This is a genomic window from Planococcus glaciei, from assembly GCF_900099655.1.
Lineage (GTDB): Bacteria > Bacillota > Bacilli > Bacillales_A > Planococcaceae > Planococcus > Planococcus glaciei.
This window is the reverse complement of record NZ_FNDC01000002.1, coordinates 111568-223627: the sequence shown is the minus strand read 5'-3', so window position 1 is coordinate 223627 and position 112060 is coordinate 111568. Positions and strand designations below refer to the sequence as shown.

The window sequence follows — 112060 nt, the reverse complement described above, 5'->3', positions numbered from 1 at the left end:
AGCTGAAAATCTGCTTTCCCGCTCTTCGGGCAGTTCTTCTTTTAAGACGTTGAGCACGACGCCGCCTGCAAGCAACGCTGTCAGAAAAGAAATGATAAGTTCATTGACTTCCGTCAATGCCCCAATTCCCCAGCCGACTAAAATCGAAACCGCCAACAGCCACCTGCCGTACCGGTCGTAGTCGTCTTTATGGGTTGCCCGAAGCCCTTTATCGTTCGTGATAAAATGTACGCCCATCGCAATAAAGAAAAACAGCATGCCCCAGGCACTTTCATACTCTTCGCGAATCAGCAAATAGCCGATTAAGGCATTATAAAAAGCAAAAGAACCGATATGGACCCAAAAAACGCCGTCTCTTGAATTTTGTCCGCCCGCTTTGTCCCGCCTCCTCTTGGACGACTTGACCATTTGTTCCAAGCCATAAAAGATGACCAGGCCAAGCATGGCAACCACATAAATATGGTGTTCCAGAAAACGCCATGCGGTCCCTTCGACTTCGCCCTGCAGTTCATCTTGGAATACCCCGAGCTCCGGCAGCAGGTGCAGGAAGACGTAAGCGACCGAGATGCCGCCGGCAATGGAAAGAAAGCGGGAGCGCGGCAGAGCTTTCAAAAAGAGCATGTTTTTAGAAAAAAGATGAATGACCATAAATCCGATAATAAAAAATAAGCTGAGCCACAGCACTCGTGCATTCTCCTCCTTGCCGATTAGAAATACAAAGCAGACAAGATTTTTTAGATCTCACCTGCTTTGCCCACTAGCGATTTATTGAGTTTGGCCGTTTTTGATCCATTGCGCGACTTCAATTGTGTGGTTTGCCTGGTATTTAACCGCATCTTCCACATCTTCCACCATGCCGTTTTCTCCTGCGGTAACCGTCGTCCCGTAAGGATTGCCGCCTGCTTTGAACAAGGCTGGATTGTTGTAGCCCGGTGCTGCCACAATCGCACCCCAGTGGAACATGGATGTATAGACCGCAAGTACGGTTGCTTCCTGGCCTCCGTGCGGGTTTTGGGCTGATGACATGGCACTGACCACTTTGTTTGCCAGTTTGCCTTGTGCCCAGGCGCCGCCTGTAATGTCCAGGAACTGCTGGAACTGGGTCGGCACGTGGCCATAGCGGGTTGGCACACTGAAAATAATGGCATCCGCCCATTCAAGCAACGCTACTTCTGCTTCCGGCACGTCTTGAGTCGCCTCATGATGGGCTTTCCAAGCCGGATTCGAGTCGATGGCTGCCTGTGGTGCAGTTTCCTTCACTTTTGCTACGCGCACTTCTGCTCCTGCCTGCTGGGCTGCTTCTTCTGCCCATTTTGCCATTTGGTGGTTGGTGCCCGTTGAACTGTAATAAATGATCGCCAATTTTACATTTGCCATAGTTTGACTTCCTCTCTTTTTCGCATTGAGTCCGTGACCGCTGCTGCTAATTTGAGAAATATCCTGAATTAAAGATTTTTTTCTTACTTTACCCGTTTCCCCGTTTTAATTGATTACTAAACAAAAACAAGTTATCAGCTGGGCGGGAACCCACATCCGATAACTTGTCTTCCAGTTAGAAAGGCAATTAGACTTCTGTCTTTTCGGTTCGCTCCGCTGACATTTCACGCAGCTTGAATTTTTGGATCTTCCCCGATGCGGTCATTGGGTATTCCTTCGTAAATTCAATATACCGCGGAATTTTATGCCGGGAGATTTTGCCTTGGCAATATTCGCGCAGCTCTTCTGCAGACAGTTGTTGCCCTTCTTTTAAAATGACCCACGCCATCAGCTCTTCTCCGTATTTTGGATCCGGCACTCCGACTACCTGAACGTCTTGAATGGAAGGATGCTGATACAGAAATTCTTCGATTTCGCGCGGATAGATGTTTTCGCCGCCGCGGATGACCATGTCTTTTATGCGGCCGGTAATGGCAATATAGCCGTCTTCATCTTCAACGGCGATATCTCCTGTATGGAGCCAGTCGTCTTCGTCAATCGCATTCCGCGTCGCTTCTTCATTTTTGTAATAGCCTTTCATGACGTGATAGCCGCGCGTACACAATTCACCCGGAACTCCCGTTGGCACTTGCTCACCTGTTACGGGGTCCACGATTTTTACTTCGACTTCCGCATGTGGTTTTCCGACAGTGGACACACGCTTTTCGATGTCATCGTCCGCACGCGTCTGCGTAATAACCGGAGACGATTCGGTTTGGCCGTAGGCAATCGTAATTTCCGAGGCACCCATGTCATTGATGACTTTTTTCATCACTTCAATCGGGCACGGCGATCCCGCCATGATGCCCGTGCGCAAAGTAGATGTATCAAACGACGCGAAATCCGGATGGTTCAACTCTGCGATAAACATTGTCGGCACGCCGTGAAGCCCTGTACATTTTTCGTCCTGGACCATTTGCAGCACCCGTTTTGGATCGAATTGTTCAGCGATGACCATCGTCGTTGAATGCGTCACGGCAGCCATCGTGCCGAGCACACAGCCGAAGCAATGGAAAAACGGCACCGGGATGCACAGGCGGTCCAGTTCGGATAAGTTCATCGTGTCGCCAATCAGCTTGCCATTGTTAACCACATTCCGGTGCGTCAGCATGACCCCTTTTGGAAATCCAGTTGTTCCAGATGTGTACTGGATATTGATGACGTCATCCGGTTCCATTGAAACAAAGCGTTCTTCAAGCTGATCATCATCTACGCGATCGGCAAATACTTCAAACTCGCTCCACGTGTAAATGCCGGGAAACTGATTTTCACCCATGACGATGACGCGTTTAAAATGCGGCAATTTCCCGCTTGAAACCGCCCCTTTTTCGGCCGTTTTCAGTTCTGGGCAAACTTCATTGATAATATCAATATAGCTGGTCCCCTTAAATTCTTCCCCTAAAATCAATGTCGTTGCATCAGACTGCTTTAAAAGATATTCCAGTTCCGCCGACTGGTAGCTGGTGTTCACGGTGACAAGCACGCCGCCCATTTTTCCGGTTGCAAATTGGCTCAATAGCCATTCGCGCTTGTTATCCGACCAGATGGCAATATGTTCCCCTTTTGCAATGCCAATCCCCATAAAAGCTTTGGCCAAGCGGTCTGTTTCTTCATCGAATTCCTTATAGGTCTTGCGGATGTCCCGTTCTGGATAAACGTATGCTTCTGTTGTCGGGTGCATGGCAGCCCGTTCCCGCACAATCTGCCCCACTGTTTTTTCTACAATTGCCATATCCATCCCCCTTAGCGTGTAAACGTTTTCAATTCCCTTTCCATATTATCACAAAATTCAAAACATGTTGAGGGATGAGCAAAAGCAAACATCCAGCCGTATTTTTTTCATGGACCATGATAAAATACAACTATTATGGAAGACGAAAGGATTTGCAATGGAACTACAAACAATGCACGAACAATTAGCTGAACGCATCGAACGCCGCTCTCTTGTTTCGGCAACCATCAGCCAGCCGCGCCTTAAATCCAATGACATCAAACGGGTGAAACTCAAGCCCGTCGAAATCAAAAACGATTATTTCATTCAATTCGAATACCAATTTGAACATGTCTTAAAGCACGAAAACCTTTCAATCGCAGATGCTCTGGAAAAGCTGGAAAGTTTATTTGAAGACTTCCGCCAGGCTTTATTCCAGTTCACTGACGAACGGATTCAGGTTCAACTGTCCAAGAAATTCAAAGTTTCCTGGAAAACCGAACAAACCGAAACGAAAGCCGCCGAACTGTCGCATAACCGCAAAAAACAATATTTGCTGGAAGACGGCGTCGCTTACCCCTTCCTTGTGCGCCTTGGTGTCCAGAGCCCGGACGGCAAAGTGAAAAAACAGAAATACGATAAATTCCGCCAAATCAACCGCTTTATCGAATTTATCGACGACGCGCTCGTACATTTGCCAAAAGACCGCACTGTCCGGATCCTGGATTTCGGTTCCGGCAAATCATATTTGACGTTTGCGCTGTATCATTACCTGCGGATCGAAAAAGGGCTGGACCTCCGTGTGACTGGCCTCGATTTGAAAAAAGAAGTGATTGAGGAATGCCAGCGCATCGCGGATGATCTCGGCTACGATCAGTTGGAGTTTTTAGTCGGCGATATCAACGATTACAACGAAGAATCCGCAGTCGATATGGTGGTGACCCTCCATGCCTGCGACGTGGCAACCGATATGGCTTTGTCGCGGGCTGTTAAATGGAACGCCAAAGTGATTTTGAGTGTACCTTGCTGCCAGCACGAACTGAACAGCCAAATTGCAGCGCCAGAACTTGGCCTTATGCTGCAAAACGGGCTTATCAAGGAACGCTTCAGCGCGCTGGCCACTGATTCCATCCGGGCGGAAATTTTGTCGCTCGTCGGCTATGAAACACAGCTGATGGAATTCATCGATATGGAGCATACGCCAAAGAATATTTTGATCCGTGCTTACCAGACAGGCAAAAAGCCGGCACCCGGGCAATATGACCGCTATAAAGCCTTCACTCAACTGTTGTCTGCCAAACCGTTCCTTGAAAACGAACTGAAGGAACTCCTATGAAACGAAAAAACTTAGCCAACGGAATCGTTCTCGCCTTCTCGTTGATTTTCATCCGTTTCCTCGATGTCCATGTCTACGATATGAATCTGCTTTTCACTCTTTTGCTGATTGTGGTATTGATTGCCGGGTTGATGAAGCTTGTGGACCGTTTCCCTTCGCTTGATAAACCCGTCGGAAAACGAGCCGCGATGATTACGAACATCACAGTCGTGTTCGTGATCTTCCTGTCGTTTTTCGCTTTGGATTTGTAATACGCAAAAAGCCCGCTGGCCTCATTTGAGGATAGCGGGCTTTTGCATATGTTCATCAAGAAACTTGATCGTCTTCAAGTTTTGCTGCTTCCAGCTCAATTTGATAACTTTTTTTGTATTCGCGTGTTTCAGCAAACATGATTAAGCTGAATACCCCTGCCAGAAGAAACGCCGGAAGCGAATCTTGTAAAAATCCCCAAACGAGTGAAACGGCAATCGCAGCGAATAAAAAACCAATGGCTTTAGCAGATTTGCTGTTTTGTTCTTTGATTTCTTCAATTGTATAACGATTCATTCTATCACTCCCCCGATATATGCATTATACGCAATCGGGACAAAATAGAAAGAAAAAATTACTCTTTTCACACGTTCTTAACATCTAGATGTGCTTCAGCGTTTCAAAATGTACACATTTTTCCCGAAGCGGACCATTAGAAATAGCACCCCAACAAGAAGGCGCTATTGCTGATTAAAATTCAATTAGCAGGGGTTTATGGCCGGTTGGAATTCGGCTCGTCTTCTGCTTCTTTACGGATCGACTCCTCCACATAAGCTTTGACCGGTTCCAAAGTGAACTCCAGGTTGCTTGTCTTTAAATTGTTTTCCAAATAATCCAGTTGATGTTCTTCCACCGTGTACGATTGCAGGTTCAGCGTATCGTTGATGTACAGCATGCCTTCATTTGTTGCCATCGGTACAGGTGCGCCTTCTTTTTCTGCTTGTTCCACTTGCTCCATCCCGTTGACTAGGCCTTCTTCCTGCAGTGCGGCCATCGCTTTTTCATAGCGCTCACTTCCAATTCCTTCCTTAAGACGCTGATGCAAAGTCTTTACTTCTCCTGTTTCAGCTCCTCGGTAATATTGCACATAATATGCTAACAGCACTTGCTCTTTATCTTCAAATTGTTTCATGGCCATTCCTCCTGATTCTTTATTGTGCCCTTCATATTCCCTTATTTTCACAACAATATGCTTTTTTATTCGTTAAACAGTATTCAGAATTTTTAAATTTCATTATAATTAAGCCATTACTACTAATAAAGATACATTCGAATGCCAATCCAGCGGAAGAAGGTGGGAACGATGAACGAGAAACCGATTGTGCAAATCCGTAATTTGTCAAAGACGATTGGCAGAAAGAAAATCATCAAAGGATTGAACCTTGATTTATACAGAGGCCAAATCACGGGGTTTCTGGGTCCGAACGGCGCCGGAAAAACGACAACCATCCGGATGATGGTCGGCTTGATGCGTCCAACCGAAGGCGATGTCCTGATTGAAGGCCAATCGGTTCTGAAAGATTTTGAAGAAAGCATCCAAAAAGTTGGCGTGATTGTGGAAAATCCGGAGATGTACAAATTCATGTCCGGCTATAAGAACTTGCTGCATTTTTCCCGTATGCACAAAGGCGTTTCAAAACAGCGCATCCATGAAGTGGTGCAGCTGGTCGGCTTGCAGAACCGGATCCACGAAAAAGTCAGTGCCTATTCGCTCGGCATGCGGCAGCGCCTTGGCCTTGCCCAAGCTTTGCTGCACAAACCTCATTTTTTGATTTTGGATGAACCGACAAATGGCTTGGATCCGGCCGGCATCCGCGAATTCCGGATGTATCTCCAGCGGGCAGCACAGGAAGACGGCGTCGCAGTCTTTGTCTCCAGCCATTTGCTGTCGGAAGTCGAATTGCTGTGTGACCGTTTTGCCGTTATCCAGAACGGTGAATTGGTCGATATTATCGGCGTCCACGATGAAGAGCAATCCCGCTATTATATTCAAGCCAAACCGTTGGAGACAGCTTATGAAGTGTTGTACGGAGCCGGGTTTCCCATCACTTATCAGGAAGACGGCTGCCTGATCGATACGGAAGCCGAACATATTCCGGGAGCCATAAAGCTCTTGGTGGCGGCCGGAGTCAAAATTTATGCCGTCCACCCGTTCCATGCCACACTGGAAGATCAGTTCCTGGAAATGACGGGAGGCGGCCAAATTGCACAAACTCCTTCAAAATGAATGGATGAAACTCTGGAGCAGAAAGCCCACTTGGATCATGGTCATTTTGCTGGCCCTTCTCATATTCGGATCGGCCGGCATCACGAAATGGAATAATTCCGTTTCCAATGCCAATATCCAGGAAACCTGGCAGGACGTTGTTTCGGCAGAACGCGAATTCAATCAGTCCATGCTGGGCACTTCCGGACTCAGTCCTGCTCAAAAAGAGTTCTACGAAGGGCGGGTGGCGATTGCTGAATACCGCCTCGAAAATAAAGTCGCGCCTTTTGAATACACCAGCATGCAGCAGCAAGTGCTCGACTCTTATATGCTGATGTCGATTGTTACGTTGTTTACTGTCGTTGTGGCGGCAGGCATCGTCGCTTCTGAATATTCCCAAGGGACCATCAAGATGCTGCTGACGCGTCCGGTAAAACGCTGGAAAATCCTGACCTCCAAATACATCACGGTGCTGGTTTTTGCCATTCTCTTTGCTGTACTGACCGTACTGTTTTCGGCGCTAGCCGGTCTGCTGTTTTTTGGCATCGGAGAAGGGAGCTTTCTGACCTGGAATGGCAGTGAAGTGGCCGCCGGTTCCTACTGGCTGGAAGCATTCAAGCTAGCTGCTCTCAGTTTCGCCAGCGTCTGGATTATCGGCACCTTCGCGTTTATGCTCGGAACGGTGCTGCGGTCCAGTTCGTTTGCCATCGGGCTGTCGATTTTCCTGATGTTTACCGGCATTCAAGGCGTATTCTTATTGAGCCGCTATGAAATCGTCAAATACTATTTATTCACCCACACCGATCTTACCCAATACTATACCGGCTTCATGCCAGTTACCGGCATTACCATGACCTTGTCGCTGGTTGTTCTCGCCGCTTACTTTGCGGTCTTTATGGCGATTAGCTATTCGGTGTTTGTATCGCGCGATGTTATGGCGTGAAGCATAGAAAAAGACGGCGCAAGCTTTGCTGCTTGTGCCGTCTTTTTGCTGTTTTTAGGGGAGTTGCTCGTAAACGAGTCGAAGTTGCTCGTAAGCGATTCGAAGTTGCTCGTATTTAGCCCCGAGTTGCTCGTATCACCCTTCAAGCTGCTCGTAACATCAAACTTCGACATCATCCATTAAACGCAAACAGAAAAAAGAGGACCCGGAAGCCAGTAATACGACTGCCCGATCCCCTCCTTAGTTATCCTTCATCCATTTAAGCAATGCTTCCACAATGAGATCTTGTTGTTCTAGCGGGGAAATATCCGCCGGGTTGTCGCCTTTTTGCTCTCCGTATATTCCAAACTGCGCGTGGTTGCCGCCTTGAATTTCGACAAATTCGCTATTGGCTGAAAACAGCACGCGGTTATTCTCGATGTCTTCCAGCAAGGTCAGGCCATCGTTTTCTCCGTAAATCGACAGCATCGGCAGTTCGCTTGCCGCAAAATCACCTGCAGGGTAAGAGCCCAGGAAGAATAAGCCAGCCAGCTCATCCTGATGCTCTTCGGCATACATGGCTGCAGCGACTCCTCCAAGCGAATGCCCGCCGATGAACCAAGCAGTGATTTCAGGATAATCTTCAATCACGGCTTCCGCTTTGTTAACACCGAAGATGCCAAACTTCAATGGCAGTTGCGGGATTGAAACCGTATAGCCTTGTTCGCTTAATTTCTCGCCAAGATACGCATAAGCTTCCGCTTCCACTTTTGCTCCTTGATAGAGAATGAGTCCTTGGCCATTCGGATTTTCCGGAAGGAAGACAAGGCCGTGGTCATCGCGTTTTACTGCACCAAGGTCGACTTGTTCCGCCAACGTTTCACTTGGCCCATAATCGAACTGCGCATAGACGATAAAAGCGATAATGGCCAAAGCAGCCAGTGCACCAATCCCCAGTACAATTCGGATGCTCCATTTTTTAGCTGCGCTTTTTTTCACACTCAATAGGAAATCCCTACACGCGATTTTAGAAATTCAGAGTTCTCCAGTTGACCATAGGCAAATTCAGCCGTGTCGCCGACCGTGATTTCCTTGCCGCCTTCCGGCAAGAAGTCTTTTTCTGACCGGCAGCCGCCGCGCGCTTCGCCATCCGGCAAATAAGTCGGGCAGACAATGGTCCAATCCAGGTCAATCGCTTCCAGCAGACGGAACACCGTTTCATGTTCTTCGGCAGCAAATGTCAGTTTGCGGTTGGAGTCCCCGCCTTGGTAACGAAGCGCACCCGGGGTCAGCCGGCTGTTCAAAATGCCTGCTGTGCCGATGGTAATGATGCGCCGGATGCCTTCGTTTTTCATTGCTCCGATAATGAGCGGCATCGCTTCAGAAAGCGTCGTCGTCCGATCCGTACCAATGGCACTGAATACCGCATCAACGCCTTGGAGCGTCTGCTCAACGTCTTCCGCTTTCCGGATGTTTCCTATGATGATCTCCAGATTCGGATGTTCCTCCAGTTTCGGCGTACGCACCAGCGCTTTCACTTGGTGGCCATCTGCCAGTGCCCGTTTCAGGATTTGTTCGCCGACGCGTCCCGTAGCACCAAAAATCGCGATTTTCATCATCATTCCCCTTCTCCCGTTTTTATTTAAACAAATACCCTTTTTTCGCCAGCACGCCTTTGAGATCCGGGCGGCGTGGTTTTCTGAGGAATGTCGCCATTTGCTGCGTCCACGTCGCAACTTTCTGGTTTGTGCTGCGTTCTTGATAATAGCGCTGGATTGTTTCATCGTATTCCGGAAGCAAGGTTTTGTATTTGGCTTCATCGTAGGCATTTTCGTGCAAAATGGCTTCGACCGGCAAACGCGGTTTCACTTCGTTGGATTCGTTCGGCACGCCGACCGTCAAGCCGTACACCGGGAAAACGCCTTCCGGCAAGCCGACCAAGTCACTGATCGCTTCCATATTGTTGCGCACCCCGCCGATATAGCAAATGCCGTAGCCTTTTGACTCGGCAGCAAGCGCCAGGTTTTGGGCCAGCAGGCCGACGTCCGTTACAGCGACAATCAAATTTTCCGCATGGTCGAACGAAATGGCTTCGCCTTGCATGTCACCGGCATGCTTTAAGCGGTTGTAATCGGCGCACATCAAAAATACCGCCCCTGCGCCTTCCATTTGCTGCGCATTGCGGGACAATTCCCCAAGTTGTTTGCGTTTCTCGGGATCTGTCACCCAGACAATCGAGTAGGCCTGCACAAAGTGTGACGATGCGGCATGCTGTGCTGCCGCCACCAATTCGCTGACTTCTTCCCGCGTCAGCTGCTTTTCTTTGTAATCACGCACAGATGCGTGAGACTTCATCAATTCAATAACCATTATTCAATCCCCTTTCTATTCTTTCTTCTATCCTATCAAAAACTTCTGCACGATACTCTTTCGACGATTTTTGATAAACTAAAGGCAATGAGGTGAAACAATTTGAAAAAGTTTAAAACCGCTTTTTCGATTCTTTTTTTATTGGTACTCGGCGGTTTTTTCTTCATATGGATTCAAAACGAATTGGCATTCCGCGAAGAGCTGCAGCAGCGTGCTGCTCCTTCCGGCCTGCATCCGGTCGTGGAGGAAAAAAGCGAAGAGCTGATTGCACAAGCAGCGGCCATTGGCATACAGGTCCTCATTACAGACGGTTTCCGGTCAGCGGATGAGCAAAACGGCTTGCATGCAAAAGGAAGAAGCACCGCCGGCAACGTGGTGACTTATGCACGCGGCGGAGATTCCTATCACAACTACGGATTGGCCATCGATTTTGCGTTGAAGCTCAGCAACGGCGAAGTGGTGTGGGACACGGCGCGCGATGACAACAAGAACGGCAAAGCTGACTGGTTTGAAGTGGCCGCCATCGGAAAAGAACTTGGGTTTCAATGGGGCGGCGACTGGCAGCGCTTTAAGGATTATCCGCATTTGGAAATGACGTTCGGTTTGTCGATCGACGAGTTGAAGCGGGGCTACCGGCCGGAAGATGTCATGCAATAAATAGAAAAAACGGCCTGGTTCACAACGAACCGGACCGTTTTTTAGTTTTTACAATTCCTGCCGCAGTGCCTGAATTACGTCAATCTGCGTCGCTTTTCGCGCCGGCCGCCAGCCGGACACCATCGCTACACCGATGCTGATGATAGAAGCAATGACCACCAGCTGCCAGGGAATCAAGGAAATGACCATATCGAAGCCTTCGCTGTCCTGTTCCCCGAGGGAACTTTTGATAATGATGGGCACAAGCCAGTTTGCCAGCATACTGATTGCGTAAGAAAGGACAACAGCAATTCCGGTTCCAATGATTCCGATTGCGGCACTTTCCATCAGGAACAGCTTCTGGACCAATTTCGGCTGGGCGCCAATGGCTTTCATGACGCCGATTTCCCGCGTCCGCTCCGTCACGGCCATCGTCATCGTATTAAAAATGCCGATTGAAGCAATCAAGACAGCAATCGTTCCCACAAAAATTAACCCGGCTTTCAGTGCCGTGAAAAACATATTCATCGAACCGAGTTCTTCTGTTACGGAATAGACGTAATAGCCATCGTCTTTCAGCGCTTCCGAGATGGCTCCAACAGACGGAAGGCCGTCAGCATAAACCGAAATGGATTTGCTTTCCTCACCGGTTCCAAGCTTTTCATTAAAGGCAGCTGCCCATGAATCGTCCAGATAAACTGAACCGTCGCTCATCCAATCTTTTGCCGGTTCTTCCAAAACACCGGCTACAGTAAAGCTCCAGCTCGCGGGTTCGGCTTCTCCTTCATAAGGCGTCAGTTCCAGCTCGAAAGTCTGCCCGATCAGGCTGCCGGCAAAGCCATTCTCGCTTTGCTGCTCTTCCGAAGCTTCCCGTTCCTCATCCGTCAGCAGCGCTTTGGCAAAATGGTACCCGACAACCACTTCTTCTGCCTTTTTTGGCATGGCGCCTTCAGAAAGAGCAAGCCCTGCTTTTTGTTCTTCTTTTAAATCCGACAGAATCGGATTGACATACCCACTGCGCGCCCCGATTTTCGCCATTGCCTCCGCGGCCACTCCCGAGCGTTCTACGACAGCCTCGACATGCGGTATATTGCGCATCGTCTGAACTTCTGCCGGCGTGATTTTTTCTTCGCTCTCCACTTTCGACGGTACTTCGATTTCTGTCACTTTCCGGTTATCGAGTACATCATCCGTAATGGTTTTGTGAAGCCCGAAACCGACGGATGCTAAAACGATTAAGAATGCACAGCCCATCATGGCAGCGAGAATTGTAGTAGTCACCCGGAGTTTGTTGCGTTTCATATGTTGGCGGATAAAATCCACTTGGTCTTTAAACTGCATGGCGCTTTTCTCCTTTCATCAATTCCCCGTCATGAAGACGGTATTGCCGATGGGCGACATTCGCCACTTCTTCGTCATGCGTGATGATGACAAACGTCAATCCGAGTGTGCTATTCAGCGCTTGGATCAGCTGTAGAATCTCTTGTTCCGTTTCCGAATCGAGGCTGCCGGTAGGTTCATCCGCCAATAAAACCGGCGGGTTCGTCACCAGTGCACGCGCGATGCTGACCCGTTGCTGCTGGCCGCCGGAAAGTTCGCTCGGATAGTGTTCCGCCACTTCGGTCAGGCCGACTTTTCTCATCATTTCTTCAACGAGCACTTTTCTCTCGCCGGAACTGAGCCCTTTGATTTTCAGCGGCAGCTCCACATTTTCAAATGCCGTCAGGCCGGGCATCAACTGGAAGTTCTGAAAGATGAAACCGAAATTCGCTAAACGGAAGGCCGCTGAATCGGCTTCTGTAAGCGCGGATGTTTCCTGGCCATTCACTTTTACCGAACCGGATTCCGGCGCCATAAAACCGGCAAGAATATTCAACAAGGTGGATTTCCCGGATCCGCTTTTCCCAAGAATCGCCACGATTTCCCCTTGTTTGACCTCAAGCGTGATTCCTTTTAAGACAGGAATCCGCCGTTCTTCCCCCTTTTTGCCAATCGCAAAGGTATGCTCTAAATTTTTAATGTTAATCATCGCTCTGCCTCCTTCTTCATCTTGTCTTCAGTATAAAAGGCAAATCTTAACGATTAGTAAGAGGTTTTCTGAAGAATTTCTTAAGATGGGTTCTAGAGTCAGCGAAAGAGGGTAGGTTTAAAGTAAGCATTTGGACATAGAAAATTTCTTTAGTCATCCTTTTTACCATTTGCAATTTCACAACAGCAGTTTTACTTACTGTTTCTGCTTTCCCAGAAATTGAAAGGAGGTCTTCTGTGAAACAGTTTGCGGTCATTATTCCGGCGTATAAGCCGGACCATAAATGCGAATCTTTGATTCAGCAAATACTGGCGGCAGGGTTTCAGCAAATCATTGTGGTCGATGATGGCAGCGGCCCTCAATATGCCGATTTTTTCGAATCGCTTTCTCCGGTTCCGGAAGTGGCGGTGCTTCGCCATGCCGTCAACCAAGGCAAAGGGCGCGCCTTAAAAACGGCTTTCCATTACATACTTAATCAAAAACTCCCTTTCGACGGCGTCATTACGGTCGATGCCGATGGCCAGCATCTGGTTTCGGACATGTTGAAAATCGCCCGGAAAATGGCGGAAGCTCCGGACCACGTGGTGCTGGGCGCCAGAGATTTCAAGCAAAAGGACGTTCCGTTCCGCAGCCGTTTCGGCAACCGGTTCACGCGCCTATTGTTCCGCCTCTCCACCGGTGCCATGTTGACGGATACCCAAACAGGCCTTCGCGGCATCCCGGTCCGGCATCTTCCTCATTTATTGAGCGTTGTCGGGGAGCGCTTTGAATACGAAATGAACATGCTCGCTGCCCTGCGCAGCAAAAAAATCCCGCTCGCTGAAGTGCCGATTGAAACGGTGTATCTGGAAAAAAACAAGTCTTCCCATTTCCACCCGCTCCGCGACTCTTATCATGTCTATAAAATCTTTTTATTATACGGTTTGTCCGGAGGCGCTTCTTTTGCACTCGACATTGGCCTTTACTGGCTGTTTATCCAATTATGGCGCAGCGAAGAACCCCAGCTGTTCATCATTTTCGCAACAGTTGCCGCCCGGATTTTGTCTTCTTTATTCAATTATTATGTGAACCGCAACAAGGTTTTCGGCCAAGGATCAAGAAAATCCTTTATCCGCTACTATATTCTGGCTGCGTTCATCATGATGATGTCCGCCGGATCTGTCCATTTCTTGTACGCCGAGTGGCTCGGGCGTGGAGAAATCATCCTGAAAGTGTTCGTCGATACCGTGCTGTTTCTTTTCGGCTTTGTCGTCCAGCGCACCTGGGTTTTCCGGAAAGAGTAAAAAACCCGCATCCTCGTTTCAGGATGCGGGTTTTCAAGCTGTCGAGAAACATTCCATTCTCTAAGCCATTTCGCTCCAAGTGGACGCTTTCCGCTTCATTCGGCTCACTCTTTTAATAAAGTTCTTTTTTATCAGAAAGACTGGAAGAGCAAACATGCTATTTATTCATTGCTCTCCCTCGATATGGAGCAAACCAGCGGAGACGCCTGCGGGAAAGCGAGACAGCCGAGACCCCGCAAGACGCGCAGCGGCTGAGGAGGCTTGGCGGATCGCCCGCGGCAAGCGCAGCTGGTTTGCGGAATATCGGAGATATTCAAAAAATTTTTTCTATATCTTTCTCAACAAGCTGAAAACCCGCATCCTCGTTTCAGGATGCGGGTTTTTCATGTGCGTCATTTCCCATGCGCCCAGGCAATTCGCGGGTCGATTTGGCGGGACATGCGGACCATGATCGGCTGAAAGCCCAGCTTTGGCCAGAAGTATGAAGCCAAATGGTTCGGCGAGTGCCAGTCGGCGAAAATGTAATCAAATCCTTCATTTTTCAGTTCCTTGAAGCAATAATGGGCCATCGCTTTCCCGATCCCCGTTCCGCGCAAATTGGGATTGGTGGAAGCGGCGGGCAGCGCCACACAATTCTCAGGCGTTACCAGGCTGAGCGGATCGGCTTTTCTAAAATACACGTGGAAACCGCCAATCTGTTCCCCTTGTTCCGCGAGCCACAAATAGGCACCGCCGTCAGCCGATAATTCTTCGTAGCTGCTCTTGATGTCTTCCATCGTCTCTTTCGTGATCGGCTGCCAAGACGGAGCCGCAGCTTGGTGGATGCTGTTCCATAGCGCCATCTTTTTCAGCAATGGGCCGTCTTCCCGGCTTCCTGTCCGGAAAACCAAGCCCGCTACAGGTTCTGCGGCCTCCGCCTCAAAGTCCTGGAGCGGCAAGACGGCGTATTTCTGTTCATACCGAAAAGACTGGTCAAGCCATTCTGCAACGATTTTCCGGTCCCCGAGCGGCACCATCATCACATGGTGGAAATAGCCGTTTTTGACCCATTCCGCGCCGGCATCCGCATACAACAGCCGAAGCAGGCGCGGATGTTCTGCGTCTTTGATCGCCACGGATTCATAATCCATCCAGACGTAGCGGCCTCTTTCCGCGCTTTCCTTGAATTCATACAGCAGGTAGCCAATGACATCAATGCCCCGGACCGCTACGATTCCGCTGATATATGGCCGCTCCAGCATCTTGCGGAGGACCATTTCAGCTTCATCAAATTCCTCGAATTCTGACGGGAAAAAGGGAAAGAATTTCCGCTCCCGTTCATGCCGTTTGGCCAGTAAGACTGCCATCTGCCGAATATGCTGCTCTTCCACGCCCACAAATTGAATCATCCCCATCACTCCTCTGAATGAAGTTTCACTTCAAGCATCCGGTAGTTCCCATTCGCTGCCTTTTCGCCAAAAACTACGGGAACCGGTTCAACAAAAATCGGCCCATCAATGATCACCGTATGGAACTCGCCTTCCTCGCCGCACGCGTCAATCCCCAGGCTCTCCAGTTCTTCAATCAGGCCATGGGTGAATTCACGGCCCAGAAATTTCTCGTCGAGGCGTGCCGTATCCACTACAGTGACCACGGCCTTAAAGCCTTTGTCTATTAATTCTTTCAACAACGCTTTTCTCGGTTCCTGCCAAAGCGGATGATTTACTTCTATACCGGCTTCTGCACTCACTTTCTGGATCCACAGCAAATGGTCTTCGAGATCGATGTCTCCGTAAACGCCCATTTGCACTCCTTGGGACTTGAAAATTTTCAACTGCTCAATAAATTCCTTTTCATACCCTGCCCAGCTCGCTTTCCCAATAATGAGCGGCAAGCCCATGCGCTCTGCCTGGGCCTGCATCACTTCAAGCGGCAGACCGTGGGAGCGGGATCTTGTTCCGTCTTCTTCAAACATGGTAAACAACGCAACCGGCACATGGCCGTCCATCACTGCACGGAAATATGCTAGCGCCGAATCTTTCCCGCCGCTCCATGACATCACAAACGTCTTCTGCATAATGCACCTCTTCTGTCTAATTTGCCTCTTCTTTTATTTACTTCGACATGCGGGGAATAAAACCTTTTGCGAAGTGGATTTGCTTGTGGATTTCAACTGCGTTTATTTTACAGCTTATGCCCAAGTGCGGCTATTTTATGTCCAAGTTATATCTGTATACGCCCAACTCCGAAGCGGTTATGCCCTTTTGGAGGCAGTTGCTCGTATCTTATGGAAAGTCGCTCGTAACCGGCTGGAAGCCGCTCGTAAACCACTCACACTTGCTCGTATCTCACCCGAACTTGCTCATAAACGCCCGCCACTCTCCCAAAATACAAAAAAGCAGCCGCAAATTTGCGGCCGCTCTCTCAAAACTATCTTATTTTTTGCCGACCATGTTTTCCGGGCGTACCCATTCGTCAAACTGTTCAGCCGTTAAATGTCCGCTCTTCACTGCAGACTCTTTCAACGTCGTGCCTTCTTTATGTGCCTGCTTCGCAATCGCTGCCGCTTTTTCGTAGCCGATATGCGGGTTCAGAGATGTAACCAGCATCAACGAATTGCCTACGTGGTTTTGGATAACTTCAAGATTTGCTTCAATGCCTACTGCACAGTTGTCGTTAAAGCTGATCAAGCTGTCTGTCAACAAACGCACCGATTGCAGGAAGTTGTATGCAATGACCGGTTTGAAGACGTTCAATTCAAAGTTCCCTTGGCTTGCTGCAAAGCCGATTGTTGCGTCGTTGCCCATCACTTGAGCGGCAACCATCGTCAATGCTTCGCTTTGCGTCGGGTTGACTTTCCCTGGCATGATGGAACTGCCCGGCTCGTTTTCAGGAATCGTGATTTCGCCGATGCCGCTGCGCGGGCCGCTTGCCAGCCAGCGAACATCGTTGGCGATTTTCATTGCGTCAGCCGCAAGCGCTTTGATGGCGCCGTGCGTGTAAACCATTTCGTCATGGCTTGTCAGCGCATGGAATTTGTTTTCAGCAGAAGTGAATGCTCCGCCGACTGCTTCTGAGATGAATTCGGCAACAGACGGTCCGAATGTCGGATCTGCGTTGATGCCTGTTCCGACTGCTGTTCCGCCGATTGCCAGTTCACGCATTTCTTCGACGCTCGCACGGATCATGCGCTCGCTTTTCTCAAGCATATGCCGCCAGCCGCTGATTTCCTGGCCAAGCGTCAATGGCGTCGCATCTTGCAAATGTGTGCGGCCAATTTTGATGATGCCGTCGAATTTCTTCGCTTTTTCATCAAGCGTCGCTTTTAGTTTCTGGATAGCTGGAATCAGGTTCTCCGTCACTGCCATAACGCCTGCAACGTGCATCGCTGTCGGATATGTATCGTTTGAGCTTTGCGACATGTTGACGTCGTCGTTCGGGTGAAGCTTTTCATCTGACGATTGCTCTGCCAGGATTTCGTTTCCGCGGCGTGCCAGAACTTCGTTCATGTTCATGTTGGACTGTGTGCCGCTTCCTGTTTGCCAAACGACCAATGGGAAATGGTCGTTCCATTTGCCTTCGATCACTTCGTTCGCTGCGGTTTCAATCGCTTTCATTTTTGCTTCGGAAAGCTTGCCAAGTTTGTGGTTTGCTTTCGCTGCGGCTTTTTTCAATTGGGCAAACGCCATCACCACTTCATGCGGCATGCGCTCGGTACCGATTGCAAAGTTCTGGAGGCTGCGCTGTGTTTGCGCTGCCCACATTTTGTCCGCTTCTACTTGAATTTCGCCCATCGTGTCTTTCTCTGTACGATATTGCATTCCATTCACTCCAATTCGTATGTCGTTATGTAGCCTTCTCTTCTATTAAACACAAGCAGCCTGAAAAAAGCGACCTTTCCAGCCGAAAAAGCCGCTAATTTTGCTGAAGGAAGAAATCCGCAATGATTTCTTCATCCGAATGCGGAATAAACTCTCCCCGAATATTTTGAGCACCGTTGATGCAGCCGCTTGATAATAAGATTATATCATTCGGACCGCTTTCCTGCAGAGCGGTTACCACTGCGGCGCGCCGGGTGGTCGCCGTCAAAACTTGCTGTTTATAAGGCACCGTAAAGCCTTTCAACACTTCATTGACTACATCATTCGGATCGTTAAATCCTGGATGATCGACTGTCACCACTACAACATCCGCTTTTCCTTCAGCAGCTTTCGCCATTTTCGGCATCTTCGAAAAATCCCGGATGCCAATCCCGGCCACCAAAGTGATCAAGCGGTTATGCGGCAACTTTTTCACTTCCCGCATCACAAGGTCCAACGCAACCGGCGTATGTGCATAATCCAATATGATTTTCCGGTTTTCCGGCCCTTCAATCAGCTGGAACCTGCCTTCGACTTGCGGCATATCCGGCAGCACCGAAACAATCTGCTCCATTTCAACACCGGACAATAAAGCCGCTCCAATGGCAGCCGTCAGATTGCCGGCATTGTATTCTCCGAACAACGGAACCTTCACTTCATGAACCTGCTGTTGAAAATGCAGCTCAAACCGCATGCCGCTTTCTTCAATACGGATATTGGTCCAGACCAAATCCGCTTCTGAATCGAGCCTTTGGCTATAGGTCAATACCGGATAATCAACCACTTCCAGAATCTCCTTTGCCATGCCTTGGTCGTCTATGTTGACGACCGCCGCTTTCGCCTGCATGAACAATTGCAGTTTGCATGCCAAATAATTTTCGAAAGTATGGTGATACTCCAGGTGCTCCTCGGAAATATTGGTATGGATAGCCACATCAAAAAGAATGCCTTCCACCCGTTTCTGGTCAAGGGCAATCGAAGATACTTCCATTGCCGCTGCGCGGTCGCCAAATGCCGAAAGATGCGAAAAGATTTGATGGATATCTGAAGAAATGGGTGTAGTGGGCGTACTTTTTTTATAGGGCGTCTTTCCTGAAGAATTGTAAATACCGGTTGTTCCCAAAAATCCGCACGGCATCCCCAAAAGATTAAAGAGATTGTAAACATAAGTAGCTGTTGTGGTCTTGCCATTCGTCCCCGTAACCCCAACTTTCACCAGCCGGTCCTGGGCTCTTTCAAAAAAATGAATTGAAAAAGCCGCCAGAGCCGACCGAGAATCTTTTACAGCGCTGAACGTTACGTTCGGAAACGCCTCTGCATATGGCTTTACTTGCTGCCAATCGGACCCGATGATGGCAACTGCGCCCTTTTCAAGCGCTTCTGAAATATAAAGGTGCCCATCCGTATTTTCCCCGACGATGCAAAAGAACGCTGAACCGCTTATTACTTCAGCGGAATTATAAGCAATTGAACTGATTTCCTGAGACACCGGCCCTAAACGATGTTCTTCCGCCAACTGCACGTGATCAAATTGAATTTCCATTGTACACCCCTTAGCATCCAGTTTCGTTTCCTTATGAACTTTTCCCCACTTTCTTGTCTCAATATTCTATCATTATAACCATTATTCGCAAACCGGTTTCAATCCATCCATTAACATTTTTTTGCATTTCATACTATTAACCTATTTTCACCCTGCTCATAAAAACATAAAAAGGCATAAAAGCCGTTTCGCTTTTATGCCTCGTCTATTAAATTTCCTGCTTTTCAAGTGCCTGTTCTTTTTCTTCCAGTGCATAGCGCAATTGCTCAATCGTCTGCGGATAATCCGTTTTGCCTGTTAAATTTTCCAGCATTTCGCGGACGTCGATCCCCGACGACTCTTTCAAGGTTTCCTGAAGGGAAGCCATTAAATTCGTCGCATAAGAGGTGACTTTATTTGCCCCGCCGCCTTCTCCGCCTCCGGTATCCACAACCGTGATCTTATCGATGTTGCCAAGCGGTGCAGCGATTTGCTTCGCATATTCAGGCAGCATGTTGACAATCATATCAAGCGTCGCTGCTTGCCCGTACATTTCAAAGGCTTCCGCAATCTTGCGCTTCGCTTCCGCTTCTGCGAGACCTTTCAGGCGGATGATGTCCGCTTCCGATTCACCTTGTGCACGCTGCGATTCTGCTTTTGCAAGGCCGTCCAGACGGATTTTCTCGGCATCGGCTTTCGCCATCGCTTCTACGCGGTATTTCTGTGCATCGGCTTCTGCTAACTGCTTCGACTTCTCTGCCGCCGCAGCCTGCTCCACCGAGTAGCGGTCCGCATCGGCTTTTTTCTTCACTTCGGAATCGTACTGGCGCTCACGGCGTTGAATTTCTTTTTCTTCCAGCTCAATTTGCTTCTGGCGCTCGATGATCCGGATCTGCATTTCCTGCTCGACAACTTCCTGTTTCGAACGGGCTGTTTCCAGCTCATACGCCTGATCCGCACGGGCTTTCGCGCTGTCCTGCTCCCGTTTGTATTCCGCCACTTTCAATAAATTCTCTTTTTCCGCTTCCGCAATTTCCGTGGCACGCTCGATTTCAGCGCGCTGTGCGTCTTTTCCGGCTTCCGCCCGTTTGATGCGCGTCTGCATTTCCGACTCTGCCGTAGCAATATCCGCATCGCGCTTCACTTGCGCAATTCGGGCTTTACCGAGTGAATCCAAATAGCCATTTTTGTCGCGGACATCTTTGATGGTGAACGATACGATGATCAATCCCATTTTCGCCAAGTCATGCGAAGCGACGCGCTGGACTTCCTGCGAGAACTTGTCGCGGTTTTTATAGATTTCTTCTACTGTCATCGATCCGAGAATTGACCGCAGATGGCCTTCAAGCACTTCTTTTGCTTCATTTTCCCGGTCTTCTTTGGATTTCCCTAAGAATTGTTCTGCCGCTGTGGCAATTTCAGAAATCGAGCCGCCAATTTTGATGATGGCTGTGCCATCGGCCATGACCGGTACCCCTTGTTCTGTATAAACTTCCGGTGTCGTCACTTCCAATTTGCTCGACAGCAGGCTGAGTGGTGCTGCCTGCTGAAAAATAGGAAGCAGGAACGTCCCGCCGCCGCGGATGATTTTAATGCGGTTTCCAGAGTCATCCGTGTGGACATTTTTCGATCCCAAATAACTGCCCGTCACAATCAAAGCCTCATCCGGCCCGACCGTCTTATACTTTGTTACGTAAACCCCTATAATCGCCAATACGACAAAAGCGGCTATCCCAATTGCAATCCATGCCATTTCCATCCTAGTTCCTCCTTATATTCTTTTTTCAGTGCTGAAAATCGGTTCATAATCCCTTACATATAACGTGCCGTCGTTCACTTGGATGATCAAGACCTGCCTATCCTGCCCGATGGCTTCGTTGTCAAATCCGGCAGCCCGTTTGGAGATCATGCCGCCATAAGTTTCAATGACGACTTCTCCGTAGCCATCCACTGGAATGGGAACAATCACTTTCGCAACTTGGCCGAGCAGCGATTCCTCTGTATAAGCAATTGAAGATTCTGCAGAAGACAATGGCAACAAAACAAAGAAATAAAGTAAAATATCCAAAACCACTGCCGCCACCGCTGCAATCCCCAGGATGGCCAGATCACTCAAGCTTGTAGCCAGTTCCAGCACATAGCCGGCTGCTGCCAGCAGCGTAACAAATGCTAAAATCACGGCGGGGTTAAAAAAGGGAAGCCCATCTCCTGCATCTGCGATATCCGCGAACAGCACGTAAAGGACGGTCAAGGCCCCTGCTGCAACGAGCGTATACAGATATACTTGTTCCATAGGAAAACCGAACAGCTCCATTCCAATACCTCCCATCTCACCCATTCTTTTTCATCCTACTTAATATACGGAAGAACACTCCGAAAGTTTCAGAATTCTTCAACAAAAAACAAAAAACCCGTTCTAATTAAAGAACGGGTTTTGCAAATTCAAGTTCATGGAAACCTCTGACCAATTGAAAGCCGATTCCGACGTAGCCGTCAGCCAAAAGCTGGCGCTGCCGTTCCAGGTCATCCAATTTCACATTGGTGTGATGCTCGTAGCGAACCGTCGGCTGCTCTAAATCTTTTACGAGGATGTAGCGCTCCATGCCGGCGTACTTTTCTTTCAACGCTCCGATATGCATTTGCTGGAGGAACTTATCTTTTAAACTCGGGATGTTCATCGGGGCGACCGTACAGCAAATATAACGGAACTTTACTTCCAGATTCGGCAGTTCTTTCATGATCACTTCCGCTAATTTCTGCTGGAGGCGATTGCCTCGATATTCTGGAAGAACGACTGAAATTTCCTGGTAAATGACGCGCGGCAACTCTTCTTCGGGAAGATTAAGGTCCAGTCCGAGATGTTCCCCGTCAATTTCCGGTATGAGAAGCGCCCTGAATCCGATTAAGCGGTCCTCCGCAAACGCCCCAATCAGCAAGCCCCGTTCGTTGAGGATAAAGAGAAACTCTTCCGTCGATAATGGCTGCAGAATCGCTTTTTCCGGGAGCGAATCGATGACCTCTTTTTGCACTTGTTCAATGACCGGCAAATCTTCTAAATACAGCCGTTTCATGTGCATGGCCTGCGTTTTTCGAAGCGCTTGATTTGTGATGGTTCCTTCATACAAGAACTTCATAGCGCATTCTCCTAGTCCGTAGTATTTTATATGTTTAGGATACCACTTCACCTTCCGAAGATGTTGTAGTTTTTAAATTTGTTTATCGGATTTCCGGGCGCAGCCGCCTTTTGCAAATCCATCGATCTGTTTTTGATTGCTTAGGAAAATCACTTGATTAGCCGGGTCAGCTTCCAAAAATTCCTGCATGTAGTTACGCATTTTCCACTTCCGAGCTTTATACGTTGTAATGATAAACCTCAGAAATTCCACGTCCATCTTTTCCGGACAGCCTTCCGCCATATCGGGGCGTGTTTTGCCCAGATTCGTCAACCAGCGTTTTAAGACGCGGTACAGGCACACCCTTAAAGGCACTTCCAAATAAATAAAGGTGTCTGCTTCTTTCAAGCGGATGTCAAAGCTTGCGGTGTAATTTCCTTCGATGATCCAGCTATCCCGGGCAGCAATTTCTTCTTGTGCTGCCCTGAATTCTTCCGGATCTGCTTCGATCCAGCCCGATTTCCAATAAAACGAATCGAGATGATACACCGGAATATCCAGTTTCTTTCCTAGTTCCGCAGCAAAAGTCGATTTCCCTGCACCGGCTGAAACCCCCGTCACCATTATCTTTTTCATCTCTTCACGCCCCTTTTCACTGCAGTTCTTTTATTATATAGAAAAGCGTGCGCATAAAATAGAACAACCAATTTCGGCATAAGGCTTGCAATTTCTGTAACCCCATGTTATTCTAAGGAAGAATTATTTTTGTTCGGATAACTTTGTATAAAGTGTCAGATGTTCATCTGCAAGATTTGAGCAAGGATAGTAATACAATGTATGCTTACGCATACGAGGAGGAAACACACATGGAACAAGGTAAAGTAAAATGGTTTAACTCAGAAAAAGGATTCGGCTTCATCGAGCGCGAAGGCGGAGACGACGTATTCGTACACTTCTCAGCTATTCAAAGCGAAGGATTCAAATCTTTAGAAGAAGGTCAAGAAGTTACTTTCGATATCGAGCAAGGCCAACGCGGTCTTCAAGCTACTAACGTAGTTAAAGCTTAATTTTAACTTAACTTTTTATGGGCTCCCTTTATGGGGAGTCCATTTTTCATGTTCTTTTTTAGACAAGTAAAAGGCTGCCGAGAAAATTCGGCAGCCTTTTTTTGTTTACTGGGTTGGATTCATCGTGAAATACAGCTGGAATCCAAAGTAGATTAATGCACACGCTACAAGGGTGCCGACCACTATTCCAATAGCTAGGTTTTTGCCGCTCATGCCCCTCACCCCTTCTAAAATTTCTCTTATTTACCGTTCATCGCTGCATCTTCTATCAATTTCATGACGTCAGCAGCGCCTTCTCCTTTGTTCGACAGGACCGTCAAAACGGTTTGCGCATCCGGATAATAGCCGGAGTGGAAGCTGACTCCTGGATCGTATCCGGTAACATGGTATTTTACTACAGCCTCTTCACTGCGGGCAATCCAGACACCGTAGCCGTAAGCATGGACATCGAATGCTACATGCGGCGAAAGCAAGGTCTTCGTCATTTCTTCAGAAAGCAGCGTGAAATCCATCAAGCGCTCCCAAAAAGCGGCCATGTCGCCGGCCGTTACAAATGCTCCACCGTCTGGTCCGCCTTTGACTGGAATCGCGTATTGATTGGTCCGCCACGAATTTTCTTCTTCAATATAACCAAAAGCCGCCTCTTTCGGCAAGCGGTCCAGACGGAAGTACCCCGACTTTCCCATACCGGCCCGCGAAAAAATATTTTCTTCCACAAAATCAGTGAACGATTGCCCAGTGGCTTTCTCTACAATAAGGCCCAGCACAATAAAGCCGGCATTGTTGTACTGGAATCTTTCCCCCGGCGTAAACTTCATTGGTTCGTCTTTAAACAGCGGCACAAAATCGGCAGCCGATTGCATCAAGTACATCGGATGCTTGGCCCAGATTTCTTCAAAATCATCCATCGTCTCTTCATCAAAATAATCCGGAATGCCGGATGTGTGCGTCAACAACTGGTGAATGGTCACATCAAAATTCGGGAAGAATTCCGGCAAGAGCTGCGGCAAACGATCTTCAAATGACAGCTTCCCTTCCTCCACCAGTTGGCAGATAGCGGTTGCCGTGAAAATTTTGCAGCCGGAAGCAATGCCAAAGCGGGTATCCAGCGCGTTCGGCCGCTCGTTTGAACGGTCTGCAAAGCCTTTCGCCACCGACCAAACCTCCTGATTTTTCAGCATCGCAACTCCTGAAAAGTCGATATTTTCCATCCCGTCGGCAATCGGATTGCTCGGACGGACCTCTTGAAACAAGCCGTCTTCCGAGATATCAATCTGCCGGCCATCCGCCAATTCGATTGACAGTGGGTGGACTTCACTTTTCTGCTTGGAAAAGTACCAGGTCCGTTTCGGTGCAACCAACAGGATAAAGGCATCGTCCTGGCCAAGAAAATTCAGCGCGTTTGGTTCGATTCCTTTATTGCCGCGGACCGGAATCTCCATCGCTTCGATTTTCCTTCCCACCTCTTCTACATGAGCCGTTGTAATGCTGACTTCGCTGATATTGAGAAGAGAGTCGACAGTGAAATTCCCCATCCGGTCAATATGGCGCCGGGCGATGAACTCCACCACATTGCCGGCAGGATCCTGGAAATAAAACGCATCTGCATTGAAGTTGGCGTAATAGATTTCTTCCATGCCTTCCTGGCGGTTCAAGGTGACGCGTGCACTCGCCCATCCTTTGGCCAAGGTGTACTGGTTGCCTGGAATGTTAAAAGCAAAATGGTAGATCGCCGCCCGTTCGGATGCTTTAAAAACCAATAAGGAATCCCCGATTGCCAACGTGAAACTGCTGTCGTCTTCTTCAACAATCCGGAAGCCCAGTTGGTATTCGTAAAAGCCTTTCATTTCATGAAGCCGGTTCGTATATAACGTCACTTTCTTGAACATGAAATCACCTCTTGCTTTTAGCATACCGAAATCCACTTCATTTTTCCTCTTTTAATGAAAAAAAAGGAGCACAAGGCTCCTTACAAAGTTCCGATAAATTGCAATTCCTCCAGTTCCCGGGCATCTGCCTGGCCATTCAAAATGGCGTCCACGTCATGCATGGTCAGCTCCAGCGCGACAGAAGCCCCGGGCTGGCCGGTAAATTCTTCTGCCACGTAAAATGGCTGTGTGAAATATGCTTCGAGCCGCTCGCCCCTCCGGTAAGTTTCCAGCTCGCCCTGCGCGATTCTTTCGATGCCATGTGCAGCTGCAACGGAGCGAAGTTCCCGGTAACGGCGCAAGGTTTTTTGGGCACGCTGGCGAAGCTGGAAATGGCGCTCGTCCAATTCGGCATCTTCCAATATAGAAGAGGCTGAATGGAGCGGGCTTAAAGCCGGATACTGGTGGCGGGCTGCAAGATCTGCATCGAGCTGCCAAAGCGTCTCAAGCGGGCCGAACGGAAAATCGTCATCGACCACTTCACCGGACAAATCCACCAGCAGCGTTGCAGCCGGTTGAGTGCCCAATTGTTCCTGTAGTTTGAACAACTCTCCTGAATCCACCCGTTGCTTGTCTGTGAAAAGCACCGCTTTATCACCGCAGCGATTTAACAGTTCCAGCGTTTTTTCCACTGAATCGGTGACATGGTCTGCCAGTTCCACGATGCCTTCTAATTCGGGATGATCTTTTTCAGGAATCAAGTAAACCGTTTGGTAACCCTGTTCCTTAAAACGGTGCAGCAATTCTGCTACAATCACCAATTGTCCCATTCCCGGACGGGCCACTATTCCTGTCGTACCGCCTTTTACCAATGGTGCGAAAAAATCCAATGCTTTAATCTTTGTTTCGATCATCGCCATCTTCTCCCCTCGGATAATGAGTTCGTCTACTGTACAATTGGCCAGTTTAGCCAATCCCACTAAAGTTTTGACTTCCGCTTTGCCCAAATCAATTTTTCCTGTGCATAAATTGGAAACCGTCGCAGGCCGAATTCCCGCTTCTTTGGCAGCCGTCGTTAGATTCGGCACCCGTTTTCTGAGCAACGCCACGTTCAATCGAATATCTTCCATCCAATCCCCCCTCTTGTTACTCCTAATAGTAAATTAAATTACGTTAAAGCGCAATATTTATTTCTTTGAAAAGTAATTTAATTTACGCCAAAAAGAAAAACCCTTCCATTTGGAAAGGTTTTATTTCAATTCATATGCAAGCCGCACCATGTCCTGGCATAAGATGCCATTTTCAATAATCGGCTCCGGGTAATGGCGAGTGAAAAAGCCGCGGTCGATCGACTTCAATCGAAAACCGCATTTTTGGTAAAGCGCGAGTTGATCGAAACTCGAATTTCCGGTCCCGATTTCGACATGCTTAAAGCCGCCGCGCTTCGCTTCTTCCAAAGCATGATTCACCAATTCTTTGCCATAGCCTTTGCCTCTTTCCGGCTCTGCAACGGCGATATTTTTGATTTCCACGACGGTTTCCGACAATGGCAGCAATGCATATACACCGACCAGGCGCCGATCAATTTCAGCTGCATACACCATGCCTTTTGCCGAGTATCCGCGCACCAGCTCTTCTGATGGATCCGCTTCAAGCATTAAGTCCAATGGCAGTGCTTCGCCTTGTCCGAGCCGCCGGATGTCCATTACTTCGGCTCTTTAAAGCCTTGGTCGAGCAGGTAGTTTTCTGCATCGTCGAATGTGCCGAAGCTTTCTTCCAGATTTTTGCCGGTGTAAATGTTCCAGAACGGTTCTTCATACACCAGATCCAGCTTTTCGTTGTCGCGGTTTGTCCATGTCTTGTCGTATGGCGGTTCCGGCTCTAAAGACAAATAGTCCAATGCGTCTGCCACAATGCTGCGAAGTTCTTTCTCGGAACATTCGCGGATATTGACAAAGCCTTTGGCGTCCGCTTCATACTGCGGCAAGTTGCCGACATATACAAAACCGTTGCCGTTTGGATGCAAGTGGTAAACAACGATTTTTTTGTCATACAGGCTTTCTTCATAATGAAAATTCACCCGTTTCATTGATACGTCTTTACGCGTCAATTCCGGAAACGATTCAATGATCGCCAATTTTTCTTCAAATGTAAGCACAATAGTTACCCCGTTTCATAATTGTTGATTCTTAGCCTAGTATAACACGGCTTCCCATAATCCTACATTAAACAGAAAAAAGCCACCCGAGGGCGGCTTTTTTATACAGACTGTAGACAAAGTATAATTTAAATGAATAGAAATCCATAAAACCAACCGGATCGGCCACTTCGCTTTCCGTGGGCTCAGCTTCAGTCTCCTCGCCGCTTCGCACCTGTGGGGTCTTCAGCTTTCGCTGTCCCACAGGAGTCTCCGTGGCCGAACCGGTTGGGGCGTCTCCCTTTGATTCACAAGAGAATGGTCATCCGATTGAAGCTTAAATAGGCAGCTCAAGAGGAATAGCGACACCCCTAGTAGCCTTCATGTTAAGGATCCGGAGTGGAAGCCGGCGACTCCAGCGGGATAGTGAAGTGCCGAAATCCACTCGGGACGCAAGTTCCGAGTTAGTTCGGCGCGAGCCCGCGGAACGCGTCCGGCTGTAATGGAGGATCCAGTATTCTCTCTCCAATCGGATATTTATTCAACTATCATGCGTAAAATTTCTTTTGTCTACAAGCTCAGAAAAAAGCCGCCCGAGGGCGGCTTTTTTGTAAACGGATGAAGCATAGGTTTTCTAAAAATAGTTAGTTACGAACGTTTTTTATTGCCGAACGGCCACCAGACGCCGCGGTCAAATGATACCGAAATTGCCGGAATCAGAAGCGGGAGAACGATCAAACCGTACAACAGCAAGCCCGTGATGACAATCGTTGCAATCTGCACAAGGCTGAGTACGCCGGACGGCATCATTGCGCCGAATGTACCAGCCAGGATGATGGCCGCCGTGATGATGACGGTGCCCATTTTAGCCATGGATGTTCTCATGGCATCGCGGACACTGACGCCGTTTGCGGATTCTTCACGGAAGCGGTCAAGAAGGAAGATCGAGTAATCGACCCCAAGAGCCACCAGCATGACAAATCCGAAGAACGGCACTGCCCAGCTGATGCCGTCGTAGCCAAGGCCATTCACGAAAATCAATTCCGCGATTGCTATCGACGTGTAATACGTCAAAAGCAGCGAACCGATCATGTACAGCGGCATGATCAACGAACGGAACATGATCGCCAAGATCACGAACAAACTGATCAGCATGATGGTAACGGTATTCGTAAAGTCGCTTGAAGATACATCCTGCAAATCGTTGTTGATGCTCGAGATGCCGCCGTAAGCGATATCTGCTTCTTCAAGAGGTGTTGCCGTCACGGTGCGTTCGACAGCATCTTTGATTTTTGCAGTAGTGTCAATGGCTGCCGGAGAATACGGATCGTCCGATAGGATGACCTCCATCTTCATGCCCTTACCTTCTGCAAACGTATAACGGTCCAGCACTTGAGCGAATTCATCACCTTCGAGCGTCCCTTCCGGAATAAACAATCCGGTATCGCGGACCGTTTTGCTGTCGCTCATGTTCTGCATCATTTCTGCAGCTTCGGCTAAGCCGTTCTGGATTTCCACAAGGCCAGCGTTCGAAGCCCCGACGCCTTCTGACAGCTGCGTTAAGCCTGCCCCAAGTTCGCCGGTTTGCCCAGCTGCTCCAGCCAATCCTTGCTGAATTTCAGTCAGTCCCCCGCTGATCTGCGGCAAAGCACCAACTGTCTGCTGAACGTTCCCTGTTTGCTGCAGCCCTTGTGTAACCAGCCCCAGCTGGCTATTCAACTGCTCAAGCCCTGCAGCGGCTTCGCCAATGCCATTTGCGCCGCGGGTCTGTTCACTGATTCCCGCCAAGTTAGTTTGGATTTCAGTCAGCCCGGCCTGCACTTCTCCGAGGCCGCTGCCTGCTTCCGTCAATCCTTCTGATAACAATCCTAATTGTTTGTCTGCATAAAGGTCCTCAATCACTTCGCCTGTAGGGCGGGTTATCGACCGTACGCCTTCAACGCCGTCAATTTTTTCAATTTCACGGCTGACTTCTTCGAAATACGGAACAATGGCTTCCGTAGTCAGCGTTTCATCTGATTTCACGATAACTTCGATCGGCAAGGAATCGCCTTTGCCGAACCCGTCTTCAATTGCGCGCAGCCCTTTCACCGATTCGTACTCCGAACCGATTTCATCCACCGTGTTGAACGACAACGAATTGTTGTACGTAAACAGCAAAGGCACCGTGATGACTGCCACGACAAGCATCGACAACAGCGGACGGTTAATGGACAGCTTGCTCATTTGAATCCACAAATTGCTGTCTTTATGGCCGGCAGATTTTTTTGCCGGCCAGAATAATTTTTCTTTCAGCAGCGCCATGAAGAACGGCACAACTGTAAACAGCACAAGCAATAGCACGAATATCCCGACGGCTACCGCTACTGCGGATTTAAAAATCGGGAATTCCGCGAAACCAATCGCAAAGAATCCGATGAACACCGCGATGCCGCTGATCAATAATGTGCGGCCAGCTGTCTTGTACGTGTTGACAATCGCTTCTTCCACTCCATGCCCCGCTGACAATTCCTCTTTATAGCGGCTCAATAGCAGAATGCAGTAATCTGTTCCGATACCAAACAAGATCGCCACCAAAAAGATTTGGGTATAGTTCGATACCGGGAAGCCGACCCAGTCGATTAAGAATGCGACAATCGATTGGCTCAGCAAATAGGAAATCCCTACAGCTACAAGCGGGATGAATGGTGTCACAATCGAACGGAATACCGCAAGCAATAAACCGAAAATCAAGACAACCGTAATGATTTCTGTCCGTTTCAGCCCTTCCTGTGCACTGATATTCACGTCGTTGTTGATGATCGCTTCACCTGTTACATAGGCGGTCATGTCTTTCGGAATGACGGTTGCACGGATTTCATCCGCTACCGCATTCACTTCTTCATCGGTGCCGTCAACTGTCACCGGCATCAAGATTGTTTTCTGGTCTTCAGAAACCAATTGTTCCTCAAGATCTGCGCTTTCCACCGGATTCAATACACTTGTCACCGGTTCGCCAAGAGCTTCTATATCTTTAGCCATGCCGGCCAAAGTTTCACGGATTGGCTCATCGAGCTCTTTTTCAAGCGGGATGACCAAGGAAATGGTCTGGTCCGCTGCATCCGCATCTGCAAGAATCGTCGCCGCCATTTGTGAAGAAGCATCTTGCGATAACTGGAAGGACCCAGCTTCTTCAGCTTGCTCTGTTAAGTTTGGCGCCAATAAGAATAAGGCAACCGTCAAAATGATCATGCCGATTGTAATCGGCCATTTCAGTTTTAAAACAGTCTTCATTTATGACACTCCATCCGTTTTAATAATATCTTTCAACTTGCGGAAAATCGTTAGAAACTGATCAATTTCTTCATCGTTCACGTGCTCCGACATTAACTTCTCGATGTAATCCGTTAACACTTTATCTGACTGTGCCAGGACTTTTTCTCCCTGCTCGGTCAGTTCAATCAATTTTTCACGCCGGTCCTGCTGTTCAGTTTGAACAAAGCGGATCACTTCTTTTTGCAGCAACTTTTTGATTCTGCTGGAAATCGCACTTTTATGTACCGCCTGCAAAACAGCCAACCTGCTGGAAGTGATGCGTTTTTCCTTGCTGATCAACTTAAGCATTTGCATTTGTTCCGGGGAAAATTCTTTCCACAACGGATCGTCAATTGCTTTGATGACGCGTTCCGTCCCGTAGAGCATTACTTCTTGAAACAAATCAACGGCTTCTTTTATTCGCCCATCCAAAATAGTATACCCCCTCAACCAATAATCACTAGTTTAGGGGGTATACTATTTGAAGTCAAGAAATACACATCGGATTTATAGACAAAAAAAATAATCTCCGCAAATTGAATTTGCGGAGATTAAAATCACACTTCTTTTGTCGCTGTTTCGCGAATTTCCTGCCGGCGTGCATAAATGTTTTTAGCAATCGTCTTAACCACTGCATAAACAGGGATGGCGAGAATGATTCCCCATAACCCGGCTATATTCCCAGCTGCCAAAATAAGCGTAATGACAGTCAATGGATGGACATCAAGCGCATTGCCCATAACGTTCGGCGTAATCAGATTGCTTTCAATCTGCTGGGCAATAAGCATGATAATCGCTACATAGACCGCCATGATTGGGTCTTGGACTACGGCAATAATCAGTGCCGGAATGACTGCGATATACGGCCCGAGGAACGGGATGACATTGGTCACCATGCCGATCAACGCAAGCAGCAAAGCATAATCGAGGCCGATGATCCAATAGCCGATCAAGAGCATCAATCCGACCAGAAAGCTGACAAACAGCTGGCCCTGGATGTAGGACTGCAGCGTGTGGTCCACATCACTCAGGGTTTTGCGGATCCACGTTTTGCGCTCCCCTTTAAAGAAACCGGCCACAAACGGCGCGAATTTCTCGTGGTCCAGCAAAAGATAGATTAAGAAAAACGGTACAAGTACGAGCGAAACGACTCCTGAAATGAAACTACCCAGGAACGTCAGTAGCCATGAGCCGATATTGCTGGCCCAATCGCCCAATTGCCCTGACATCTGATTGATCTGTTCTTCAATTGAAGCCGGCAGCCGTTCTCGCTGGTCAAATACGTACTGGCTGTATTGTTCAACATCTTCAATGATGCCAGGTGCATTGTTGACCAATGAATTGACCTGTTTCGTTACAATCGGTCCGATCATTGCATAAAATAGGTAAAAGACCAAAATAATCAGTACCAGAATAATAACAATGATTGACCATTTCGGGAATTGCTTCTTTTGCAAAAACCGGAGAAGCGGCCGGCTGAGATAGAAAAGTACGCCGCCAAGCAGCAAGGGCACAAAAATAGTTTGCGCAATGATGAACAACGGATCAAAGATGGCTTGGACTTCTATGAATAGACGGATGATGACCAAAGCCAGTATAATGCCGACACCCGTTTGGAACCAAAGTTTGTTTGTCAAATAGCCCACTTCCTTTCTTTCCTCTGTATACCCAGTTTACCACGAAAATGAGCCTTGAATTTTCAGCAGCCAGGAAGTTTTTCCCCATGGACCTGTCCATACAAAAAACACCAGCAAAAATGCTGCTGATGCCTTCATCTTTATCGGTTGAAAAAATTGGCGGTGAAATAAGGCTGATTGTCCGAATTGAAGGCTGCCCCAATTCCCAGATAGCCAAAATCCGGTTTTACAATATTTTCGCGGTGTCCCATCGAATTCATCAAACCTTCATGGGCAAAAATGCTGCTGTACTGGCCATAAGCCAGGTTTTCACCGGCTACAAAAAAAGTAATGCCATCGTCTTTCATGCGGTCAAAAGGCGATTTCCCTGCCAGGTTGGTATGGCTGAAATACCGGTTTTCCGCCATGTCCTCACTGTGTTTGCGGGCTGTAGCGCGGGCCGCTTCGTCCCACTTCAACAGCGGAAGCTCCCGTTGGATGCGCGCAGAGTTTGTCAGTTCAAACAACAGAAATTCAAAGCCTTCTTTCAGTTCAGCATCGGGGGCTGCATAAATTTTCTTCCGCTGTTTTTCCAAGTCTTCCGTCACAACTTGAAGGGCTGTCACTGTGTCTTGTTCATGAATGTCATAAAATACCGTCACGTATATCGAATCGATTTTAAATACATCGTATTCTTCCCGGGTGTCCAAAATATACTGCACATTGCCTTTTTGCAGGCTCTTCAGCGGAATGCCGAGCGCTGCCCGGACTTCCGCTTTGTTGGAATCCATCGAAAGCCCTTTTGTCGAGGAAATCAAGTCCTGGTTGGTGAACATGCCATTGACCTTGCCGTTCTGGTCATACGACAACAACACATAGTTCTGATAGTTTTGATGGTAGCTATGCCAATCGGCCCCATATTCGTTCCGCATTAACCGGAGAGGCAAGCCGACTTTCGCCTGGGCTTCTTCTTTCGCCATGCCGAGCGTGACATTATGGACAGCAAACAGCGATTCGGTCTCGGCCAAATCCGGCTTCTCGACAGCATCCGGCATTTCTGCAGAACTTTCGCTGACGAAAGACTGCAGCTGCCCGCTTATTTCGCCGGTAAGCTGCTTGGCTTGCTCCAATGCTTCCGATACTGTCGGACCGTTTGCGACTTGTTCAACCGTCGCATCAAACTTGTCCAAAAAGCCCAGATCCACGTATTCACTTGCCTTCTCTTCCCACAGTGGCCGTGCGAAATAAATCAGCACAAGCAGCAGGATGATCCAAAACACTTTTCGCACGTGCCTCACCTCTTCCCTCCAGTTTAATTGGAAACCAGAATTCTATAAAGTATAAGCTTCTCTATCGGAAAGAAAAAATCCTTCTGCTCATTTGGCAGAAGGATTCCTGTAGTTTATTCGATTCCTTCAATGGCCATTGTTTTTACCGGCAGGAACAAATCGCCTGTTTGCAGGTAGGTGACTTGCACCCGGTCGGTTTCTTTCAAATAGATCGCCAGTGGAACATTCTCAGAAGAGACGATAAAGTTCGTTCCATCTTCCAGCAGGAAAGACACGACCGTAAAGTCTCCTGTTTTTTCCTTGAAGACCCGTTCTACCACGCCGGAAGCCGAAGCTTCTTCTGCGCCCGAACTGCCATCCACTGTGCTGCCTCCGCGCTGAAGCGCCGTTTTATACAACTGAAGGGCTTCGTTCGGCGTGCCGGCAAAAACGGAAATTTCCGGATTGGCAGCCGACACGATAAAGTAATTCTGCAAAAAGCCATTCGAATCGAGTACCGGCGTCAGCCAGCTGGCTTCTTCGTAGAAATTGTAAAGCACCGGCATTTCGCCCGACCATTGTTTTTCGATGAATTGCTTCTCAATGATCTGCAAATTCCCTTGGGAGTCCATATAGGAATCTTCCATATTTCCGGTGAAGTATGTGGATTCCCCCGTGCGGGCATTCGTCAAGGAATAGCCGAGCATCGAATCGACGCCTTCTTTCGGGCTGGTAAAGTCGGTGAAATAATACATGTGCCCTTCTGCATCGAAAACGGGGCTGACATTCGCTTCCGTTCCTTCATCCGATGGCAGTTTTACATCTCTCTTGCCGAATTTGCTGTTCCAGAACCCGTGGATATAATTCCCGTAGTAGCTGTTTTCCAGGCTGACCGACTCCGGAGAAACCGCGCCGTCGATAAACGCCGGAACTTCCTTAAGCGAATAGGTTTCCGTTTTGCCGGTAGCCGGATCGACAGCTACGATGCCTTGAACGGCAAAACCGTTGCGGGCAGAAATAAAATTGCCGTATGAACGGATATAAAACGGCTTTCCGTCGTCGTCAATTTCCAGCTGCGAATCGCCGTAAAAAATCGCTTCCGGATTTTCAAGGCGCATATGGCGCTCGATGTTTTTATTGAAATAAGAGGACGGCGTATACACCATCTCCGCTTTCACAAACTTCGGATTCGCCGAGGCGTCGGTCACACTCATCGTGAAGTAGCCAGGCGTCGAATCCCCGTTCCACCATTTGAAAAATCCGGAAAATTCCACAGGAGCGATGTAGACATATTCCCCACCGACTTTTTGGACCTGCAAGCTTCCGAGTTCGTAATAGCTCGTGTCCGGCACTTGGCCGAACGCTTTTTTCATTTTATTGCGCGCAAACTTCGGCGGCACACTGGCCGGCGTCTGCGTTTCATCAAAAGCTTCGATTTCTTCTTTCTCTTCCATCTGTACAGCTTCGTATTTTTCCGTTGCGTTAAACAGCGGCGCCGACAAAATATAGACGGCAAGCGCCAAAGCCCCGATTGCCAGCACCGACTTCACCTTCTGCTCCGTTCCACTTGAGAACAAGGCTCCGAGCACCGCCGCAATAAGCACGATTGGCCAAAGCGACATTAGGCTTCGGTCTGCATTCGTGAAATAATAATAGCCAGTGATCAATAGTAGTCCCACAATAAAAACAAAAACCAGTCCGGGAACCACAACCGACCCGGACGAATTCCCGGATCTTCTCCCATTCCCTGCCAGCGGCACAATGATTAAAGCAGCAACAAGAGATGCAATAGCTGCAAACAACAAGATACTTCCCACAATAAATTCCCCTTTAAATTCCGATTGGATTTCCACTAGTTAACTATACGGATGGGCCTCTTATAAGTTTCACTAAAGAAACTTTTCCAGCCGCAGCAGCCAGGACAAAAAGCGGCTTCCTGAAAGGAAACCGCTTAAATGAAGTTCGTTTTATTGAAATGGAAGGTTGCTGGTTCAACTAAGGATTTTTTGCGCCTGTTCCATAATGGCTCCAATAATATCTGCTGCTCCCTGCTCTTCCGTCAGCATGCGGGTTGACTGGCCTGCCCATAGCGACATAAACGCGGGATCATTATTTTTGGCAGCCGCGGCCCGTAAGTCTTTCGTGATTGTGTTTTGAGAAGGAAAAGGAAGCGGTTCAATTTCCCCTTTTTCAAATTCTTCGATAAAGCGGTTTTTAATGCCCCGTGCTGGCCGGCCGGAAAATACTTTTGTGATGACTGTGCTTTCTTCATCGCTGTCAAAGATTGCTTGTTTATGGGCACGGTGCGTACCCGCTTCGCGCGCTGTCAGGAAACGGGTGCCCAGTTGTACGGCCTGCGCACCCAATGCCAGTGAAGAAACCAGCCCGCGGCCATCTGCAATGCCGCCGGCTGCAATAACCGGAATAGCCACGGCATCTGCAATTTGAGGAACTAGCGACATGGTTCCAATCAATGCGCCTTGCGGATGGCGCTCGAGGGAAAACGTGCTGCGGTGCCCGCCGGCTTCGCTTCCCTGTGCAACGACCGCATCCGCTCCAGCCTGTTCTGCCTGCTGCGCCTCTTTTACCGTAGTAATCATCACAACCGTTTTTACGCCCTGCGCTTTAGCGATGTCCATCTGCTGTTTCGACAGGCAGCCGAATGCCGTGCTGATGATGGGAACTCCTTTTTCGATGCAAATTTCAAATTGCGCTGCGCTCCAATCCGATGACGCATAAGAAGACTGCAGCTTTTCAATCTTTAATTCGGAATGGAAAGGGGTTAAAGCTTTTTGCACTTCTTCCAAACGGCTGAAATCGTCTTTTTCGTGAGAAGCAAAAATGTTTACTGCAAATGGCTTCTCTGTACGCAATTGAATTTCCGTAATTGCATCCTTCATGGCTTCCGGTGCCAGATAAGCGGCCCCTAATGTGCCAAGCCCCCCTGCTTCACTAACTGCGCTCACCAGTTCTGGCGTGGTCGAGTCTCCCGCCATGCCCGCTTGAATAATTGGATACGCCATGCCGAAAAGCCGGCAAAGCTCCGTTTCCAGTGAAATCATCTGCATTCCTCCCCAATCCTATATTCTTTCTTCTAGTATTGCACAACAGCCATTTTCAGCAAGAGGGAACTTTCTTATTTCCGATGCGTTCTAACTGTTAAGCAAAACAAAAAGGCGGGGTTTATTTTATGAAGGGATTCCTTTCGCTTTTAGGCATCACTTTAATCGTAGGAGCATTCGGTTTAATTCTTTTGTCTTATTCTGGCGATCCATTAGAAGATTTGAAAAGCCAGGAAAGATTGTATGCATATATGGAAACACGGCAAAACCACCCAGTAGAAGAAACAGCAGCGTTCAATACGACAGCTGTTCCAGCCAGTAAGGCAACAGCCAGCCAGGAAAATCAATTTTATAATCTGGATGCCAGTTGCGAACAGACTTCTCCATCCACAGAAAAAGCCGGCTCAAACTAGAGCCGGCTTTTCGTATTTAAAACTGCTTTAAGGATCTATGGCTGGAAAGCGCCATGGCTTTCAAGTCCGCGAGCAGCTTGTCGGGGCTGGACAGGCGCTTCCGCTTTTCTTGTCTAGCTGCAATGGCCAGATTCTCGGGTCATAAGTCAACCCGGCTGTGCGGTTCGAACCTTAACGGCCATTTCCGCTTTTCTTATTGTCCAGTTGCAGCGCCTAGCCCCTCGAGGTCGCTTCGGCTTTGAATCCATGGCTGGGAGGCGCCATGGCTTTCAAATCCTCCAGCGCTTGTTGGGGCTGGACAGGCGCTTCCACTTTTCTTTATTGTCTAGCTGCAACGGCCAGATTCTCGGGTCATAAGTCAACCCGGCTGTGCGGTTGAAAACATACCGCTTCGCCGGTTCGCCTTATGTCTTTCGAATCTAAACGGCCATTTCCGCTTTTCTTATTTAAACCGTCAAGCGGATGTGGTTTCCGGATGGGTCGGTGGTTTCCAGGTAGTTTTCGTGTTCTGTAATTTCTGCGCCCATGGTTTGGAGGTGCTCCGCCAAACGGCTGCGCTTTTCTTCATCTTCCAATACAAGCGTGTAGTAATTCAATCCCGCTTCTTTTTTCGGCAATGCCGGTATGCCGATTCCGTTCCAGACATTCAGGCCGATGTGGTGATGGTATTTCTGATCGGCAAGAAACAGTGCCTGGCCGCCCATGGAAGTGACGATTTCAAAACCTAGCCCATCGACGTAAAACTTTTGTGCTTCCGGTAAGTTCGAAACATGAAGATGAATATGCCCCATAACTGTCCCTGCAGGCATGCCTTGCCAAACTTCCCCGGCTTGCTGGGCTGTTTGCACAAGGCCTTCCGCATCAATCGGATCAACTGCCATATCGACTTGGCCGCCGTTCCAGTTCCACTCCTCCGGCTCCCGGTCCCGGTAGATTTCAATGCCGTTGCCTTCCGGGTCGCTCAAGTACAACGCTTCACTGACTAAATGGTCAGAAGAACCTAAACGGATTCCGGAATTGTGAAGATGGATAAGTATTTTCGCCAGCTCTTTCCGGTCCGGCAAGAGGATGGCGAAATGGTAAAGCCCTGCGTAACGATCTTTCTTCGGCGTTAAGCCTTCAACAGCTTCCAGCTTCAGCAAAGCTTGGCCGCCTGCCCCTAAAACCGCTGTACTTTCGGTTTCTTCCAGTAATTCAAACCCAATTACTTCTTTATAGAAACGCGTCATTTCTTTTAAATCCAATACCTTTAACCCTACTTCGCCTACATATGTGACCGGTTTTGTATGAAAATTCATTTTGATAGCCTCTTTTCTTTAGTTACTTTATGTAACCAATTATATTAAAGGAAGTTATATATGTCAAGTAACCTTATTCTTTTATTCCACACTGGTTTTGTGCTATTATATAAAAAAGGAGTGATAAGAATGGACACATCCGTCATTTGTCCCCGTTTTGAAAGTGCAATTTCGCTTCTCAGCCAGCGTTGGACCGGGTTGATCATTTATCAGCTTTTATCTGGGCCTCAACGTTTTAGCCATTTAACTGAAGTCATCGGCATCAGCGGCCGTCTCTTGTCAGAACGATTAAAAAATCTGGAAGCACAGGGTCTCGTTACGCGTACCGTCTATCCCGAAACGCCTGTCCGGATTGAATACGAGTTGACCGAAAAAGGGTTTTCATTAAAGCCTGTCATGGATGAAATCCAAAATTGGTCCCAAGTTTGGGTGGAGCCGAGTGAAACGGTCGAAACAAAATAAAACAGCTTATCCCTTTTTCAGGATAAGCTGTTTTATTTTTGTCTTGTGATAAGTTGCCGCTTTCATATCCTCAGTCAAACAGCGCCAATGGCCTGCTTTTTTTCTTTGGCGAATGAATAATTCCCTTCAAAGCGCTCAATCGTCTGATCATGCAGCCAGTAGGTAACTGAAAACAGCTTATCGAGAAAATAGCGGTCATGCGATACCGAAATAATGGTGCCCGGAAAGTTGGCGAGCGCTTCTTCCATCACTTCTTTAGCTTCTAAATCCAAATGGTTGGTCGGTTCGTCCAAAATCAATAAATTATGGTTCATGTGCATCAATTGGGCGAGCCGGAGCCGCATTCGCTCTCCTCCGCTCAGCTGGCGCACCGGCTGAAACACCATATTGCCGAAAAACAGGAATTTTGCCAGCAGCGGACGGGCGTCGTATTCCGAAACAGGCACGACATCCCGGAATTCCTCCAAAACAGTCCGGCTGTTGTCCATCTCCAACGTGTGCTGGGACAAATAACCGATAGACAATCCATTGCCCAGCCTGATTTCTCCAGCATCCGGAACGTCCGTCTTCATGATCAAATTCAAAAGTGTGGTCTTTCCCGTACCATTGGAGCCGACAATGGCCACACGCTCCCGGAAACGGACATGCAAATCCAATTCGTGGAACAAGATCCGTTCTCCGTAGCCTTTCCAAACACCTTCCATCCGGACAACGTCTTTTCCGCTGCGGTCCTCCATCTGGAAATCGAGCGCCATTTGTTTTTTGGAAAGGACAGGACGGTCAAGGAGCTCAATACGCGCCAAAGCTTTCTCAATGCTTTTCGCCTGGCGGTGCATGCCGGCATTCGGCGGATTTGCCCGGTTTGCCCACTCTTTCAGCCGCTTGATGGTTTCTTTCATTTTTTTAATTTTCTTTTGCTGGTCCTGGTACTGTTGGAACTCGATCAGCAGGCGGGCTTCGCGTTCTTTTACATAGGCCGAGTAATTGCCGATATACTGGATCAAGTCGCCTTGGTCCAGTTCCCAAATCTGCGTAACGGTTTCATCCAAAAAATAGCGGTCATGCGAAACTAGCACAATCGTCCCTTTATAATGGCTGATAAACGAACCAAGCCATTCAATAGCTTCTAAGTCCAAGTGGTTGGTCGGCTCATCGAGCAGCAACAAATCCGGCTCCTGCAACAGCAATTTTGCCAAGCCAACTTTTGTGCGTTCCCCTCCACTTAGATGTCCCCATTGTTCATCTTTCAAAGATTGGATCTTCAAGCCGTTCAGAACCTGATTGATCTTCACTTCAATATCGTAGCCGCCCCGCTGAATAAAATCATCCTGCAGCACGCCGTAGCGCTGCAGCAGGCGTTCCATGGCTTCCGGAGCTGCACTTCCCATTTGCTGTTCCATTTCTTCGAGCTGCCGTTGAAGAGCATACAGCTCTGAAAAAACTGTACATAGCAAGTGATGCACTGTTTGTTCACCGTTTTCGTCCGGCGATTGCTGCAACAGGCCGATGGCGCAGCCTTTTTTCCATGTAACGGCGCCTTCAGTCGGCTGCAGATGGCCTGCCAGGACATTCAATAAAGTCGTTTTTCCTTCTCCGTTTCTTCCGACAAGCCCGATGCGCTGGCCTTCAGCAACTTCCCCTTTAATATGATTGAATAATTTCTGGTTGGCAAAATGGCACATAATGTGCTGGAATTGGCTGATAATCATTGTTCTCTTCCTTTCGTTTGAAGAGACGCGTGCAATACAAAAAAGGCATGCGCAGACGCATGCCTTTACGTAAATCCGTTTGTAGGCAGATGTCTCTCACTGGTTTTTCACTTCATGCGATTGTCTAAAAAAGGACAGACTTGTCCCGTGCATGGATTTTGTGAAAGTAACGCCATGAAGAATGTAAAGATATTCCTGACATTCTGTCATGCGCTTACCAGTTTGATTCATTCTACCCACCTCCTTTGTCATTTCTTTTATCTTAATGGAAACAACAAAAAACGTCAATTGAAATTCAGAATATTCTCATCTATAATAAAAATAATACACAAGCTTACATTTAAAGAAATTAGGGAAATGGTTAAACAACGTGAAGTATTCAGGAAAGGTGGGTGGGCATTTTGTCTATATACTCGAACATGGCTTTTGACAACGACACGAAAAAGATTGAAAAGTCCCTGAAGAAGTACGAGGAAAAGAAAAATGCGGCGCTTGTTTTGCTGGCCGAAATTGATATGCTGGAAAAAATGGAAGATGTAAAAGATGCTGAGCTGTGGAGACGCCAGTCAATGAAAGAAAAACTGGTCAGCGTCGAGCGCCAGCGCAAAGAATTAAAAGATATGATTACTTCCTACATTCAAAAACATGGAGACCAGGATCTTCAGCGCTATACTGACCTTCTGGATGAGCTCGAAAAAGATAAATTCCATCACTAAAACAAAAGGAGCAGCCCTAAAACAGGGGCTAGCTCCTTTGTTGTTTTTTCACCTTCGTGCCTTTTTTTAAGGCTGTTTTTAATATATCTCCTGTCCATCCTCGGTGCTTCAAATAGAAGTAAAGGAACACCGTAGAAGCAATAATCAGGATTAAAGAAGCCAGATAACCATAAGTCCATTCCAATTCCGGCATATTTTTAAAGTTCATCCCCCATAAGGCGCCAAAAGCCATGACAGGAGTAAAAAGCGTCGTCAAGACAGTCAAGGTCTTCATGATTTCGTTTCCGCGGTAATTGGCCACTACATTTTCCATGTCCACCATATTGTTGATTTCGTCTTTATACGAACGCACCAGCATAATGCACCGGTCGATGCGCGTTGAAGTGCGGATATATTCTTTTCCGTTTTCTGCATCTTCCCCGAAGGTTTCAAAAATCGCCATCTTAATCTCCAGAAACCCCATCACCAGATTTTGCCACAGCAAAATTTCGTGGCGCACCACTTCAATTCTGTCTAAAGTATTTTTGTCGTTTCTTTCTCTTATTTCCCACAGTAAATCGCGAAGCTGTTCTTCAAATACATCAATCTGGTGAAGAATGGAACTGATCATATCGCCCAACAGGACCATCATCAGCTCAATGGTGGATTCTTTCTCTTTCATTTGCTTGAGGATTGACTGTTTATCCAGGTCTTCATCGATATCGAAGTTCAATTCATTCGTCACCAAGATGTCTCTCGACAAATAAAAGTGAAAGACATTCAAATCATTTTTCTTTTTAGGGTTTTGCCGGTAAATAAGCGAACCCCAAATCGCTTCGTTTCCTTGTTCGGAAGTATCCGCATGCAAAATGTTTACACTGACGTCGCGCGACTCCCTAATCCAGGAATGCATTTTTTGGTTGTCAGGCAAAAACTTGAGAAACTCCTGATCGCGAACATCTCCTTCTTCTTGCCAAATAGCATCTTTAAATGAATAGCGCGGCATTTAGATCCCCCTTTTTCAAAACAACTTTATCTTTTCATTCAAAAAACAAGCCGCAAGCGGCTTGCCTCATTTGTCTGTAGATGGATGGTCCCTGTATTTTTCGTTTGAATTTTCTTCGTACTCCAAATCCCGGTCGGGCATTGGATCAAATTCCTTTGTATCTGGCATATCTCGGCGCGGTTCAACTTCCGGAATCAGCTCTTCACCTTCGTGGTCTTGCTTATCCTTCTTCATAACCGTTCCTCCTTGAAAAAAGTCTTATCAATATATACCCTTTTCCTTAAATAACTAAGCTCTTAATTTCGGATCAGTGACTCAATCAATCCGATATCATCCGGATAAGCCATGTCCAGCTCCGAAAGTTCCTCAATCGGTTTCCAAGCCACTTCCGCTATCCATTCGTCGCCTTCATGAAGCGCAATCTCACCGCCGGTCACTTCCACTTCAAAATAATGGACGTCAAAGGACACTGCTGCATTTTCATACTCGCCACTCCGAACTTTCAATTCATTCAGCGTTTTTATCGTGAGGCCCGTTTCTTCAAAAAATTCCCGTTCGATGCACTCCTGCAAGCTTTCGCCTTGTTCGACGCCGCCTGCCGGGACAGCCCACTTTTTCTCTTCTTCCGGAGGCCCCTGCAGTACCAGCAGCACTTCGTTTTTTTCATTAATGCAAACTCCGGCTGCACCTTTCCAATCGGACATGTCCATTTATATCTCCTCCATTGCCTGCTTTTCAATATTCGCTGCCATCTGCTCTTTTCCTTGAATATACTTTTCAATATCCCAAGGATGCGCTTCTGCCAGTTTCTTTTTTAACGTACCATATCTTTCTGCTTCTTTGGGGTGTTTCTTCAAATAATCACGGAAAGCCAAATGGCGCTTGATTTCTGGATTTCCGCTTCCGTAAATATGTACGTGGTGGCTGCGTTCATCTCCGCCTTTTTGGAAGTATCGCCTTCCCGGCAAGCCGTTTTCCCCTTTCGGTTCATATCCGAGAGCCAGCATCTCGCCATTAAACCGGTCCACGGTTTCAATTTTTCGCACCACCGGCAGCAAATCGATAATCGGTTTGGCTGCCATTCCTTCCACCGAAGTACTGCCGAAATGGTGAATGGCTAAGCACTCTTCACCGAACACTTTCTTCAGTTCCGTTGCCGCCTCTTCAAAAAGCCTGGGCCATTCCGGATTGTATTCAGTCACGACCACTTTCCTCATATTCAACGCCTCCTTGCTTTTCCCGTTAAAAAGCGGCTTGCAAAAGCAAGCCGCCATCCGTTCTTCAAGATTCCCTTTACTTATTGTGCCGTCTCTTTTACGCCGTTGTCCAGTGTTAATCCGTGCGTCGCTTCCGGCAGCCCCAGATCGGCAGAGAAACCGTTCGCTCTGTAGAAAGCGTCAGCCATAGACGAATCGGTCCGGACTACAATTTCCTTGAAATGGCCGCGTCCAAAGTCAATGATTTCTTTCAAAAGCTTTGTTCCGATGCCTTGCCTTCTGGCATTCGGAGAAATGTAAAAGCGGCGAAGCCTTCCAACGCCTTCTTTGTTTGAATAAGGATCCCGGTTCAACCCGCCGATGGCAACCAGATGCCCTTGTTGGTCCCAAACGCCATATAGCACTTCTCCCGGTTGGTTGAATGTGTTCGTGCCGTCTTCGTATTGAGTCACCAGCCGTCTGAGAAAGCGGTAACCTTCCGCTTCACTTTCTTCTACTAATTTTGAAACATCTACCGTTTTTAGATCTTCAATCACTTTTACGTTTATCGCCATACCGCTCCTCCTCCTTAGGGGTTTCCTGTTTTCTTCATCTATTTGTTGAACTGCATAATCCCTTGCTTCTTCAGTGTATCGAAGTTTCAAAAGGAATGCCAATAAATATCGGAATTTTCAAATATTTTAGTATAACAAAAACCGTACCGAAGTACAGTTCTTGTTTTCTTCCTAAACGGCAGAAGATTCAATATGCGCTTTTTTGGCTTCCATTTTTCTTACAATATAAATGCTTGCTTCATACAATATGGCCATAGGGATCAGGACGATTAACTGGCTAATGAAATCCGGCGGTGTTATCAGCGCCGAAATAATCGCAATTGCCAAATAGGACCACTTCCGGACATTTTGCATGGAAGAAGAAGTCAATAAGCCGATTGAAGACAAAAACATGGCTACAATCGGCAGTTCAAACAGCAAGCCGAGCGGTATCGTGGTCATAATTAGAAAATGGACATATTCACTCGCTGAAATCATGACCGCAAAGTTCGCTTCCCCAAGGCCAATGAGAAATTGAAAACTCAGCGGGTTGACGATAAAGTAGCCAAATGAGATGCCGAGAATGAACAACAGCAGCATGGCCGGTGAATACAAGCCGATGAACTTGGCTTCTTTCTCAAGCAATCCCGGCTTTACAAATTGCCATAAAAAATAGCAAAGAAACGGCAAAGATAAACCCAGTGCCAGTGTGACTGAGATCGACGTATAGAACTTGATTACTTCCAGCGGCCCCAGTATGACCAGATCATGCCCTTTGACAACATACGGAAACCAAAAGTTCAAAGTCGAAAAAACCACCAGCAAGAAAAAAATAAAGACAAAAGCGCTTTTGATCAATTGCTTTCTCAGTTCGCCTAAGTGGTCCACTAAACTTTCAGATGTTTCCGGCGGCTCTTCCATTTTAGGCGGTTCCGGCACGGATGGCTCCGGCGGCTCCTCCGGCATGATTTCCGCAGGCTGTTCTGGCTGGACCGCTTTTTTGTGAAGCGGACTAATTAGTTTGCGTTCTCCATACGGATCCATTTAACCACCTTCATATTTTGTCGGATTTTTTCTCTTGCTTTTCAAGCTTTTCATCTTCGTCGTCATCCATTAAGCCTTTTGTTGAACGTTTGAATTCTGAAAAAGTCTTGCCGACGGCCCCGCCAATTTCCGGCAATTTTTTCGGTCCGAATAAGATAAGGACAATAACCAGAATAATGATTAATCCCGGTACCCCGATTGATGCTAAACCTCCCATAGCTGTTCTCCTCCTTCCTTAGACAAGCGATCCGCCGTTTTTGCTGTAGTTGATAATGCCTTCAGCACAACGATAAGCAAGTGCCCCTACGGTTCCGGTCGGGTTGTAGCCGCCGTTGTGTGCAAAGTTCCCTGCTCCAACAACAAACAGATTTTCAGCATCCCAGTGCTGCAAGTAATTATTGACCACACTAATAGCAGGGTCTGAGCCCATGACCGTCCCGCCTGTGTTATGCGTGGTTTGGTAAGGGACAATGTCGTAATCGGAAATCGGGCTTCCACCAACCACCGTTTTTGCCCCCATCTCTTGCATGATTCCCGCTGCTTTTTCAGTCAAATAGGCATGCAATGCCCGGTCCTGATCGGTGAAATTATATGTTAGCTGCAGCAACGGCACTCCGTATATATCCTTATACGTGCCATCGAGCGCCATGTAATTTTCACGGTGCGGCATCGAAGCCCCCTGCCCGCCAACATTCAATGTTCTTGGGTAGTTTTCAATAGAAGCCTTTTTAAAATCCGCTCCCCATGAAGGTGTATCCGGCGGCACGGGGTTGGTCTGGATCGGCCGGTTCCCGGTTTGTGTGATGGACAGGCTGGCACCATGAATAAAGTCCAGGTCAGCATGATCAAAATTATCCCCGTTGAAATCGTCTACCGTCATTCCCAGTGCACCAGCGCCCATAAAGACATTCATTTTTTCATCAAAGAAGCCGGATGCACCAGGCAAAATTTGATAAGCATAATTGCGCCCCAATGTCCCTCTTCCTGTCTCTGGGTCATACTGCTCGCCGATTTTTGATACCATCAGCAGTTTGGCATTATTCATCATGTAACTGGTCAGCACAACGACTTCTGCCGGCTGGATGAATTCTTCAAACGAGACCGTGTCAAAATAGCGAACCCCCGTAACTTTGTCTCCTTGCTTCATGACTTCCACTACATTGGCATTAAATTTAATTTCGTAATTGCCGGTATTTTTAGCTGTCGGGACTACCGTGATTTCCGGAGAACTTTTTGCTCCGTATTCACAGCCGAAGCGTTCACAGAACCCGCAGTATTGGCAGGCATTAATCTTGGCGCCGTCCGGATTTTCATACGCTTCCGATAAATTGGCGGAAGGCATCATAAACGGCGAGTAGCCCAGATTTTTGGAAGCTGTCTCGAATTTTTGCAGGATTGGTGTTTTTTTCATCGGCGGTGTTGCATATTCAGCCGACCGTTTCCCCCAGAATGGATTAGTATCTTCACCGGAAATGCCCGCTGTTTTTTCAAAACGGTCAAAATACGGCTCCAATTCATCGTAAGTGATTCCCCAATCTTGAATCGTGTACTCAGCAGGCAGTTTGTTGGCTCCGTATTTTTGGTCGGTCATGGTCTTTATTTCAAAGTCGTAAGGCAGGAATCGCCAGTTCTGGCCGTTCCAGTGAGTGCCGGAGCCGCCCAGCCCTTCCCCCAGAAGAAATGAACCCATTTGGCGCATCGGCAGAGCCCGCTGTTTGCGGTTGTTTCGGAACGATACCGTCTCCCGCGATAAATCCTGCATCAATTCGTAGCGTATGGCATAGCGGTATTCATCATGCACGATGGCGAAATCTGAAGTGCCCCGCTCACGGCCGCGTTCCAGCCCGACCACTTTCAGCCCTTCTTTTGCACATTCCGCTGCAATGATGCCGCCTGTCCAGCCTACGCCTACCGTGACTACATCCACTTTATCCAAAGTTGTGACCATTAAGACTCCCCCTCTTTCTATTAATGACCCGCGCCAAGAGATTTCGGATCAATTTCCTGGAATTCTTCGTTGTCGATTTGGCTGATATAAGCCGCCTGATGCCCAGGGAACCCTTTCATCTTCCAGCCATCCATGTTTTGGTTCCCTCCGTAAATCGGATCTGCGTAAGCCCCTTCTAGAGTAGCCGAGCGCAGCAAGCGGAAAAAGAATAAAGAAGAAACCCCTTGCATCTGGATTTGGTCTTCCTGGAAGGCCGTCAGGATTTCGTCCATCTGTCCGCCTTCAAGATCAGCAAAGTTGGCTTTAAAGCGTTTTTGCGCTTCCTGCTGCATGATTTGAAGCCCTTGCCGGAACATCTCATTTCTTTTCAAGCGGCTTTGATATCCTTGTGTGGTTTCCCCTTCAAAGAAAGGCCCTTGCATGTATTCTTTGGAGTTTTCTCCGTATGCGCCGGCCAGCTGCTGGTCAATAAAATAAGGCACTCCTAAACCGATGGCACCAGGCCCCAAATCATCTTCCGGGAAAATTCGTTCTGTAGCCTGCGATAAAATTTGGAATTCCGCATCGTTTTTGAAAAACATCAGGCCTCTGACGCCGCCAGCTGATCCAGTTTCCCCATGTGTTGCCGGCGCTGTGCCAGGAGAAGCAGTCTCGTTGCCGGTATTGGAGGCAATTAATCCTCCGATAATCCCACCGCCGACCAATGCGCCGGCAGCTACCCCCGAAGTCTTCAAAAAGTCTCGCCTAGAAAAATTCTTTTCTTTTTTTGACATTCCGCCTGCCTCCTTATATGATTAAAAAAGAATAGTGAGAATATTTGAATATTATACCCTACCATTTTGATTTTTACACGCGATAACCTAAATAATATTATTCTATGAGAGGATGAGAGCGATGGACTTAAAAGTATCTTTAAAAGATGTACCGAAATATTTAAACTGGAAAGACCCTGCTTTGGACCTTCGCTACAACGTGGATACCGATACACGCGATGTCGCATTAACCCGCGTTTTTGACCCGCAGCTTGAGGAAGATTTGGAACGCTATCAAATTTTGGACCTGCAGGGCGTCAAACAGAAGTATTCACTGGAAATCGAAAAGGCAGAACAGCAGGTATATTTTTACAGAATAGCAAATCTCATGTTTTTATTTCTGCTTATCCTGGCTCCTGCAGTCGCGCTTTATTTTTTCCAAAGCGATTGGATTGCCTTGGTCTTTGCACTCCTTTTTATCTTTTTGATGATTTTTCTGGTGGAATGCTTTAATCAGGCCTACCTCAATAAATTCCAGAAAAAGCTGAAAGATGAAATCGGCTTGGAACAGGCCGTCCATAACAAAACCATTCCTTTCGAAAATGACGAAGTGAAAGTCCACGGATCTTCCGCTACGGTATTGACGAATCTGTATCCTGAAATTACGGATCCGAATTACAAAAAAGGAAAAGAAAACATTATCCGTTTCGGGCTAAAAGACAATTCCATCCATCCTTTAATTACAGTAAAAACCCTTAAATAACAAAAAAGAGGCAATCCTAAATGGATTGCCTCTTAGCTTGTAGACAAAAGAATTTTACACATGAGAAATGAATAAACATACAACCGGGCATCTCGGATCCTCCGTTTCAGCCGGACGCGTTCCGCGGGCTCGCGCCGAACTAACTCGGAACTTGCGTCCCGAGTGGATTTCGGCACTTCGTCGCTACGCTGCCCCGCTGGAGTCGCCGGCTTTCACTCCGGATCCTGAACATGAAGGCTATGAAGAGGTGTCACTTTTCTTCTTGAGCTGTCTGTTTCAGCTTCAATCGGTTGACCATTCACTTGCGAATCCAAGAGAGACACCCCAACCGGTCCGGCTACGGAGACTCCTGTGGGACAGCGAAAGCTGAAGACCCCGCAGGAACGGTAGTGACGAGGAGGCTGAAGCTGAGCCCACGGAAAGCGAAGTGGGTGGTCCGGTTGGTTTCATACATTTCTATTCATTTCATTTATACTTTGTCTACAGGCTGAGAGGCAATCCTAAATGGATTGCCTCTTTGTTTTTTCCCATAAAAAAAAGGCCAAGGGAATGGACACCTCGGCTTTGTAGCATGTTTTTATTAGTCTAAAATTTTGATGTTGATTGTTTTGCGTCCCCAGTCAAGAGCTGCACCCTGTGACGGGATGAATACGTCAATTTTGTTCCCTTTGATTGCGCCGCCTGTATCGCCAGCGATTGCAGTGCCGTAGCCTTCAACCCATACTTTTGAACCTAATGGAATAACTGTCGGGTCTACTGCAATGACTTTCTGGTTCGGGTTAGAACGCAAATCTTGGCCAGTTGCTGTTACGCCTGAACATCCTGCACAAAATGCTGTGTAAGCTGTAGCTGATACGGTCATTTCTTTGCCTGATTGAGCAGATGCTGCTGCTTTAGCTGGTGCTGCTGCTTGTGCAGGAGCTTTTGCTGAAGCTTGTGCCGGTGCTTTAGCTGGTGCTTGTGCCGGTGCTTCTTCTTTTGGTGCTTTAGGAACTGAAATTGGTGATCCGCCTTTAACAACTAATTTGTCTCCAGGGAAAATCCAGTGGCCTGTGATGCCATTCCAGCTCATCAACGTATCTAATGATAAGTTATGTGCTTGTGCGATTTTAAATAATGTGTCTCCGCTTGCTACTGTATATGTAGCCTTGTCCTCTGAAACTGCTGCAGCTTGTTCTGAGCCGATTTCAAGTTGTTGTTGCGGGAAAATTAAGTTCGATGATAAGTCGTTCTGTCCTTTTACTTGTTCGACAGATACGTTGTTTGCCTGCGAAATGCTCCATAGTGTATCACCTGGTTGTACTGTATATGATTCGGCGCTAGCTTGGCTTGCTACTCCTACACTAAGTGCTGCGATTGCAGTTAGTGTAACGATATGCTTTTTCATGAATGAAATTCCTCCTTTTCACTAACAATGAGCATCATACCACCTACACATTTCATTCCGATGTCAAAACGACAGATATAAAATAACAATTGTATTACGTAAAACCGAAACATATTACACTTTGTAATTAAACTGAATTCTTTTTTTGAGTTAAACAGGTTTAATGAGGGAGAAATAGGGAACATTTTTTTGTTAAGTAGATTTATAGAAAAGAGGGAAGAAATGAAAAAAGTTACCATTGTTTTTTGGATTTCGTTATTTCTTTGTATAGGTATGGTGGGCTGGGGACTATTCTCTCCTGCCGGATTCAATGAATCCACCGGAAACTTGACCGCTGCTATATCAGATACTTTCGGCTGGTACTACTTATTAACAGTTTCCATTATCTTAGCTTTCTGCCTTTATATGATTTTTTCCAAGTATGCCAACATCAAATTAGGAAAACCGGACGAAGAGCCTGAATTCTCTTTGCCTTCCTGGTTTGCCATGCTGTTTAGCGCAGGCATGGGGATGGGGTTGGTTTTTTGGACAACAGCAGAACCGATTTCCCACGCATTCACAAGTGCGCCGCGTTCCGAACTCGGTTCACCGGAAGCCGTTTCCGAAGCTTTGCAGTTTTCCTTTTTCCATTGGGGCCTTCACGCATGGGCCGTTTACGGCATTGTGGCATTGGTCCTGGCCTACTTCAAATTCCATAACGGCGCACCTGGATTAATCAGTGCTACGCTCGTTCCGTTATTCGGACAAAAAGCGATGTCCGGAATTGCCGGGAAATTGATTGACATCCTCGCAGTTTTTGCCACCGTTGTCGGGGTTGCTTCCACGTTAGGATTTGGGACAGCCCAGTTAAACGAAGGCTTGTCTTTTCTTTTCGGCACACCGAATACATTCACGTTCCAGCTGCTTATCCTGGCCATTTCCACAATTTTGTTTGTCGGTTCAGCTTGGTCTGGCATCGGCAGAGGGATTAAATACTTAAGCAATATCAATATGGTGCTGGCAGTGATTCTGCTCCTCATGATGCTTTTTGCCGGGCCGACGCTCTACATACTGAACTCATTTACCGATGCACTTGGAGGCTACTTCTCCAATTTCTTCAACATGAGTTTCAATTTGGCCCCTCAAAATACGGAACAAAGATCCTGGGTGAATGCCTGGACGATTTTCTACTGGGCATGGTGGATTTCATGGGCGCCGTTTGTCGGGATTTTCATCGCCCGGATTTCACGCGGGCGGACAGTTAAGGAGTTTATGATCGGCGTGTTGTTCGCACCTTCCTTGGTTTGTTTTATCTTTTTCGCTGTATTCGGGGTTTCGGCTTTGAACCTGGAACAAAACGGCATTGCCAAAATTTCTGCATACAGCATTGAAACTGCCACATTCGGTATGCTGCAGCATTATCCGATGGGTACCTTGATGGCTTTCATCACTTTGTTCGTCATTGCCATCTTCTTTATAACTTCCGCTGATTCAGCGACATTTGTATTGGGCATGCAGACCACAGGCGGCTTATTGAATCCGCCGAACCTGGTGAAAATCACTTGGGGCTTTATCCAGGCAGCAGTCGCAGCCATCGTTCTATATACCGGCGGCACACAAGGCCTTCAAAATGCCTTAATCATCGCAGCACTGCCGTTCTCACTTGTCATTTTGCTGATGGGTGTATCGTTTTTCAAAGCCATCCAGAAAGATCCGCTTGTCAGGAATCAAAAAAGAACATGACAAAAGGACCGGCTGCTGGCCGGTCCTTTTATCTGTTCTTATTTAAATACGCTAGTGCTGTGCAGCGGCTGGATCTTCGATTTCGGATCCAGATACGCTTTTGCGTTGTTGATCGCAGTCGGTGCTTCGCCGAAGCCAACGGCAATCAGTTTTACTTTTCCTTCATATGTGGCAATATCGCCCGCCGCATAAATCCCCGGAATGTTTGTTTCCATTTTCGAGTTGACCACTACTGAATTTTTCTCCATCTCCAAGCCCCACTCCTTGATTGGGCCCAGGGAAGTGATGTTTCCGTAGTTGACAATGACATGGTCAACTTCAAGGCGCTCTTCGTTGCCTTCTTTGTCGATCAGCACCAGCTCTTGAAGCTCACCATTTTCACCAACTAATTCTTTCACGCCGTAAGGCTTTTTCACTTCTACTTTAGACTGCATAAGCGTATCGATATTCGCTTCGTGCGCCGTCATTTTTTCGCGGCGGTGGCTCAAAGTCACATGGGAAGCGACGTTTTCAAGCATCATTGCCCAGTCAACCGCTGAATCTCCCCCGCCCAGCACTACCACTTTCTTGTCGTGGAACATCGTTAAATCCTTAACTCCGTAATGCAGCGTTTTGCCTTCGAACGGTTCTGCTCCTTCTACACCGATTTTACGCGGCTGGAAAGCGCCGACTCCCGCTGTCAGCAAGATAGATTTTGTGTAATGGACATCTTTATCCGTCCGGATTTCGAAATGGTCGCCATCGCGTTCAATGTCTTTAACGGACTCTTCCAGACAAATGGCCGGATCGCCGTAATTGGCTTGGACTACCAAGTTGTCCACTAAATCTTTGGCCAGGACTTTTTGGAAGCCGCCCACATCGTAAATAAATTTATCCGGATACAGCTCTGTCAACTGGCCGCCAAGCTGCGGCAAGCTGTCGATAATTTTCACTTTCATTTTGCGCATTCCGCCGTAAAAAGAAGCAAACAGACCGGTCGGACCGCCGCCGATAATGGTTATATCAAAAATTTCACGCTCTTCCATATATAACACTCCTAATCTAATCAATACCTATATCCTATCATATTTCCCCCTGATTCACGCAATCAGACTTATGATTGAACTTGCATAAAATTAAAGTTAGACTTTTCTGCTTTTTCACTGCAATTTCTGCGTTCTTTCAGTACACTAATAGGGAATGATTAAAGAAAGGATGGATGGAATGGACTTAGGTATAAAAGACAAAGTCGTCGTTGTCATGGCTTCCAGTAAAGGCTTAGGCAAAGCGACCGCAAAGGAGTTTGCAAAAGAAGGGGCAATTGTCATCATTTCAAGCCGCAGCGAAGAGGCGCTTCAAGCCGCACAGGAAGAAATTAAGCAGCATTCCGGAAACAGCAATGTCCATCACCGGGTGTGCGATATGCAAAATGAAGAGGACATTGCCTCTTTGTTCCGATTTGCGGAAGAGAAGTTTGGGCGTGTTGACATCCTGATCAACAATACCGGCGGCCCGAAAGCCGGCGGGTTTGATGAAGTTGGCGACAGCGACTGGTATAGCGCTTTTGAACGGAACTTGCTGAGTTACGTGCGGACCTCCCGCGCCGTTCTTCCTTACATGAAGAAGCAGCAGTTCGGGCGCATCATCAATATCTCTTCCTCTTCTACGAAAGAAGTGATCGATGGCTTGATTTTGTCGAATGCATTCCGCGCCGGCATGGTCGGCTTTTCCAAAACTTTGGCGCGTGAAGTGGCGAAAGACAATATTCTCGTAAACACAATCGGCCCGGGCCGCATTTCAACTGACCGCATTGAAGAGCTGGATCAAATCACCGCAGACAATCAAAATGTGTTGATTGAAGAAATTGTCGCGCGCAGGAAAGCCCAAATCCCAATTGGCCGTTACGGCAAACCTGAAGAATTTGCAAAAATCGTCGTATTTCTCGCTTCTTCCGCCAATTCCTATATGACCGGACAATCGCTGGTTATTGACGGCGGATTGTTAAAAGCGCTGTAATATGCCAAATGATTATACAGCTACATAAAAAATCGATATACTGATGAGTGTACAACTTGAAAAGGAGATGTTATTAATGGCGAAAAAAGGACACATCCACATGGAAAACGGCGAAATCATCGAATTCGAACTTTTCCCGAATGAAGCACCAAACACTGTAAAAAACTTTGAGGATCTTGCAAACTCCGGTTTCTACAACGATGTAACATTCCATCGTGTAATTCCAGGTTTCGTATCTCAAGGCGGCGACCCGACTGGCACTGGTGCTGGCGGCAGCGGCAAAACAATCAAATGCGAAACTGACGGCAACCCGCATAAACACCAGGCTGGCAGTCTTTCAATGGCTCATGCCGGAAAAGACACTGGCTCTAGCCAGTTCTTTATCGTTCACGCACCACAACCGCATCTTGACGGCGTCCACACTGTTTTCGGGCAAGTAACTTCAGGCCTTGAAACAGCTAAAGCGATGAAAAACGGGGACAAAATGACAAAAGTGCACGTTTTTGACGAAGAATAAGATTTCAAAAACCGGTTCGGGCATCTGCCTGAACTGGTTTTTTGCTGTTTTTGAAAACACGTCCAGTAGTTTGAGAAAGACGATCCTCTTCTTAACGGCTTCAACAGAAAACCGGTCTTGCTTTGACAGCAAGACCGGTTTTCTGTTTCAATTCTTAATGTACTTCTCGACAATTTCCTTGTAGGTGCCATCATCCTTCAATTCCTGCAGCCCTTGGTTGATTTGCTCCAGCAATTCGCCATGCTCGCCTTTTGGAACAGCAACACCGTATTGTTCGCCTGTCAACCGCTCTTCAATCACTTTAAGATCAAGGTTCCGTGAAGTGATGGCATAAGCGATGACCGGATAATCCTCCACCATAGCCTGGGAGTATCCGTTTGCAACATCCAGGAACATAGAAGGGCTATCATCAAAATATGCAATCCGGTAGCCGTATTTCTCCTGGTTTTCACCGATAAACTTTGATCCGGTTGTACCGCTCTTAACCGCAATAACTTTTCCGTCCAAGTCATCCAAAGAAGCAATTTCCGCATTGTCTTTTTTGGTTACCAGCGCTAACCCTGCATCAAAATACGGATCAGAAAAATCCAACACTTTTTGCCGCTCTTCCGTAATGCTCATCCCTGCAATTGCCAGGTCCAATTCTCCTTCTTCCAATGCCGGAATGATTCCGACAAAGTCCATTGGCCGAAATTGAATTTCAAACCCTTGATTTTCGGCGATTGCTTTGATCAGCTCTACGTCAATGCCTTGGTATTCCCCACCAACCTGAAATTCAAAAGGCGGATAAGTCGTATCAATCCCTACTGTGTACACTCCATCATCTGCGCCGTTCTCTACATTTGCTTCTCCTTCGCTGCCACCCTCTCCTTCTCCAGATTCACTGCCTTGCTGCACGCACGCTGCTACGATAAGAACCAGTGTTAAAAGAAGCAGTAAGAAACTGTACTTTTTCACCTTTCCCACCTCTTATCGTAATTAAATAAATCCTTATTCAAATTTAACACATTTTTCTGATAATTAATATAAATTTGAGAAAAATATTAAATATTCATTCGTTTGCTGAGGATTATCCACACAAAAAAACACGTCCAGAAGACGTGTTTTCAATGATGCATTTGCTTTGTTGCTTTTATCCCGTTTAAAGCACCTTGCTCAAAAAAGCTTTCGTCCGGTCATGCTGCGGATTTCCAAACAGCTCGGCCGGGATATTTTCTTCGACAATAAAGCCGCCGTCGATGAACATAACGCGGTCTCCCACTTCACGGGCAAAGCCCATTTCATGCGTAACGATAACCATTGTCATCCCTTCAATTGCCAATTGCTTCATAACGTCCAGTACGTCCCCGACCATTTCGGGGTCAAGCGCAGATGTCGGCTCGTCAAACAACATGATTTTCGGGTCCATCGCAAGCGCCCGGGCAATGGCTACGCGCTGCTTTTGCCCACCTGACAATTCACCGGGGTAAGCATTGGCTTTTTCACGCAAGCCGACTTTGTCCAGCAAAGCATAAGCTTTTTCGGTGATGCCTTTTTTATCGCTTTTCTTTAATTTCATCGGCGCCAGTGTAATGTTTTCCAAAACGCTTTTGTGAGGGAACAAGTTAAACTGCTGGAACACCATTCCAACATCTTGGCGGACTTTGTTGATATCCACTTTTGGGTCCGTGATATCCGTTCCTTCAATGTAGACATGGCCGCCCGTGATGTCTTCCAGACGGTTCATGCAGCGAAGGAAGGTGCTTTTCCCGGAGCCTGATGGACCGATGACACACACCACTTCTTTTTCTTCGATTACCGTGCTTATGTCCTTCAACACTTCGATAGGGCCGAATGATTTTTTTAAGTTTTCTACTCGGATCATAGTCATCGCAATACAAACTTCCTTTCTACGAAGCTCGCTAACATGGAAAGCAAGTAAATGATAATGAAGTAAATTACGCCAAGCGTCAAGTAAATCGTAAATGCTTCAAATGTTTGGCTAGCCTGGATACGCCCTTCTTGCGTCAAGTCGGCAATACCAATAACCGACAGCAAGGAGGTATCTTTCAATGAGATGATAGCCTGATTGGTGATGGTTGGCAGCATCCGGCGGAACGCCTGGGGCAAGATGATGTAACGCATGTTCTGCGTAGCATTCAAGCCAAGCGAACGCGCAGCTTCCGTCTGCCCTTTGTCAATTGACTGGATACCCGCCCGGATGATTTCCGAGAAATAAGCGCCTGCGTTGATTGCAACTGTGACAATACCCGCTGTCGTGTTGTCCATTGAGAAAAAGCCGAGCGAATTCAATCCAAAGTAAATAAAGAACAATTGGACGATAAAAGGCGTCCCGCGGATTGCATCTACAAAAATTTTCGCAATCCAATTCAATATTTTGATTGGCGCCAGACGGAAGAGCGCGACAATCAATCCAATGATAAAACCAAGAATAATAGCAATGACGAAGATATAAAGCGTCACTTTCAGTCCATCCATTAAAAAGGGCAAAGCATTAATTACTGTATCCATTTCCACATCTCCTTTGCGTACAGACAAACCACCTATCCAAAAAGCCTTTGCCTCTTCGGATAATCAGCCGATCCATCCTTTTAAAGCCGCTTTATCTTTTGCGTTCCTCTTGCGGCCAATAAAGGAAGATAAAAAAATGCAGCGCGCTTCTGCGCGCTACATGACTTGCTGTTATTCAGAGATATATTTGTTAAGAATTTCATCGTATTCTCCGCTGTCACGCAATTCTTTCAGACCTGTATTGATTTTTTCAAGCAGATCCGCATTTTCGCCTTTCAGCACAGCAATTCCGTATTGGTCTCCCGTCAGACGGTCTCCAACTGTTTTCAAGTCCAATCCACTTTGTGCAATCGCATAAGCAATGACCGGATAATCTTCCAGCAATACATCTGCATTGCCGTTTGATACTTCCTGGAACATTGATGGGCTGTCTTCAAATTGTGCTACAGTATAGCCATATTTTGACTCGTTATCCATAGCGAATTTTGAACCGGTCGTTCCGCTCTTCACGGCAACCGTTTTGCCTTTCAAATCTTCCAATGTTGTAATATCGTTGTTATCTTTGGCTACAACCAGTGACAGACCTGCATCAAAGTAAGGATCCGAGAAATCCACTACTTTTTTGCGCTCATCGGTAATACTCATTCCTGCAATTGCCACATCCAATTGGCCTGCCTGCAATGCCGGAATGATGCCTCCGAAATCCATTGGATTAAATTCAATTTTAAAGCCTTGGCTTTCTGCGATGGCATTGATGATATCAATGTCAATTCCCGTGTAGTCCCCGCCCTCTTCAAATTCGAACGGTGGATATGTGGTATCAATTCCTACTTTATAGGTTTTGTTTTCGCTTTCTCCGCCAGAACCGCTCGTATCGTCAGCAGAATCACTCGATCCACAAGCTGCCAGAACCAGCATCAATGATAAAAGAATCAAAAATAGACTAAACTTTTTCATTTTGGTGCCCCCTTTTTCCTTTTCATAAAATACTATTAATTAATATAGCATAAACTTTCAAGATTCAGAACCTTCTTAAGAAAATAAACTCAGTGAATCTTCGCTTCAGTGAGTCTTAATGCCCTTTACTTGCCACTTCTCTTTTTTTGCGCAGCCGAATAAACAGACGGAAATTATGGATAATCGTTTTTAGTACGGCATAAAGCGGAATGGCAATCAAGATGCCGACAAATCCATAAAGAGCTGCTGCAATCAACAGCAGGAAAATAATGGTCAGGGGATGGATATTCAAACGGCTTCCCATAATGTTTGGAGTCACCAAATTGCCTTCAAGCTGCTGCACAATCAGCAAAACGATCAATACTTTAATAGCCATAAAGGGTTCCCCGCTCATCAAAGCGACAAAAATAGCGGGAATTACGCCGATAAGCGGCCCTAAAAACGGAACAATAATCAGGAACATGGCAAAGATAGCCAACGATAAGGCATAATCCAAGCCGATAATGACGTAGCCGATGAACATGAAGAAACCGACCACAACTGCAACAATTGCCTGGCCCACTATGTAATTCGATAAAGTTTCATCTACATCTTCCAAGAGTTTTCTGCCTTCCGGCTTGTGTTCTTCGGACACGTACTTCATCAAATAAGGAATTAACTTATGATCATCTTTTAACAAAAAGAACAAGATGAATGGCACAACAATCAAAACGACTGCGACGTTCATCAAAGTCCCTAAAATCGTCATGACATTATCCATCAAGGTTTTGGATGCGTTCTCCATGTATGTAAGCACCCGGTTTTTTATTTCATACCCGCTTACTCCGGCAAATTCAAAGCCATTTACTTTCTCTTCGGATTCGGCTTTTACTTCCTCGACTTTTTGAGGCGCTAATTCCGCCAGGCTTGCCACCTGTTCTTTGATGGTCGGGCCAAAATAATAGATTAATGTAGACAGCACTACGAAGAAGACAAAAAAGACGACGGCAATCCCTCCCACTTTCGGTATATAGCGCAGCAATACCTGAAGAAAAGGGCGAATCAGATAATACAGAAGGCCGGCAATCAATATCGGAGCAAATACAGTTGCAATAATCGTTTTAAAAGGCCATAAGACATAATCGATTTTGCCGATAAAAAAGAGAATAATGACAATCAGAAGCACTGCAGTTGCGTACTCAAAAAACGGTTTCTTGATCCACATATTTCCACTCCTCCCTTCGGATGAAAAACTAAAAAACACAGTAAAAAGAGCGAAAGCCACATCGTTCCAGCTTCCGCTCTTTTTATGTGTTTTAGTTGTCTTCTTCTAATTCTTTCATTTCTCTATGAGTCTGCGGGAAGGCATTGGCCTGCCATTCGTCGCGGTATGCCGAATCCAATTGAGTCAGCCCTTTTTCAGCCGGATCCACATCTGCTTCCACGCTTTCGCGCTGATCCACTTCCAGGCTGTTCCGCATGTCTACATCTTTAGCAACTTCCACTGAACCCTTTTCCTGGTATGCGCGGTACACAAAAACTCCGGCAGCAGCCGCCAGTGCACTTCCTATAACGGTATTCATTGTCGATTTTTTCATCAAAATCCCTCCAAATAGAAACATGATAGATACGTCTATTGTTTTGTATACCCTATTAACACCTTTTTAACTACAAAGTTTAAAGATTTTTTGCCTTGCGTTATTCCTTCAATTCCCGCAACGCATTTTCTTCAGCAGGAATCCGCACCAGCAGCAAGAGCAAAGCATTCGCAACCGTAAAGATCAGGGCTGTGCGCCACGCGCCAAACAGGAGCGGAAGCGCAGCAATTTCCAGCGCTACCACGATATAATTCGGATGCGGCAGCCAGCGGTACGGCCCTCTCTTCACTTTCTGGGCGCCTGGCAGGACAATGATTTTGGTGTTCCAGTAAGGGCCGAGTGACGCCAGTGCCCAGACCCGCAGAACTTGGGCGACAAGGAAGACGATCAAGAAGACCGGCCATGCGGGCCCAAGCCCTTGCTGATGGAATAACACTTCAGCTGTGAGCGAGACAAAAAACAGCACATGCAGCAGAACAATCCATTTGTAATGTTCTGCCCCCGCTTCAATCGCTCCCTGGCTTTTCATTCGCCGTTCATTGGACTTGGCATATAGGACTTCAAGCAGACGTTGAATTATGACAAAGCCGACCAGCAGATAAAAGAATGTCATGCGCCGGCTTCCCCCCATTCGAGCCAAAGCATTTCAGAACTGAAGCCCGGCCCAAGCGCCGTCAGCAGCCCTTCTTCCCCGCTCTTCGGTTTTTTCTCCATAAACTCTTTTAAAACAAACAGGACGGTCGGTGAAGACATATTTCCGTACTCTGCGAGGACGCCCCTTGATGTATCGGTTTTCTCCTTGGGGAGGCCGAGGGATTTCTCGTAGGCCCCCAATACTTTTTTGCCGCCGGGATGAGCCACGAAATGCTTAATATCCGCAGAAGTTTTCCCGATTTTATCCAAAAACAAATCAACGTTCGGTTTGAGCCAGCTTTCAATGATTTTCGGAATGTCGCGGGAAAACACAACATGCAGGCCTTCATCTTTCACATCCCACCCCATGACGTCTTCTGAATCCCGCATCAATGTCGACTGGGTGTCCCGGATGAAGAAGCCCGATCCTTTTGCCTGGTCATTCCGCCCGGTCACTAACGCACACGCTGCCCCGTCGGCGAACAAGGAAGTTCCGATCAAATTGCTTTTTGACGTATCAGATCGCTGGAAAGTCAGGCTGCATAGTTCAAGGCACAAGACAATCACTTTGGCATCCGGATAAGCCAGGCAATAATCGTGTGCCCGACTGATGCCCGCTGCCCCTCCTGCACAGCCAAGCCCCCATAGCGGCAGGCGCTTAATATGTACAGGCAGGCGCAATTCATTCATGATGCGGGCATCAATCGTCGGTGTGGACATGCCCGAACTCGAGACAAAAACAAATGCATCGATTTCTTCTTTTTCTACCCCAGCTTCTTCCAGACAGCGTTTGACCGCATTGCTGCCCATGCGCACGGCTTCTTCAATATACAGCTGATTTTTCTCTTCCAGTCCACGCTCCCGTTCAAACCACTCCAGCGGAGCCGCAAAATAACGGCCTTCAATCTGGCCGTTGCCGAATACCCGGAGCAATCTCTCAATATCGTCATAATGCTCTCCGAACAAATTTTCCACGACGCCAACAATTTCTTTTTGATCAACATGATAAGGTGCGTTCTCGGTGACCACTTTGCGGATAAACGACATGCCTTTTCCCCCTTAGGTGAGTTTCTCCAAAAAAACCACCCTTTCTGAGGATGGCTTAACTACTGTACTTTATAGAACACTTCTGTTCGCCCGTCCCGGCGAGTCTTTGTCCCGCTCATTGTCGTCTTCCAGCAGCACGAGTATTTTCCCTTTATTAAAATGGGTTTCGTATTCCTTCGCTTCTTCCTCAGGAATGCCCATCCCGATCAAAGCTCCCGTGAGCCCCCCGAGCCCCGCTCCTGCCGCTGCTCCTGTAAGTCCAGCGGCGATTGGCCCTGCGGCAACAATCGGTCCGATTCCCGGTATTGCCAGCGCACCGAGCCCAACAAGCACACCGCCCAAGCCGCCTAACGCGCCGCCCGTCACCAATCCGGCTGTGGCGCCTTCGCTTGCATGGGTTCCTGTTTCTTCTGTGACCGTTTCGGTTTCGCCTTTGTTTTTGCTGATAACGGAAATGTCTTCCTGCCGGTAGCCTTGCAGTTTCAGCTCTTCGATTGCTTCGATCGCTTCTTGTTCACTGTCGTAATAACCTGTTACCGATCTTTGGGCCATTGTCAAAACTCCTTTTTAAACTAACGATAAATTTAGTAGAAATTACCCTTTTGGCCTTTGATTTAAACGTGCAGCTACCTCAAGGGGAAACCGGCTTAAGCTTCCATCCGGTACTCAAACTCACGGTTTTCCATTTCCCGGTATTGCTCAATGACTTTTAAGGCGACGCCTCTCACCGAAGCTGGATTCTGGCCGGTGATCAAACGCCCTGATAAAATCACACAGGAAGTGAAGGGCAATGCCGCCTGTTTGAATAAAGTCCCTCTTTCCCCCATGCTTTCTTCCAGCGAATAAGGGATGTCTTTGAACATGCCCATCAGCTTTTCTTCCTGATTCGAAAAACCGGTAACAACATGGCCCGACAACAAGTACCGGCCATCGGACAGCCGCACGTTCAACAATCCGCATGGACCGTGGCAGACTGCCGAGACAATTCCGCCTTTTTCGTAGATGGTTTTGGTCAGCTCCTGCAAGTGAATATTTCCTGGGAAATCGTACATAGTGCCATGCCCGCCCGTAAAATAAATCGCTGCATATTCATGGCCGTCGACTTCTTCTGGAGTCAGCGGATTTTTGAGGCGGTCCATCAGTTCATCGTTCATATAATAGGCCCGCGTCTTTTTGTTGGTCAGCACCTCGAGCAAGCTTCGTGGATCCAAAGGCACCCGTTTCGGGGATGTACTAATGATGTCAACTTCAAAAAGGTCTCTGACTTCATGGTAAAAATCCGTCAGTTCCCTCAGCCAAAGACCGGTTTTCTTTCCTCTTTCTCCAAGGGCTGAATAGTTGGTTACGACGATCAGAATTTTGTCCATACTAGTCTCCTTTCAGCTCATTACGTCTTTAATCTAGTATTCCCCTGCTCTCTAAAATTATTCATTTGGCAGCATAGTAAGTTTAAATTATAATTGTCAGAAAATACAGTCTTCATGTTTATTATTCGATGATTTCGTGGTAAAATCGACTTAATTAGGGAGGTGGAATCATGAGAAAAATTCTGTTTCTAGCAGCGGCGTTCTTCCTTCTATTCAGTGCGTTTTCCGCTCCTGCCAAAGCCGTTGTCACGTTTGATGATTTTTTTGCCAATGACCCTTTTGCTTTTGAAGTGATCTATTTGCATGAACAAGGAATTGTTTCCGGCTATCCGGACGGCACATTCCGCCCAAATGCCCCTGTTACCCGTGCGGAAGCCATAACGATGATCGGGCGGGCGCTTGAGCTCGATGGAACCAAACGGGCGACTCCATTTAAAGATGTAAGCGCCGGGTACTTCGCTTCGGGCTATATTGCTTCCGGTGCGGAAGCGGGAATCATTAATGGATTCCCCGGAAACTATTTCCGTCCGAACTGGAAAGTGACCCGTGCCCAAACAGCCGTCATGCTCGACCGCGCTTTTGATTTCCCGGATGCGCCAAACGCCAAATTTTCCGATGTAGGACCAAACCATTTCGCCTATGAAGCCATTTCACGGCTGGCTTACCAAGGAGTGGCGCGAGGCTATACGGACAATACATTTCGTCCCGACAACAATGTCACCCGCGTCCATTTTGCCGTATTTTTGGCACGTGCCATCGAACCGTCTTTCATTCCTGACAAGCAAGCCTTGCTGGAAACAGCCAATGACATCCTGGCTGACTTGAAAGCGAAAGATTTTGCAGCTGTTTCTTCCTATGTAAGCGTGCAGAAAGGCTTGACGTTCTGCCCATACAGCGGCGGTTGCCTGGACAGCGGCGGCGTCACCTTTACAAAAGCCCAGCTCCCTGGCTTTATGCAGAATAGCAAAATTTATCAATGGGGCTATCAGGACGGCAGCGGCTTCCCGATTAAACTGACTCCTGCCCAGTACTACAATCAGTATCTGATGAATGCCACTTACAATGAAAAAGAACGATACGGCCGCACCGAACAGCCAATGACACACGAGCAAATCAAAGAACGCTTCCCGAATGCCATGATTGTGGAGTTCTATTACCCTGGAACCGACCAATACGACGGCATGGACTGGCAAAATCTCAATATGGTCTTTGAGAAAAACAGCAGTGGCAAGTGGATTTTGGTTGCGTTGGTCAACAACCGCTGGACCATTTAGCGGACAAATGAAAAAAGCGGAATCGGCAAGCTTGCCGGTTCCGCTTTTTCTTGTGTTAGGCAGTAGTTATGTCTTGGAGCAGCCCAAGCAGGCTTTCTTGGAACTTTTCGTTGTCTTCGGGTTTGCGCTTTTTCGGCCCTTTCATGCGGCCGCCACCATCGCGCACCTTTTTGGCGATATGGCGGCTGTACAGCAGCTGGTCGATATTCTGCTCGGAATAAACACGGCCGTTCTGGTCTATGGGATATCCCCGCTTTGCAAGCACCATCGCTGCCAAACCATAATCCTGCGTTACGACCACATCCCCTTTGTCGACCCGGTTGACCAGCACAAAATCGACTGCATCTGCGCCTTTTGAAACGATAATGGTTTCCGCACCTGGCCGCTGCATATTATGGGCCGTATCGCATAGGAGCAGGACCGGAAGCTGAAACTGCTTGGCAATGGAAATCGTCAAGTCGACCACGGGACAGCCGTCTGCATCAATCAGCACTTTCGTCATTTCTCTCTCCCCCGCTCTTTCATATCATCCACCAGTTTTTCCGCAGCTCTTCTGTAAAGGTTGCTGGTGTGCACCAGTGAAGCAATGAGCAATACCCGCTCCAGCTCTTCTGCGTCTTCCATTCCAGCGGCTTGCTGCGACACCCGGCCGGCTTGTTCATTCAAACCTGCGGCAAAGCTGCCGACATTTCCTTGCTGAAGTTCCAAATAGCTTTCATAGAAGCTTTCCAAATTCAACCCTTGCTGCAGAGCTCTCTCATTGAGGCCATCGAGCACTTGTTTGACGTCATTGATGGATAAGGCACTTTTCATCTGGTAAATCAGGCTGATGAGCATGATGTGGTTGCGCGTGTATTTTTTATTGTGCACCGGATAAAAGAGTTTTCCTTTGGCATAATTGTTGATCATCGTCTTTGTCAGGATTTTTTCTTCTTCATTTCTTTTGGCATCGGCAAAGCTCGTTTCGAACAATTGGATCACTTGATCGATATACAAATCGATTTTCGGAATATCTTCCAGCAAAACGCCGCTCTTTACCCCCAAATTCTCAATAAGGCGGTCCATGTTTTCCATTTTGTTCACCTTCAATACATTATTTGATGCTGTTAATTTTACCTTACTATTTTAAAACCTCCAAGCTTGACCAATAAAATTAATAAGAGTATTATTCTAAGTAGTTTCAATAACTACATGTCGAAAGGTGCGTATAAGTATGAATCAATACATAAGAGAGCCTTTTAATGCGCTCTCCCATTTAGCAGGAGCTGTTCTTTCTTTTGCTGCTCTTCTGGCCATGGTCATCAAAGCAGCTTACGCCGATGCTCCACCGCTGCACTTGGCATCGGTCATCATTTTTGGCGGCAGCTTAATTTGTTTGTATCTCGCCTCTACCATTTATCATACCGCTATCGCCCATCCGCGGTTGATCGCTTTTTTAAGAAAACTGGACCATTCGATGATTTTCGCATTGATTGCAGGTTCCTATGCCCCTTTTTGCCTAATAGCACTTGACGGTCCGCTCGGCTGGGCGTTGTTCGGTTTTGTGGCTGCCATCGGCATTGCCGGCATTCTGTTTAAAATGGTCTGGTTCCACTCGCCGCGCTGGCTGTCGACCGCCCTTTACATTGCAATGGGCTGGATCATTATTTTCGCCGTCGTGCCGCTGGCGGACAGCCTGCCGTTGGAAGGCTTGCTGTTATTGATTGCAGGAGGCGTTCTTTACACAATCGGCGGCATCATTTACGGTTTAAAACCAAACATCCTTTCTTCCAAATACCTGGGTTTCCATGAAATTTTCCATATTTTCATTTTAGCCGGCAGCCTATGCCATTTCCTTTCCGTTTTCTATTATGTTCTTTAAGTTTAAAAAACCGTTTTCCTTTAAAAAGGAGAACGGTTTTTTTGAAAGAAAGTCTTATTTCAAAATAGCAATTATAATGTTAAGATTATTTAAAACATTCGAACGGAGTTGTTGATAATGGAACAAAGCGATTTGGATAGCAAGAAAATGGCCGATATTTTATACAATGCATACATAGGTAAACAGCCGATTGCAAAAGACCTTATCCCTGCTTCCTTGCCCAAAAACGAAGCTTACCGCATTCAACACGCCTTAACGAATAAAAAAGCGGTCCAAGCAAATGAAGCACTCGCCGGCTATAAAATCAGTTTAACCAGCCTCGAAACACAGGAACTTTTCCATTCCGACACGCCTTTGTACGGCGCGTTAACAACATCCGCCCTAAACAGCGGGAACATTCTTCTTGAAGCGATGTCCTCACCTTTAATTGAAATTGAATTGGTTTTCATCGTTAAAGAAGAGCTGTCGGTAGAAGACGATAGCCAAGCAATTCTGGAGAAGACAGCAATCGCCCCAGGCATTGAAGTGCCGGACTCCCGGTTTGAAGACTGGTTTCCTAAAATCAGTCTAGGGCAAGTGGTGGCCGACAGTGCCGTCGCCGGAAAAATCGTTGCCGGTGAGCCTGTCGAAGGATTGACGTACGAACAACTGGACGGCATAAAAGGAAGCTTGTTCTTTAATGAAGATGAAATCGCTGCTGATACTTCTTCAGCGGTTCTGGATCATCCTGTTCATGCAGTGCAATGGCTGATCGCCGAATTGGAGGCGCACGGATTGAAGCTTGAAAAAGGCATGGCCGTTTCATCCGGCACATTCATCCTCCCTACAAAACTGGAAAAAGGCGTTTACACAGCCCGCTTTGAAGGAATCGGCGAAGTTGCATTGAACGTTGAATGACAAAAACAGGCGCCCCTTATACGCGGGACGCCTGTTTTTCATTTATTGCTGTTTTTTGTTTTTTCATGATCCATACATAATAAAAGGCGGCGCATAAAACCAAAACAGCCAGGATCAAATACAAATTCGAGTAGCCGAAAGCGGCGGCAATGATTCCGAGCGACACAGAGCCAATCGCAATTCCTGTATCGTATAAAGCGAAAAATGTGCCGGTCGCATGGCCGCTCCGGTGTTTGTCCGCTGCTTGGATTGCCAGTGTCTGAAAGCTCGGCAGCAAAGTGCCGTAGCCGATTCCGACCAACGCACCTGAAAACAGCAGCATCCAAGCCGATTCGGTTTGGCTGAGCGAAAACAGCCCAATGGCAAAAATGATGAGCGAAGGGATGATCACAACATTCGGCCCAATGGAATCAAAAATGCGGCCGCTGAATGGTCTGACGAGCAGCATCGCTATCGCATAAACGATAAAGAAGAAGCTTGCGGTTTTGATCAAGCCGAGCGATTCAGCATATACCGAGATGAACGAAATAATGCTGGCATAAGCAAACGAAACGAAGAAAGCCACACTGCCGATAGGCACCGCTTTTTTCTCCACAAAGTCGCTAAAGACCAGTTTGCGCTGCGCTTCTTTTGGCGCCGCCGGCACTTCGTCAAGTTTAACCGACAAAGCGCATAAGAAGCCGATCGCCATGATCACCGCAAAAATGGAAAAAATGCTTTGCGCCGTTACATACGGCAATAACGTCAACGCGATAAAAGGGCCTCCCACAATTGCCAGGTTCATCGCTATCCCGTAATAGCCCAAGCCTTCTCCGCGGCGTTCCGGCGGAATGAGATCCGCCGCAATCGCTCCGCCCACTGTGGTCATCAAACTAAACCAGATGCCATGGAAAAAACGAAGAAACAGCAGAACGGTAAAGTCCCCTACAAAAATATACAAAATGGTGCTGACAGCAAACATCAAAATGCTTAAAACCAGCACATTTCTTTTGCCGTACTTTTCCAGAATCAGCCCCGCAAAAAAGCGCATCATAATCGCGGAAACCAGGAAAGCCGAAACGGCTAATCCGCCTTGTGTCGCGGTCCCTCCCAAATCACTCATAACGTAAATCGGTATATACGTCAGCAAGGCATAAAAGACAACAAAAATAAAAAACGTACTTATTGAGATATTGATAAAGCTTTTTGTCCAAATCGGTCTTTTTTCAGTCATTCGTTACATCCTTTTCTTCGTTCAGTGATTGCCAATTTTTTTAAGCAGCTCAATCAGCTGCTCTTGCTCTGCTTCCGATAAAGAAGACAGAAGGCCTTCTTCCACTTCCTGAATCCGTTTTTCAATCTGCGGCACCATTGTCTTTGCGCTCTCCGATAATTGGACAAGGCGTTCCCGTTTGTCTTCCCCTTCTTTGCGGACAATCCAGTCGCTGTGTTCCAAGCGCATCAACGTCCTCGTCACGGTAGGCGCTTCAACGTTTAAGTACTGCCAAATCTCTTTTTGCGTCATTTCGCCGAATTGCTTCAGGCAAAAAAGAATGGACCACTGGGAACTGTATAAATGAAATTCTTTCAGTGCATCATTAACTTCTTTAACAGATAAACGGGATTTTTGATGGATTTCGTGAAATAACAATTTCTGCATACTTGTCTCCTCTAAAATTACTTACCTAAGTAAGTATATGGGTAATGGATGGAGAAGTAAAGTTCTCAACCGGGCATAACAAAAAAACCTTTCTCGATTGAACGGAGAAAGGTTTTCATCTTTAAGTTGCTTATTAAATGACAATGCCATTCTTTTTCGCATCAAACAGCAGTTCTTCCCGGAAATTCGGGTGGGCTACCGCAATCAGGCGTTTCGCACGCTCCGAAATCGATGCCCCGTGCAGACGCGCAATGCCGTACTCAGTGACAATATTGTCCACATCATTCTTTCCTGTCGTTACGACCGAGCCAGGCGTCAAGTTGATTTTGATGCGGGAGATGGTTTCATTTTTTGCCGTTGACTGCATACAGATATAGCCTTTTCCATTTTCTGCAAAGCGCACACCGCGGGCAAAATCGACTTGTCCACCGCTGGAGGAATAATACTTGCCGCCTACGGTTTCGGAAGCGCACTGTCCGAACAGATCCACTTCGGTCGTCGCATTGATGGAAACGATGTTTTTCTCTTTCGCGATTTCGCGCGGATCGTTGACCTGGCTGACCGGCAAGAATTCAACTACCGGGTTGTTATCCAGAAAATCATATAGTTTCTTTGAACCGTACGCGAATGTCGTAATAATTTTCCCTGGGTTTGTAAACTTACGGGTGCCGTCGACTGCACCGGATTTCACCAGATCCACCACTCCGTCCGGCAGCATTTCCGTATGGATTCCAAGATGGCGGTGATCCTTTAACATCGAGATAACCGCATTCGGAACAGAGCCAATGCCGATTTGCAGCGTGTCCCCGTCTTGGATGTCTTCGATAATCGAAGCCGCAATCAGTAAATCCCTGTCGCTCGGTGCAGCTGCTTTTTCTTCGGCCAGCGGCGCATGATGCTCCACAAAGCCGGCAATTTGGCTGATGTGAATTTGGTTGCGCCCATAGGTTCTTGGCATATGTTCATTTACTTCCAGGATAAAAGGCACTTTCCCGACAAATTCAGAAATGTAGTCCGCTTGTGTGCCGAAAGTGAAATACCCATGCTCATCCATCGGAGAAGCCACAGTCATGATCATCGACATTTTCGTCGTTTTTTTCAGCAGACGCGGCACTTCATGAAAATTATTTGGAACCAGTTCCATTTTGGCCTGTTGATACACTTTTCGCGTAGCGCCGCTTAAAAAATAAGAAACGTGCTTGAGCTGCTCAAATTCGCCTTGAATGTAACGGCGGCTCCGCAAAGCCAACAATTGGTGGATTTTCACGCCTTCCAGCTTTTCCACATTTTCTTCCAGTATATCCAGCAGACGAATCGGTTCGCCATTTGCGATTGGAACAATGATGTCTGCGCCTTTATCAATCAACTCAGTAACTTCTTGAGGATTCAACTTTTTTGTCATGTGATTTTCACTCCTGATTATGAAATCTCTTTAAACTTTACCATAGCTTTCTATGCTTGCCCACGAATCCCTGGCATTTCGTTTTGCATGGCGTAAAAAAAGGCCGTCATTTGGAATGACGGTCTTTTTTTGCCACATTATAAACAATTCCTGCGATTCCAAAGACAACCATAAGACCCCATAAAATCAGCAGAACCATCGAACCGGTTCCGTCCGAACTGTTTAAATAGACATACAATTGTAGAGCAAAAAACGCCAAACTGATCGCCGCAATTACTCCGAAATAAATCATGCGTGTTTTAAAACTGAGTTTTTTCATCGTTTTCGGCCCCTTTAGTTTTGTTCCTTTGACTCGAGGTGAACCTTGGTCCAGACCAAAGTGGTCAAGAGGAATAATTCAAATGCATTGGTGGCAGCCGAGCTGTCCACCGGAATCGGCACTGCACTGCCTATTGTCATAATACCGGCACCAATCAGCATCCATTTCCAGCCTACCTTTTTCCAAAGCAGAATACCAGCGGCAATCAAGACGACTGAAACGAGCAGCACCATAATCGGCGGTCCGCTCGACGGCTCAGCCGATACATACCGCAATACGCCATATTGCTCTTCGGTTGCCAATTCCAATCCCCATGTTTCCAAAGCGATTTCGATTGCGGCCAATGCCAAAGCATAAATTATCGCTGCAGCTAAAACCGCTTTTTTCTTCACCCAGCCGATTCCTGCCCGGTTTAAAGCTCCCCATGAAAACAACACCAGCATCGGCGTCAGAAAAGCATGGCTCCAAAAACGCAGCAGGCTCAAATTTTCAAGTACTGGCCCTTCGCCGATAGACTTCCCAATCGCAATCAAGCCATTATCGTAAATAAGGCCAATCAGCACCAGGCAGATAACCGACATAAAATTCCACGATTTCTGTTTAGCAATTGCCCATACCAACAGCAGGATATACGCTGCAGTAAAAGCAAAATAAAGAATTGTATCCATTTGCACCTTCCTTCCGAAAATTCCCTGTTATTGTTACCATTCACTGTTCAGGGCCGGTTTAAACAATCAGAAGGAAAGACGCTTACGGCTTTTATTTGATCACGAACTTTGTCTGGCTGAAACCTTCTTTTGATTTTTTCACTTCCAGGATGGCGGGTATCGCTGCTTTCAGTTCCTGGACATGGGAAATGACGCCAATCATGCGCCCTGATTTCTGCAAGTCAATCAGCGTATCAATCGATTTGTTCAATGATTCATCGTCCAACGACCCGAATCCTTCGTCAATGAACATCGTATCAATTGCCACATTGCCTTGGAAGCTCTGGATCACATCAGCCATTCCAAGCGCCAGGCACAGAGAGGCATTGAATTTCTCGCCGCCGGATAAAGTTTTCACATCGCGCGTCTGCCCCGTGTAAGCGTCATAGACATCCAGGCCTAAACCGCTTTGCTTGCCGCGGGCTTCTTGGCGGTCGCTGCGCATCAAATAAAACTGGCCATTGGACAGGTTTTTCAGCCGTTCGTTCGCCGACTGGATAATCTGTTCCAAATACTCAATCTGCAAATAGCGCTCGAACGAAATTTTCAAGCCGTTTTGGCCACGGATCATGTCGTGCAAGTCAGCAATCCGGTTAAATTGCTGTTCCGCCTGCATCGCTTTTTCGGATGCAGCAATAATACTGCCCTTTATCGCTTCACAGGATTTCTGGAAATCCTGTGAACGGTTCCATGTATTCAACGCCGCTTCGTATTCCGCCTTCAATTGGCTGAGCTCCGCTTCAAGCAAGCCGATGTCGGATGGAGTCCGCCCGGATAGCTCTGTTTTCAATTCCTGGACTCTTTCCATCAAGGTATGGCGGTTTTGCCTGAATGCCTGAATCGCTTCTTTCAATGCGATGCGCTCCTGCTCCGTTAGCTTCGCGGCCTGGTACGCCGCTTCCGAAGCAAATTCGGATTTTCGCAGCGCATCGCTCCATTGCTGCTGGGCGTTTTCTTTTTTCCGTGCTATTTCCTCGGCTGTAGCCGCTGCATGTTTCGCGCTGACGGACGCTGCTGTAAATTGGTCTTTTGCCCGTTGAAGCTCTTGCTGGACGCTTTCCCAAAGGCGTTCCAGTTTACCCTTTTCGGCTTCGGCTTCGCTGATTTTTTCTTTTAGGATAGACAGCACCCGTACTTCTTCCGGAATGGCCAGCAGCCCTTGTTCAAAAACCGCTTTGGCTGCACCGTAGGCAGATGCCGCTTGCTGCACATGTTCAGCGAGCTCTGTTTTGCCTTTTTCAAGCTGGCCTGCTCTTGCTGTTTGAACATTGAACTGTTCTTTCAAGACACGTAAATTCTTTTTATCCGCCTGCAGCTCAGCTACTTTCTGCTCCAGTGCCACTTTATGCTCTCCGACTTTCCGGTAGTCAGCGTCCGCTTCTGCCGGGTTGAGCCTTAATTTGACCGCTTCTTCTTCTTGGCGTTTCAGCTGTTCTGCCAATGCGTTCAATGCAGCTGCTGCATTGCGGTACTGGCTGTCCACTCCATCAAGCCGGGCTTTTAGCCGGTCAAGCTCCTCTTTGGAAACGGCCGGATGATGGGCTTCGGCCGCTTTGTTCGGATGATCGGTGCTGCCGCAGACTGGGCAGGCATCGCCGTCGTGAAGGGCCGCCGCCAGCACCTGCGCTTGGTTCGCAAACCAGACGGCTTCCAGTTCACGGTATTCACTCGCAGCTTGTTGGTACACCGTTTCTTTTTCTTCGCTCGTTTTTTGCTGCTGCCGCACTTTTTTCTGAATGGCGCACAAGTCAGCCAGCACCCGGTATTGTTCATTTAACGCGAGCAATTCAGCCTGTTGCTCATCAAATGCTTCAAGTTTTCGGTCCAGTGCCTCGATTTTTTCAGCCACTATTTGGCACGCAGCCTTTTCCGTCTGCCACTGGCCAGCTATTGCCTCAAGTTCTTTTTCAGCTTGTGCTGCTGCAGTTTGGAGCTTGCGCAACCGGGCTTTTTTGCCGTCCAATTCTTCAACCGCCGGCAATAGTTTCCGGAGTTCTATCACTCGCTGGCGCATTTCCTCGCGTTCAGTTCCGCACTTTTGTTCCGCCTCAAAAGCAGATTCAGCTTGTGCCAGGTTTTCTTTTGCCGCTTGTTCCGCTTTTAACGCTTTTTCTAAGAGAAGAAGCTTTTCCGCTTTGTCCTTTTTCAGTTCTTTGTAGACATTTTCAATGCCTTCAATAAAACCGGCGCGTTCAGCATCTTTTAGCTGCTGCTCTTTTTGAGCGATTGCCGGCAGCTGCTGTTCTACTTGTTCAAGGCGCTGCGCTTTGTCTGCCAAGTCGCTGAAACGGTCGTTCCATTTTTTCGCTTCGTGGAAAGCGTTCATTTTTTCATCGTGCTTATTATAGAGGCTCAGGTAGTATTGCTCATCCTGCTGCATCTTTTCCTGATAAAAAGCAGCTTCGCTTTCAAGCCCTGCCACTATTTGATGAACATTGGAATGCTCGCGCTGCAGCAGTTCGAACAAATCGGAATCGCGTTCCGGCAACGCCCCTTTAATATTGCCGACGTGGCTGGCTAAGCCATGCTGTTCTCCTTGATACGCTTCTTTTGCCGCATCCCGCTTCTGCTTTAAACGCTCCGTTATCATTTTATACGGTTCTGTTTTAAAGATTTTCCGCAGGATTTCTTCTTTATTATCGGTTTCAGATGTTAAGAGCTTACGGAATTCGCCTTGCGGCAGCATGACAATCTGGCTGAACTGATTTTGTGTCAGCCCGATGATTTCTTCGACCCGGCGGTTGATTTCCGAAACGATTTGCCGCTCTACACACGGAACTTCCCCGTCTTTCGTCTTCTCGAAAAATTCATAGCGTTCGCCGGTCGCGCTTTTGTTCCCTGCTTTGACGTGGCTCATCTGGCGCAGGATCCGGTAGACTTTATTATGTATTTCGAATTCCATCTCTACGCAAGTGTGCGTTCCGTCTTCGGCAAAATCGCTTCGCAAATGGCGTGTTTCGGCACGGTCCGACCCACTGGCAGCGCCGTAAAGGGCAAAACAGATGCCGTCAAAAATCGTCGTTTTCCCGGAACCCGTGCTGCCTGAAATGACGAACAGCTGGTTTCCTTTCAAATCGGCAAAATCAATGGTTTCCGTGTGCTTGTATGGTCCAAAAGCGGTCAGTTTCAATTTCAAGGGTCTCATTGTTTCACCCCTTCTTTCTCATCAGATTCTTCGCGCAGAAATTCCTGAAGCACTTCTTTGAAAACTGTTTCAGTTTCTTCCGTCGCTTTTTCTCCTTTGACTTCTTCGTAGAAAGCATTGAACAGCACCATCGGGTCCATATTGCGGCGCGATTCTGTTCCGCTTTTTCCGCTTGCCTGGCCGAAATTTTTGCGTTCGACATGCATGGCATTGGGGTAAACCGAGCGGATTTTTTCCATCGGATACAAAATCGGCGTTTCATCGAGCAGCTTCACAAAGACATAATCTTCATTAATCTCGTGGCGCAGGATGTCTTCCATAAAGCCTTCAACGGTCCGCATATCCCGTTTCGGCGCCAGCAATTGCTTTTCAACCGAGACGTTTCCGCTGCCGTCCATTTCAACGATCAAAAATCCTTTTTGGTGGCGCTCTTCTGAAATCGAATATTTGAGCGGCGATCCCGAATAGCGGATGGTTTCATTCAGCACGTGGTGGGCCTGATGCAAATGCCCAAGCGCCGTGTAATGAAAGCCGTCAAAATGGCCCGCTTCCACATGCTCGGCACCGCCGATTGACAATGGCCGTTCTGAATCGCTGGTGTTTTCCTGCTGCTCCCCGTGGGGCGTCACAAAGGCATGGCCGACGGCAATATGGCGGGCTTCCGGGTTCAAGTTTTGTTTGATGTTTTCGACGATGGCTTCTGCTGCATCGTTATGTGATCGAATGTCCGGATTTCCCAGTGCATAGCGGACTTGGGACGGATCGGCATACGGAATCAAATGAATATGCACTTCTCCAAATTCATCGGCCAAAACAATCGGTTCGTGTTCTTTTTGGACATGGCCGGCAATATGGATGCCGTTCATTTTCATGACCCGGCTTCCGAAATTCAAACGCCCCGGGCTGTCATGGTTTCCGGCTACAGCAAATACCGGCGTCTCGAGTTCCAGCACAATTTTCGCCAGTACTTCATCCAGTAAATTGACGGCTTCTGTCGGCGGCACCGCGCGGTCGTATAAATCGCCGGCGATGATGACGGCATCCGGCCGCTGTTCTTCAATGGCAGCGACGAATTGTTCTAACACATGGCGTTGTTCTTCAGTCATATAAACACCTTGGACCAGCTTGCCTAAATGCCAGTCGGCGGTATGGAAAATTTTCATCATCATGCTCCTTTCTGGGGCAAAAAGAATATATGTTCGTTCCATTATACACGAAAACAGTTTGCTTGTTTTCTGCAATTTTTAGGATTATAATAAGAACAAACGTTCTATTAAGGGAGTGAAAATTGATGAAAGCACAAATTTTGAAAGCCTTCAAACATCAGCAATTGATTGACATGATGTACATGGCGAACGATGGAAGCATCAGCAAACGCCGCATTAAAATTTTAAAAGTGAGCGGGGAGTCGTTTCAAGCATATTGCTTTCTTCGGAACAAAAAACGCACGTTCAAAATCGAGAATGTGCTTTCATTGATTCCGGTGGAACGCAAAGAACGCCAGATCATTTAAAGGCCCTTTGCCCTTTCCCGACTTGTGATACACTGAAGGAAATGGGTTCAAGGAGGATATGTACATGCGATTAACTGTTTATCTAGCAGGAGAAATTCATAGTACGTGGCGCGAAGAGATCAAGAAAAAATCTTTGGCGCTGAACTTGCCGGTCGATTTCGTCGGGCCGATGGAAGACCACGAACGTTCGGACAATATCGGCGAGGAAATTTTAGGCGAGCAGCCGAATGCGGTATTTAAAGACGCAGCCGCTTCCAGCTTCAACAATCTGCGCACCGGTGTACTGATGCAAAAAGCGGATCTGGTTATCGCTCTTTTCGGTGAACAGTACAAACAATGGAACACGGCGATGGATGCCAGCAGCGCACTTGCAGCGGGCAAACCGGTCATCCTGATCCGCCCCGAGAAACTGCACCATCCGCTGAAAGAACTGTCACGCAAAGCAAATGCTACCGTCGAAACTGTCGACCAGGCGATTAAAGCATTGGCGTATATTTTCGATTGATAAAACCCGGCCATCCACAAGGATGGCCGGGTTTTTATGCGGTTTTTGAAAATACGCTCAGTTAAAGTTAAAATACGCTCTACTGCTCGAGAAATACGCTCCATTAATCTTGAAATACGCTCGGCAAAGGTTAAAATACGCTTCCATCAGAAATTTTTAATAAAACAGATCCTTTTTGCCAATAAAAAAACCCCTCAAGAGGAGGGGTTTCATTGATACCAGGCACCAACGATCGGATAGTCGAATTTGTCGTTGTTCAATGCGCGGATAATGCCCATGATCGGCACGATGACGGTCATCAAGCCAAACACGATCAGCATTGGAATTCCGATGATGAAGATCACCAGGAAACCTGAAATCGTCAACAGCACACCCATCACAAGTTGGAACAGCAATGCCTGGATAGACAGTTTTTTCACTTCCGGGTCGCTCGTAATCAGGAACACGATAAACGGCACTAAAAACGGAGCAAAGAACGCACTGGCATGGACAAGTATTTTAAAGCCTGTATTCTCCATTTATTTTCATCTCCAGTCTTTTTTCTGATACCTTATTTACGATTGACTGGCCGGAAAGTTTCAGAAGTTCAAAATTATTTAATCCCGCTAGTAAAATGTCATTTTATCCGCAACACGACTTTGCCGAATTGCTTTCCGCTGCCCAAGTGATCGAACGCTTCCTGCGCGTGTTCCAACTCAAAGACCCGGTCAACGACAGGATGCGTGCCGTGCTCTTCCATATGGGCAAGCATGGTGCGCAGCTCTTCCCGGCTGCCCATTGTCGATCCGAACAATTGGTACTGGCCATAGAAAAAGCTGCGGAGATTGAAATCGACGTTGTCGTCGGTCGTGGCACCGAAAATGACGATGCGCCCGCCTTTTTTCAAGACTTCGAGCGAGCGGTTGAATGTTGCTGCACCGACGCTGTCAATGACCAGGTCGACCGTTTCATCGGCCAGCTCCTGCGGCCAGTCACTGTCATTCGCAATGGCCCGGTCTGCGCCAAGCTCAAGGGCATGTTTCCGCTTTTCCTCGCTTCTGGAACTGACAATGACCCGGGCGCCTGCATTTTTCGCAAACTGAATCAAATACGTCGCCACACCGCTTCCTGCTCCGGGAATAAACAAGGTAGTTCCTTCTTTCACTTCGCCTTTTGTAAACAGCGCCCGGTAACCGGTCAACCCTGCCAAAGCGAGCGACCCGGCTTCTTCCCACGTTAAATGGGCCGGTTTTTTCTCGACTTGCTCTGCAGACAAAGCAATTTTCTCGGCGAATGTGCCGTGGTCCGGCATGCCCAAAATATCAAACTCCGCCGGCGGTGCATCGCTGTTGCCATACCAGCGGAGCGCCGGATTGACGATCACTTCATCGCCAACCGAGAAGCCGCTCACCTCTTCGCCGACCGCTTCGATAACTCCCGCTCCATCCGAACCGATGATAAGCGCTTCCGGACGGCTGCCGTAGCGCTTCGGCAATCCAAGGTCCCGCCGGTTGATGCCGGCAGTTTTCAGCGCGACGACCACTTCGCCCGCTTTTACTTGGGGTTCTTCCATCTCTTTCATTTTCAATTCACCAGATTCAATGACAAATGCCTTCACTTACATCATCCTTCCTCTGTTATCACTCTTTCTAACATTAGTTTAACAGTTTTCAGGATGCCTGTTCGTTCAAACGGCTTCCGCCAGGGATCGGCCAATTGCCCAAAGCAAAAATTCACTTCAGCGCCTTCTGTATTGCCAAACGCCGTTATCCATTTCACGTTCACACTCTCCAGCATGACGCAAAAATTCCAAATGAGCCAGTGTTTCGCCGACTGCAAACCGCATTTCATGGACCGTCAACGGCCGCTTGAAAAGCAGCTCACACGCCCCGTAGACTGTAGCCGTTTCCCGAAGCACATCAGCCGTTTCCTCCAGCCGTTCGGCATGATGCGTTTTCAGTTCCGCTATCCGGCTGTTGGCGCCGTAAAACGGTTTGCCATGAGACGGAATGACAAATTCTGCATCCAACTCCCTGATTTTCTCCAAAGAAGTTAAATACGAAGCCAGCGGATTGTCATCGCCGTGGTACCAATAGGAGATATTTGGCGAGATTTTCGGCAGGATGTGGTCGGCCGACAGCAATACATTCTTCTCGCCGTTGTAAAAGCACACCATGCCGTCCGAATGGCCGGGCGTAAAAATTACTTCGTATTCATAGCGTCCGATCTGCACCTTTTCCCCTTCTTCGAAATAATGATCGATTTGCGGCAGCGGATTGACCAGCGGCTGAAAGTCCGCCGTATTGCCCGCCATTTGCGCTGACTTTTCGTCGGGTACCCCGGAAGCCTTGTAATGGCTCGGCATCGTCTCCAGAAATTCGGACTGCCAAGAAGACAGACCCGAATTGGCATCTGTCTTCGTCATGGAAACTTTCGCTCCTGTTTTTTTCTGCAGCCCGCCGGCATAGCCAAAATGGTCGGGATGGTAATGGGTGATCAGCAAGTCCGCTACATCACGCTTTCCAATTTGCTGCTCCCAAAACCCTCTCGTATAGTCATTGTTCAAGCCCACATCAATGATGGTCCACCCTGTTCCGCCTTCCGCCATAAAGCAATTGACGTGGTTCAGGCGGAACGGCAAATCGATCCGGATGGCTTCAATCCCTAATTGATCCAGCATGCAATCCCTTCTTTCTGGAAGTTACGGTTTCAGCACCAGTTTTCCGATGGTCTTTCTGCCTTGCAGTAAGCGATGCACTTCGGCCGCTTCTTCCAACGGATAGGTTCCGCCGATCGTCAGTTTCAAGTCGCCGCTTGCCATATAGCCCAGCAACTCTTTAAAACTGCTTTGGAACAATTCCGGCTTGCGCATAATCTGCGGCAGGAAAAAGCCGATGACGGATTGATTTTTTCGCATTAATTGGCCTGGGTGGAACGTGGCCTGTTCGCCGCTTGCCGCACCGAAAATGACCAAGCGCCCGAACGGAGCAAGACATTTCACCGTATGGTTGAACACTTCGCCGCCGACCATTTCAAGGGCGACGTCCACGCCTTTGCCTTCCGTGATCTCCTTGACTTTTTCTACCCAGCCCTCTTCTGTATAGTTCACCAGATGCGTGGCACCCATCGATTTGGCATGCACCAGTTTTTCGTCCGTGCTTGCCGTCGCAATGATTTTGCCGGCCCCGAACAGCTTCGCCAACTGAACGGCAATCTGCCCGACCCCGCCGGCCGCCGCATGGATTAGGACACTTTCACCCGGCTCCAGACGTCCCATGGTTTTCAGGATATGATAGGCACTCAAGCCCTGCAGCGGCAGCGCAACGGCTTGCTCAAATTCCACGCCGTCCGGAACAGGCGTTAAAACCCGTTCGTCCACTGCCACGTATTCGGCATAGCCGTTCGACTCGATCAGCGCGACCACCCGGTCCCCTTTTTGGAACCGTTTCACGCCGCTTCCGGTTTCCGCAATAACACCCGCCACTTCAGCTCCCGGTACATAAGGCAGCTTTGTCGGCACTACATATTGCCCTTCGCGTCTAGCCGTATCAGCATAATTGACCCCACTGGCTTTGATTTCAATCAGCACTTCGTTTTCAGCGGGTTCCGGTGTCTCTGCATCCGTCCATTGCAGCACTTCCGGCCCTCCAAATTGCTCGAACTTAATGACTTTCATCCTTTTTCCCCCTATGAAATGTATTGTTCTGCTGCCAAAACTTTCTCTGCAATTGCCCGCTTCGAGGCTTTTCCGCCTGCCCGCTGCAGCCGGCTCAATTCACTTGCCACCGCCCGGACGTTATCGTGCAGCCCTTTTTCGGAAGCAGCTCCCTGCAGCAGTTTGCGCGCCGCCATTTCCACTTCAAGCAGTGCATCGTCGACCAGCACTTTTGCCAGGTCGATTTTAAAAGAAGCTGCCTCTTTGCCTTGCGACTGGATGGCTTTGGCAGTGCGCAGTATCGCGGACTCCACAGCAAACAAAGCAATGCCGATATCCGCCAGCTTCATCAAAGTTTCCTGCTCTTCGCTGAGTGCTGCCCCGTAATTTTTGTAAGCAAGTCCGGCACACAACAGGAACACCCGGCGAATGGCACGGACCGCTTCTATTTCCCGGGAAATGGGGCCGATCGATTCCACTTGCGGCGACCCGATCTCCAGCATTGCCCGTTCGACAGCTTCAGTGAGCGGCGCTTGGCCTTTAGCGGCTGCTTTCAACAGATTGCCTGGAACAATCAGGCGATTGACTTCATTTGTCCCTTCAAAAATCCGGTTGATGCGCGAGTCGCGGTACATCTGCTCAATTTTGTATTCCTTGATAAACCCGTAGCCGCCGTGCAATTGCAGCGCTTCGTCCACAATGAAGTCAAGCGTTTCCGAGCCGTATACTTTGCACACCGCACATTCGGTGGCGTATTCCATCATCCGCTTTGCCAAAAGGCCCGAATCTTCCACATCATACAACCCGCCAAGCGCTTCTTCCAAATAGCCGGCTGTCCGGTATTGCAGTGATTCCGATGCATAAATGCGGAGCGCCATATCGGCGATTTTTTCCTGCGTAGCGGTGAAGCCGGCAATGGCTTTGCCGAACTGGCGCCGTTCTTTCACATATTTCACTGCCAGTTCAAGGCCGTATTTCGCCGCGCCCATTGTCGCAGAGCCTAAGTTATAGCGGCCCAGGTTCAACACGTTTAAAGCAATGACATGCCCTTTTCCGATTTCTCCGAGAAGATTTTCAACCGGCACTTCACAATCTTCAAAAATGACGGCCCGCGTGGAAGAACCTTTGATGCCCATTTTCTGTTCTTCCGCACCAAGCGATAATCCCGGAAAGTCTTTTTCCACGATGAACGCCGTAAAAGCGGTACCGTCCACTTTTGCGTAGACGATAAACGTATCCGAAAAGGCCGCATTGGTAATGAACATTTTCGTGCCGTTCAATATGTAATGCGTCCCTGCACCGTTCAGTTTCGCTGTCGTTTCCGCTGCTAAGGCATCGGATCCTGCATTCGGCTCGGTTAAGCAATAAGCGCCAATAAATTCCCCGGACGCCAGTTTCGGCAAATATTTCTCTTTTTGCTCAGGCGTACCGAAATAAGTGATCGGCAAAGTCGCGATGCAGGTGTGATTGGACTGTGCGACGCTATAGCTGCCTGCAGGCCCCAAAGCTTCCCCGACAATGCCTTTGCTGATTTTATCAAGTCCGAGCCCTCCGTAGGCTTCCGGGATGCTGTGCGCAAGCAGCCCAAGATCGCCTGCTTTTCCGAGCAGCTCTTTCACCAATGCAAAATCCTGCTGTTCAATAGCGTCATTATGAGGACGCACTTCGCTTTCCATAAAGCGCTTGGCCGTTTTGCCGATCAGTTTATGCTCTTCCGTAAAATCTTCCGGTGTAAAAGCTGCTTCTGTTTCTTCATATAAGAAGCTGCCGCCGCGGTACATCAAGGTTTTAGGTTCCATCTCGCTTCATCCCCTTACTTTTTCTTCGCTGTCAGCAATGCATACTGGATCAGGCTTTTTGTAAAATCTCCGAAATGGGCGAATCGGGCATCGGTTGTTTGCCCCTTTTTATAGCGGTAGTAAATCTGCTGGCAAATGACCGCCAATTTAAAATAGGCAAAGGTCAAGTAGAAGTCGATGGTCGATACGTCCCTTCCGCTTTGTTCCGCATAGCGTGCGATAAACTCCTCACGCGAATAAAACCCTTTCCCTACCGTTACAGGAGCCTTTCCGAAAGCTGTTTTCAACAGTTCCGGATCATCAGCTTGAATCCAGTAGCTCATCGCTGCTCCCAAGTCTGCCAGTGGATCGCCTACGGTTGTCATTTCCCAATCGAAAAGGCCTGTGAGTTCTGAAAAATCTGCTGAAAACATGGAATTGTTGAGTTTGAAATCGTAATGGATGATGGACGGCTCCGGGGAATCTGGTATATGCGTGCGCATCCATTCAGCCAGTTCCTCCACTTCGGGAATATCATCTGTTTTTGAGCGTTCATAGCGCCCGATCCAACCATGGACTTGGCGTTCCATGAACCCTTCCGGCTTCGCCATATGCGCCAGCGCTGTTTTGGTATAGTCAATGGCGTGCAGGTCGACCAAGGTATCCACCATCAATTGCGATATCCGGCGGCCAAGTTCTTCGGTCGGCTCCACGCCTTGCGGAAATTCCGAATCAATGACGACGCCATGGCGCCGTTCCATAATGAAAAACCGGCTGCCAATGATCGACTCGTCGCGGCAAAAAACAAACGGCTTTGGCGCTGCCGGAAAAACCGGATAGAGCGTCGACAAAATATTGAATTCCCGTTCCATGTCATGGGCTTTCGGTGCCACTGGCCCAAGCGGCGGGCGCCTCAATACTGCTTCCCACTCTTTTATAGACAACGCATAAGTCAAATTCGAATGCCCTGCGCCAAACTGGCGGATTTCAAGAGGCCCTTCAGGCAAGCCATCGATATTCTCTCTTAAGAATTGCATCAGCTTGGCTTGATCGAGTTCCTCGCCGGAACGGACAGGGATCGTATCACTCGTTTTCCCGACCATCGCTCACACCTCTTCCTTGTGCATCTCGAGTTTTGCCCGGGTGCCGTCTGGAATCCGTTCGCTCTTTTGGGAAGAGAAATCGAAATAAACCGCTCCGGCATCGCCTTCCGCAATCAGCTCACCGCTGTTTGCATCGGTGATCCGGTGCCCAATCTTGAAGCTGGAATTGCCGATTTTCGTTACAAACGAAGTGACTTTCAAGCGCTGGTCGAAATAGGCTTGTTTATAAAACATACAATTGGCGGATATCATAATGACACTCCATTTATCAATGGTCATGTCAAGCCCCAGTTCACGGAAAAACTCGATCCGCGCTTCTTCCAAATAAATGAAATAGCTGATATTGCTGACATGCCCCAATGCGTCCGTTTCACTAAAACGGACTTTGACTGTAATCTCATGCGCCATCGGTTTTCCCCCTTACTTGTTTTGGAATGCCGGTCTTCTTTTTTCAATAAAGGCTTTTACGCCTTCCTGCACGTCTTCCGTTTGAAACACTTCTTCAAATAAGCCGGCTTCAAGTTCTGTTCCGCGTTCAAGCGGCAATTCCAGCCCTTCGTCCACTGCTTTTTTAATGCGGGACAAAGCCGGGAGTGAAAAACGGGCAATCCGCTTCGCCATTTTGCGCGCCGCTTCCATCCCATCACCGCTGGCCGTTACTTTATTGACCAGGCCGATGCGTTCGGCTTCGGCTGCCGTGATTGCTTCGCCTGTAAACATTAGCTCTTTCGCCTTCGCTTCTCCGACGATGCGCGGCAAGCGTTGTGTACCGCCGCCTCCTGGAAACAAACCAAGCGTGATTTCAGGCAAGCCAATCTGGGCATGTTCTTCCGCGATCCGGATGTCACAGCACAGTGTTACTTCACAGCCACCGCCAAAAGTCAGACCGTTCAGCATGGCAATGACCGGTTTTTCAAAACGGTCGATCCGATTTAGAATGGCGTGTGTTTCCAGGAATTTCTCTTTTAAGCCCCCTTGTACGATCAATTGTGGAAACTCTTTGATGTCAGCCCCCGCTGCAAAGACTTTGTCTCCTTGCCCAGTCACAATGACGGCATTCACTTCAGGATCTGTTCCAAGTTCACAGAACACTTCATCCAGTTCCTTGAATACTTGGTTGCTGATGACGTTCATGGGCGGGTTGTTGATGGTCACCACCGCATAGCCGTCTGTTTTTTCCACATTCAATACCGTTGTCATGGCGTTTTCACCTCTTTTTTTAGATACTCATAAAAGCCTTTCCCGGTTTTTCGTCCCAATTCCCCTGCCTTCACTTTTTCTTCTATGAATGAGGAAGGCTTGTCCTTCGGATCACCGGTTTCTGCATATTGTTGCTGCATCACATAATACGCCACGTCGATTCCGGATAAATCCATCAATTCAAATGGCCCAATCGGATGCCGGAGCGCTTTTTTGACAATCACATCAATTTCTTTGTAATCTGCGATGCCTTCTTCGTATAGATGCATCGCTTCTTTTTGCAAGGCGCCGAGAATCCGGTTGGCGACAAATCCGGAAATTTCTTTTCGCAGCAATAAGCCGGTTCGGTTGATCCGTCGGCATAATTCCAGGGAAATTTGCGCGGTTTCTTCTGACGTTTGTTCGCTCATGACCACTTCGACGCAGTCCATGACAAGCGGCGGGAAAAAGAAATGCATATTGCACACTTTTTCGGGACGGCTGGTTGCTTCTGCAAGGAGCGAGTTGACGATGGTCGAGCTGTTCGTGGCAAGAATGGCATGTTTCGGTGTGATTTTGTCCAATTTACCAAAAATCTCACGCTTTATATCCAGCTTCTCCACGACCGCTTCAATTACATAATCGGCATCACCTGCTGCCTTTTCCAAATCACTCGTAAACTGCAGCAAGTTGAACGCCGCCGTTTTTTCCATATCGGTGATTTTCTTTTTCACTACCCACTGGTCCATCAGCATTTCCAAACTGATCTGTGCTTTAGCGAGCGCTTCTTTATCCACGTCGTAAAGTGCCGTATGGATGCCGCCAAGCGCGCCGAGCATGGCAATCTGATGCCCCATCTGCCCCGCTCCGATTACCGCCATTTTTTGAATTTGAAAGTCGTCCACTGCTGTTCCCCCTTCGATTAAGTGATGCCGTTTAAAATCATATCGCTGTAAATCTTCGCTAATTGCTTTGCCGTTATGCCGCCATTCGGATTAAACCACTGGTAACTCCAGTTCGTTACCCCGAGAACAGCGAAAGCCACCATGCCGGGCGGCAAATCACTTCGGAACTCTCCTGTTTTCATTCCAGCTGAAATGAGCTCTTCGATATTCAAGCGGAATTGCTCCCGCTTCCTTTTGACTTCCCGGGAATTTTCCGGAGTCAGATGGCGCATTTCCCTGAAAAACACCCGTCCGCTCGGACCGTGGTCCTGAATATCGCCAATCAGCAGCTCTACTATCGCCTGCAGCTTCTGCTGATTGCCGGAAACCGTTTCCTGAATGCCTTTTTGCCGCGATAGCAAGTCATCGATATAGTTGGAATGGATGTCCATCAATAGCTGTTCTTTGCTCGGGAAATAATAATAGAAAGTACCCTTGGTCACACCGAGCGCTTCTACAATGTCCTGGATGGACGTTTCGCTGAAGCCTTTTTGTTCGAATAGGCTAATGCTTTGCTGCTTGATTTTTGTTTTCATGCCGATTCCCCGCTATTCTCTATCCTGTTTTTACGAACAATAGGATTTTCGCTTTCGCAAGCATAAAATCAACTGACCGCAAAAGTCCGGTTTATTCAACTAATAGCCAATGCGGCAAAACTGCATTGGCTGAAGCTTCTCTTGATCCCCTTTTTAAATAGCGTGCATGCCGCCGTCTACAATGACGACATCTCCTGTCACATAATCCGACGCTTTGGATGCCAGGAACAACGCCGCGCCTTTCAAGTCTTCGTTCGTCCCAAAACGCTTTAATGGTGTTTGTTCAAGGAACCGGTCGCGGCCTTGTTCAATGAGCACTTTCGACATTTTTGTCGGGAAGAATCCAGGCGCCAATGCGTTGACGTTGATATTGAACTGGCCCCATTTGGCGGCTAAGTCTTTTGTGAATGTAATGACAGCGCCTTTGCTGGTGTTGTAGCCAATCGTATCCATCAGCTGCGGGTCGATGCCGCCAAGCCCGGCGACCGAAGCGATGTTGATGATTTTCCCGCTTTTTTGGCGGATCATTGTTTCCCCGACTTCCCGGCTCATCAGGAATGTTCCGGTGACATTCACTTCCATGACTTTGTGCCATGCTTCCAACGGCATGTCGAGAACCGGCGCTCCCCATGTGGCACCGGAATTGTTGACGAGAATGTCGATTGTGCCGAACTCTTCCAAGGTTTTTTGGATGACGCGTTTGACGTCTTCCGGATTAGTGACGTCACAAGCCAATGCTAAGGATTTTACGCCCTTTTGCTTCAGCTTCTCGCTGATTTCTTCACATGCCTCCAGCTTCCGGGAGCACACCACAACATTGGCTCCTGCTTCCGCAAACCCTTCTGCGATTTGCGCTCCCAAGCCGCGCCCGCCTCCTGTCACAATTGCCGTCTTGCCGTCCAGCCTGAATAAGTCCATAACGTCCATTTTCCATTCCTCCATCCGATTGCGTTTCTACATACTAACTAGTTGGTATGTTCAGAATACTTAAACATTATGTTAACGCTTTCATTTACAGATTGCAAGATTCGAATAAAGGAATTTTGCCTTTCCAAAAAAAAAATGACCGGTGGATTTGATTAGTTTCCAAATCCACCGGTCATTTCAACTTATTGATCATCTGATTTTTCATTTTCCTTATCCGCCTGTTCTCCAGCCTTATCCGCTTTTTTAAAATCGTCTTGCAAGTGGACTTCTTGTGCCGCTTTCACGTTCAATTCTTTATCCGCCAGCTTTTCATGCAGTTGTTTTTCTTCTGCCATTCTTACCGCTCTTTCCGGGTTTTAAAGTATACGTATCTTTTCCCATTTCGGAAGAGGCTAAACCTGGTTTTCACTCTGAAAGAAACTGATCTATCTGCTTTAAATCCACATTCCCTCCGGATAAAATCACGCCAATTTTTTTGCCTCTCGCTTCCAACTTTCCGGATAATACAGCAGCAAGCGCAGTCGCCCCCGAGGGTTCAATGAGCTGCTTGGTGCGCTCCAATGTAAATTGAAAGGCTTCTTTAATTTCATCTTCTGAAACCAGCACCAGGTCATCCAAAAGCTCCTGCAAAATCGGGAATGTCAGTTGGCCGGGCTGCGATGTCCGTAAACCGTCCGCGATTGTCGTTGTTCCGGAAATGGCCGTAATTTGTTTGTTGGCAAGCGACAAATACGTATCGTTTGCCGTTTCCGGCTCCACTCCTACGACCCGGATCGCAGGATGGATCTCTTTCACCACCGTCAGGATGCCGCTGATCAATCCCCCGCCGCCGACCGGAACGACGATGATTTCAATATCCGGCACTTGCTCGAGCAATTCAAGGCCAATGGTGCCCTGGCCGGCGATGACAAGCGGATGGTCATATGGCGGGATGTAGACGCCTCCATTATCTTCCGCCAGCTGCTTGGCTTTTGGAATCCGGTCAGCTGAGGTCAATCCGCAGTAAACAATCTTCCCGTTGTAGGCTCCGATCGCTGCCACTTTTGCCCGGTTCGCATCTTCCGGCACAACAATCGTTGCCGGCACGCCAAGCTGGTCCGCAATATAGGCGACCGCCTGCCCGTGGTTGCCGGAAGAAGCAGCTGTAATGAACTGCGCTCCTTCTTCGATGGACCGCTTGACTGCATTCGCTGCACCCCGTATTTTAAACGAGCCGGTTTTCTGCAGATGCTCCGCCTTTAAATAAATTTCATTGCCGGCCCTTTCGTTTAACAGAACCGATGTCAAAACGGGTGTCCTATGGATAAGGCCTGAAATTTGCTGCTTCGCTGCTTTTACTTCATCCAAATTCACCATGCCGTACCTCCTTTATTTGCCCTTAGTTTAGCATATCCAACATAAATTATAAGATTTTTCAGTTTTAAGGCGACCGGTTATCGGGGTACACCTTAAAGGAAGAGTACTGTAAAATAAGAAGCTAGGATTCTGTACGGGAGGTGAAGTGATATGTTAAAGCGATTGGTTATTACAGGATATAAACAACATGAACTGGGAATATTCGATGATAAGCATCCAGGCGTCCGGTTCATCAAAAAAGCACTTGAAAACCGTCTGCGCGTTTTGCTCGATGAAGGATTGGAATGGGTCATCATCAGCGGCCAGCTTGGCGTTGAAACGTGGGCTGCAGAAGTGGTGCTGGATTTGCAGGAAGAATTTCCGCAATTGAAATATGCCGTGCTGACCCCTTTCCTCGAACAGGAGAAGAAATGGAACGAAGCCAAGCAGGAAAAGTATCAAATGATTTTAGAACAGGCCGATTTTCACCGCAGTTTAACCAACCGGCCTTACGAAGCCCCTTGGCAGTTCATCGAGAAGAATAAATTCTTCCTGCGCAATTCCGACGGCATGCTCATCATATACGATGAAGAAACAGAAGGTTCACCTAAATTCACGAAACGGGAAGCCGACCTCTACGCCGAAAAGAACGATTATCAAGTGCTGACCATCACAGCCGATGACTTGCGGGTCGTAGCGGAAGAAGAACAGCTGAATGATTGGGAACAGTAAATCACATCCTTTTGTGAAATTGTTGAACTCCTCTCTTTAGTTGACTCTGTCAATTATTTTCGATACCCTTATAAGTTATATCTGTTTAAACCCTAAAGGAGGAAGTATGAAAAAAGCTTCGAAAGTATTCTACATCACGTTTGCCCTAGTCATTTTGACCGTTGCATTTGGCGTCATTGCTCCGCAAAGCTTCGAAAAAGCAACCGGCAGCATCCGCAGCTTCATCGATACAAGCTTCGGCTGGTATTACTTGATGCTCATGGCGATCATTTTAATTTTGACCTTTGTTATCATCATCAGCCCGTACGGAAAAATCCGTCTGGGGAAAGACACCGACCGTCCGGAGTTCTCTACCATATCTTGGATCTCTATGCTATTCTCGGCAGGCATGGGCATCGGCCTTGTCTTCTACGGGGCTTCCGAACCGTTGAGCCATTTCGCTGTGCAGCCCGCAACGGCGGAACCTGGAACCGACGCTGCCTTCAAGGAATCCCTGCAGCGCACTTATTACCATTGGGGCATCCATGTGTGGGCCATGTACGGCATCATTGCCCTGTCACTTGCATTCTTCCAATTCCGCAAAGGAGAACCTGCGTTAATTTCATCAACACTGAAGCCGATTTTCGGAAAGAAAATGGAAGGGCCATTAGGAACACTTGTTGATGTGCTGGCGGTATTCGCTACAGTCTTCGGCGTGGCAACTTCACTCGGCTTCGGCGCTGCTCAAATTAACGGCGGTCTGGCCTACCTGTTCGGCGTGCCGCAGGAATCATGGGTCCAGTTCATTATCATCGCGGCTGTGACCGTGCTGTTCATCATGTCCGCCTGGTCCGGATTGAACAAAGGCATCAAGTATTTATCCAATACCAATATGGTACTTGCCATTATTCTGCTGATATTGGTCATTATCCTTGGGCCGACCTTGCTGATTATGAACATGTTCACTGAAACATTCGGTAATTACATTCAGAATCTGATCAGCTTAAGTTTCCAATCCGCGCCGCTTGATGCGGAAAACCGCTCTTGGCTGAACATGTGGACCATCTTTTACTGGGCCTGGTGGATTTCTTGGGCTCCATTCGTCAGCATGTTCATCGCCCGTATTTCCAAAGGCCGCACCATCCGTGAATTCCTGATTGGCGTCGTCCTGACGCCGACAATTTTCGGCGCTTTCTGGTTCTCGGTATTCGGAACGACGGCGATTGATATCCAAAAAAGCGGCATCGATTTGACGGCATTCCCGACTGAGCAAACTTTGTTTGCGATGTTCAGCGAAATGCCGCTCGGCTTTGTCATGTCACTCTTCGCGATTTTGTTGGTCAGTACGTTCTTTATTACATCCGCTGATTCTGCAACTTTCGTTCTTGGCATGCAGTCGACAAACGGATCACTCCTGCCAAGCAATCAAATCAAGATTCTTTGGGGAATTGCACAGTCGCTGGTTGCTGCCATTCTCTTGTCTGTCGGCGGATTGACGGCTGTCCAAAACACCATTATCGTTGCCGCTTTGCCTTTTTCGTTTGTCATGATCTTAATGATCATTTCCTTGTTCAAGGCGTTGGATGCAGAAGTAAAGCTCGGCAAAACAACCAAAAGATAAAATTGCTTCGCCCTTCAGTTTTCATAGCTGAAGGGTTTTTTCATGTGCATAAATAAAAGCAGGAAGGGTATAGGGAGAATAATGAAAATACTTGGAGGTGTCTTGAACATGGACGGAAATATTAATTCACCGGGTGCCGGCACTGAAAACCCTACCGGCGTTGAAGAAATTGAAGGGCAGACGCGGGCAATCATTCAGAGTTCGCTTAATGCATTACTAGACAGCAAAACGTTCTTGCCTGAACTGAAAGACAATATGCGTGTACAAGCGTTCACTTCAATGAGCGCCATTCTTTCTACACCGAACAATATACATAAGTCATTCCTGCGGATTCCGCTCGATGACGGCAGTGTTGTTCGGATTCCTTCTTTCCGCGTGCAGCACAACGATGCACTGGGGCCTTATAAAGGCGGCATCCGTTTTCATGAAAGCGTGAACGAAGAAGAAGTTGTCAACTTGGCTTTTTTGATGACGTTGAAAAATGCATTGCATAATGTTCCGTTTGGCGGAGGCAAAGGCGGCATCATCCTTAACCCAAGACATTATTCAGAAAAGGAACTAAATCTGATTTGCCGCAAATATGTCCGCTATTTTTCGGAAGTCATCGGCCCTGACAAAGACATCCCGGCGCCAGACGTAGGTTCAGGAGAACGGGAAATGGACTGGATGATGGCAGAATACAAAAAGATTAAACACGGATCTCCATATCTCGGCAGTTTCACCGGAAAAAGCGTCGCCAACGGCGGTTCGCTTGGACGCCGAGAAGCTACCGGCAAAGGCGTCTACTTTACGTTCCGTTATTTGTTCTCGGACTATGTAAGAGAACATGCAGATGAATTGGCCGCTTCGGACAATCCTTTTGCTGCGACAGCTCTCGCACATGCAAACCGGCCGTTGAAACTAGCTGTCCAGGGATTTGGGAATGTCGGTTCGGTTGCGGCATTGGAAGCCTACAATAGCACGGAAATAGATGATATTGTAGTCGCAGTCAGCGACCGCAACATCACGCTTTATAATGAAAATGGCCTGGACATCCCGGCATTGATTGCATTTGCCAATACGAACCGCGGAGATCTGCCTTCTACCGTAGAGCAAATCGCTCAAGCGGGCGTCGCCGCAAGCATCAAAGGCCGCGACGAACTATTGACTTTACCAGTCGATGTTCTGGTGCTGGCTGCTCTTGAAAATCAGATTCATGAAGGAAATGTGCGGGACATCCAGGCCCGTGTCATCGTGGAAGGCGCAAATGCCCCAACTACGCAAGAAGCAGATGAATACTTGAGTGAACAAGGCGTCATCGTCATCCCGGATATTCTTGCCAACGCCGGCGGGGTTATTGTTTCATATTTTGAATGGCTGCAAGGACGGGAAACTCAGTTCTATACGGAAGAAGAAGTATTCCGGCTGCTTATCGCAAAAATGAAGTCCACGATGGACATCATCTTGCCGCAATTTTTCGGAGATCCCTTCCCGCTCCGCCAAAACTGCTTTATCCACGCCGTCATGAGATTGACGACCGTCTTATACCGCCAAGGAAAGTTGTATTAACTGAAAAACGTTGAAGCCGTCTATGGCTTCAACGTTTTTTTACTTCTCGCTGTTTCTCCGTTCCTCGGAAATGGAATACGCCGCTTTCCGAAAATGGAGGATCTGGTCTTCCGAACACTCGATTCCTTCGGTTACAGCGGTCGGATCAAATTTTCGTTCGTCCGCTTCCGGAGCAGGCTTAGGCAAAATCGTCAGTGTCCCAACGGTAAGCTTGTGCCGTTCTTCCGGCCAGGCGACAGTCGGATCGTCAGTCGGATCTTCTTCTCCTCCAATGACAATATTCAACCGGAAGCTGACCGGCTCTTTCTGCAGACGGTCTTCGATTTCCCATTCATAGTAACCGAATGGCAGCGAACCGGCGTCTTTTGGCGTTAAAGTTTCCACTCCCGCATCCGGTTCCCATTCATACTTGATCGGCAGCCGGTTCCCGTTCTTGTCGATAAAGTAAAAAGCATGGATGGAATGATAGCGCCCTGTCGCAAAACTGGCCGGGGCATGCATTTTCTGCACGATTTTGATGGCGGCCCGGCTTTCCGGATACTGGATTAGCAGCTTGGCCAAATCACGAAGCCGCGGCTTCCCTTTTTTAAACGAAGTCACAACGCCCAGAATCTTAGTGAAAGCTTCCGGGGTTTTGGCCAGGAAAATAGGGGAATTGACCCCTACTATATTCGTTACGCTCCCGTCCGGCAAGAGAAACTGAACGCCCAACCCTTTTACCGGCGACATGACATCTGTCCAGGTAGGGTCCGGAGAACTATGGGAAAATCGGGCAAGCGCTTTGACTTCCCCGCCTTGCAGATGCGTTGCCGTTGTATATTCCGCTCCTAGGCCATTCGCAGAGAATACCGCTTCATAAATGACTCCTCTGGCATGGGCACGCCGGTATTCACGATGTTCCCCAAACACTTTCTCCATCCGGTCTACTGCGGTTTCAGCTAATGGTTTCTTTTCCATGTCCTCACCTCTTACCATGAGCTATACCCTTTTACGGTACAAATTAAAAACTACCGACAGCTGAATGTTGGGCTACCGGTAGTTTAGTGTATATCTGTATTTATAGAATGAAATCCATTTTGAGTAATTGAATCGAGGCTCTTTGCTTTCCATTTTATCAACTATCTGTTAGTCTAATAAAGAATTATTTTTGTTCGTTTTCAGATTGAGAATAAATTTTGTTTTTCGTCTAAGGTATTTGAGCAAGGATAGTAACACATTGTGTGGATAGCCGCACCAGGAGGCAACAATTATGGAACAAGGTACAGTTAAGTGGTTTAATGCAGAAAAAGGTTTTGGATTTATCGAGCGTGAAGCAGGAGATGACGTATTCGTACATTTCTCAGCAATCCAAAGCGAAGGTTTCAAATCTTTAGACGAAGGTCAAAATGTAACGTTTGAAATTGAACAAGGACAACGTGGCCTACAAGCTACTAACGTTCAAAAAGCTTAATAGTAGCTAAAAAAGACCCTACATGTGTAGGGTCTTTTTTTATGTGCTTAAATTTGGGGTTAACTACTTCTGTGAACTGCTTTTATCATATGGAATGAGAGTTTGTAATGCTTTGACAAGTGTTCGGTGTGAATCATGCTCTCCATAAAGCTTCCCTCCTTATACTCTTGGCTTGAAATTACTCCTCACCGGCTTTATGCCCCCAGTATGATCTTTTCAGACTGAAAATTCAATTCTTTTTCCAAACAAACCCAATTACTTGAATAACTTACGCTAAACCGGGAATACTGAAAGGAAAGCAAACCAAAGGAGGCAGCTGAATGGATATCAAACAAGACAATAATCGATTCGTCGTCGTGAAAGATTCAGAGGAACTTGGATTTATTTCGTATATGCCAAATGGTGATGTGTTGACGGTGGACCACACCGAAGTTTCGCCCCAGCTGGAAGGACAAGGTATGGGAAAAAAACTGGTCGAGCAAGTCGTGCAATATGCACGCAATGAAGGCAAAACCATTGATCCGCAATGCCCATTTGCCCACTCTGTTATTGAAAAAACACCGGAATTTCAAGATGTCTTGGCAAAATAATTCAGCACCTGCTTTTTAGCAGGTGTTTTTTATCTGCCTTTTTCCAGCTCTTGTTTTAGATGTGCAGATGCGGGAACAGTAGGAGTAACAAGCGAGTTGGAAAGGAGTTTTCCACGTGGAACAATCACTTGAAGAAGCGGTCAGCATACACGCCCAACCATTTGATTCTCCCGCAGACTTAGCGCCGATTATTGAAGCAATTGGCGACGCCAAGATTGTCATGCTTGGGGAAGCGAGCCATGGAACTTCCGAGTTTTATACCATCCGTGCAGAATTATCCAAACGCCTGATTCGGGAAAAAGGCTTTACACTCATTGCAGTAGAAGGTGACTGGCCATCTTCCCAGCAAGTCAATCGTTTCATTAAAGGCTACGGGCATGGCGGAAAGACGGCGCGTGAGGTGCTGCAAGCTTTTACCCGTTGGCCGACCTGGATGTGGGCCAACGAAGAAATTGCGGCGTTTATCGATTGGCTGAAACTGCATAATGAAAAAAGCGAGACAAAAACCGGATTTTATGGCATTGATATTTACAGCTTGTGGGAATCCATGGACGAAGTTGTCCATTACCTGGCCCATACCAATCCGGCCGGAGCCGACCTGGAACTCGCGAAAAAAGCTTTTTCCTGCTTTGAGCCGTTCAACCGGGAACCGGAAGGCTACGCCATTTCCTCAGCGAACTTCTCCACCGTTTGCGTGGACGAAGTGTCAAAACTGCTGGCCTCCATTCGTGCAAACGAAGAGCACTACCGGGACGAGCAAGAATGCGGACTGAACTTGGAAATCAATGCGCTGGTTACGAAAAATGCGGAAGATTACTACCGGGCCATGGTGAAAAGCGGCGAAATCTCCTGGAACATCCGGGATGAACACATGGTCGAAGCGATCAACGAAGTCCGTGACTACCATGGACAGGACGCCAAAATCATCATCTGGGAGCACAATACCCATATCGGAGATGCGAGGGCGACCGATATGCGAAACGACGGCATGCTGAATGTCGGACAGGTTCTGCGTGAGCAAAACCGGCCGGAAGATGTTTTCGCTGTCGGATTCGGCACCTATGAAGGCACTGTTATCGCTTCTCAAGCCTGGGGTGTTCCGTATGAAGTGATGGCGGTTCCTCCTGCCCGCGTTAATTCGTGGGAAGAAATTTTGCACCGCACCGGACCCCATGATAAATACCTGCTGTTCGATTCCGGCAACTTTACCTCCTTCGACCGCTGGACCGGGCACCGGGCAATCGGGGTCGTCTACAACCCCGAACACGAAGCGCATGGCAATTACGTCCCTTCTCGCATCGCCAGCCGCTACGACGCCTTTGTATTTATTGACCGGACCAAAGCCTTGGTTCCGCTGGAAGTAAAAAGTTCGATTCTATGAATGAGAACCGGGAGATTTAGCAACGAAAGAATAAAAGGAAGGAGTCACCGGCCATGATGAAAAAAGCCCTGCTTCTTTTCTTGTTTGCTGCAGCAGCCATTCTGCTCATGCTATTCAGTTTTCAAAGCGACATGTGGAACAACCCGTCGAAAGAAAGTACGCAACCCGAAGAGGCCCTTTCAGCCGAAGGCAACAAAGTCGAAGCCGGAGAAAAGGAAAAAGAGGAAAAAGCACCATTTAAGGAAAATTTTGAAGAAGAAAAAGAAGTCGTTGTCCAAATTGAAGGCACAGAAGAAAAAGTATTGATGCATTTGAATAAGGGCAAAGATTGCGATTACATCATCTACATCGACGAAGAGCGATACAAAATGGTGAGCGGCGAAGGCGATAAACCGGATGCCATCACCACTAAAGAAGAGCTTCCCGAGAATTTCCCGGAAGTGTCCATGACGATTGAACATGTACCGGATACCGCACCGGAAGTTTTAGTGGAGGAATTCGAAGCCGAATTGAAAGCGGAATTCCCGGATTTGCAGGAAGTCGAGCAAGTGGCGAAACCGGTACAAGGTTACCAGCTTCATGGCATTGCAAATGGCGGTCAGCAAGGGAATGATCCCGTTGTCCATGCCTACGTCATCAGCAACGGCCAATCCGGAAGTTTCGTCATCACTGAACGCTATTTCCTCGAAGCAGCCGAAGGACACGGTGCCCGCTTCTATGCGATGCTGACGGAATTCCATATCGTTGAACCCGAATAAAAGCAAAAAGGATGGCCCAAGGGCCATCCTTTTGAACTTGTAGACAAAAGAAATTTTACACACGATAGCTGAATAAATATCCGATTAGAGGAAAATACCGGATCCTCCGTTTCAGCCGGACGCGTTCCGCGGGCTCGCGCCGAACTAACTCGGAACTAACGTCCCGAGTGGATTTCGGCACTTCGCTATCCCGCTGGAGTCGCCGGCCTTCACTTCGGATCCTAGAAGTGAAGGCTATCCAAAGGTATCGCTTTTCCTCTTTGGAATATCTATTTAGGCTACAATCCGATTCACGTTCACAATCGAATCAAAGAGAGACGCCGCCAACCGGTCCGACCACGGAGACTCCTGTGGGACAGCGAAAGCTGAAGACCCCGCAGGCAAGACATTGGCCGAAGTTAGTGAGGCCATGTCTTTGCGACGAAGCTAGCGCAGCGATGCAGGAGCAGCGGGTTTTCAAAGCGGCGAGGAGGCTGAAGCTAAGCCCACGGAAAGCGAAGTGGCCGGCCCGGTTGGTTTTATACATCGTCATCCTTTTTAAGTCTTCTTGCTTACAGATCACTGTCCGTACTGTTAATGGAATACAAGTAATTCCAGCTGTCGGATTTGTATAAGGCATGGAAAGTCAATTTATCGCCTGTTCCCATAGTGACAATATCCTGCTCAATAGCGACGACCATTGCCGTTGCACCATTATCCAAGTTCAAGTAAACATCTCCGATAGAAGGTTTGATGGCATTTTCTTCTCTCAGCTTTTCTTCCAGCAGAGCGTCTTCGTCCAATTGTTCCGGTGCCACCTTGGCTTTATCGAAATAGGTGATATCGTTGCTGCCAGGTTCTTCACCCGGTACCATCACAAAGAATTCTCTGAACTTCACTGTGTTTTGGCGTGTGGTTACCACGTCTTTTCCTTCAACCGATTCGACTTTTTCAAATTCATTCAGCGAATAATGATCCATATAATCCGGATCCGGTTTCGTGATGAAAATATAGCCGCCCGGCTCTGCCGGAATGTCGTCCCGAAGCGTATAACGCGCGCCCAGGAACAGGAACGAATCCAGGTGTTTCGGTTTGTAGTATGATACCTGCTCCGCTTTGCTCGCTACCTGTTCCATGTCTTTCAACCGGAACATCAAGACGGATTTTTTTGCTAACGGCTTCACGGAGTAGACTTTATGTAACTCGTTATTAAAATAGACGAGTTGTCCCTTTCTCACTTGAAGTAATTTCATTTTTTACCCTCCGATGCTATCATATCTCTCGGCTTCATTCTAGAGGAAAAAACCGCATAAGTCCATGCATCCACTCGAATTGTCTCGCCAGATATGGTATAACGGACAAAGAATCTGTGAAAGGATGTGCCTTATGGAATTTGAAAACCGCGATGAATACATCATCAAGAAATACCAGCAGGATGAAGATACGATGATTCGGCTCTTTGTGCATTGGTGCCTCAACCACGACCTTGACCCTGTTGCACTTTATACACGTGCTTATCCGCATCAGCCAACAAATGAGGCGCTGTTGAACGTGGTGGAAGAAACGAAAACCGATCCGGCAGAAATTGAAGTCGGCACCGCAACTATGCTGGAAGTGTTACAGATTTTCGGAAACGATGACTTGGCTTTTGTAGTAGCGGAAGAAGCAGAAAAAAGTAAAGATTGAGTGCACCGGCACCCGACCTTTACTTTTTTCTTTTCCGAAGTTCTTTCGCTTTGTTTTCAATATAGCTTGTCCGCAGATTTTCATAGCGGTTTGAAGCCACCTTGCTGTAAATCTTATCAAAACGCGAATCGTCTTCCGCCGGCTCCGCTGCTGCTTCTTCCAGCTCTTCCGCTTCGATTAGCTCTTCCTCGTTGCGTTCTTTCTCCATAATCACCCATTCCTTTCTAGATCGAATCCCACTACTTAATTTTCCCCTTAACCCATTCGCCTTAAACCAAAAAAAGCATCGCTGATTTCAGCGATGCCCGTGTTTTATGCAGTAACTTTTGCGCCTTTCAGCTCGTTGCCGAGGAAGGTGGCAAGTTCCAGCATGCCGTATGTGCCATGGGCAGCTTCGGCATCTGCATTGTAATTGGTATTTGTGTTGACATCGTATGTGAAAATATCGCCTTCTGCATTGCGGATAAACTCGATTCCCGCAACTGCAATCCCGTTTTGGCGAAGGAATTCTTCGTATTTTGCAAGAATCGGATCATCGAATCCTTCCACTACTTGGAATTTCGGTTTTTCTTCCGCCTGTTCGCCGACCGGACAGAACAAATCATCGATGCGGCATGCATCTGCCGGGCAAAGTTCGAAGCCTTCTGATGTATCTACTTGTACGGCATAGACAAATTTGCCGCCGACAAATTCACAGCGTGTGATAAACGGTTCCGGCGCCTGGATGTATTGCTGTACCAAGGTGATTCCATCAATCGACGGTTCAAAACCGCCGCCGTTCAAGTATTCATGCAACGCTTCCATCGAATGGAACAATTGCACGCCAAGCCCTTTGCCGGCACGGTTGTGTTTAATGATGAAAGAAGACTCACCCAGTTTTTCCGCAGCTTTCACGATTTGCTCTTTGCCGTTGGCAGCAATCGTTTTCGGCGTCTGGATGCCTGCAGCGTTCAATGCCATATACTGATTGACTTTGCTGACTTCCAAACGCAAGGCGCGGCTGCCGTTAAAAACCTTCCGGCCATGGTGCTCAAGCCATGCAAGCAAGGACTCCGTCAATTCCGGCGCATATCGGTGGCCTCTGGTATGGGAAGACGCACTCATCCGGCTGTAAAATACGCCTTCCGGCGGCGCTTCAGTCAAATCAACCAATCCTTCGTTGATAAACCAGTCTTCGTATGGCAATTCCAATTCATCCAGGCGTTTAAAAAGATGCGTAGTCCATTCTTCGTTTTCGTGAATTACATATATTTTTTCAGTCATGTGGGTTCCTCCTAGTTAGACAATGTTTCCAAAGCTCGCCGTTTCTCTTCCACTAACGGCATTACCTGTTTTGAAAAGCGCTCCATTTCTTCCAGCTGCGGTGAAAATTGCAGCAGCAATAAATCCAGTCCCGCTTCTTCGTAAGCCAGAATACGGTCAGCAATCTGTTCCGGCGTGCCGATCAAATTCGGGCGCAGGCCGCGGTTCGATACGGAATAATCCTCCAGCTTCACTTGCTGCTCCAATTGTGATTTTGAGACAAAATCGTTGTAGCCGACATAGCCGCTGGCGTCTTTCATATCGACGATGCGGGCATATTCCGCTTTTACTTCTTCCTCAGTGTCACGGCAAACCACATAAGCGGCCATGCCGAACGATTGCAGCGGCGCTTTTCCGGCTACTGCGCGCAATCTTTTCATGTCTTCGATTTTTGCTTTGATTTCTTCTACTGTTCCGCCGTGCATTACATACGCATCGCACGATTCCACAATCGACTTTTTGCCGCGCGGGCTTTCTCCGCCAGCGTAAAGAATCGGATTGGGTGATTGAACCGGCTTCGGTTCCAAGCGTGCATTTTGGATATCGTAGTACTTTCCTTTAAATGAAAATTCTTTTTCGGACCACATGCCTTTGACGACCTGCAAAAATTCGTCTGTGCGGTCATACCGCTCATCGTGCTCGGTGAATTCCCCGCCGTACTGGCGTGCTTCTTCCGCCCACCAAGCCGATACGACATTCAGCGTAAAACGGCCATTTGAAATCTGGTCAATATTGGCAGCCATTTTCGCCGTGACAGCCGGATTGTGGAAAGCCGGGCGAATCGCTGTCATAATCTCGATTTTCTCCGTAACAGCCGCCAACGCAGCCGCTGTAGACCAAGCTTCGAGTGAATCAGCTTCCATCCCTTTTATATCGTTCAAGTTCAGTTCAGCGATCAAGGTGGTATCGTAGCCCCATTTTTCAGCTGACTGTACGACTTGTTTGGCATAATCAAATGTTGCCGGCATCTTCTCATCTTCTACATTGCGTAGCCATCCGCCGAAAATCGGCAACCAAAACCCATATTTCATCCTCATTCGCTCCCTTTACTTATGAAATCTCAATCGTGAAAACTTTCAATTACTTTCAAAGAACTCCTTGATTATACTATAAAGCTATGTATTCTTACCAGTAAACTAGGTTATAAAATTTTAGCACACTACCAGGATGAAGTGTGCGTAATTATGAGGAGATTCTTCTTATGTTTTATAGCTTATTTTCCGAACGATTGCGGCATAACCACGGCCGTTACTTCTCCAGTGGCACAGATCGAGTCATCCGCAAATACTTCCACTTTCACTTTAAATTTCTTCGGGTGGATTTCTTCCACATGCCCAACCGCTTTCAAAACGATTCCCTCGGGTGTCGGTTTCACAAAGTCCACATGGAGAGACGCTGTGACAAAACGCGGCGGCTCTTCCCCGCTTCCGGGTTCAAAACCATTTTTCCGGTGCAGGGCGAGCGATGCTGAACCGGTTCCGTGGCAGTCGATCAGCGAAGCAATCAATCCGCCGTAGACAAAACCCGGAATCGCTTTATGTGAAGGGTCCGGCTTGTATAAAGTAACCGTTTCTTCCCCGTTCCATTTTGTGCGGAAATGATGGCCTTCTTTGTTTAAGCGTCCGCATCCGTAGCACCAGGCAAATTCTTCAGGGTAATCATCCTGTATGGCATTCATAATCGTCTCGTTCATGTCAGTTCCCCTTTTCTATGTATGGTTTAGTTGGCAGAGCATCAAATCTTTTTACTAGTTTATCACAAGGATTCAAAAATAAATAAATTATTCTGACTTATAGAAACCAAAAAAACAAAGGAAAAAGCATGATCCTTTTCATCAGATCATGCTTTTCCTTTTTCTGCCCTCTCAATAAACCGTAGAGAGGTTTTGCACGCGGAAAATTTTTTTATTCAATTACTTCTACAACTAACTTGTTCGTGCTCTGACGAAATTGTAACCCTCGCCAATGCAGTTTGTTGCGCTAACTGCTTTTTGCCATTAAGGCTTTTGGTTCGCATATACTTCTCAGCGAATAAAATGTTTTGCAGTTAAACGTTTAGATGCACTTCCACAAAAAACTTAACTTCTTTTACTGATTTGATGCACTTCTTTTGGAGAGAAACCACTGGTACTTTCGGTCTCTGACAAGAGTAACTATCGCCAGTAAAGCAAAATTTTCCGCCAAGGCTGTGCAAGTCATCGTCTGGATGCGTTCATAAACTTACTTCGTTTATACGCGTTTCCCTACGTTATTCCGCCTTGTACTTTATATGTACCACGCGCTTTTCTTTCTTAAACCTCTTTTTTCGAATTTTTAAAATAAATCAATTATTTTTTTACTTTTTATATGCTTCCCTTTATACTTAAGTTTAGTTCGACATCCGTAATAAAGAGGAGAGATCATATGGTAAAAAGTTTGCCACGGCGTTCAGAGGTTCCTGCAGAAGAAACATGGAATTTGAATAGCCTGTTTGCATCTGATAAAGAATTTAATGCAGCATTGGACAGCCTGCAGCAAGAAGTGGCCGGATTCCAGAAGCAATTCAAAGGGAATATCCAGGATGCCGCTTCAGTGGCCGAAGTGCTGACTTTATATTTGGAGCTATTGGAAAAATTGGTTCCCATCAGTACATACGCGAGTTTGTCGTTAAGCACAGACCAGACAGACGACGAAGCCCAAATGCGTTCAAGCAAATTCGGCTCTGTTTCTGCAAAAATGAGCAGCCAATTGTCATTTGTTACAAGCGAACTTTTGGCATTGCCCGAAGAAACACTGAAATCTGCCATGGAACAATCGGGGGAATTTGAAGTTTACTTAAAAGAACTGATTCGGAGAAAGCCTCACCAACTGCATCCGGAAGTGGAAAAGACGCTGGCCGCCTATTCTTCTACATTCAGCGCGCCTTACGGTTTGTACAATACCACCAAAATGGTCGATATGGCTTTTGACGACTTTGAAGTGAACGGCAAAAGCTACCCGCTCAGCTACGTATCGTTTGAAGGCGATTGGGAAGCAGAGCCGGATGCGGAACTTCGCCGCACCGCGTTCACCGCCTTTTCGAGTAAGTTGAAAGAATACCAGCACACGACAGCGAAAACATACGACATGCAGCTGCAAACGGAAAAAACCACATCCGACTTGCGCGGCTACGATACCATCTTTGATTATTTATTGTTCAACCAGGAAGTGGACCGTTCGTTGTACAACCGCCAAATTGACTTGATCATGACAGAATTGGCCCCGCATATGCAAAAATACGCGAAATTGCTTCAAAAAGCGCATGGCCTAGACAAAATGACGTTTGCGGATTTAAAAATCTCGCTGGACCCTTCCTACGAACCGGAAATCACGGTAGAAGAATCCAAGAAGTATATTAATGAAGCGCTTGGCATCATGGGCGATGATTACCTGGAAATGGTGGAACGCTCGTATTCGGAACGCTGGATCGACTTTGCCCAAAACATCGGCAAGTCGACCGGGACATTTTGTTCAAGCCCCTACGGCAACCATCCCTATATCCTGATTTCGTGGACCGGCCGCATGAATGAAGTGTTCGTTTTGGCGCACGAACTTGGCCATGCCGGCCATTTCTATAACGCGAACCGCGAACAAAACCTGTTCAACGCGCGCCCGTCGCTTTATTTTATCGAAGCACCTTCTACAATGAACGAAATGCTGGTGGCGAACCATCTGCTCAAAAATTCAGATGATCCGAAATTCAAGCGCTGGGTCATTTCTTCCATCGTGGCCAGAACGTATTACCACAACTTTGTGACGCACTTGCTTGAAGCAGCTTATCAGCGCAAAGTGTACGAACGCATCGATGCCGGGCAAAGCGTCAACGCAGGCGTCTTGAATGGCATCAAACGCGGCGTGCTGGAAGAGTTCTGGGGAGATGCCGTGGAAATCACGCCAGGCGCCGAACTGACATGGATGCGCCAGCCTCATTACTACATGGGCTTGTATCCGTATACGTACAGTGCAGGGTTAACCATTTCGACGCAAGTGTCCAAACGCATTTTGAACGAAGGGCAGCCGGCGGTCGACGAATGGCTTGAAGTATTAAAAGCCGGCGGCACCAAAACACCGGTCGAACTTGCCCAAATGGCCGGAGTCGACATTACTACCGAAAAACCGTTGCGCGATACCATCGCTTATATCGGCGAATTGATCGATGAGCTGGTTGCGTTGACAGAAGAAATTGAAGAAGTAGCGAAATAATAAAAGGAGGAGCACTCATGTGCTCCTCCCTTTTAATTGGATCTTTTTCTCCACAGCAGATACTGTTCGATGGCAATCGCTGCCAGTGTTCCGGTAATCAGCCCGTTCGAGAACGTGGCAGCGACTACTGCCGGCAGTTCCGCTACGCTTTCCGGCGGCAGGAACATAAAGCCTACGCCGATCATCAAGCCGAATGCCGAGACTTTATAAGCCTGTTCGCTGTCTTTTTCCTGCGCCAGCTCATTGAACGCCATTTCCACCATTTTCGTGAAGATGGCAAATATCACCGCGTAGGCTACCGGTGCCGGCAAGGCTGCAAGCACAGCCATCAAGTTCGGGAACAGGCTGATAAACGTAACAAGCAAGCCGCCCATGATGAAAGGTTTGATGGAAGGATTACGCGTAGCGCTGACGAACCCGGCTGCGCCGGAAATCGGTACTGGCCCGATGGCGGAGAACAGGCCCGCCAGCACATGGTTGATGCCTGAGGCTACAGAAGCCTGCTTGACCCGGTCTTCCCGTTCAATGGAGAACGTGTTTTTCAATACCATTTCCATCACCCGGATCGATGCCATCATATTCGCAATGAGCAGGATAGTCAGGAAAAGCGCCGTTACGAACATGCCACTGTCCCAGACAAGCGGTCCGAACACCAACATTTCCGGCAAGGCCACAATGACATCCGGATTGAAGGTAATGTGTTCTGTTTTATTCAGCAATGCGAAAATCAGCCAGCCCGCTGCAATCGCTAGCAGGACTGAATAGCGGTTGACCCAAGCGGTTTTGTGGCCCATCAGGAAAAAGGTGATGCTCACCACCACAATGCCCCCCAGCAAAACCACCAAATCCACCGGCTGGCCCTCTTCCACAATGCCGAGCAAGCCGCCGATGATCGATTCGCTTAATTGCAGGACGAGAAGCAGCAAGTAGACAAACGTAATCGTCGGAGTGAATAAAGCTTTCATTTTCCCAACTACTCCGGTATAGGCAAAAACGAAGAACAGCAGCCCGCTGTAAAGAAGGCCGCTTTGCAGCGCCTGCAAGGATGCTTCCATCGTGGGATACATAACGCCGATCAGCCCGGCATAGACGATGAAGATTCCCCACCACAAGCCGGCTGGCCCTTCGTTGATCGGCATCCGGTGCCCAAGCCATGCTTGGATGAGACAGGCAAGGCCCAGCACGAAAATCGTCCGCTGGACAAATAACGCCGTGTCGCCGCTGTCCATGCCAAACACATTGGCAATGGCAATCGGGGCTGCAATGGACGACGCCAAAAGAAACACCGCCCATTGAATTCCTCCAAATATATTTTTCATGTTCCATTGCTCCAATTCCTGAAGGCTGTTTTATCTGTCCAGTATACCCCTTTTTCCGGATATAAAAAAAGAAGCCCTGAAGAATTCAGGACTTCTTGTCGCGCTCAAAATCTTTTTCCTGGGCGGTCTCTTTTTGTTCCGCTGGAATTTGAATTTTGTCTTCCTGGCTGCTGCCAGTTTCGCTATTTTTATGGTAAACAACCGGATAACCTTGCTCTTCCAATTGTTTCACTTGTTTTCTGGAAGCTCTTACCAAAAGCCATACAATCAGAATCGACAAAATGAAAATGATCACTACCGAGATAATCCCTGGAATGTATTCTGATTTATCTTCAGGAAAATATAAAAATTCCATTGCTTTGTTTCCCGCCTTTATATGTTGAAGTTTCCCTTCATTATACAGGAAAGCAAATTCCACTTTAGAAAGGAACGTGAACATTTCGTGGCGAACTGTTGGCAATTCGCGTACATCTATTCGCGGTTACCGTCCGGTTCAGAAAAGCTGAAAAGTTAACGGCTTTCCGATACAACGGTAAAACGTTTATTGATATGCCGCGGATTTTCAATTTCATCCACTAAAGCGATGGCATAATCCGGATAGCTGATGTAGCTTTTGCCTTTTTTGTTGACGGTGATGCTGTCTTCACCGATTTGATACTGGCCCGTCCGTTTGCCGTCTGCGTCGAAAAATGCTGCCGGGCTCATAAACGTCCAGCTGATGCCTTCTGCTGCTTCAAGGTCTGCCAGGTTTTGCCCCTGGTTCGATGCAATGGCTTTAAACGCATCCGGAAATTCCGGTGTTTCAATCAACCGGGTGGTTCTCGCTTCGTCGACAAACAGACTGCCTGCGCCTCCCACGACAATCAACCGGGTGTCCGGAGCCCCTTTCAGCGCCTGTATCAGTATTCTTCCCGCTTCTACGTGCTGCTCCGCTTTTTCCGGAGGCACACCAAAAGCATTCACGACCACATCGAACGCTTTTAGATCTTCAGCTGTCAAACTGAAAACGTCTTTTTCCAAAACCTGCACGGACGCATCTTCCATTTTCGCCGCGTCTCTGACAATGGCTGTTATGTCATGCCCTCTTGAAACTGCCTCTTTCAAAATCAAGCTTCCCGCTTTTCCCGTGGCACCGATAATCCCAATTTTCATCCTGACCGCCTCCATTTTTTATAGTTGGTCTACAGATTCCTTCAGTATCTCAAATGAACGCTTTCTCTTTTCCTGATCGTAAATATAAGAAACTGCCATCAATTCGTCAATCGGCACTTCATCAACGAACGAGCGCAGCTGGCCGCTGACGGTTGCCCGGTCTCCCATAAATGTATACTGTGACATGCTGCGTGCCACGTTTTCTTCATACAAACTCCATTTGCCGTCCATCGTATCAACCGGTGGCTGAAGCAGATTTTTCGTGCCTCTCACCACATTCAAATAAAACATCTGGCTGGAAGTCGCCAGTCTTTCCGCTTCTTCGTTTGTTTCTGCCGCTACTACATTCACGCAAACAATGACGTACGGTTCGGCCAAGTATTCAGATGGCTGGAACTGGCTGCGGTATATCTGAATCGCCTGCTTCAGCTGCTGCGGCGCAAAATGGGCTGCAAACGCATAAGGCAGCCCCAAACGGGCTGCGAGCTGGGCGCTGGATGTGCTCGACCCGAGAATAAAAATCGGCACTTCAGTTCCGACTCCCGGATAGGCATGGACCATGCCCTGATGTTCAATCGGCTTTAAGTAGTTTTGCAGTTCCACTACATCTTGCGGAAACACATAAGCCGTTTCCTGCGTCGTTCTGCGCAGCGCATGCGCGGTTTGCATATCAGTGCCTGGCGCACGGCCAAGGCCGAGATTGACGCGTCCCGGATGCATCGTTTCCAATGTCCCGAATTGTTCCGCCACGACAAGCGGTGTGTGGTTCGGCAACATGACGCCTCCCGAACCTACTTGGATCGATTCTGTATGGTCCAGCACTTTGGAAATCAAAATAGATGTCGCAGAACTTGCAAGTGTCGGCGAATTGTGGTGCTCCGATAACCAAAAACGGCGATACCCGAGTTTCTCTACATGCTGGGCCAGGCTGACCATATCATCAAGTGCGTCTTTTGCTGTTTGTCCCTCGGAAATGGCAACCAAATCCAAAACGGATACAGGCAATGTTTTTATATGCTGGTTCATCAAATAACTTCCTTTCAATTCAAGCTGCCATTTAACCATAGAACCAAAATATCTTGAATACAAGCTATCTGCTCGGCAAGTCCACTCTTAGGCTTTGCCATTTGATTGGATCCAGGTAGGGACCTGGTCGTCTTCATCAAATTCAATGATGACATCCGTAACGCCCTGCACCCCTTCTTTGATCCGTTTTTCGATATAGTCCCGAATGTCATCCGCTTCCGCAATCGTCATTTGAGGATCTACTTCAAGCTTTAATTCCACATGAAAATGGTCGCCTTCTTTAATAACGTCCAAGTCCTGGATATCGTTTACTTTTGGATGCTGCAGAACCTTAGCACCAATTCGGGCCTGCATTTTTACGTCTGCTGCCCCTAAAGCGCCGGCGGCGTTATCGAGAAACACACGGCCTACTACCAAAATCAGCATGATTCCGATAATGACCGACGCATAGCCTGTGGCACTGTGAAATGGCGTATACGTGGCCAGCACAATGGCAATCAACGCAAGCAGCGCTCCGCCGACCGCTACATTGTCTTCCAAAAACACCAGTTTCGTAGCCGGTTTCGCGTCTTTCGCGTGTCTATAGCTGGCCGGAATAAATTTAAGGCCTTTAGTTGTTTCTGGTGGAAGATGCTCAGTAATTTCGCGCATTGCTTTGTACAGAACAAATCCTTCCAATAAAGCTGCCGCCCCAAGAACACTTATATTTATCCAAAATCCTTCTTCGGAGTGCACAGCATCCGAAATATGGTGCAGGCCTTCCACAATGGTTTCATAGGCCAACACGCCAACTATTAATACAGCCCCCAGCAGAACCAGGTTGACTAACCGGCCAAACCCGCCGGGAAAACGTTCAGTCGGCGCTTTCTTGCTGAATGCCGACCCGATGAAGACGAAAAACTGATTGGCCGCATCTCCGAAACTGTGCATCATTTCGGCAAACATCGCGACATTTCCAGATAGTAAGTAAGCTGCCGTTTTAATCAGGCCTACCACTAAATTGACAATGGCTGCCCACAGGGCTGATTTGTTTCCCATTTTTAAAAGCTTTATAAATTCTTTCATCTGTCCGCATCCTTTCAGCCTTCTGCTGTTCAAAAGTTCTTTCTCTCTTTATTTCCCTAATTCTTAAAGAAAAACACCCAATTTTTTCTGCAAAAAAATAAACAACCGGCGCAGAATCCCCCGCCGGTTGCTTATTAAATTTCAACAGTTTGGCCGATTTTTGCAAACTGGACATTCCCGGCATAAGTTTTTTTGGCCGCCTCCAGAATTTCTCCAATATCTCCATACTGCGGCAAATGGGTCAGCCATAACTCTTTCGCACCAGCCTGCGCAGCAAGTTGACCGGCCTGGCTTCCGCTCATATGCCCTTTAATAATGCCAATGTATTTTTCGTATAAGTTCGCTTCCGATACCAAAAGTTCCGCCTCTTTTGAAAAACGCACCAATTCATCAGTCCATTCCGTATCCGCTGTAAACACAACCGATTTTCCGTCTGCTGTAAATTTCAGTGCTAAGCAATAAACGGGATGAATGGTTTCACAGAAGGATACGTGCCAAGGTCCGATTTGCATATCACGGGAAACGTCAATCGGCCGCCCTTCGGTTACGCCTTTATACGACAGGCTTTCGAACATAGCCGGATCCCGGTCGTGGCCATAAATCGGAAACGGCGTTTCCCATTCCTTCAATTGCATTCCGACCATAGCCGCATGCTGCAGCACACCAATATCCGCCACATGGTCAGGATGGTAGTGGCTGATGACTGCCGCATCCAGATGGCGCAGTTCGGTATAGTTTTGAACCGCTGCCAGGACACCGCTGCCGCAGTCAACCAAACAGCGGAACCCTTCATGTTCCAGCAAAAATGAGGAAGTAGCCTCGTTTTTGTTCGGATAGCCTCCCCAAATTCCGATCGTGGTAATCCTCATGCAAATCGCTCCCTTGGTTTTTTCTTTAGTATAACGGATTGCTGCTGAGCTATCTTGTTTAATGAACGAGGCTTAGTGGTATGCATAGTAGTAGGATAGTTCTTAACAAATAAATTTTGGAGGGATTACTTTGACCGTAAAAATGACCGTAGAAAACGCTTTGCAGGCAAAAGCCGAAATCGAAAAGTTGGAGACGCAAGGATACACGCATGATGAGATTTATGTATTTGCGCACGACAAACGCCGCGAAGCCGACATTGCCGATGCATTAGATACCGAACAAGTCGGCGGCTTTTTAAAATCCTTGAAGAACATGACCGTTTCACGCGGCGATCAATTGCGCTCAGAAATGGCAGCAGCCGGTTTAACGACCGATGAAGCTGCAGAATATGAAGAAGAACTCGACAAAGGCAAACTTGTCATTATCGCCAACAAAAATGCATAATACTGATTTATGCCCACCTTCTACAGCGGAAGGTGGGTTTTCTATGCTTTTATAATATTTCTGGACTGATTTCACAGCTATATTGGGAAAGGTCTTCCATACCTCTAGTCAAATAGCCGCGTCTCGCTTCCCCCTCTTTTCCTCTATTGAAACGCTTACTTTAATTTGTTATATTTGAATAAGGTTAATTTTCTAATTATAGAGAGAATAGTTTTCTATGGGGAGAAAGTAACTTCAAGGGGGATGTTTATGAAGAAGAGTTTAAAAATGGGGAGTGCCTTTATTGGCATTATTGTTGGAGCAGGATTTGCTTCCGGACAAGAAATCCTCCAGTACTTTACGAGTTTCGGGATCATGGGAATTTTGGCTGCATTTATCTCAACGGTGATGTTTGCCTATCTCGGTATGAGCTTAACGCGATTGGGAAGCCGAATGCAGAAAACGTCCCATAAAGAAGTCATTTATGGAATCAGCGGAAAAATTCTGGGCACTATTGTTGATTATATTATCATTTTCACGCTGTTTGGCGTCGGCGTCGTCATGGTTGCCGGAGCCGGCTCGATTTTCACTCAGCAATTCGGTCTTCCGGCGGCTCTGGGAAGCACCATTCTGATTGTGCTCGTCATTTTAACGATTATGCTCAATGTAGAAAAAGTCATTGCCATTATCGGCGGAATTACGCCTTTCCTGATCTTGATGGTTGTCGTTCTTGCAGTTTACAGCTTATCAACCATGGATTCATCGTTTTCATTCTTGGATCCGATTGCAAAAGAGCAGCTGTCAGCGGTGCCAAACTGGTTCTTGTCCGCTTTGAACTATGCTTCTTTCAACATCGCAGTGGGCGCCTCCATGGCCATTGTTATGGGCAGTACTGAAAAAGATGAAAAAATTGCAGCTCGCGGCGGATTATTCGGCGGCCTTGGATTAGGGGCATTGATCATTTTGAGCCATTTGGCGATTTTTGCGAAAGTGGATGAAGTCGGCAGCGCAGAAATGCCAATGCTTCAAATCGCCAATGATATCTCCCCGATCGTGGGTTGGTTCATGTCCATTATTCTATTCGGAATGATTTTCAATACCGCAGTCGGCATGGTCTACGCGTTTTCAGCGCGCTTCATGCAATCCGGCACAGCCAAATTCAAGATTTTCGTTATCATTGTCGGAATCATTTCGTACGTCTTAAGTTTTGTCGGTTTTACCGAACTGGTGAATATGTTCTACCCGGTAGTCGGCTATCTCGGATTCTTCCTGGTAGCAGCCTTGATCTGGGCAGACATCAGAAGTTCGGGTAAACCGGTGGGCATTAAAAACAGCCTGAATAATAATTGAGCGAAAGCCGCCAAAGCATGCAAGTCCCGCTTTGGCGGCTTTTCATGTTATGGTTTTAGTAAACCATGCTGGAAGGAGCATTTTTTCATGGACGCTTTTATCAAAACACCCGAACAGCAAAAGCTGGCCGCGCAGATCCAGTCCTTGCAGCCGGCCTTTCAACAGCGCGAGCCGGAACTCGATGCCCTTGGCTCGTTTCCTCACAAAAACATACAGGATTTAAAAAACATCAATTACCATACCTTAACGCTGCCGGCAGAGTACGGGGGACAAGGGCTTGGCTTATACGAATACATATTGGCCCAGGAAGCGATATCCAAAGCGTCAGGCCCTACCGGCTTATCGATGGGCTGGCATGTCGGAATTGTGCTGGAATTTGCCGAAAACCGGCACTGGCATTCCGAATCAGCGGAATGGCTGATGAAAAAGATTGCGGACGGCGCCTTGATCAACACTGCGGCCACCGAAAACAATGCAGGCAGCCCGGCACGCGGCGCCTTGCCCCGGACTACTGCTGTACGCGATGGTGATGAATGGATCGTCAACGGGGAAAAGACTTACACTTCCCTCGCGCCTGCCCTCGACTATATTTTTGTGACGGCTTCTTCGGAAACCGACGAAGTGATGACAGTGATTATCCCGCGGGAAGCGGAAGGTGTTTCAATTGATGAAACCTGGGATATGCTGGCGATGCGCGGCACTGCGAGCCATACACTCGTGCTCCAAAACGTCCGCATACCGGCTTCCTATGTGCTGAAGCCTTCAGGTGCCCAAGCCGCCGGCAAAGGCTGGCTGCTTCACATTCCGGCTTGTTACATCGGCATCGCCGCTGCAGCGCGCGATTACGCGATTGAATTTGCCGCTTCTTACTCCCCCGCATCACTCGGCAAACCGATTGCCGAGACGCCGAATATCCGGCAGACCATCGGGGAGATGGAGCTTGAACTCGCCACTGCCCGCCATATGCTTTACGGCACAGTCGAACGCTATGAGCAGGCAGCTGACAAGTCTGCGATGGACGAAGCGCTCGACGTGGCCAAAATAGCCGTAACCCATGCAGCTATGGACGTTGTTGATAAAGCGATGAAAATTGTCGGCTCACGCGCGCTTTCGGAAGCCAATCCGATGCACCGCCATTACTTGAATATCCGTGCCGGCTTATACAATCCGCCCATGGAAGACATGGTGAAAGCGCAACTGGCCGGAAAAGCCATCGAGTTTTTCAAAACCAAAAATGGAGGCGAATCAATTACATGAGTATACAAATCCACATTAACGACCGCGTCATCGAAGCTTTTCAGTTTTCACAGGAAACGGTGAAAAAGCCCGGCACCGAAGGGGAACTGCACAAAATTATTTTTGATTTTAAAGTGACGAGCCAGGAGTACCACGACATTGCCGTGCTGTTGTATGAAATGGATTTCCAGATCCGCGTGCCCGAGAAGAACTTGGATTTCCCGGCGTCCATTTCCAATTATTCCACGTCCATCACGAACCTTTACCAGGAAGGCGAAGTAGCCGATTATCATCTGGAATTGGTGGAAAAAGCATAACAGAACGCCAAAAAGAAGGCTGGAGACTAGCTCCCGGCCTTCTTTTTGCTTTTATGCCCAACTTCGGATGGTTTATGCCCAAGTTTTGAAATTTATGCCCGACTTCGTGCCCCTTATGCCCAACTCGGCTCATTCCCGCTTAAAGCGGCTGCCCCGGCGTCTCGATCTCAGCTTCTGCATCAATTCCTGCGCTTCGTTTTCTTTGGCTTCCGCCGTTTCTTCGTCCAATGCAATTGAGACGATTTCTTCACCGTTCAGCTCGATTTCAAACCACGAATTCACCCGGCTGCCTTCCGGCAAGTGCCTGATAGGCAAAATGATTTCCTGCTTAGCCTCTTCCAGCAGGATCACTGCCAAATGGCCGTCTTCTATTCGGTCCAATGTGCCTCTCATTCAATCACTCCCCTACGCAAGCAAGGCCTTGTTCTTTAATGGCGCTAATTTTGCCGTTGCCGATTCCTTTTATTTTATCCAGTTCTTCAATGGTTTTAAACGGCCGCTCTTTGATGATGGCTTCGGCCAAAGATGCTCCGATGCCCGCAATTTCCTGCAATTCAGCAGTGGACGCCTTATTGATGTCCAGGCAGCGATTTTTCCCTTCCACCACTGTCCCTTCTTTTTCCGTACGGATTTCATAGGTTTTTCCGTTTGTGTCAAGCACCACCGTACCGTTGACATCGGTGCCGTATACTTCCGCTCCGGCATTTTCCACAGCAGCGATCACTTCCGCATGCGGATGCCCGTAGGAATTATCGATTCCGGCACTGTATACCGCCACTTCAGGCGATACCGCTTTTAGGAAGGCATTGCTTGTGGAAGTATTGGAGCCGTGGTGGCCGATGTGCAGAATTTCCGCATCCAAATCCGCTCCATTATCGATCATCGCCTGTTCTTCCTTCACGCCGGAATCCCCTGTAAAGACAAAATCGATGTCGCCGTATGTCAGCTTCAGTGAGATGGATTCCTCATTGGCCTTGCCGGTAATTTCTTCCGGGTACAGCACTTCGACTTTCATGCTGC

119 protein-coding genes and 1 pseudogene (2 of these 120 running past the window's edge) are annotated in these 112060 nt (G+C 47.7%); 32 read left to right on the top strand and 88 right to left on the bottom strand.

All coding sequences use genetic code 11. The features are described 5' to 3' along the window. The 3 genes from BLQ32_RS04470 to BLQ32_RS04460 all read right to left on the bottom strand — a co-directional run. Nucleotides 1–684: the 5' portion of a ZIP family transporter gene (locus BLQ32_RS04470; protein ID WP_074509275.1), read on the bottom strand. Its footprint begins 48 nt before the window's first position; the window shows 684 of its 732 coding nt (coding positions 1–684); the start codon lies at nucleotides 682–684; the stop codon falls past the left edge of the window. Nucleotides 685–765: 81 nt separating this feature from the next. Further along, the gene (wrbA, locus tag BLQ32_RS04465) at nucleotides 766–1377 is read right to left on the bottom strand and encodes an NAD(P)H:quinone oxidoreductase (protein WP_074509274.1); all 612 of its coding nucleotides are present in this window, start codon (nucleotides 1375–1377) and stop codon (nucleotides 766–768) included. A 187-nt stretch (nucleotides 1378–1564) separates the two neighbouring features. Continuing rightward, nucleotides 1565–3208, bottom strand: a complete 1644-nt coding sequence (locus tag BLQ32_RS04460; protein WP_175557069.1) for an AMP-binding protein — start codon at nucleotides 3206–3208, stop codon at nucleotides 1565–1567. 157 nt (nucleotides 3209–3365) lie between these two features. Here BLQ32_RS04460 and BLQ32_RS04455 point away from each other — a divergent pair, with 157 nt between their 5' ends. Both BLQ32_RS04455 and BLQ32_RS04450 read left to right on the top strand, forming a co-directional pair. Then, entirely contained in the window at nucleotides 3366–4523 is a 1158-nt protein-coding gene (locus BLQ32_RS04455; RefSeq protein WP_074509273.1) for a class I SAM-dependent methyltransferase, read from the top strand. Then, nucleotides 4520–4774: a hypothetical protein gene (locus tag BLQ32_RS04450; RefSeq protein WP_074509272.1), complete on the top strand. Its 255-nt coding sequence runs from the start codon at nucleotides 4520–4522 to the stop codon at nucleotides 4772–4774. The genes BLQ32_RS04455 and BLQ32_RS04450 overlap by 4 nt, the downstream gene beginning before the upstream one ends. A 55-nt stretch (nucleotides 4775–4829) precedes the next feature. Here the strand turns inward: BLQ32_RS04450 and BLQ32_RS04445 are convergent, their stop codons facing one another. Beyond that, nucleotides 4830–5069 (bottom strand): hypothetical protein, encoded by a 240-nt coding sequence (locus tag BLQ32_RS04445; protein WP_036807747.1) that lies wholly within the window; start codon nucleotides 5067–5069, stop codon nucleotides 4830–4832. A 196-nt stretch (nucleotides 5070–5265) separates the two neighbouring features. Next, nucleotides 5266–5685, bottom strand: a complete 420-nt coding sequence (locus BLQ32_RS04440) for a hypothetical protein (protein ID WP_074509271.1) — start codon at nucleotides 5683–5685, stop codon at nucleotides 5266–5268. A gap of 171 nt (nucleotides 5686–5856) precedes the next feature. On the opposite strand from BLQ32_RS04440, the gene BLQ32_RS04435 reads away from it, so the two are divergent. Continuing rightward, entirely contained in the window at nucleotides 5857–6780 is a 924-nt protein-coding gene (locus BLQ32_RS04435; protein ID WP_036807754.1) for an ABC transporter ATP-binding protein, read from the top strand. Next, complete coding sequence (locus tag BLQ32_RS04430; protein WP_074509270.1) at nucleotides 6758–7702, top strand: ABC transporter permease; 945 nt, start codon at nucleotides 6758–6760, stop codon at nucleotides 7700–7702. The genes BLQ32_RS04435 and BLQ32_RS04430 overlap by 23 nt, the downstream gene beginning before the upstream one ends. A 240-nt stretch (nucleotides 7703–7942) precedes the next feature. On the opposite strand, the gene BLQ32_RS04425 is transcribed toward BLQ32_RS04430, so the two are convergent. Genes BLQ32_RS04425 through nfsA form a run of 3 tightly spaced genes read right to left on the bottom strand, consistent with a single transcriptional unit; the run spans nucleotide 7943 to nucleotide 10051 of the window. Beyond that, nucleotides 7943–8680 carry an alpha/beta hydrolase gene (locus tag BLQ32_RS04425; protein ID WP_083335269.1) on the bottom strand — a complete coding sequence of 246 codons (738 nt, stop codon included), beginning with the start codon at nucleotides 8678–8680 and terminating at the stop codon, nucleotides 7943–7945. Nucleotides 8681–8682: 2 nt separating this feature from the next. Next, a complete protein-coding gene (locus BLQ32_RS04420) occupies nucleotides 8683–9297 on the bottom strand; it encodes an NAD(P)-dependent oxidoreductase (protein WP_074509360.1) in 615 nt (204 codons plus the stop codon). A 22-nt stretch (nucleotides 9298–9319) separates the two neighbouring features. Further along, nucleotides 9320–10051 carry an oxygen-insensitive NADPH nitroreductase gene (nfsA, locus tag BLQ32_RS04415; RefSeq protein ID WP_074509269.1) on the bottom strand — a complete coding sequence of 244 codons (732 nt, stop codon included), beginning with the start codon at nucleotides 10049–10051 and terminating at the stop codon, nucleotides 9320–9322. A gap of 102 nt (nucleotides 10052–10153) precedes the next feature. Here nfsA and BLQ32_RS04410 point away from each other — a divergent pair, with 102 nt between their 5' ends. Continuing rightward, entirely contained in the window at nucleotides 10154–10708 is a 555-nt protein-coding gene (locus BLQ32_RS04410; protein ID WP_074509268.1) for a M15 family metallopeptidase, read from the top strand. Between the two features lie 48 nt (nucleotides 10709–10756). Here BLQ32_RS04410 and BLQ32_RS04405 read toward each other — a convergent pair whose 3' ends face one another. Both BLQ32_RS04405 and BLQ32_RS04400 read right to left on the bottom strand, forming a co-directional pair. Next, nucleotides 10757–12028, bottom strand: coding sequence for an ABC transporter permease (locus BLQ32_RS04405; protein ID WP_074509267.1), 1272 nt, complete (start codon nucleotides 12026–12028; stop codon nucleotides 10757–10759). Then, nucleotides 12018–12716 carry an ABC transporter ATP-binding protein gene (locus BLQ32_RS04400; protein WP_074509266.1) on the bottom strand — a complete coding sequence of 233 codons (699 nt, stop codon included), beginning with the start codon at nucleotides 12714–12716 and terminating at the stop codon, nucleotides 12018–12020. The genes BLQ32_RS04405 and BLQ32_RS04400 overlap by 11 nt, the downstream gene beginning before the upstream one ends. Nucleotides 12717–12952: 236 nt before the next feature. Here BLQ32_RS04400 and BLQ32_RS04395 point away from each other — a divergent pair, with 236 nt between their 5' ends. Continuing rightward, nucleotides 12953–13999 (top strand): bifunctional glycosyltransferase family 2/GtrA family protein, encoded by a 1047-nt coding sequence (locus tag BLQ32_RS04395; RefSeq protein ID WP_074509265.1) that lies wholly within the window; start codon nucleotides 12953–12955, stop codon nucleotides 13997–13999. 392 nt (nucleotides 14000–14391) lie between these two features. Here BLQ32_RS04395 and BLQ32_RS04390 read toward each other — a convergent pair whose 3' ends face one another. The 8 genes from BLQ32_RS04390 to BLQ32_RS04355 form a co-directional block, all read right to left on the bottom strand. Further along, on the bottom strand, nucleotides 14392–15387 hold the full coding sequence (locus BLQ32_RS04390) for a GNAT family N-acetyltransferase (protein WP_074509264.1): 996 nt from the start codon (nucleotides 15385–15387) through the stop codon (nucleotides 14392–14394). A gap of 5 nt (nucleotides 15388–15392) precedes the next feature. Then, complete coding sequence (locus BLQ32_RS04385) at nucleotides 15393–16055, bottom strand: Dph6-related ATP pyrophosphatase (RefSeq protein ID WP_074509263.1); 663 nt, start codon at nucleotides 16053–16055, stop codon at nucleotides 15393–15395. 358 nt (nucleotides 16056–16413) lie between these two features. Continuing rightward, on the bottom strand, nucleotides 16414–17799 hold the full coding sequence (gene fumC, locus BLQ32_RS04380) for a class II fumarate hydratase (RefSeq protein ID WP_036807790.1): 1386 nt from the start codon (nucleotides 17797–17799) through the stop codon (nucleotides 16414–16416). A gap of 94 nt (nucleotides 17800–17893) precedes the next feature. Further along, nucleotides 17894–19381, bottom strand: a complete 1488-nt coding sequence (locus BLQ32_RS04375) for a UDP-N-acetylmuramoyl-L-alanyl-D-glutamate--2,6-diaminopimelate ligase (protein WP_074509262.1) — start codon at nucleotides 19379–19381, stop codon at nucleotides 17894–17896. A gap of 208 nt (nucleotides 19382–19589) precedes the next feature. Next, nucleotides 19590–21119, bottom strand: a complete 1530-nt coding sequence (locus BLQ32_RS04370) for a flotillin lipid rafts scaffold protein FloT (protein WP_036807798.1) — start codon at nucleotides 21117–21119, stop codon at nucleotides 19590–19592. A gap of 12 nt (nucleotides 21120–21131) precedes the next feature. After that, nucleotides 21132–21674: an NfeD family membrane protein gene (locus BLQ32_RS04365; protein WP_074509261.1), complete on the bottom strand. Its 543-nt coding sequence runs from the start codon at nucleotides 21672–21674 to the stop codon at nucleotides 21132–21134. 106 nt (nucleotides 21675–21780) lie between these two features. After that, on the bottom strand, nucleotides 21781–22494 hold the full coding sequence (locus BLQ32_RS04360; RefSeq protein WP_074509260.1) for a hypothetical protein: 714 nt from the start codon (nucleotides 22492–22494) through the stop codon (nucleotides 21781–21783). 72 nt (nucleotides 22495–22566) lie between these two features. Further along, the gene (locus BLQ32_RS04355) at nucleotides 22567–23109 is read right to left on the bottom strand and encodes a P-loop NTPase family protein (RefSeq protein ID WP_074509259.1); all 543 of its coding nucleotides are present in this window, start codon (nucleotides 23107–23109) and stop codon (nucleotides 22567–22569) included. A 230-nt stretch (nucleotides 23110–23339) separates the two neighbouring features. On the opposite strand from BLQ32_RS04355, the gene BLQ32_RS04350 reads away from it, so the two are divergent. Then, a complete protein-coding gene (locus BLQ32_RS04350; RefSeq protein WP_036807810.1) occupies nucleotides 23340–23540 on the top strand; it encodes a cold-shock protein in 201 nt (66 codons plus the stop codon). A gap of 239 nt (nucleotides 23541–23779) precedes the next feature. Here the strand turns inward: BLQ32_RS04350 and BLQ32_RS20010 are convergent, their stop codons facing one another. The 11 genes and pseudogenes from BLQ32_RS20010 to BLQ32_RS04300 form a co-directional block, all read right to left on the bottom strand. Further along, nucleotides 23780–24751: a serine hydrolase domain-containing protein gene (locus BLQ32_RS20010; protein WP_074509359.1), complete on the bottom strand. Its 972-nt coding sequence runs from the start codon at nucleotides 24749–24751 to the stop codon at nucleotides 23780–23782. A gap of 144 nt (nucleotides 24752–24895) precedes the next feature. Then, nucleotides 24896–25075 (bottom strand): annotated as a pseudogene (locus tag BLQ32_RS20105) (serine hydrolase); the annotation flags it as partial. Between the two features lie 434 nt (nucleotides 25076–25509). Further along, complete coding sequence (locus tag BLQ32_RS04340) at nucleotides 25510–26538, bottom strand: F0F1 ATP synthase subunit beta (RefSeq protein WP_074509258.1); 1029 nt, start codon at nucleotides 26536–26538, stop codon at nucleotides 25510–25512. A gap of 120 nt (nucleotides 26539–26658) precedes the next feature. Further along, nucleotides 26659–27114, bottom strand: coding sequence for a GNAT family N-acetyltransferase (locus tag BLQ32_RS04335; protein WP_074509257.1), 456 nt, complete (start codon nucleotides 27112–27114; stop codon nucleotides 26659–26661). Beyond that, a complete protein-coding gene (locus tag BLQ32_RS04330; protein WP_036807819.1) occupies nucleotides 27114–27566 on the bottom strand; it encodes a hypothetical protein in 453 nt (150 codons plus the stop codon). Before BLQ32_RS04330 ends, BLQ32_RS04335 begins: the two co-directional genes overlap by 1 nt. 627 nt (nucleotides 27567–28193) lie before the next feature. Continuing rightward, a complete protein-coding gene (locus BLQ32_RS04325) occupies nucleotides 28194–30818 on the bottom strand; it encodes an MMPL family transporter (RefSeq protein WP_074509256.1) in 2625 nt (874 codons plus the stop codon). After that, entirely contained in the window at nucleotides 30819–31271 is a 453-nt protein-coding gene (locus tag BLQ32_RS04320; protein ID WP_074509255.1) for a MarR family winged helix-turn-helix transcriptional regulator, read from the bottom strand. 125 nt (nucleotides 31272–31396) lie between these two features. Next, the gene (locus BLQ32_RS04315; protein ID WP_074509358.1) at nucleotides 31397–32476 is read right to left on the bottom strand and encodes an AI-2E family transporter; all 1080 of its coding nucleotides are present in this window, start codon (nucleotides 32474–32476) and stop codon (nucleotides 31397–31399) included. A 140-nt stretch (nucleotides 32477–32616) separates the two neighbouring features. Next, nucleotides 32617–33744 (bottom strand): CAP domain-containing protein, encoded by a 1128-nt coding sequence (locus BLQ32_RS04310; RefSeq protein WP_036802216.1) that lies wholly within the window; start codon nucleotides 33742–33744, stop codon nucleotides 32617–32619. A gap of 113 nt (nucleotides 33745–33857) precedes the next feature. Further along, on the bottom strand, nucleotides 33858–35540 hold the full coding sequence (locus tag BLQ32_RS04305; protein ID WP_074509357.1) for an LptF/LptG permease family protein: 1683 nt from the start codon (nucleotides 35538–35540) through the stop codon (nucleotides 33858–33860). Nucleotides 35541–35714: 174 nt separating this feature from the next. Then, nucleotides 35715–36785: an NAD(P)H-dependent flavin oxidoreductase gene (locus BLQ32_RS04300; protein ID WP_074509254.1), complete on the bottom strand. Its 1071-nt coding sequence runs from the start codon at nucleotides 36783–36785 to the stop codon at nucleotides 35715–35717. A 128-nt stretch (nucleotides 36786–36913) separates the two neighbouring features. Between BLQ32_RS04300 and BLQ32_RS04295 the strand changes: the two genes are divergently transcribed. Then, entirely contained in the window at nucleotides 36914–37198 is a 285-nt protein-coding gene (locus tag BLQ32_RS04295; RefSeq protein WP_053166068.1) for a hypothetical protein, read from the top strand. 446 nt (nucleotides 37199–37644) lie between these two features. Here BLQ32_RS04295 and BLQ32_RS04290 read toward each other — a convergent pair whose 3' ends face one another. After that, nucleotides 37645–38496: a VOC family protein gene (locus BLQ32_RS04290; RefSeq protein ID WP_074509253.1), complete on the bottom strand. Its 852-nt coding sequence runs from the start codon at nucleotides 38494–38496 to the stop codon at nucleotides 37645–37647. Between the two features lie 129 nt (nucleotides 38497–38625). Between BLQ32_RS04290 and BLQ32_RS04285 the strand changes: the two genes are divergently transcribed. Beyond that, nucleotides 38626–38958: a winged helix-turn-helix transcriptional regulator gene (locus BLQ32_RS04285; RefSeq protein WP_036809555.1), complete on the top strand. Its 333-nt coding sequence runs from the start codon at nucleotides 38626–38628 to the stop codon at nucleotides 38956–38958. Between the two features lie 74 nt (nucleotides 38959–39032). Here BLQ32_RS04285 and abc-f read toward each other — a convergent pair whose 3' ends face one another. Next, a complete protein-coding gene (abc-f, locus tag BLQ32_RS04280; protein ID WP_074509252.1) occupies nucleotides 39033–40667 on the bottom strand; it encodes a ribosomal protection-like ABC-F family protein in 1635 nt (544 codons plus the stop codon). Between the two features lie 401 nt (nucleotides 40668–41068). Here abc-f and BLQ32_RS04275 point away from each other — a divergent pair, with 401 nt between their 5' ends. Then, complete coding sequence (locus BLQ32_RS04275; protein WP_036809562.1) at nucleotides 41069–41383, top strand: hypothetical protein; 315 nt, start codon at nucleotides 41069–41071, stop codon at nucleotides 41381–41383. A gap of 28 nt (nucleotides 41384–41411) precedes the next feature. On the opposite strand, the gene BLQ32_RS04270 is transcribed toward BLQ32_RS04275, so the two are convergent. The 9 genes from BLQ32_RS04270 to BLQ32_RS04235 form a co-directional block, all read right to left on the bottom strand. Then, complete coding sequence (locus BLQ32_RS04270) at nucleotides 41412–42368, bottom strand: magnesium transporter CorA family protein (protein ID WP_074509251.1); 957 nt, start codon at nucleotides 42366–42368, stop codon at nucleotides 41412–41414. Between the two features lie 66 nt (nucleotides 42369–42434). Continuing rightward, nucleotides 42435–42602, bottom strand: coding sequence for a hypothetical protein (locus tag BLQ32_RS19805; RefSeq protein WP_175557068.1), 168 nt, complete (start codon nucleotides 42600–42602; stop codon nucleotides 42435–42437). Nucleotides 42603–42664: 62 nt separating this feature from the next. Continuing rightward, a complete protein-coding gene (locus tag BLQ32_RS04265) occupies nucleotides 42665–43078 on the bottom strand; it encodes an NUDIX hydrolase (protein ID WP_244890313.1) in 414 nt (137 codons plus the stop codon). Next, nucleotides 43079–43585: a GrpB family protein gene (locus BLQ32_RS04260; protein ID WP_074509250.1), complete on the bottom strand. Its 507-nt coding sequence runs from the start codon at nucleotides 43583–43585 to the stop codon at nucleotides 43079–43081. Between the two features lie 80 nt (nucleotides 43586–43665). Continuing rightward, nucleotides 43666–44139 (bottom strand): GNAT family N-acetyltransferase, encoded by a 474-nt coding sequence (locus tag BLQ32_RS04255; RefSeq protein ID WP_036809573.1) that lies wholly within the window; start codon nucleotides 44137–44139, stop codon nucleotides 43666–43668. Between the two features lie 171 nt (nucleotides 44140–44310). Next, entirely contained in the window at nucleotides 44311–45162 is an 852-nt protein-coding gene (gene tatC, locus BLQ32_RS04250) for a twin-arginine translocase subunit TatC (RefSeq protein ID WP_074509249.1), read from the bottom strand. A gap of 10 nt (nucleotides 45163–45172) precedes the next feature. Then, nucleotides 45173–45379: a twin-arginine translocase TatA/TatE family subunit gene (gene tatA, locus BLQ32_RS04245; RefSeq protein ID WP_036809578.1), complete on the bottom strand. Its 207-nt coding sequence runs from the start codon at nucleotides 45377–45379 to the stop codon at nucleotides 45173–45175. 18 nt (nucleotides 45380–45397) lie between these two features. After that, nucleotides 45398–47110, bottom strand: a complete 1713-nt coding sequence (locus BLQ32_RS04240) for a GMC family oxidoreductase (RefSeq protein ID WP_074509248.1) — start codon at nucleotides 47108–47110, stop codon at nucleotides 45398–45400. Nucleotides 47111–47130: 20 nt separating this feature from the next. Then, entirely contained in the window at nucleotides 47131–47883 is a 753-nt protein-coding gene (locus BLQ32_RS04235) for a gluconate 2-dehydrogenase subunit 3 family protein (protein ID WP_074509247.1), read from the bottom strand. Between the two features lie 121 nt (nucleotides 47884–48004). On the opposite strand from BLQ32_RS04235, the gene BLQ32_RS04230 reads away from it, so the two are divergent. Then, complete coding sequence (locus tag BLQ32_RS04230; protein ID WP_074509246.1) at nucleotides 48005–48625, top strand: hypothetical protein; 621 nt, start codon at nucleotides 48005–48007, stop codon at nucleotides 48623–48625. A 580-nt stretch (nucleotides 48626–49205) separates the two neighbouring features. Here the strand turns inward: BLQ32_RS04230 and BLQ32_RS04225 are convergent. After that, complete coding sequence (locus BLQ32_RS04225) at nucleotides 49206–50012, bottom strand: LysM peptidoglycan-binding domain-containing protein (RefSeq protein WP_074509245.1); 807 nt, start codon at nucleotides 50010–50012, stop codon at nucleotides 49206–49208. A 222-nt stretch (nucleotides 50013–50234) separates the two neighbouring features. Here BLQ32_RS04225 and BLQ32_RS04220 point away from each other — a divergent pair, with 222 nt between their 5' ends. Then, nucleotides 50235–51734 (top strand): BCCT family transporter, encoded by a 1500-nt coding sequence (locus BLQ32_RS04220; protein WP_074509244.1) that lies wholly within the window; start codon nucleotides 50235–50237, stop codon nucleotides 51732–51734. Between the two features lie 38 nt (nucleotides 51735–51772). Here the strand turns inward: BLQ32_RS04220 and BLQ32_RS04215 are convergent, their stop codons facing one another. Next, entirely contained in the window at nucleotides 51773–52759 is a 987-nt protein-coding gene (locus BLQ32_RS04215) for an NAD(P)/FAD-dependent oxidoreductase (protein WP_036809598.1), read from the bottom strand. A gap of 178 nt (nucleotides 52760–52937) precedes the next feature. Between BLQ32_RS04215 and BLQ32_RS04210 the strand changes: the two genes are divergently transcribed. Together BLQ32_RS04210 and BLQ32_RS04205 are read left to right on the top strand one after the other, a co-directional pair. After that, nucleotides 52938–53729, top strand: coding sequence for an SDR family oxidoreductase (locus BLQ32_RS04210; RefSeq protein ID WP_074509243.1), 792 nt, complete (start codon nucleotides 52938–52940; stop codon nucleotides 53727–53729). A 76-nt stretch (nucleotides 53730–53805) separates the two neighbouring features. Next, a complete protein-coding gene (locus BLQ32_RS04205; RefSeq protein WP_036809604.1) occupies nucleotides 53806–54246 on the top strand; it encodes a peptidylprolyl isomerase in 441 nt (146 codons plus the stop codon). Between the two features lie 147 nt (nucleotides 54247–54393). On the opposite strand, the gene BLQ32_RS04200 is transcribed toward BLQ32_RS04205, so the two are convergent. From BLQ32_RS04200 to BLQ32_RS04155, 10 genes are all read right to left on the bottom strand, one after another. Continuing rightward, nucleotides 54394–55203, bottom strand: a complete 810-nt coding sequence (locus BLQ32_RS04200; protein WP_074509242.1) for a transporter substrate-binding domain-containing protein — start codon at nucleotides 55201–55203, stop codon at nucleotides 54394–54396. A gap of 184 nt (nucleotides 55204–55387) precedes the next feature. After that, complete coding sequence (locus BLQ32_RS04195; protein WP_074509241.1) at nucleotides 55388–56116, bottom strand: amino acid ABC transporter ATP-binding protein; 729 nt, start codon at nucleotides 56114–56116, stop codon at nucleotides 55388–55390. Then, nucleotides 56113–56757, bottom strand: a complete 645-nt coding sequence (locus BLQ32_RS04190; protein WP_036809612.1) for an amino acid ABC transporter permease — start codon at nucleotides 56755–56757, stop codon at nucleotides 56113–56115. The genes BLQ32_RS04195 and BLQ32_RS04190 overlap by 4 nt, the downstream gene beginning before the upstream one ends. Nucleotides 56758–56928: 171 nt before the next feature. Next, complete coding sequence (locus BLQ32_RS04185; RefSeq protein WP_074509240.1) at nucleotides 56929–57714, bottom strand: transporter substrate-binding domain-containing protein; 786 nt, start codon at nucleotides 57712–57714, stop codon at nucleotides 56929–56931. Nucleotides 57715–57829: 115 nt separating this feature from the next. Then, nucleotides 57830–58918: an AI-2E family transporter gene (locus BLQ32_RS04180; RefSeq protein WP_074509239.1), complete on the bottom strand. Its 1089-nt coding sequence runs from the start codon at nucleotides 58916–58918 to the stop codon at nucleotides 57830–57832. Nucleotides 58919–59009: 91 nt separating this feature from the next. Then, entirely contained in the window at nucleotides 59010–59291 is a 282-nt protein-coding gene (locus BLQ32_RS04175) for an NADH-ubiquinone oxidoreductase chain 4L (RefSeq protein WP_074509238.1), read from the bottom strand. A 100-nt stretch (nucleotides 59292–59391) separates the two neighbouring features. Further along, on the bottom strand, nucleotides 59392–59904 hold the full coding sequence (locus BLQ32_RS04170) for an isoprenylcysteine carboxyl methyltransferase family protein (RefSeq protein ID WP_074509237.1): 513 nt from the start codon (nucleotides 59902–59904) through the stop codon (nucleotides 59392–59394). After that, entirely contained in the window at nucleotides 59901–60971 is a 1071-nt protein-coding gene (locus BLQ32_RS04165) for a type III polyketide synthase (protein ID WP_074509236.1), read from the bottom strand. Before BLQ32_RS04165 ends, BLQ32_RS04170 begins: the two co-directional genes overlap by 4 nt. Nucleotides 60972–61040: 69 nt before the next feature. Next, on the bottom strand, nucleotides 61041–61523 hold the full coding sequence (locus BLQ32_RS04160; RefSeq protein WP_074509235.1) for a general stress protein: 483 nt from the start codon (nucleotides 61521–61523) through the stop codon (nucleotides 61041–61043). 95 nt (nucleotides 61524–61618) lie between these two features. Next, nucleotides 61619–62338 (bottom strand): type 1 glutamine amidotransferase domain-containing protein, encoded by a 720-nt coding sequence (locus BLQ32_RS04155; RefSeq protein WP_074509234.1) that lies wholly within the window; start codon nucleotides 62336–62338, stop codon nucleotides 61619–61621. Between the two features lie 170 nt (nucleotides 62339–62508). Between BLQ32_RS04155 and BLQ32_RS04150 the strand changes: the two genes are divergently transcribed. Then, nucleotides 62509–63612 carry an S-layer homology domain-containing protein gene (locus BLQ32_RS04150; RefSeq protein ID WP_074509233.1) on the top strand — a complete coding sequence of 368 codons (1104 nt, stop codon included), beginning with the start codon at nucleotides 62509–62511 and terminating at the stop codon, nucleotides 63610–63612. Between the two features lie 55 nt (nucleotides 63613–63667). Here the strand turns inward: BLQ32_RS04150 and BLQ32_RS04145 are convergent, their stop codons facing one another. Next, nucleotides 63668–64114 (bottom strand): YaiI/YqxD family protein, encoded by a 447-nt coding sequence (locus tag BLQ32_RS04145; RefSeq protein WP_036809633.1) that lies wholly within the window; start codon nucleotides 64112–64114, stop codon nucleotides 63668–63670. Continuing rightward, the gene (locus BLQ32_RS04140) at nucleotides 64111–64686 is read right to left on the bottom strand and encodes a DUF1836 domain-containing protein (protein WP_074509232.1); all 576 of its coding nucleotides are present in this window, start codon (nucleotides 64684–64686) and stop codon (nucleotides 64111–64113) included. Before BLQ32_RS04140 ends, BLQ32_RS04145 begins: the two co-directional genes overlap by 4 nt. Before the next feature lie 139 nt (nucleotides 64687–64825). Here BLQ32_RS04140 and trhA point away from each other — a divergent pair, with 139 nt between their 5' ends. After that, a complete protein-coding gene (trhA, locus tag BLQ32_RS04135) occupies nucleotides 64826–65473 on the top strand; it encodes a PAQR family membrane homeostasis protein TrhA (RefSeq protein ID WP_074509231.1) in 648 nt (215 codons plus the stop codon). 117 nt (nucleotides 65474–65590) lie between these two features. After that, a complete protein-coding gene (locus BLQ32_RS04130; RefSeq protein ID WP_074509230.1) occupies nucleotides 65591–66370 on the top strand; it encodes a 2-keto-4-pentenoate hydratase in 780 nt (259 codons plus the stop codon). A 16-nt stretch (nucleotides 66371–66386) separates the two neighbouring features. On the opposite strand, the gene BLQ32_RS04125 is transcribed toward BLQ32_RS04130, so the two are convergent. From BLQ32_RS04125 to BLQ32_RS04095, 7 genes are all read right to left on the bottom strand, one after another. Beyond that, the gene (locus BLQ32_RS04125) at nucleotides 66387–67583 is read right to left on the bottom strand and encodes an MFS transporter (RefSeq protein WP_074509229.1); all 1197 of its coding nucleotides are present in this window, start codon (nucleotides 67581–67583) and stop codon (nucleotides 66387–66389) included. 21 nt (nucleotides 67584–67604) lie between these two features. Beyond that, nucleotides 67605–68009, bottom strand: coding sequence for a MarR family winged helix-turn-helix transcriptional regulator (locus tag BLQ32_RS04120; RefSeq protein ID WP_074509228.1), 405 nt, complete (start codon nucleotides 68007–68009; stop codon nucleotides 67605–67607). 133 nt (nucleotides 68010–68142) lie between these two features. Next, complete coding sequence (locus BLQ32_RS04115; protein WP_053165985.1) at nucleotides 68143–69411, bottom strand: acetyl-CoA hydrolase/transferase family protein; 1269 nt, start codon at nucleotides 69409–69411, stop codon at nucleotides 68143–68145. A gap of 106 nt (nucleotides 69412–69517) precedes the next feature. Further along, nucleotides 69518–69730, bottom strand: coding sequence for a hypothetical protein (locus BLQ32_RS04110; RefSeq protein WP_074509227.1), 213 nt, complete (start codon nucleotides 69728–69730; stop codon nucleotides 69518–69520). 14 nt (nucleotides 69731–69744) lie between these two features. After that, nucleotides 69745–70398: a hypothetical protein gene (locus tag BLQ32_RS04105; RefSeq protein ID WP_074509226.1), complete on the bottom strand. Its 654-nt coding sequence runs from the start codon at nucleotides 70396–70398 to the stop codon at nucleotides 69745–69747. 91 nt (nucleotides 70399–70489) lie between these two features. Continuing rightward, nucleotides 70490–73582 (bottom strand): AAA family ATPase, encoded by a 3093-nt coding sequence (locus BLQ32_RS04100; RefSeq protein WP_074509225.1) that lies wholly within the window; start codon nucleotides 73580–73582, stop codon nucleotides 70490–70492. Continuing rightward, entirely contained in the window at nucleotides 73579–74745 is a 1167-nt protein-coding gene (locus BLQ32_RS04095) for an exonuclease SbcCD subunit D (protein ID WP_074509224.1), read from the bottom strand. The genes BLQ32_RS04100 and BLQ32_RS04095 overlap by 4 nt, the downstream gene beginning before the upstream one ends. 128 nt (nucleotides 74746–74873) lie before the next feature. Here BLQ32_RS04095 and BLQ32_RS04090 point away from each other — a divergent pair, with 128 nt between their 5' ends. Both BLQ32_RS04090 and BLQ32_RS04085 read left to right on the top strand, forming a co-directional pair. Beyond that, the gene (locus BLQ32_RS04090; protein ID WP_036810609.1) at nucleotides 74874–75095 is read left to right on the top strand and encodes a transcriptional regulator; all 222 of its coding nucleotides are present in this window, start codon (nucleotides 74874–74876) and stop codon (nucleotides 75093–75095) included. Nucleotides 75096–75159: 64 nt separating this feature from the next. Further along, nucleotides 75160–75600: a YtoQ family protein gene (locus BLQ32_RS04085; protein WP_074509223.1), complete on the top strand. Its 441-nt coding sequence runs from the start codon at nucleotides 75160–75162 to the stop codon at nucleotides 75598–75600. Nucleotides 75601–75809: 209 nt separating this feature from the next. On the opposite strand, the gene BLQ32_RS04075 is transcribed toward BLQ32_RS04085, so the two are convergent. The 13 genes from BLQ32_RS04075 to BLQ32_RS04015 all read right to left on the bottom strand — a co-directional run bounded on the left by BLQ32_RS04075 (nucleotide 75810) and on the right by BLQ32_RS04015 (nucleotide 87057). Next, nucleotides 75810–76118: a DUF4870 domain-containing protein gene (locus tag BLQ32_RS04075; protein ID WP_036810617.1), complete on the bottom strand. Its 309-nt coding sequence runs from the start codon at nucleotides 76116–76118 to the stop codon at nucleotides 75810–75812. Nucleotides 76119–76216: 98 nt separating this feature from the next. Further along, nucleotides 76217–77197: a zinc-binding dehydrogenase gene (locus BLQ32_RS04070; protein WP_074509221.1), complete on the bottom strand. Its 981-nt coding sequence runs from the start codon at nucleotides 77195–77197 to the stop codon at nucleotides 76217–76219. 120 nt (nucleotides 77198–77317) lie between these two features. Then, nucleotides 77318–78259: an MBL fold metallo-hydrolase gene (locus tag BLQ32_RS04065; protein ID WP_074509220.1), complete on the bottom strand. Its 942-nt coding sequence runs from the start codon at nucleotides 78257–78259 to the stop codon at nucleotides 77318–77320. Nucleotides 78260–78280: 21 nt separating this feature from the next. After that, entirely contained in the window at nucleotides 78281–79255 is a 975-nt protein-coding gene (locus BLQ32_RS04060; protein WP_074509219.1) for a quinone oxidoreductase family protein, read from the bottom strand. Nucleotides 79256–79266: 11 nt separating this feature from the next. After that, nucleotides 79267–81033, bottom strand: a complete 1767-nt coding sequence (locus tag BLQ32_RS04055; protein ID WP_074509218.1) for an acyl-CoA dehydrogenase family protein — start codon at nucleotides 81031–81033, stop codon at nucleotides 79267–79269. Nucleotides 81034–81047: 14 nt separating this feature from the next. Beyond that, on the bottom strand, nucleotides 81048–82115 hold the full coding sequence (locus tag BLQ32_RS04050) for a phosphotransferase family protein (RefSeq protein ID WP_074509217.1): 1068 nt from the start codon (nucleotides 82113–82115) through the stop codon (nucleotides 81048–81050). A gap of 3 nt (nucleotides 82116–82118) precedes the next feature. Continuing rightward, entirely contained in the window at nucleotides 82119–82523 is a 405-nt protein-coding gene (locus BLQ32_RS04045) for an acyl-CoA thioesterase (protein WP_074509216.1), read from the bottom strand. A gap of 12 nt (nucleotides 82524–82535) precedes the next feature. Next, complete coding sequence (locus BLQ32_RS04040; RefSeq protein ID WP_074509215.1) at nucleotides 82536–83315, bottom strand: enoyl-CoA hydratase; 780 nt, start codon at nucleotides 83313–83315, stop codon at nucleotides 82536–82538. Next, nucleotides 83312–84199 (bottom strand): 3-hydroxyacyl-CoA dehydrogenase family protein, encoded by an 888-nt coding sequence (locus BLQ32_RS04035; protein WP_074509214.1) that lies wholly within the window; start codon nucleotides 84197–84199, stop codon nucleotides 83312–83314. The genes BLQ32_RS04040 and BLQ32_RS04035 overlap by 4 nt, the downstream gene beginning before the upstream one ends. Nucleotides 84200–84216: 17 nt before the next feature. Beyond that, nucleotides 84217–84774 (bottom strand): TetR/AcrR family transcriptional regulator, encoded by a 558-nt coding sequence (locus BLQ32_RS04030; protein WP_074509213.1) that lies wholly within the window; start codon nucleotides 84772–84774, stop codon nucleotides 84217–84219. 153 nt (nucleotides 84775–84927) lie between these two features. Further along, nucleotides 84928–85701 carry an SDR family oxidoreductase gene (locus BLQ32_RS04025; protein WP_074509212.1) on the bottom strand — a complete coding sequence of 258 codons (774 nt, stop codon included), beginning with the start codon at nucleotides 85699–85701 and terminating at the stop codon, nucleotides 84928–84930. A gap of 182 nt (nucleotides 85702–85883) precedes the next feature. Then, the gene (locus BLQ32_RS04020) at nucleotides 85884–86036 is read right to left on the bottom strand and encodes a YfhE family protein (RefSeq protein WP_074509211.1); all 153 of its coding nucleotides are present in this window, start codon (nucleotides 86034–86036) and stop codon (nucleotides 85884–85886) included. 70 nt (nucleotides 86037–86106) lie between these two features. Further along, entirely contained in the window at nucleotides 86107–87057 is a 951-nt protein-coding gene (locus BLQ32_RS04015; protein ID WP_074509210.1) for a threonine ammonia-lyase, read from the bottom strand. A 150-nt stretch (nucleotides 87058–87207) separates the two neighbouring features. Between BLQ32_RS04015 and BLQ32_RS04010 the strand changes: the two genes are divergently transcribed. From BLQ32_RS04010 to BLQ32_RS04000, 3 genes are all read left to right on the top strand, one after another. Further along, the gene (locus tag BLQ32_RS04010) at nucleotides 87208–87768 is read left to right on the top strand and encodes an SLOG family protein (protein WP_053165971.1); all 561 of its coding nucleotides are present in this window, start codon (nucleotides 87208–87210) and stop codon (nucleotides 87766–87768) included. Nucleotides 87769–87874: 106 nt separating this feature from the next. Continuing rightward, nucleotides 87875–89368, top strand: a complete 1494-nt coding sequence (locus BLQ32_RS04005; protein WP_074509209.1) for a glycine betaine uptake BCCT transporter — start codon at nucleotides 87875–87877, stop codon at nucleotides 89366–89368. A gap of 168 nt (nucleotides 89369–89536) precedes the next feature. Continuing rightward, nucleotides 89537–90916 (top strand): Glu/Leu/Phe/Val family dehydrogenase, encoded by a 1380-nt coding sequence (locus BLQ32_RS04000; RefSeq protein ID WP_074509355.1) that lies wholly within the window; start codon nucleotides 89537–89539, stop codon nucleotides 90914–90916. A 39-nt stretch (nucleotides 90917–90955) separates the two neighbouring features. On the opposite strand, the gene BLQ32_RS03995 is transcribed toward BLQ32_RS04000, so the two are convergent. Next, on the bottom strand, nucleotides 90956–91873 hold the full coding sequence (locus BLQ32_RS03995; protein WP_074509208.1) for a catalase family peroxidase: 918 nt from the start codon (nucleotides 91871–91873) through the stop codon (nucleotides 90956–90958). A 292-nt stretch (nucleotides 91874–92165) separates the two neighbouring features. Between BLQ32_RS03995 and BLQ32_RS03990 the strand changes: the two genes are divergently transcribed. From BLQ32_RS03990 to BLQ32_RS03975, 4 genes are all read left to right on the top strand, one after another. Then, entirely contained in the window at nucleotides 92166–92366 is a 201-nt protein-coding gene (locus BLQ32_RS03990; RefSeq protein WP_036810671.1) for a cold-shock protein, read from the top strand. Between the two features lie 320 nt (nucleotides 92367–92686). Continuing rightward, nucleotides 92687–92956, top strand: a complete 270-nt coding sequence (locus tag BLQ32_RS03985) for a GNAT family N-acetyltransferase (RefSeq protein ID WP_053165967.1) — start codon at nucleotides 92687–92689, stop codon at nucleotides 92954–92956. A gap of 115 nt (nucleotides 92957–93071) precedes the next feature. Further along, nucleotides 93072–94337 (top strand): erythromycin esterase family protein, encoded by a 1266-nt coding sequence (locus BLQ32_RS03980; protein WP_036810677.1) that lies wholly within the window; start codon nucleotides 93072–93074, stop codon nucleotides 94335–94337. Nucleotides 94338–94390: 53 nt separating this feature from the next. Then, nucleotides 94391–95095, top strand: coding sequence for a hypothetical protein (locus BLQ32_RS03975; RefSeq protein ID WP_074509207.1), 705 nt, complete (start codon nucleotides 94391–94393; stop codon nucleotides 95093–95095). A gap of 551 nt (nucleotides 95096–95646) precedes the next feature. Here the strand turns inward: BLQ32_RS03975 and BLQ32_RS03970 are convergent. Then, nucleotides 95647–96327 (bottom strand): hypothetical protein, encoded by a 681-nt coding sequence (locus BLQ32_RS03970; RefSeq protein WP_036810679.1) that lies wholly within the window; start codon nucleotides 96325–96327, stop codon nucleotides 95647–95649. Nucleotides 96328–96460: 133 nt separating this feature from the next. On the opposite strand from BLQ32_RS03970, the gene BLQ32_RS03965 reads away from it, so the two are divergent. Continuing rightward, nucleotides 96461–96760, top strand: coding sequence for a hypothetical protein (locus BLQ32_RS03965; RefSeq protein ID WP_036810683.1), 300 nt, complete (start codon nucleotides 96461–96463; stop codon nucleotides 96758–96760). 19 nt (nucleotides 96761–96779) lie between these two features. On the opposite strand, the gene BLQ32_RS03960 is transcribed toward BLQ32_RS03965, so the two are convergent. From BLQ32_RS03960 to BLQ32_RS03945, 4 genes are all read right to left on the bottom strand, one after another. After that, entirely contained in the window at nucleotides 96780–96968 is a 189-nt protein-coding gene (locus BLQ32_RS03960) for a hypothetical protein (RefSeq protein WP_074509206.1), read from the bottom strand. A 104-nt stretch (nucleotides 96969–97072) separates the two neighbouring features. Then, nucleotides 97073–98023, bottom strand: a complete 951-nt coding sequence (locus BLQ32_RS03955) for an ATP-grasp domain-containing protein (RefSeq protein ID WP_074509205.1) — start codon at nucleotides 98021–98023, stop codon at nucleotides 97073–97075. A gap of 11 nt (nucleotides 98024–98034) precedes the next feature. Further along, nucleotides 98035–99093 carry an LLM class flavin-dependent oxidoreductase gene (locus BLQ32_RS03950; RefSeq protein ID WP_074509204.1) on the bottom strand — a complete coding sequence of 353 codons (1059 nt, stop codon included), beginning with the start codon at nucleotides 99091–99093 and terminating at the stop codon, nucleotides 98035–98037. 182 nt (nucleotides 99094–99275) lie between these two features. Further along, complete coding sequence (locus BLQ32_RS03945) at nucleotides 99276–99755, bottom strand: PaaI family thioesterase (protein ID WP_036810696.1); 480 nt, start codon at nucleotides 99753–99755, stop codon at nucleotides 99276–99278. Between the two features lie 709 nt (nucleotides 99756–100464). Here BLQ32_RS03945 and pepF point away from each other — a divergent pair. Further along, entirely contained in the window at nucleotides 100465–102282 is a 1818-nt protein-coding gene (pepF, locus tag BLQ32_RS03940) for an oligoendopeptidase F (RefSeq protein WP_074509203.1), read from the top strand. A 32-nt stretch (nucleotides 102283–102314) separates the two neighbouring features. Here pepF and BLQ32_RS03935 read toward each other — a convergent pair whose 3' ends face one another. The 6 genes from BLQ32_RS03935 to BLQ32_RS03910 all read right to left on the bottom strand — a co-directional run bounded on the left by BLQ32_RS03935 (nucleotide 102315) and on the right by BLQ32_RS03910 (nucleotide 107713). After that, entirely contained in the window at nucleotides 102315–103601 is a 1287-nt protein-coding gene (locus tag BLQ32_RS03935; protein WP_074509202.1) for a purine/pyrimidine permease, read from the bottom strand. A gap of 85 nt (nucleotides 103602–103686) precedes the next feature. After that, the gene (locus BLQ32_RS03930; protein ID WP_074509354.1) at nucleotides 103687–103956 is read right to left on the bottom strand and encodes a hypothetical protein; all 270 of its coding nucleotides are present in this window, start codon (nucleotides 103954–103956) and stop codon (nucleotides 103687–103689) included. A 155-nt stretch (nucleotides 103957–104111) separates the two neighbouring features. Next, the gene (locus tag BLQ32_RS03925) at nucleotides 104112–104753 is read right to left on the bottom strand and encodes an NAD(P)-dependent oxidoreductase (protein WP_036810704.1); all 642 of its coding nucleotides are present in this window, start codon (nucleotides 104751–104753) and stop codon (nucleotides 104112–104114) included. Nucleotides 104754–104771: 18 nt separating this feature from the next. Next, nucleotides 104772–105779, bottom strand: coding sequence for an LLM class flavin-dependent oxidoreductase (locus BLQ32_RS03920; RefSeq protein WP_074509353.1), 1008 nt, complete (start codon nucleotides 105777–105779; stop codon nucleotides 104772–104774). A gap of 87 nt (nucleotides 105780–105866) precedes the next feature. After that, nucleotides 105867–106844 (bottom strand): cation diffusion facilitator family transporter, encoded by a 978-nt coding sequence (locus BLQ32_RS03915; RefSeq protein ID WP_074509201.1) that lies wholly within the window; start codon nucleotides 106842–106844, stop codon nucleotides 105867–105869. 134 nt (nucleotides 106845–106978) lie between these two features. Further along, nucleotides 106979–107713 (bottom strand): MBL fold metallo-hydrolase, encoded by a 735-nt coding sequence (locus tag BLQ32_RS03910; RefSeq protein ID WP_074509200.1) that lies wholly within the window; start codon nucleotides 107711–107713, stop codon nucleotides 106979–106981. Between the two features lie 130 nt (nucleotides 107714–107843). Here BLQ32_RS03910 and BLQ32_RS03905 point away from each other — a divergent pair, with 130 nt between their 5' ends. The 4 genes from BLQ32_RS03905 (at nucleotide 107844) to BLQ32_RS03890 (ending at nucleotide 111040) form a co-directional block, all read left to right on the top strand. After that, on the top strand, nucleotides 107844–108158 hold the full coding sequence (locus BLQ32_RS03905; protein WP_036810713.1) for a YflT domain-containing protein: 315 nt from the start codon (nucleotides 107844–107846) through the stop codon (nucleotides 108156–108158). Nucleotides 108159–108407: 249 nt separating this feature from the next. Continuing rightward, nucleotides 108408–109487, top strand: a complete 1080-nt coding sequence (locus BLQ32_RS03900; protein WP_074509199.1) for a YkvI family membrane protein — start codon at nucleotides 108408–108410, stop codon at nucleotides 109485–109487. An 87-nt stretch (nucleotides 109488–109574) separates the two neighbouring features. Then, nucleotides 109575–110744, top strand: coding sequence for an acyl-CoA dehydrogenase family protein (locus BLQ32_RS03895; protein ID WP_074509198.1), 1170 nt, complete (start codon nucleotides 109575–109577; stop codon nucleotides 110742–110744). Continuing rightward, entirely contained in the window at nucleotides 110741–111040 is a 300-nt protein-coding gene (locus tag BLQ32_RS03890; RefSeq protein WP_036810722.1) for a DUF3219 family protein, read from the top strand. The genes BLQ32_RS03895 and BLQ32_RS03890 overlap by 4 nt, the downstream gene beginning before the upstream one ends. 129 nt (nucleotides 111041–111169) lie before the next feature. Here the strand turns inward: BLQ32_RS03890 and BLQ32_RS03885 are convergent, their stop codons facing one another. Beyond that, a complete protein-coding gene (locus BLQ32_RS03885) occupies nucleotides 111170–111433 on the bottom strand; it encodes a DUF3006 domain-containing protein (protein WP_036810724.1) in 264 nt (87 codons plus the stop codon). 4 nt (nucleotides 111434–111437) lie between these two features. Next, nucleotides 111438–112060, bottom strand: the 3' portion of a protein-coding gene (locus BLQ32_RS03880; RefSeq protein WP_074509197.1) for an MBL fold metallo-hydrolase. It continues 472 nt past the right edge of the window; only the last 623 of its 1095 coding nucleotides appear in the window; its start codon lies off the right edge, out of view — the gene reads right to left on this strand; it ends in the stop codon at nucleotides 111438–111440.

What these genes read in the sequence shown, in the direction of transcription:
- BLQ32_RS04115 (WP_053165985.1), bottom strand. Translation starts at nt 69,411, where the DNA reads ATGACAAAAAAGTTGAATCCTCAAGAAGTTACTGAGTTGATTGATAAA.
- BLQ32_RS04400 (WP_074509266.1), bottom strand. Translation starts at nt 12,716, where the DNA reads ATGATTAACATTAAAAATTTAGAGCATACCTTTGCGATTGGCAAAAAG.
- BLQ32_RS04145 (WP_036809633.1), bottom strand. Translation starts at nt 64,114, where the DNA reads ATGACGAAAGTGCTGATTGATGCAGACGGCTGTCCCGTGGTCGACTTG.
- BLQ32_RS04355 (WP_074509259.1), bottom strand. Translation starts at nt 23,109, where the DNA reads ATGAAAAAGATAATGGTGACGGGGGTTTCAGCCGGTGCAGGGAAATCG.
- BLQ32_RS04165 (WP_074509236.1), bottom strand. Translation starts at nt 60,971, where the DNA reads ATGTCGTTTATCCGCAAAGTGGTCACCGAGAACGCACCTTATCATGTT.
- BLQ32_RS04230 (WP_074509246.1), top strand. Translation starts at nt 48,005, where the DNA reads ATGGACTTAAAAGTATCTTTAAAAGATGTACCGAAATATTTAAACTGG.
- BLQ32_RS04160 (WP_074509235.1), bottom strand. Translation starts at nt 61,523, where the DNA reads ATGGCCCAAAGATCGGTAACAGGTTATTACGACAGTGAACAAGAAGCG.
- BLQ32_RS03975 (WP_074509207.1), top strand. Translation starts at nt 94,391, where the DNA reads ATGATGAAAAAAGCCCTGCTTCTTTTCTTGTTTGCTGCAGCAGCCATT.
- trhA (WP_074509231.1), top strand. Translation starts at nt 64,826, where the DNA reads ATGAATCAATACATAAGAGAGCCTTTTAATGCGCTCTCCCATTTAGCA.
- BLQ32_RS03945 (WP_036810696.1), bottom strand. Translation starts at nt 99,755, where the DNA reads ATGAACGAGACGATTATGAATGCCATACAGGATGATTACCCTGAAGAA.
- BLQ32_RS04090 (WP_036810609.1), top strand. Translation starts at nt 74,874, where the DNA reads ATGAAAGCACAAATTTTGAAAGCCTTCAAACATCAGCAATTGATTGAC.
- BLQ32_RS04085 (WP_074509223.1), top strand. Translation starts at nt 75,160, where the DNA reads ATGCGATTAACTGTTTATCTAGCAGGAGAAATTCATAGTACGTGGCGC.
- BLQ32_RS04390 (WP_074509264.1), bottom strand. Translation starts at nt 15,387, where the DNA reads ATGATTCAATTTGTGGGCGTGGAAGAGCAGCATATTCGGCAGATGGCA.
- abc-f (WP_074509252.1), bottom strand. Translation starts at nt 40,667, where the DNA reads ATGATTATCAGCCAATTCCAGCACATTATGTGCCATTTTGCCAACCAG.
- BLQ32_RS04370 (WP_036807798.1), bottom strand. Translation starts at nt 21,119, where the DNA reads ATGGAAATGGCATGGATTGCAATTGGGATAGCCGCTTTTGTCGTATTG.
- BLQ32_RS04065 (WP_074509220.1), bottom strand. Translation starts at nt 78,259, where the DNA reads ATGCTGGATCAATTAGGGATTGAAGCCATCCGGATCGATTTGCCGTTC.
- BLQ32_RS03885 (WP_036810724.1), bottom strand. Translation starts at nt 111,433, where the DNA reads ATGAGAGGCACATTGGACCGAATAGAAGACGGCCATTTGGCAGTGATC.
- BLQ32_RS03990 (WP_036810671.1), top strand. Translation starts at nt 92,166, where the DNA reads ATGGAACAAGGTACAGTTAAGTGGTTTAATGCAGAAAAAGGTTTTGGA.
- BLQ32_RS04235 (WP_074509247.1), bottom strand. Translation starts at nt 47,883, where the DNA reads ATGTCAAAAAAAGAAAAGAATTTTTCTAGGCGAGACTTTTTGAAGACT.
- BLQ32_RS04015 (WP_074509210.1), bottom strand. Translation starts at nt 87,057, where the DNA reads ATGGTGAATTTGGATGAAGTAAAAGCAGCGAAGCAGCAAATTTCAGGC.
- nfsA (WP_074509269.1), bottom strand. Translation starts at nt 10,051, where the DNA reads ATGGTTATTGAATTGATGAAGTCTCACGCATCTGTGCGTGATTACAAA.
- BLQ32_RS04100 (WP_074509225.1), bottom strand. Translation starts at nt 73,582, where the DNA reads ATGAGACCCTTGAAATTGAAACTGACCGCTTTTGGACCATACAAGCAC.
- BLQ32_RS04360 (WP_074509260.1), bottom strand. Translation starts at nt 22,494, where the DNA reads ATGAAGTTCTTGTATGAAGGAACCATCACAAATCAAGCGCTTCGAAAA.
- BLQ32_RS04125 (WP_074509229.1), bottom strand. Translation starts at nt 67,583, where the DNA reads ATGACTGAAAAAAGACCGATTTGGACAAAAAGCTTTATCAATATCTCA.
- BLQ32_RS04260 (WP_074509250.1), bottom strand. Translation starts at nt 43,585, where the DNA reads ATGAGGAAAGTGGTCGTGACTGAATACAATCCGGAATGGCCCAGGCTT.
- BLQ32_RS04060 (WP_074509219.1), bottom strand. Translation starts at nt 79,255, where the DNA reads ATGAAAGTCATTAAGTTCGAGCAATTTGGAGGGCCGGAAGTGCTGCAA.
- BLQ32_RS04220 (WP_074509244.1), top strand. Translation starts at nt 50,235, where the DNA reads ATGAAAAAAGTTACCATTGTTTTTTGGATTTCGTTATTTCTTTGTATA.
- BLQ32_RS04105 (WP_074509226.1), bottom strand. Translation starts at nt 70,398, where the DNA reads ATGGATACAATTCTTTATTTTGCTTTTACTGCAGCGTATATCCTGCTG.
- BLQ32_RS04140 (WP_074509232.1), bottom strand. Translation starts at nt 64,686, where the DNA reads ATGGAAAACATGGACCGCCTTATTGAGAATTTGGGGGTAAAGAGCGGC.
- BLQ32_RS04190 (WP_036809612.1), bottom strand. Translation starts at nt 56,757, where the DNA reads ATGGATACAGTAATTAATGCTTTGCCCTTTTTAATGGATGGACTGAAA.
- BLQ32_RS04325 (WP_074509256.1), bottom strand. Translation starts at nt 30,818, where the DNA reads ATGAAGACTGTTTTAAAACTGAAATGGCCGATTACAATCGGCATGATC.
- BLQ32_RS04215 (WP_036809598.1), bottom strand. Translation starts at nt 52,759, where the DNA reads ATGGAAGAGCGTGAAATTTTTGATATAACCATTATCGGCGGCGGTCCG.
- BLQ32_RS04040 (WP_074509215.1), bottom strand. Translation starts at nt 83,315, where the DNA reads ATGACAACGGTATTGAATGTGGAAAAAACAGACGGCTATGCGGTGGTG.
- BLQ32_RS04205 (WP_036809604.1), top strand. Translation starts at nt 53,806, where the DNA reads ATGGCGAAAAAAGGACACATCCACATGGAAAACGGCGAAATCATCGAA.
- BLQ32_RS04185 (WP_074509240.1), bottom strand. Translation starts at nt 57,714, where the DNA reads ATGAAAAAGTTTAGTCTATTTTTGATTCTTTTATCATTGATGCTGGTT.
- BLQ32_RS03985 (WP_053165967.1), top strand. Translation starts at nt 92,687, where the DNA reads ATGGATATCAAACAAGACAATAATCGATTCGTCGTCGTGAAAGATTCA.
- BLQ32_RS04225 (WP_074509245.1), bottom strand. Translation starts at nt 50,012, where the DNA reads ATGAAAAAGCATATCGTTACACTAACTGCAATCGCAGCACTTAGTGTA.
- BLQ32_RS04010 (WP_053165971.1), top strand. Translation starts at nt 87,208, where the DNA reads ATGTTAAAGCGATTGGTTATTACAGGATATAAACAACATGAACTGGGA.
- BLQ32_RS04285 (WP_036809555.1), top strand. Translation starts at nt 38,626, where the DNA reads ATGGACACATCCGTCATTTGTCCCCGTTTTGAAAGTGCAATTTCGCTT.
- BLQ32_RS04460 (WP_175557069.1), bottom strand. Translation starts at nt 3,208, where the DNA reads ATGGCAATTGTAGAAAAAACAGTGGGGCAGATTGTGCGGGAACGGGCT.
- BLQ32_RS04045 (WP_074509216.1), bottom strand. Translation starts at nt 82,523, where the DNA reads ATGGCGCATGAGATTACAGTCAAAGTCCGTTTTAGTGAAACGGACGCA.
- BLQ32_RS03960 (WP_074509206.1), bottom strand. Translation starts at nt 96,968, where the DNA reads ATGGAGAAAGAACGCAACGAGGAAGAGCTAATCGAAGCGGAAGAGCTG.
- BLQ32_RS04055 (WP_074509218.1), bottom strand. Translation starts at nt 81,033, where the DNA reads ATGGAACCTAAAACCTTGATGTACCGCGGCGGCAGCTTCTTATATGAA.
- BLQ32_RS03920 (WP_074509353.1), bottom strand. Translation starts at nt 105,779, where the DNA reads ATGAACCAGCATATAAAAACATTGCCTGTATCCGTTTTGGATTTGGTT.
- BLQ32_RS04005 (WP_074509209.1), top strand. Translation starts at nt 87,875, where the DNA reads ATGAAAAAAGCTTCGAAAGTATTCTACATCACGTTTGCCCTAGTCATT.
- BLQ32_RS04110 (WP_074509227.1), bottom strand. Translation starts at nt 69,730, where the DNA reads ATGAAAAAACTCAGTTTTAAAACACGCATGATTTATTTCGGAGTAATT.
- BLQ32_RS04435 (WP_036807754.1), top strand. Translation starts at nt 5,857, where the DNA reads ATGAACGAGAAACCGATTGTGCAAATCCGTAATTTGTCAAAGACGATT.
- BLQ32_RS04440 (WP_074509271.1), bottom strand. Translation starts at nt 5,685, where the DNA reads ATGAAACAATTTGAAGATAAAGAGCAAGTGCTGTTAGCATATTATGTG.
- BLQ32_RS03925 (WP_036810704.1), bottom strand. Translation starts at nt 104,753, where the DNA reads ATGAAAATTGGGATTATCGGTGCCACGGGAAAAGCGGGAAGCTTGATT.
- BLQ32_RS04350 (WP_036807810.1), top strand. Translation starts at nt 23,340, where the DNA reads ATGGAACAAGGTAAAGTAAAATGGTTTAACTCAGAAAAAGGATTCGGC.
- BLQ32_RS04340 (WP_074509258.1), bottom strand. Translation starts at nt 26,538, where the DNA reads ATGGAAGATATTCGATTGAACGTGGCGTTGCTCAGAAAACGGGTGCCG.
- BLQ32_RS20010 (WP_074509359.1), bottom strand. Translation starts at nt 24,751, where the DNA reads ATGGAAAATATCGACTTTTCAGGAGTTGCGATGCTGAAAAATCAGGAG.
- BLQ32_RS03935 (WP_074509202.1), bottom strand. Translation starts at nt 103,601, where the DNA reads ATGAAAAATATATTTGGAGGAATTCAATGGGCGGTGTTTCTTTTGGCG.
- BLQ32_RS04025 (WP_074509212.1), bottom strand. Translation starts at nt 85,701, where the DNA reads ATGGACGTTATGGACTTATTCAGGCTGGACGGCAAGACGGCAATTGTG.
- BLQ32_RS04050 (WP_074509217.1), bottom strand. Translation starts at nt 82,115, where the DNA reads ATGGTCGGGAAAACGAGTGATACGATCCCTGTCCGTTCCGGCGAGGAA.
- tatA (WP_036809578.1), bottom strand. Translation starts at nt 45,379, where the DNA reads ATGGGAGGTTTAGCATCAATCGGGGTACCGGGATTAATCATTATTCTG.
- BLQ32_RS04120 (WP_074509228.1), bottom strand. Translation starts at nt 68,009, where the DNA reads ATGCAGAAATTGTTATTTCACGAAATCCATCAAAAATCCCGTTTATCT.
- BLQ32_RS04020 (WP_074509211.1), bottom strand. Translation starts at nt 86,036, where the DNA reads ATGGCAGAAGAAAAACAACTGCATGAAAAGCTGGCGGATAAAGAATTG.
- BLQ32_RS04170 (WP_074509237.1), bottom strand. Translation starts at nt 59,904, where the DNA reads ATGACATTCTTTTATCTGCTGGTCGGCTTTGTCATAATTCAACGTCTG.
- BLQ32_RS04240 (WP_074509248.1), bottom strand. Translation starts at nt 47,110, where the DNA reads ATGGTCACAACTTTGGATAAAGTGGATGTAGTCACGGTAGGCGTAGGC.
- BLQ32_RS04175 (WP_074509238.1), bottom strand. Translation starts at nt 59,291, where the DNA reads ATGAAAAAATCGACAATGAATACCGTTATAGGAAGTGCACTGGCGGCT.
- BLQ32_RS04265 (WP_244890313.1), bottom strand. Translation starts at nt 43,078, where the DNA reads ATGGACATGTCCGATTGGAAAGGTGCAGCCGGAGTTTGCATTAATGAA.
- BLQ32_RS04210 (WP_074509243.1), top strand. Translation starts at nt 52,938, where the DNA reads ATGGACTTAGGTATAAAAGACAAAGTCGTCGTTGTCATGGCTTCCAGT.
- BLQ32_RS04420 (WP_074509360.1), bottom strand. Translation starts at nt 9,297, where the DNA reads ATGAAAATCGCGATTTTTGGTGCTACGGGACGCGTCGGCGAACAAATC.
- BLQ32_RS04180 (WP_074509239.1), bottom strand. Translation starts at nt 58,918, where the DNA reads ATGTGGATCAAGAAACCGTTTTTTGAGTACGCAACTGCAGTGCTTCTG.
- BLQ32_RS04150 (WP_074509233.1), top strand. Translation starts at nt 62,509, where the DNA reads ATGAGAAAAATTCTGTTTCTAGCAGCGGCGTTCTTCCTTCTATTCAGT.
- BLQ32_RS04385 (WP_074509263.1), bottom strand. Translation starts at nt 16,055, where the DNA reads ATGCAGAAGACGTTTGTGATGTCATGGAGCGGCGGGAAAGATTCGGCG.
- BLQ32_RS03950 (WP_074509204.1), bottom strand. Translation starts at nt 99,093, where the DNA reads ATGAAATATGGGTTTTGGTTGCCGATTTTCGGCGGATGGCTACGCAAT.
- BLQ32_RS04300 (WP_074509254.1), bottom strand. Translation starts at nt 36,785, where the DNA reads ATGATTTCACTGGAAACGGAGCTTTGCCGGCTTTTCGGCATGGCGTAT.
- BLQ32_RS03965 (WP_036810683.1), top strand. Translation starts at nt 96,461, where the DNA reads ATGGAATTTGAAAACCGCGATGAATACATCATCAAGAAATACCAGCAG.
- BLQ32_RS04095 (WP_074509224.1), bottom strand. Translation starts at nt 74,745, where the DNA reads ATGAAAATTTTCCATACCGCCGACTGGCATTTAGGCAAGCTGGTCCAA.
- BLQ32_RS04405 (WP_074509267.1), bottom strand. Translation starts at nt 12,028, where the DNA reads ATGCAGTTTAAAGACCAAGTGGATTTTATCCGCCAACATATGAAACGC.
- wrbA (WP_074509274.1), bottom strand. Translation starts at nt 1,377, where the DNA reads ATGGCAAATGTAAAATTGGCGATCATTTATTACAGTTCAACGGGCACC.
- BLQ32_RS04455 (WP_074509273.1), top strand. Translation starts at nt 3,366, where the DNA reads ATGGAACTACAAACAATGCACGAACAATTAGCTGAACGCATCGAACGC.
- fumC (WP_036807790.1), bottom strand. Translation starts at nt 17,799, where the DNA reads ATGCAATATCGTACAGAGAAAGACACGATGGGCGAAATTCAAGTAGAA.
- BLQ32_RS03995 (WP_074509208.1), bottom strand. Translation starts at nt 91,873, where the DNA reads ATGGAAAAGAAACCATTAGCTGAAACCGCAGTAGACCGGATGGAGAAA.
- BLQ32_RS03910 (WP_074509200.1), bottom strand. Translation starts at nt 107,713, where the DNA reads ATGAGGATTACCACGATCGGAATTTGGGGAGGCTATCCGAACAAAAAC.
- BLQ32_RS04335 (WP_074509257.1), bottom strand. Translation starts at nt 27,114, where the DNA reads ATGGACATCCGGCGGCTCGGACAAGGCGAAGCACTGCCATTGGACTTA.
- BLQ32_RS04270 (WP_074509251.1), bottom strand. Translation starts at nt 42,368, where the DNA reads ATGCCGCGCTATTCATTTAAAGATGCTATTTGGCAAGAAGAAGGAGAT.
- BLQ32_RS03930 (WP_074509354.1), bottom strand. Translation starts at nt 103,956, where the DNA reads ATGGAATTTTTATATTTTCCTGAAGATAAATCAGAATACATTCCAGGG.
- BLQ32_RS03895 (WP_074509198.1), top strand. Translation starts at nt 109,575, where the DNA reads ATGGACGCTTTTATCAAAACACCCGAACAGCAAAAGCTGGCCGCGCAG.
- BLQ32_RS19805 (WP_175557068.1), bottom strand. Translation starts at nt 42,602, where the DNA reads ATGAAGAAGGATAAGCAAGACCACGAAGGTGAAGAGCTGATTCCGGAA.
- BLQ32_RS03915 (WP_074509201.1), bottom strand. Translation starts at nt 106,844, where the DNA reads ATGAAAGAATTTATAAAGCTTTTAAAAATGGGAAACAAATCAGCCCTG.
- BLQ32_RS04450 (WP_074509272.1), top strand. Translation starts at nt 4,520, where the DNA reads ATGAAACGAAAAAACTTAGCCAACGGAATCGTTCTCGCCTTCTCGTTG.
- BLQ32_RS04295 (WP_053166068.1), top strand. Translation starts at nt 36,914, where the DNA reads ATGAAGGGATTCCTTTCGCTTTTAGGCATCACTTTAATCGTAGGAGCA.
- BLQ32_RS04365 (WP_074509261.1), bottom strand. Translation starts at nt 21,674, where the DNA reads ATGGAGCTGTTCGGTTTTCCTATGGAACAAGTATATCTGTATACGCTC.
- BLQ32_RS04445 (WP_036807747.1), bottom strand. Translation starts at nt 5,069, where the DNA reads ATGAATCGTTATACAATTGAAGAAATCAAAGAACAAAACAGCAAATCT.
- pepF (WP_074509203.1), top strand. Translation starts at nt 100,465, where the DNA reads ATGGTAAAAAGTTTGCCACGGCGTTCAGAGGTTCCTGCAGAAGAAACA.
- BLQ32_RS04075 (WP_036810617.1), bottom strand. Translation starts at nt 76,118, where the DNA reads ATGGAGAATACAGGCTTTAAAATACTTGTCCATGCCAGTGCGTTCTTT.
- BLQ32_RS04155 (WP_074509234.1), bottom strand. Translation starts at nt 62,338, where the DNA reads ATGGACAAAATTCTGATCGTCGTAACCAACTATTCAGCCCTTGGAGAA.
- BLQ32_RS03890 (WP_036810722.1), top strand. Translation starts at nt 110,741, where the DNA reads ATGAGTATACAAATCCACATTAACGACCGCGTCATCGAAGCTTTTCAG.
- BLQ32_RS03900 (WP_074509199.1), top strand. Translation starts at nt 108,408, where the DNA reads ATGAAGAAGAGTTTAAAAATGGGGAGTGCCTTTATTGGCATTATTGTT.
- BLQ32_RS04130 (WP_074509230.1), top strand. Translation starts at nt 65,591, where the DNA reads ATGGAACAAAGCGATTTGGATAGCAAGAAAATGGCCGATATTTTATAC.
- tatC (WP_074509249.1), bottom strand. Translation starts at nt 45,162, where the DNA reads ATGGATCCGTATGGAGAACGCAAACTAATTAGTCCGCTTCACAAAAAA.
- BLQ32_RS04030 (WP_074509213.1), bottom strand. Translation starts at nt 84,774, where the DNA reads ATGAAAACAAAAATCAAGCAGCAAAGCATTAGCCTATTCGAACAAAAA.
- BLQ32_RS04290 (WP_074509253.1), bottom strand. Translation starts at nt 38,496, where the DNA reads ATGAATTTTCATACAAAACCGGTCACATATGTAGGCGAAGTAGGGTTA.
- BLQ32_RS04375 (WP_074509262.1), bottom strand. Translation starts at nt 19,381, where the DNA reads ATGGAAATTCAATTTGATCACGTGCAGTTGGCGGAAGAACATCGTTTA.
- BLQ32_RS03970 (WP_036810679.1), bottom strand. Translation starts at nt 96,327, where the DNA reads ATGAAATTACTTCAAGTGAGAAAGGGACAACTCGTCTATTTTAATAAC.
- BLQ32_RS04255 (WP_036809573.1), bottom strand. Translation starts at nt 44,139, where the DNA reads ATGGCGATAAACGTAAAAGTGATTGAAGATCTAAAAACGGTAGATGTT.
- BLQ32_RS03955 (WP_074509205.1), bottom strand. Translation starts at nt 98,023, where the DNA reads ATGACTGAAAAAATATATGTAATTCACGAAAACGAAGAATGGACTACG.
- BLQ32_RS04195 (WP_074509241.1), bottom strand. Translation starts at nt 56,116, where the DNA reads ATGACTATGATCCGAGTAGAAAACTTAAAAAAATCATTCGGCCCTATC.